The following is a 91,724-nucleotide window of genomic DNA, read 5'->3' as shown; positions in this document are numbered from 1 at the left end:
CACTCCTCATGGCCTTGATCGGCCTTCTCGTAAGTGTCCGTGAAAACGGGGGTGAACCCGGTACATCACGGTCGTCGAGGTACGTGTACATATCTCCCCGTCTCCGCAAAGACATTTCGGATAGGGGTCTCCACCTCCGACCCGGGGCGGCCAAGGAGACTGCACGCCATGCCTCAGCACGGTCCAGCTTTCACCGCCACTCGCCAGCTTCCAGTCCCTGTGGACGAATCTCGCAGGACCACAAGCGCTCACATGAGAGATGTCCTGCATCAGTGACAGGACTATCTCATTCCATTCAAATGACATTTTCGTCGCACTTAGATCCGTGTTTGGCTGCGGCATCTGATGCAACCCAAATGCGGCCAGGATCTCCGTTCCGATCCGCACCACCGCCTCCCACCACGACAAGGGAGCGGAGAGCGGACGGTGCATCTCCATGCCTTCGCCCGGGTCGTCCTCTCGCTGTGCCGGATTGACGCCTGCGAACCCGCCGAAGGGAGGGCTCGCACACAGCTTGGCGATCGGATGTCGTACATCATCATTCGTCACAACGCCCCGGTTGGCGTCCACGAAGTTGCGAATGGTCGCCGCATTCGGGTTGTTGTTTACCATCTGACACAGGGCGTTCACCCCTAGAGCGCGTGTCTCGTCATAGCAATCTGGGTCGGTGATGAAACGGAGGACCGTGCTGGCGGCGAGGTAGTAGATCCGTACCGGCTGGATATGGTGGTAGGTCCAATCTCCAAAACGCGGCGTGCTGGTGTTCATATCAGCCCGAGTCCGGATCCTGACATCGATGGTGACGTTCGAGCGCGCGTTTTTCTTCGCCATTGGATTGACGCTCCTTTGTTTTCGCAGATCTCGGCTGCTGTCCTCATGCGAGAAGACCGCAATGAGGATCAAATCGGCCTTGCCTTATTGCAACCTTCAACCGGTTTCAGTCGAAGCTGTACGTGAATCCGCCTTCGTCTACGCCGACCTGAACACCTCCAACCTGCGCCCCGCCCATCAGGCGAATCAAGAACTCCCGCGACACGTCCGGCAGCATCGTGTTGGTCAGAATCGCATCGATCATCCGCCCGCCCGATTCGCTCTCGGTGCAGCGGCTCACCACCAGCTGCACGACGGCGTCGTCGTAGTCGAAGGGAATCCTGTAGCGCTGCTCGACGCGCTGCTTGATGCGGTTCAACTGCAGGCGGACGATCTTGCCGAGCATGTCGTCGGACAGCGGGTAGTACGGGATCGTGACCAGCCGTCCGAGCAGGGCCGGCGGGAAGATCTTGAGCAGCGGCTCGCGCAGGGCCTTGGCCATGCCCTCGGGGTCCGGCATCAGCTCCGGGTCCTTGCACAGGCTGGCGATGAGATCGGTGCCGGCGTTGGTGGTGAGCAGGATGAGCGTGTTGCGGAAGTCGATGCTGCGGCCCTCCCCGTCCTCCATCACGCCCTTGTCGAACACCTGGAAGAACAGCTCGTGCACGTCGGGGTGGGCCTTCTCGACCTCATCGAGCAGCACCACCGAATACGGCTTGCGCCGCACGGCCTCGGTGAGCACGCCGCCCTCGCCGTAGCCGACGTAGCCCGGAGGCGCGCCCTTGAGCGAGGAGACGGTGTGGGCCTCCTGGTACTCGCTCATGTTGATGGTGATGAGGTTCTGCTCGCCGCCGTAGAGCGCCTCGGCCAGTGCCAGCGCGGTCTCGGTCTTGCCCACGCCCGAGGTGCCGGCAAGCATGAACACGCCGATCGGCTTGGACGGGTTGTCGATGCCGGCGCGGCTGGTCTGGATGCGCCTGGCGATCATCTCCATCGCGTGGTCCTGGCCGATCACGCGCTGCGCGAGCAGCTCGGGCAGGCGCAGCACGGTCTCGATCTCGTTGCGCGCCATGCGGCCGACCGGGATGCCGGTCCAGTCGCCGACCACCGCGGCCACCGCCTGGTAGTCGACGGTGGGCAGGATCAGCGGCGTCTCCCCCTGCAGCTCGGCCAGCTCCGCCTGCACCTTCTGCAGGCGCGCAAGGAGTTCGCCGCGGTCGGGCGCGTCGGCGTCGCTGGGCGTCTCGATCTGCCCGGCCTCCGCCTCGGCCTCGGCCTCCAGCGCGCTGCCGGTGCCCTCCACCGCCGAGGCACCCGCGCGCAGGGTCGCGCGCAGCGAGAGCAGTTCGTCCACCAGCCGCTTCTCGGCCTCCCAGCGCTGCTGGAGGTCCGCCAGGCGTGCACGCTCGGCATCGAGCGAGGCACGGCAGGCGATCTTGCGCTCGACCACGGGGATGCCGATGGCCTGCTCGCGCGCGATGATCGCCAGTTCGGTCTCCAGCGACTCGATGCGGCGCTGGCAGTCGTCGACCTCGGCCGGTACGGCGTGCAGGCTCACGGCGACGCGTGCGCAGGCGGTGTCGAGCAGGCTGACCGCCTTGTCGGGAAGCTGGCGCGCGGGGATGTAGCGGTGGCTCAGCTTGACCGCGGCCTCCAGCGCCTCGTCGAGGATCTGCACCTTGTGGTGCTTCTCCATGGTGCTGGCGACGCCGCGCATCATCAGCACGCCCTTGGCCTCGTCGGGCTCGTCCACCTGGATGGACTGGAAGCGCCGGGTCAGCGCCGGATCCTTCTCGATGTACTTCTTGTATTCGGCGAAGGTGGTCGCGCCGATGGTGCGCAGGGTGCCGCGGGCGAGCGCGGGCTTGAGCAGGTTGGCCGCGTCTCCCGTCCCCGCTGCGCCGCCCGCGCCGACCAGGGTGTGGGTCTCGTCGATGAACAGGATGATCGGCGTCGGGCTGGCCTGGACCTCGTCGATGACCGAGCGCAGGCGCTGCTCGAACTCGCCCTTCATGCTGGCGCCGGCCTGCAGCAGGCCGATGTCGAGCACGCGCAGTTCCACGTCCTTGAGCGCAGGCGGTACGTCGCCGCGCGCGATGCGCTGGGCGAAGCCCTCGACCACGGCCGTCTTGCCGACGCCGGCCTCGCCGACCAGGATCGGGTTGTTCTGGCGGCGACGCATGAGGATGTCCACGACCTGCCGGATCTCGTCGTCGCGGCCGATGATCGGGTCGAGCTTGCCGCTGCGCGCCTGCTCCGTCAGGTCGGTGGTGAACTTCTTCAGCGCTTCCTGCTTGCCCATGGCCGCCGGGGCGATGGCGTCGCTGGCCTCGCCGGGCGCCGCGCCGCCGAGGTGGAAGCCGTCGTTGGCGACCTGCCCGTCCTCCGGCGAACCGGCGACGATGGCGGCGAACTCGTCGCCCAGCGCCTCGGCCTTGAGCTTGCCGAACTCGGCCGAAATGGCGTTGAGCGCGTTGCGCAGGTGCGTGGTGCGGACGATGCCGAGCAGCAGGTAGCCGGTGCGCACCTGGGCCTCGCCGAACATCAGGGTGCCCACGACCCAGCCGCGCTCCACCGCCTCGTCCACCGTGCTGGAGAGATCGGAGATGGCGGTGGCGCCGCGCGGCAGTCGGTCGAGCGCGGCGGTGACGTCGCGCGCCAGCTTCGACGGATCGAGCGCGAAGCGCCTCACGATGCGGTGCAGGTCGGAGTCCTGCAGCTGCAGGATCTGGTGCAGCCAGTGCACCAGCTCCACGTAGGGATTGCCGCGCAGCTTGCAGAACACGGTGGCGCTCTCGATGGCGCGATAGGCCAGCGGGTTGAGCTTTCCGAACAGGGCGGTGCGGCTGATCTCGGCCATGGTGGCGTCCTCGGACTACTGGATCGGTTGTGCGGGCGTGGCGGCGCGACGACGCGCCGCGACGGAATCGGGGTGGACCAGGACATCGTCGGCGTCGTCCAGATCCCAGGCGCGGCGGCCCATCCAGGTGTCGAGGCCCATGCGCCCCGCCCTGCCGAGCCGGGTGGCGGGAACCTCGCCGGCGGCAAGCACCAGTTGCAGGTCCCAGGCCTTCTCGTCGCCGACGTAGCCGCGCACCAGGGCGGCGAGCTGGCGCAGGGTGTCGCCGCCCGGCAGGAAATCGCCGAAGGCCCGGCGGCGCACCGGTCCGATGCGCAGGCGGAAGCGCTGCTGGGTGCCGCGCACGCGGCGGCCCATCACCGTGGTGCGCCCGAGGCTCGCGACGTCGCGCCCGCCGCCCAGCCGGAGCAGGGCCTCGTCGGGCAGGCGCATCCATTCCGGGACGAACTCGATCACCTGCACCGGCACGCCGAAGGCGTGCTCGACGAGCCGCTGCAGCCCTTCCGCGCTGCGTGCCGCCGGCAGCAGGCGCCCCGCGTAGAAGCGCGCGCCGCCCTCGGCCACCGGCCCGGCCGCGCGTGGACGGGTCAGGCCGACGAGGGCGCCAAGGTAGAAGCGGAAACGGTCGTCCTCCGCGCGCTCGGCCTGCACGGTCGGCTGGGCGTCCGCCCAGGCGCGGTAGAACAGGCTCAGGATGCGGTGATGGAAGACGTCGGCGAAGGCGGCGAAGGTCGGGTCCTTCGCGTTGAGACGGCGGTCGATCGCGTACTCGGTCAGGTGCAGCGGCAGCGGTCCCTGCGGGCCGAACAGCCCGAGCACGAAGGTGTCGAGCCTGCCGGCCCCCTCGCCGCCCGGTTCGTAGCGGTCGATCTCGCGCGGGGCGAAGCCCAGGCTCGGGGTCTGGCGCAGGCGGACGGGATCGTCGGCGGGACGCGCCGAGCGCCCGAGCCGCGGGCGGTCCGGGTGCGCGCGTTCGAGCAGGCGCAGCGCCTCGAACAGGCCGAAGGCCTCGGGCTGCGCGCGCAGCGCCGCCTCGAGCGTCAGACGATCCGGCGGGTGCCGAGCCGGGCCGGCCATCGCGCCACCTCGTTGCGTTCCAGCGTGCGCAGCACGGTCTCGGTGAACGCATTGACCGAGACGCTGCGGGCGAAGACGTGCTGCATCACCGCGCCGAGCAGGTAGGCACCGGTGCCCTCGAAGGCGCTGTCGTCGCAGGTCAGCGCGATCTCCAGGCCGCGCCCGAAGGTGATCGGCCCCGGCACCGGCACGCGCCGCACGATGGGCCGGGAGGTCACCGCCTTGATGCCCTCGACCTGGCGCAGCGCGGCGGCGTCGTGGGGATCGCAGTAGAGCGTCAGCATCTCGCGCAGCGCCGCCGCGCCCTGCTGGTCGCCGTCCTCGAACAGGGAGAGGTAGTCGAGCTGCAGATGGCTGATGAGCCGCCAGGCGGTCTCGCCGCTCGCGGTGGCGGCGCGCGGGCGGGTCGGGCCCGCCACGCAGCGCACCCGTTCCACCGGCACGCCCGCATCCACGGTGAAGTCGGTGGCCGACTTGCCGACCGGCATGTGCAGCGGCAGGTCGCGGTTGGTGCACATGAGCTGCATGCCGAGCTGGCGCAGGCGGCTGGCGTGCGGGCGGTCGGCGGCGTCCACCAGGGAAATGAACAGCTCGCTGCCCACGTAGCTCGACCGCGCGCCCTCGCGGCGCTGCCGGCCCGACAGCAGCCGCGGCTCGCGCCGCAGCGTGTAGAAGGCCGCATGGCGGTCGTGCCAGGTGCGCGCGTCGCCGCCGTAGAAGGGCTGGAAGCGTTGCTCGGGTTCCTGGCGGTCGCCGAAGCCCTCGACCTCCGCGACCCCGTGCACCTCGAAGTCCATGGGCCGCGCGCGGTCGGCGAGCACGTGGTACTCGGCCTGGCCGCTGCGCAGGTGGATGCGGTCGGCGCGGCGCGGGAACAGGTTGATCGCGGGCGTGCAGAACAGCCGGAAGTTGTCGGTGCCGACCGTGCGCCCGAGCCCGGCGACGCTGCGACCGAGCAGCACCACGATCTCGAATGTCGTGCCCTGGGCGCGCCGCAGTCCTTCGCGCAGGCCGGCGAACTCGGCGAACAGGAAGCGCTCCGGGCAGGCGAAGTACTCCTGCAGCAGGCGGTAGCCGCTGAACGAGCGACCGTCGTAGGGCAGCAGCGCCTCGGCGTCGTCGAAGCCGCGCGGGCGGATCGACGCGGCGTCGCGGAACAGCGCCACGCCGGACGCGCGCAGCAGGAAGCCCTCGGCGTCGGCCAGGAGCTGCTCGTAGAGGCGCTTGGGCAGCTCGTCCACGCCGGCGACGAAGACCGGCAGCGCGTCCAGCGCGAGCATCGCCGCCTCCACGCCGCCGCGGGTCTCGAAGCGCAGACGCAGGCCAGCGCGCACGCTACGCCCGGCCGGCACCTCGACGCCCGCCGCGGCCAGCGCCGCCGGCGTCTCGAAGTAGGTCGCCTCGGCCAGCTCGATCGGCCACAGGGTCACCGCGTGCGCGGTGCGGTACTCGCAGGCGGTGCGCTCGCCCTGCCCGACCAGCCCGCGCAGCGCGGTCTGGCGCGGCACCGTCTGGCCGGCGGCAAGGCCGCTGTCCTTCAGGTCGGGCTGCAGCTGCACCACCGCCATCGACGGGACCGGCGCGAGGTAGTGCGGGTAGAGCATCTCCAGCAGGTGCTGGGTGAACACCGGGAACTGCGCGTCGAGCTTGAGCTGCACGCGCGCGGCAAGGAAGGCGAAGCCCTCCAGCAGGCGCTCGACGTAGGGGTCGGCGCACTCGAAGCCGTCGAGGCCGAGGCGGCCGGCGATCTTGGGGTACTCGCGCGCGAACTCCGCGCCCATCTCGCGGACGTACTGGAGCTCGCGGTTGTAGTACGGGATGAGGCGCGGGTCCATGGGATCAGCCCAGCGCCTCGGTGACCTGCAGCCGGCCGGTTTCCAGGTCCACCTCGGTCTTGAGGTAGAGGTTCAGCGGCAGCGGCTGCGCCCACATCTCGGATTCGATGTCGAACACCAGCGACTTGCGGTCCATGCGCTGGCGGTCGGTGCGCACGCGCACCCGCAGCGTCTCCGGCACCAGGCGCGGCTCGAAGGCGAGCACCGCCTCGCGGATCCGCCGCTCCATCGTGGCGGGGTCGATCCCGCCCAGCGAGATGCCGGCGAGGTCGGGAATGCCGTAGTTGAGGACGGAGGCCGCCACCTGCGGCGCGTCCTCGAAGCTGCGGTCGGCCTCGGCATGGGTGCAGTTGAGCAGCCACGACAGATCGCGGGTGACGCACTCGCGCAGCCGGCTGGCCGAGATGACGCGGCGCTCACGGCTCTCCTCGTCCCGCCCCGGCTCGTCGTCGGTGAGCCGGTCGAGCAGCGAGGGCTGGAGCCGTTCCTGGGAGGTCAGCTCGGCCACGGCCGGTCCTCAGCCGAGATCGAGATCGAAGACGATCCGGCGGACGTCGAGCAGCGGATGGTCGCCTGCGTCGGTGGCGAGCATGCGCTGCCCGAGCCCGGCCCAGGTGCCGGCGCCGAGTTCCGTCCAGTCGGTGCGACGGCCCAGGCGCAGAGCGTCCTCGTCGGCGTTCTCGCTGCCGGGATAGCGCGCCGGCACGAAGGCCGGCACCTGCCCGCCGTTGCGCCAGGTCACCCTGACCGGCGCCCACAGGGTGTCGCACAGCGCCTGCGGCGGATCGAAGTCCAGTGCCGCCACGTGCGCCAGCGGCGCCCAGCCGTAGCGGCCGTTGGCCACCATCTCCAGGCACGGCCCGAACCGCGGGTCCGCGTCCGCGAGCCACGCAAAGGGCGCATCGTCGATGCGCCCCGCCGTCGCCGGCGCCTGCTCGAAGGCCTGCGCCCGCAACTGCGCCGCCTGGTCGTGCAGGCCCTGCGCGTCCAGGCGCAGCGCCTGCAGCAGCAGGGCCATCCATGCCTCCGGCTCGCCGAGCAGGGTCGGCAGCTCGGCACCGGAGAACACCTTCTGTCGCGTCCGCTCCGCGTCCAGCAGCGGCCCGTAGACCGCCGCGAGCACCGCGTTCCCCGCGTCCAGCTCCCGCCCGGCCTCGAGCTGGGTCGCGGCGCGTTCCCACTGCCCGCTCGCGGCGAGCAGCTGGAACAGGAAAACCCGCGCCGCGGCGTCCGCGGGGTTCCCGCGGACCTGCGCGGTCAGCGCCTGCAGCGCCTCGCCGAGCTGCCCTGCCTTGAGCAGGGTCTCGGCGGGGGTCGCAGCGCGCCCGCCTTCGACGGAGACCTGGAGCGACATGGCGACGGCCTCAGGCGGCGGAGACGGCCTGGATGTCGTAGGTGAACTCCTTCACCGCGCCGTCCTTCGTCCCGTCGTCCTTCTGCGGCTGGAAGCCGTACTTGAACTTGCCGAAGTGCAGGGTGACGTTCTCGGTGAGACGGTCCTCGCCGCCCGAGCCGCCGGTGGACACCGAGGTCACCATCACGCCGTTGCTCAGGTGCAGGGTGAGGTAGTCGCTCTGCTCGCCGGTGGCGTTGGTGATGTAGATCCACGCCTCCTCGAGGCGCGCGCCGGTGGCCGCGGCCTGGAGCAGCGCGTGCGAGGCCGAGTCGACGTACTTGGTCAGCGAGATGTCCTGCACGTGCGCCTTGCCGCCGGCGGCGGTCTTGCTGTTGTGCAGGTCGGCCGAGTTGGACAGGCCCCACGACCACGCCAGGATCGGGATCTCGCCCTTGTGCTTGGCATGGGCGGACACGCCCTCGATCTTGACCTTGCCGCCGCCGAACTTGATGTGCATGTCGAACGCCATGGGATGACTCCTTGCTTCGATGTGTGGATGGGATGCTTCGACCGCACCGCCTCCGCGCTCGGGCGGATGCGGTGCAGCGGGGTTTCAGGGCTTCAGCCCTTGGCTTCGGACGGCAGCCGCGAGACCAGGCGCAGCGAGACGGTCAGGCCTTCGAGCTGGTAGTGCGGCTTGAGGTAGAACTTCGAGGTGTAGTAGCCCGGTGCGCCCTCGACCTCCTCGACCACCACTTCGGCCGCGGCGAGCGGCTTGCGCGCCTTGGTCTCCTCGCTGGAGTTGGTGGGGTCGCCGTCGACGTAGTTGAGGATCCAGTCGCCCAGCCAGCGCTGGACCTGGTCGCGGCTGCTGAACGAGCCGATCTTGTCGCGCACGATGCACTTCAGGTAATGGGCGAAGCGGCAGCAGGCGAACATGTACGGCAGGCGCGCGCCGAGGGCGGCGTTGGCGGTCGCGTCCGGGTCGTCGAACTCCTCCGGCTTGTGCAGCGACTGCGCGCTGATGAAGGCGGCCATGTCGGAGTTCTTGCGGTGGACCAGGGGCATCAGGCCCATGCGGTCCAGCTCCGCCGAGCGCCGGTCGGTGATGGCGACCTCGGTGGGGCACTTCATGTCCACGCCGCCGTCGTCGGTCGGGAAGGTGTGGGTGGGCAGGTTCTGCACCGCGCCGCCGGACTCCACGCCGCGGATGCGCGAGCACCAGCCGTACTCCTTGAAGGAGCGGTTGATGTTCACCGCCATCGCGTAGGCGGCGTTCTGCCAGGCGTACTTCGACGAGTCGGCGCCGGCGGTGTCCTCCTCGAAGTCGAATTCCTCGACCGGGTTGGTGCGCGCGCCGTAGGGCAGGCGTGCCAGGGTGCGCGGCATCGCCAGGCCGATGTACTTCGCGTCCTCGGACTCGCGCAGCGAGCGCCACGCGGCGTAGTCGGGCGTGGAGAAGATCTTGGCGAGGTCGCGCGGGTTGGCGAGCTCGTTCCAGCTCTCCATGCCGATCAGGCCCGGGCCCGCGGCGGAGATGAAGGGCGCGTGCGCCGCCGCCGACACCTGCGCGATGCCGCGCAGCAGCTCGACGTCCGGCGGGCTGTGGTCGAACTCGTAGTCGCCGACCAGGCAGCCGTAGGGCTCGCCGCCGAGCTGGCCGTACTCTTCCTCGTAGACCTTCTTGAAGATCGGGCTCTGGTCCCAGGCCGTGCCCTTGTAGCGCTTGAGGACCTTGCCGAGCTCCTTCTTCGAGATGTTGAACACCCGGATCTTGAGCTGGGTGTCGGTCTCGGTGTTGTTGACCAGGTAGTGCAGCCCGCGCCACGCGCCTTCCAGCTTCTGCATGTCGGCGTGGTGGAGGATGTGGTTGAGCTGCTCGGTGAGCTTGCGGTCGATCTCGGCGATGTAGGCCTTGATCGTCTGCGAGACGTCGTCGGACACCACGTCCGCGCGGTTGAGCACCTGCTCGGCGAGCGTGCGCACCGCGGATTCGACCTCCTCGCGGGCGCGGTCGCTCTTGGGCTTGAACTCCCTGTTCAGCAGCGAGGCGAAGTCGCCCGCCTCCAGGGTCTGCGCCTCGGCGACGGCGCCGTCGGCCAGCTTCTCGGTGACCATCTTCGATTACTCCTCGCTCGCGCCGTCCTGCGGCTTGGCCGCGGAGGTCAGGGCCTGCAGCAGGGCAGGATCTCGGATCGCCTGGGCGATCAGGTTCTCGGCACCGGCCTTGCCGTCCATGTAGGTGTCGAGATTGGCGAGCTGGGTGCGCGCCTCCAGCAGCCTGGCGAGCGGCTCGACCTTGCGCGCGATGGCCGCGGGCGAGAAGTCGTCCATGCTCTCGAAGGTGATGTCGACGTTGAGGTTGCCCTCGCCGGTGAGCGTGTTCGGCACCGCGAAGGCCGCACGCGGGCGCATGGCCTGCAGGCGGCTGTCGAAGTTGTCGACGTCGATCTCGAGCGCCTTGCGCTCCTCCACCGGCGGCAGCTCGCCGGCGTTGGCGCCGGAAAGATCCGACATCACGCCCATCACGAACGGGATCTGCACCTTCTTCTGCGCGCCGTAGACCTCGACGTCGTATTCGATCTGCACGCGGGGCGCCCGGTTGCGGGCGATGAACTTCTGACTGTTTGCCATGGGTGGCCTCCGATGGACCTGCGAGCCTGCGGACGGCCGCCACCGGACGTGGCGCGCTGGAAGGACGGCGGCGGGCACAGGCGCCTGCGGTCGCCTCCGCACGACGCAGACGCCGTCGGAGGAACACCACCGCACGCACAGGATTCCCCGCCGCTCCCGATCCCCGGTCTCTACCCCGGCGCCTCCGCCGGCCGGCGAGCCGGTCCGCGGAGGCGGGCGCTGTCCAGACACTCGACAGCCGATGCGCCGGGAGTCTAGGAGCGGCCCTCCTGCGAACCCGACATTTCGTCTCAGGTACGCGGCGGCACGGCCGGCCGCGAGGCGACGTGCAGGCAGCGTGATGGGTTCCGGCGCCTTTCCACGGTTTGGGTAGTCAGGGCCGAGGCAAGGGGCCGGCCCGCCACCAGGGGAGCAGACCATGGACCTCGCGACTTCGCATGCAGCACAGGCCGGTTCCGGCCCGCGGCAGTCTCCGGCCTGCGGCGCCGGCGCCACACCGCACCGGGACCCGCTGTTCGCCGCCATCCTGGCCTACATCGAGCGCCACCTCGACGACGAGGCGCTCGACGCGCGCACGCTGCAGCGCGTCTTCCGCGTCTCGCGGCCGACGCTGTACCGGATGTTCCGGCCCGCCGGCGGCATCGCGCGCTTCATCCGCGACCAGCGCCTGGCCGCCGCCCATCGCCACCTGCGCAGCAACCCGGACTGCAGCATCACCTGGCTGCTGTACGAGGTGGGCTTCGCGTCGGAGCGCCAGTTCCAGCGCGCCTTCCAGGCGCGGTACCGGCTGTCGCCCGCGCGCTGGCGCGAGCTGTGCCGGGCGGAGGCGCCGCCGGCGCGCCGCCGCCACAGCAACATGCTGGTGCGCGACGTGCTCCCGAGCTGAGCGGCGTTCACGCCCGGCAGCCGGGCACGAGGCACCCTTCCGCATCCGGCGCGGCGCGCGCCCATCCACGGAAGCACCATGCAGGACGACCTGCCACGATCCGGCGGCGGCCACGCGCATCCACCCGCGATCCTGGTAATGGGCGTCTCCGGCAGCGGCAAGACGACCATCGGCAGCGCGCTTGCCGCCCGCCTCGGCTACCGCTTCCAGGACGCCGACGACCTGCATCCGCCCGGCAACCGGGCGAAACTCGCCGCCGGCGTGCCGCTGACCGACGCGGACCGCGCGCCCTGGCTGGATGCCGTCGGCGCGTGGCTGGCGGCTGCGCGGGCCGGCGGCGACGGTGCGGTCGTGGCCTGCTCGGCGCTCAAGCGCCGCTACCGGGAGCGCCTGCAGGCCGCGGCGCCCGGCATGCGGATCGTGCACCTCGACCTGCCGCGCGATGTCCTGGCGCAACGCATGGCGCACCGCCGCGGACACTTCATGGCGCGTTCCCTGCTCGACGATCAGCTCGCGACGCTGGAACCCCCGGGCGAGGACGAAGGCGCCATCCGCGTCCGGCCTCTCGGCCCCGTGGCCGAGACCGTCGCGGGACTCGTCGCGGCACTCGCGACCGACGGCTCCGGCTGACGTGCAGCCTCCCCGCGTGCCGCGCCGGGCGCTGCAGGTAGCATGACGCCCCCTCCCGAAGCGGCGCCCGCGTGCCCCACACCCTCCCGCCCCTGCCCCGCCGCCTGCATCCGCGCCGCCTGTCCTGGTTCGGCGTATTCCTGCTGTGCGTGGGCTTCGTCGCGGTGGGCGCCTGGATGATCGGGAGCGGCGAGGCCACCGGCTGGCTGGTGGCCGTCGTGTTCGGCATCGGCGCGCTGGCGGCGCTGGTCGTGCTGCTGCCGAACGGCGCCTATCTCGAACTCGACGCCGACGGCTTCGTGCTGTGCTCGCTGTTCCGCCGCCGACGCGTGTACTGGGCCGAGGTCGAGGGCTTCGGCCTCGCGCGGATCCCGTTCGGGACGATGGTGGGATGGGACTACCGCCCGGGCTACGGGGCGGGTCGACGACGCCGCGCGGTCGCCTCCAGCCTCAGCGGCTTCCAGGCGGCGCTTCCCGACACCTACGGGCTTCCGGCGGAGGAGCTGGCCGCCCTCCTCGAACACCATCGCCTGCTCTCGTCGCAGGGCGCTCGACCCGGCGCGCGCCTGGGCCGTGCTATGTAGGTCGGGGTCGTTCCGGAGCCGCCGCGCCGCATGCGCAAGTGCATCAGAGTCATCGCGATCTGCATCGTCGTCTTCGGCCTCGCGTCGCTGCTGTCGCTCTACGCCTACGGACGCTTCGCCGAGCGCGCGCGCGGCGAGCCCGCCTACGCCCTTCCGGTGGAACCGGCCGCCACCCGGCTGGACCGCGCCATCGAGCCGCTGACCTCGGCCCACCCGCAGCAGACCGGGCTGACCCTCATCGGCGACAACGTGGATGCCTTCGCCATCCGCGCCGCCACCGCCCGCGGCGCCGGGCGCAGCCTGGACCTGCAGTACTACCTGTGGCACGACGACCTCTCCGGCCGCCTGCTGATGGGCGAAGTGCTGGCCGCGGCCGACCGCGGCGTGCGCGTGCGCCTGCTGCTGGACGACATCAACGCCCACGGCGCGGACGCCGCCACCAAGGCGCTGAGCGAGCACCCGAACATCGAGGTGCGCATGTTCAATCCGAGCTGGGCGCGACAGGGCTCGATCGGCCGCGCGTTCGAGCTGCTGACCCGCGGCTGGAGCCTCAACCGGCGCATGCACAACAAGGCGTGGATCGCCGACGGCCGCATCGCCATCGTCGGCGGCCGCAACGTCGGCGACGAGTACTTCGACGCGGCGATGCAGATGAACTTCCTCGATGCCGATCTCGCCGCGATCGGCCCGGCGGTGGCGCAGGCGGAGACCATCTTCGACGCGTTCTGGAACAGCGATGCGGCCCTGCCGATCGAGGCGCTCAGCACCCGCACCACCCTGCATCTGGAGATCCTGCGCGCGCGCCTGGAATCGGTGGCCCGCACCGGCACCGCGCAGCCCTACGTCGAGCACCTGCAGCGCACCCACGACGCACGCCTGCAGCTGTTCCGCACGCGCCCGCTGCACTGGAGCCGCGAGGCCGCCATCCATTCCGACCCGCCGGACAAGACCGGCGACCGCGGAACCGAACAATGGCTGGTCGATGCGCTGGCGCCGGCCCTGGGCGCGGCGCGGCGCGAGCTCAAGCTCATCTCGCCCTACTTCGTGCCGGGCGATGCCGGGATCGAGTGGCTCGCCGCCACCCGCGCGCGCGGCGTCGAGGTCGCCGTGCTCACCAATTCCCTCGCCGCCACCGACGTGTTCGCCGTCCACGGCGGCTACGCCCACGCCCGCAGGCCGCTGCTCGAGGCCGGCGTGGTCCTGTACGAGCTGATGCCCTTCGGCACCCCCGGCGGCAGCCTGTTCGGGTCCAGCGGCGCGAGCCTGCACACCAAGGCCTTCATGGTCGACGGCGAGACCGGTTTCGTCGGTTCGCTGAACTTCGACCCCCGCTCGATCAACCTCAACACCGAGATGGGCGTGCTGTTCCGCAGCCCCGCGCTCACCGCGGAACTGCTGCGCACCTTCGACGAGAAGGCCGCGGCCGGCAGCAGCTACCGGCTGTTCCTCGCGGACGGCAAGCTGCGCTGGGAGGACGGCCGCGAGGATCCGCCCACCATCCTCGACCGCGAGCCCGAGGCCGGCATCTGGCGCCGCATCGGCGCGCGCGCGGTCGGCTGGCTGCCGGTGGAGTCGCAGTTGTAGGCGCGGATTGGAGGAGTGAGTGGGTGGAGGAGTGAGGGTGGAGGAGTGCGTGGAGAGAAGTGAGAAACGAGAGGGAAGAGCGACTGCTCAGTTCTCGTTTCTCAGTTCTCATGTCTCGCTTCTCGCTGGAAAGCGCCCCCTCCCCAACCCTCCCCCGCTGTCCGCGGGGGAGGGAGCGGGATCGCGCTTCGGCGGGAAGATTCGAATGCGCCACTGGCGTGGAAACCTCCACGCCCACGCGACCGACTCCTTCCCCCGCCTGCGGGGGAAGGCTGGGATGGGGGTGAGCGCGCAGCGCGCTGCTTGAGGGTGAGTAGAGAGGGGCCCTCGGTACTCGTTTGTCGCTCCTCATGATCTCGCTCCTGCGGCAAAGCGCCCCTCCCCAACCCTCCCCCGCTGTCCGCGGGGGAGGGAGCGGGTGGGGCTTGAGGAGTGAGTGGGGGAGGAGTGAGGAACGAGGGCCAGTGCCTACGCCTCCTCTCGTTTCTCACTCCTCCCCACGCACTTCTCGCCGCAAAAGCTCCTTCCCCCGCCTGCGGGGGAAGGTCGGGATGGGGGTGACGCGCGAAGCGCTGCTTGAGGCATTTGTGGCGTGGAGGAACGCGCGTGGCCGCCCGCGTCTTCGCGTTGCCCGCGCCTCATCTCCCCTTCCCGCCGAAGAGCGCCCCCTCCCCAACCCTCCCCCGCTGTCCGCGGGGGAGGGGGCGGGTGGGCTTGAGGAGTGAGTGGGAGAGGAGTGAGGAACGAGGGCCAATGCTACGCCTCCTCTCGTTTCTCACTCCTCTCCACGCACTTCTCGCCGCAAAAGCTCCTTCCCCCGCCTGCGGGGAAGGCCGGGATGGGGGTGAGGCGCGAAGCGCTGCTTGAGGAGTGGGTACGGAGCAGTGAAGGGCGAGCATGTGCTGCCACCCCTTCTCACGCACCGGGCCGCTGCCAGCGGGCCCACCGGTACGTGGCCTCGTGCGCGAGACCCAGCAGGTCGAGGTCTTCCCGGGTGTCGCCGTAGGCGTAGACGCGGGCATAGGCGGACAAGTCGTATTCGGCCAGGACCCGCCGGACCTTCTCGCGCCGCACGCACTGCGCACCGCGGTAGCGGCCGGTGAGGCGGCCGTCCGCCTCCTCAAGCGAGGAACACAGCAGGGCGAGGCCGTGCGCGTCGCACCAGTGCTTCAGGTAGACGTCGAAGCCGCCGGACACCACGGCCACGGTGTCGCCGCGCGCCTTGTGCCAGGCGATGCGCGCCATGGCCTCGGGGCGCAGCAGGCCGGGCAGCACCCGCGCGGCGAAGTCCGCGCCATGGGCGGCCGTCGCCGCGGCCGGCACGCCGGCGAAGCCGACGCGCACCAGCACCGAACGCACCAGGGTGCCCGGGACCAGACCGATCCGGTAGCCGACAACCAGCGGCGCGAGCACGACCTTGCCGATCGCCAGCCGGCGCGGCGGCACGGCCAGCCGGAGGAAATCCGGCAGCGTCTCGCGCGTGGTGATCGTGCCGTCGAAATCGAACAGCGCGAGGTCGCCGCGCACCGCGGCGGCCGCTTCTTCCTGCACGGTGGCCTCCCTGCCCGGCGCGCGGGCTCAGCCCGCGCGCGCGCGCTCCACGATCTCGCGCGCGCGGCGCGCGGCAGCGGTCACGGCCTCGAAGTCGCCGGCGTCGATCCACGCCTGCTTCAGCATCCACGAGCCGCCGATGCAGCCGACGTTGGAAAGCGCGAGGTATTCCGCGGCATTGGCCTCGCCGATGCCGCCGGTCGGGCAGATGCGGATGCCGGGCAGCGGGCCCTGCAGGGACTTCAGCAGGCCCACGCCGCCGACCGAGGAGGCCGGGAACAGCTTGGCGACGCGGAAGCCTCGGTTGTAGAGCGCGATCAGTTCGGTCGGCGTGGCGGCGCCGGGAATCACCGGCACCGGCGCCTCCGCGAAGGCGTCGGCGACGTCGGCCGGCGTGCCCGGCGAGACGATGAAGCCGGCGCCGGCGTCCAGCGCCTGGCGCAGTTGGGCGGCATCGAGCACGGTGCCGGCACCGACCTCGGCCTCGGGCACGGCCTGGCGGATGGCGACGATGGCGTCCAGCGCCGCGGGCGAGCGCAGGGTCACCTCGATGGCCGGCAGGCCGCCGGCGAGCAGCGCGCGCGCAATGGCCACGCCCTGCTCCGCCGAGGCCACGGTGACCACCGGCAGCACGCCGGCGCGCTGCATCAGCGCGCGGGCTTCGGACTGGCGGGCGGCGAGCGTGGAGAGATCGGTCATGGTCTGCCCTGGTAGGGTGCCGCGGCCGGCATCGGCGGCGTCACTGGTCGCGGGTCTCGTGCGAGACGTTCTCGGCACCGGGGCCGAGGTCGTATTCGGATTCCGGCGGGGTGCGGTCGTCGAGCGGCGCGAGCACGCTGGCGTCCACGGTGATGGACAGCGCGCCCTCCTCGGCCGAGCCCGCCAGCCGGCGGTTGCCGCCGAACAGCACGCGGCCGATGTCGAGTGCCTGCGGCGCGGTGTTGGGCGCGATCTCGCGCTTCGCCCACTCCTCGGGATCGACCTGCACTTCGAGCACGCCGGTGTTGCCGTCCAGCAGGATCATGTCGCCGTTGCGCACCTTGGCGATGGGGCCGCCCACCGCCGCCTCCGGGGTGAGGTGGATGGCCGACTGCACCTTGCCGGACGCGCCGGACAGGCGGCCGTCGGTCACCAGAGCGACCTTGCGGCCCTGGTTCTGCAGCATGCCGAGCAGCGGGGTCAGCACGTGCATCTCCGGCATGCCGTTGGCGGTCGGGCCCTGGTAGCGCACCACCGCGACGAAGTCGTGCGGCAGGGCGCGCTGCTTGTGCAGCTCGCGCAGCTGCTGCGGGTCGTCGACCACCACCGCCGGCGCGTGGATGCGGCGGAACTCGGTCTTGACCGCGGAGATCTTGGCCAGACCCCGGCCCAGGTTGCCGCGGGTGACGCGCAGGCCGCCGTGGTGCTCGAACGGATCGGACGCCGGACGCACCACGGCGGGATCGGCCGACTGCGTCGGCCCGTCCACCCACTCGACCCTGCCGTCGCGCAGCCTGGGCTCGCGGGTGTAGGCGCGCAGGTCGCCGGCGATGGTCGGCACGTTGTGCAGCAGGCCGGCGTCGAGCAGTTCGCGGATGACGAACACGGTGCCGCCGGCGGCCTCGAAGTGGTTCACGTCCGCTTCGCCGTTCGGGTACACGCGCGCCAGCAGCGGCGTGATCGCGGCGAGGTCGTCGAAGTCGTCCCAGTCGATGCGGATGCCGGCCGCACGCGCGACCGCCACCCAGTGGATGGTGTGGTTGGTGGACCCGCCGGTCGCCAGCAGCGCGACCACGGCGTTGACGATGGACTCCACGTCGACGAGGTGGCCGATCGGGCGGTAGTCGTCGCCCAGCGCGGTGAGCGACAGCGCGGTGCGCACGCCCTCGGCGGTGAGCGCCTCGCGCAGCGGCGTGCCCGGGTTCACGAAGGAACTGCCCGGCAGCTGCAGGCCCATGGCCTCCAGCATCACCTGGTTGGAGTTGGCGGTGCCGTAGAAGGTGCAGGTGCCCGGCGAGTGGTAGGACTGCGCCTCCACCTCCAGCAGTTCCTCGCGCGTGGCCTCGCCCGCGGCGTAGCGCTCGCGCACCTCGGCCTTCTTCTTGTTGGCGATGCCCGACGGCATCGGCCCGCCGGGCAGGAACACCACCGGCAGCTGGCCGAACGCGAGGGCGCCGATCAGCAGGCCCGGCACGATCTTGTCGCAGATGCCCAGGCACACGGCGGCGTCGAACATGTCGTGGCTGAGCGCGATCGCCGTGGCCTGCGCGATCACGTCGCGCGAGAACAGCGACAGGTCCATGCCCGGGCGGCCCTGGGTCACCCCGTCGCACATCGCCGGCACGCCGCCGCCGACCTGGGCCGTCGCGCCCAGCTCGCGGGCGACCTTACGGATGAAGGCCGGGTAGCTCTCGTAGGGCTCGTGCGCGGAGAGCACGTCGTTGTAGGCGGTGACGATGCCGAGGTTGGGGGTGACGCCGCCGCGCAGCTTCTCCTTGTCCTGCGGGCCGCAGGCGGCGAAGCCGTGCGCGAGGTTGGCGCAGGACAGCCGCCCGCGCGCCGGCCCGCGCGCCCGCGCGGCCTCGATCATCGCGAGGTAGGCGCGGCGCGACTCGGCGCTGCGGCGGCGGATGCGGTCGGTGACCTCGACGAGCTTGGGGTGCAGAGCGGTCATGGCTGGGTCTGGCTGGAGGCTGGGCGGCGCGCGGGCGACCGTGGGGGACAGGATACCGGCGAAATGACACCGGGGGACAACGACGGCGCCGTCGCGTCCGGAATGCAGCGACGCGCGGGGCTCAGGGGCACCAGTACACCGTCAGCGGCGCCTGCCCCGCGAACAGGGCACGTACGGGAAGTGCGGCCACATCGCCGGACTCCAAGGCGCGGCCGAAGAGCGCGCGCTTGTGCTCGCCGCGCAGCAGCAGGACCCGTGCGGCCGCCGCGTCCCAGCCGGCCGGGGTCAGCGTGACCCGCCGCGGCCAGCCGCGCGCGCCGGGAATGGCGCTGGCGTCCACCGGGACGAAGGCCTCCGCGGCGTCCAGGACTTCCGGCAGCCGCGGGTCGCCCGGGAACAGCGACGCGGTGTGTCCGTCGTCGCCCATGCCGAACACGCACACCAGCGACAGCGCCCCGTGGCGCGCGTTCGCCGCGGCCACGAGCGCATCCGCCCCGCCCTCCGGCGCCGGCTCGCCGGGGACGGGATGCAGGGGCTCCAGCGTCGCCGCGGCGGCGTGGCCGGTCAGCAGCGTGTCGCGCAGCAGCAGGGCGTTGCTCGCGGCGGGATCGTCGCTCGCGCGCTCGTCCACCAGGCCGACGCGCACGCGCGCCCAGTCCAGCGGCAGGCGCGCCAGCGCACGGTAGACCGGCGCGGGCGTCCCGCCGCCGGAGAGCAGCAGGCGCACCTCGCCGCCGGCGGCGATGGCGCCGCGCAGGTGGGCGGCGATGTCGGCCGCGGCGGCATCGGCCCAGTCGGCCTCGCCGGCAAGCTCGATCCAGCGCAGGTCGGCGTCGGTGGGAGAAACGGCGAAGGGCATGCGGTGACCTCGTGCGGGGGGATCAGGCGGCGTCGGCGGCGATGGCGGCCAGGCCGAGCAGGCCCGGCTGCGGATGCAGGACGGCCACCGTCGGCGTGCGCTCCAGCACCTCGGCGAAGCGGCCCTTGGCGGCGAAACGCGCGCGGAAGCGGCCCTCGCGCAGCCACGGCAGCAGGTGCGGGACCAGCCCGCCCGGCAGGTAGACGCCGCCGAAGGCACCGAGCATCAGCGCCGCGTCGCCGGCCACGCTGCCGAAGATGCCGCAGAAGGTCTCGACCGTGCGCACCGCCGCGGCGTCGCCGCCCGCGGCGCGTGCGGTGACGTCGCGCGGTTCGAGGTCCTCGGCCGGCCGGCCCTCGATCTCGTCGAGCGCCCGGTGCAGGGCGACCAGGCCGCTGCCGCAGACGATGCGCTCGGTGGAGACGCGGCCGAAGCGCGCCATCAGGCGCCTCAGCACCTCGATCTCCAGCGCGTCCACCGGGGCGAAGCCGACGTGGCCGCCCTCGGTCTCCAGTGCGTGCGCGCGGCCGTGGCGGACCACCAGCCCGGCGACGCCGAGCCCGGTGCCCGGCCCCATCACCGCGCACATGCGGTCGGGCAGCGGGGCGGCGCCCCACTCGGGCGCGGGCGGCGCGCCGAGCACCTCGAGATCGCCCGCCCGCAGCAGCGGCACGCTGCGCGCCATGGCGTGGAAGTCGTTGACCGTGCGCAGCCGATCCAGCGCCAGCGCGCGCCGCGTGTCCGTCAGCGACATGACCCACGGGCAGTTCGTCATGCGGATGCGGTCGTCGATGACCGGCCCGGCGATGGCGAACACGGCGCGCGCGGGACGCACGCCCACCTCGTCGAGATAGTGGCGCGCGGCGTCCTCCAGGCTCGGGAAGTCGGCCGTGGCGAGCACGCGCGTGCTCTCCTCCAGGCGCGGCACGTCCACCGCGCCGCCGGCGAGGGCGAAGCGCGCATTGGTTCCGCCGATGTCGGCGACGAGCACCTCGCTCACGCGGGGCTCCGGGCGCCGTTGCGCGCCTCGCGGCGGGGATCGGTCAGCGGGTCGGGAAGGAAGTCGGCGGCCTCGGCCGGGCCCCACGAGCCCGCCGGATACGGCCGGACCGGCGAATCGCCCTGCTCCCACGCGGCGATGACGCTGTCGGCGAACACCCACGCGGCCTCGACCTCGTCGCTGCGCACGAACAGCGCCGGGTTGCCGATGAGCGCGTCGAGCAGCAGGCGCTCGTAGGCGATGCGGCGGGGCGTGTCGCGGTGCACGGTCAGGTCGAGCGGCAGCGCCTTGAGTTCCAGGCCGCCCCACTCGGGACCGGCCAGGCTGTTCATGATGCCGAGCTCCACGCTCTCCTCCGGCTGCAGGCGCAGCACCAGCCTGTTGGGCGTGGCGCGATCGCGGGTGGGATTCTCGAACAGCCAGTGCGAAACCGGCTTGAAGGTCACGACCACCTGGGTCATGCGCTGCGGCAGGCGCTTGCCGGTGACCAGCCGGAACGGCACGCCCGCCCAGCGCCAGTTGTCGATCCAGGCGCGCACGGCCACGAAGGTCTCGGGATCGGTCCCCTCAGGCGGGGTGTAGCCGGAGACGGCGCGCCCGTCGACCACGCCGTCGGTGTAGCGCCCGCGCACCACGTCGCAGGCGGCGTCGGCGGCGCGCATCGGGCGCAGGGCGCGCAGCACCTTGAGCTTCTCGTCGCGGACGGCGTCGGCGTCCAGCGAGTTCGGCGGGTCCATCGCGATCAGGCAGAGCAGCTGCAGGATGTGGTTCTGCACCATGTCGCGCAGCGCGCCGGACTTGGCGTAGTAGCCGTCGCGACCGTCCACGCCGGTGGTCTCGGCGATCAGGATGTCGACCGACTCGATCCAGCGCCGGCTCCACACCGCCTCGAACAGCGCATTGCCGAAACGCAGCGCCACGAGGTTCTGCACCGCGGCCTTGCCGAGGTAGTGGTCGATGCGGAAGACCTGTTCCTCGCTGGCGCAGGTGCGGATGGCGGCGTTGATCTCGCGCGCCGAGGCCAGGTCGCGCCCGAGCGGCTTCTCCAGCACCAAGCGTGACGGCGGGTCGAGCAGGCCGGCGGCCTTGAGCCCCTCGGTGATCGGCACGAACAGGGCCGGCGGCGTCGCCAGGTAGCTGACGCAGCGCTGCTCGCGCAGATGGCCGAGGGCGGCGGGGATCGAGGCCGGATCCGCGAGGTCGGCCGCGACGTACTCGATCCGCTCGAACAGCTCGCGCCACTCGCGGCTGGTCGGCACCTCCCCGCTCAGCGCCTGGACGCGCTCGCCCAGCCACTCGCGGAAGCTGTCGGCGTCGTGCGTCTGCCGCCCCACCGCGACCACGCGGAAACTTTCGGGCAGCAGACGGTCGCGGACCAGGTGGGCCAGCGACGGGAACAGCATGCGTGCGGCGAGGTCGCCGGTGGCACCGAACAGCAGCAGGGTGTCGTGCATCGTCAATCGGATCCGTCGGAAGAACGGCGTGATCTTGGCATGTGCAGCCTGCAGTGGGAGGAGCCGTGCGCTCGCGGATGCCTCCCGGCCCCGTCCGCTGCGGCCCGGTCCCGCTGCGGCGCCGCTTGCCCGCGCCGGCTGGAAACGTTTACATGCGAGCGTAGCGGAGCCCCGGCGGCCGTGCATCCTGCACGATCCGTCCGTCCCCGCGGGAGCGAGAACGAATGGCAACGGTCCGCCTCGACGGCGTCCGCAAGGTGTACGACAACGGCTTCGTCGCGGTGGACGACGCCAGCTTCGAGGTCGCCGACGGCGAGTTCCTCGTGCTGGTCGGCCCCTCCGGCTGCGGCAAGTCGACCCTGCTGCGGATGATCGCCGGGCTGGAGAGCATCAGCGCCGGCACGCTGTCGATCGGCGGGCGCGTGGTCAACGACGTCGCGCCGCGCGACCGCGACATCGCCATGGTGTTCCAGAGCTACGCGCTCTATCCGCACATGACGGTGGCGGAGAACCTCGCCTTCGGGCTGAAGCTGCGCGGCGCCGGCAGGGAGGAGATCGCCCGCCGCACCCGCGAGGCGGCGGACATGCTCGGCCTGGACGGGATGCTCGACCGCCGGCCCGGCCAGCTCTCGGGCGGGCAGCGGCAGCGCGTCGCCCTCGGCCGCGCGCTGGTGCGGGACCCGGCGGTGTTCCTGCTCGACGAGCCGCTGTCCAACCTGGACGCCAAGCTGCGCGCCTCGATGCGCGTGGAGATCTCGCGCCTGCACCGCAGGCTCGGCGCGACCATGATCTACGTCACCCACGACCAGATCGAGGCCATGACCCTCGGCCAGCGCATCGTGGTGCTGAAGGACGGCGCGATCCAGCAGATCGACACGCCCATGCGGCTCTACGACGCGCCGGCCAACCTGTTCGTCGCCGGCTTCCTCGGCAGCCCGGCCATGAACCTGTTCGACGTGCAGGCGACCGTGGACGGCAGCGCCGTCGTGCTCGGGACCGCCAGCCTCCCCGTGCCCGGCGGCGCGCTCGCCGGCCGCGGCGGCACGCGGGTGGTGGCCGGGCTGCGGCCGGAGCAGCTGCGGCCGGCCACCGATGCGGACGCGGCGGCGATCGAGGTCCGGGTGGACGTGGTCGAGCCGGTCGGCAACGAGGTGTTCCTGCACGCCGAACACGCCGGCCGCGAACTGGTCGCGCGGATGCCTCCCCACGGTGCGCTGCCGCAGCCCGGCGAGCGCCTGCGGCTCGGCTTCGATCCCGCCCGGCTGCACTTCTTCGATCCCGGTACCGGGCGCCGCATCGGCCCCTGAGCGCCCGGTCGCACGCGCGGCGCAGCAGCGGGTCCGGATCCTCCGTCGGGCCCGGTCGTGCAGGCACGCATCGCACGGCCGACCCTGCGCCATCGCTGCTTGCTATCCTCGGCGCCCCTCCCCTACGCCGCCGGATGGTCGCATGCGCCGCTCGGGTTCCCCGCTCGTCACGTTCCTGTTCCTGCTCGCGTCCGCCGCCCTGCTGAGCGGCTGCGGGAGCGGCGAGATCCGCCGCATCTTCCCGCCGCAGGCCAGCATCCAGCAGCTCGACGTGGAGTCCGACGGCAGTTGGACGCTGCAGGTCCGCATCCAGAACTTCAGCACGGTCGGCATGCGCTTCGACCGCGTCCAGGCGACGCTGCGCCTCGGCGACGTCGAGGCCGGGCGCATCGACATCGCCCCGGAGATGGGCATCGGCCGCTTCGCCGCCGACGTGGTGGAGGCGCGCCTGGTGCCGAGCCAGGCCGCCAGCGACAGGGTGGTGGCGGCGCTGACCAGCCGCGGCAGCGTGCGCTACCGGCTGGAGGGCCGCATCGCCACCGGCGAGCCCGACCGCCGCGACTTCCCGTTCGAGTTCGACAGCCTGCTCAACCCGGTGCCCGGGCTCGAAGGCACGCTGCGCTGATTCCCGCCGGCGCCCGACCGCGCCGCGCCTGCATTTCCCGCGTCACTCCGAGGATCGCCAATGACCCGTTACGCCGCCCCCGTCCGCGACATGCGCTTCGCGCTCTACGACGTGCTCGATCTCGACGCCCAGGTCGCCCGCCTGGGCATCGACGCCGGGCGCGACACGGTCGAGGCGGTCCTGGAGGAGGCGGCGCGCTTCGCCAACCAGGTGCTGGCGCCGCTCAACCAGGCGGGCGACGAACAGGGCTGCCGCTACGATCCCGCGACCGGCACGGTGACCGCGCCCGACGGTTTCAAGGCGGCCTACCAGCGCTTCGTCGAGGACGGCTGGAACCTGCTGACGGTGCCGACGGAACTCGGCGGACAGGGCCTGCCGCTGGCGGTGGACGCGCTGTTCAAGGAGATGCTCGACGCCGCCAACCTCGCCTGGAGCACCTACCCCCTGCTCTCGCACGGCGCCATCGAGGCGCTGCGCCACCAGGGCGAGGACTGGCAGAAGCAGGCCTTCCTCGCGCCCATCGTCGAGGGCCGCTGGACCGGCACGATGTGCCTGACCGAGCCGCACTGCGGCACCGACCTCGGCCTGCTCAAGACCCGCGCCGAGCCCCAGGCGGACGGCAGCTACGCGGTCACCGGCACCAAGATCTTCATCAGCGCCGGCGAGCACGACTTCACCGAGAACATCGTCCACCTGGTCCTGGCCCGCCTGCCGGACGCGCCGCCCGGCGTGAAGGGCATCTCGCTGTTCGTGGTGCCCAAGTTCAAGGTCGCCCGCGACGGCAGCATGGGCGAGCGCAACGGCGTCCGCTGCGGCGCCATCGAGCACAAGATGGGCCTCAAGGGCTCGGCGACCTGCGTGATGAACTTCGACGGCGCGCAGGGCTACCTCGTCGGGCAGCCGCACCGCGGCCTGCAGGGCATGTTCATCATGATGAACTCCGCGCGCCTGGGCGTCGGCGTCCAGGGTCTCGGACTGATGGAGCGCGCAACCCAGAATGCCCTCGCCTACGCCCGCGAGCGCCTGCAGATGCGCGCGCTCTCCGGCCCCAGGCTGCCCGAGAAGCCGGCCGACCCGATCATCGTCCATCCGGACGTGCGCCGCATGCTGCTCACCAACAAGGCGCTGGCCGAGGGCGGCCGCCTGCTCGCCGCCCACGCCTTCGCGCAGCTGGACGAACAGGAGCGTGGCGCCGACGAGGCCGCACGCGCCGACGGCGAGGCGCTGGTCGGCTTCCTCACGCCCATCGTCAAGGGCTGCCTGACCGAGTGGGCGGTGGAGTGCACCTACAACGCCGTCCAGATCTACGGCGGCCACGGCTACATCCGCGAGCACGGCATCGAGCAGCTGGCGCGCGACGCGCGCATCACCACGCTCTACGAGGGCACCACCCAGATCCAGGCCAACGACCTCGTGGGCCGCAAGCTGCTGCAGCTGCGCGGCGCCGGCCTGAAGCTGTTCCTGGGCGAGATCGAGCGCTTCTGCGCCGCGAATGCCGGCGACCCGGCGCTGGCGGAATTCGTCGCCCCGCTCGCGGAGAAGGCCGCCGAATGGGGCGCGCTGACCCAGGAGATCGCCGGCCGCGCGGCGACCGACCCCGAGGAGATCGGCGCGGCCGCCGTGGACTACCTGTTCTACTCCGGCTACGTCGCCCTGGCCTACTGGTGGGCACGCGCCGTCGCCGCCCTCGCCAAGGGCAGCCAGCCTCAGGCCTTCCGCGATGCCAAGCGCGAGACCGCCCGCTTCTACTTCGCCCGCATCCTCCCCCGCACCCTCACCCACGCCGCCGCCATCCGCAGCGGCGCCGCGACGCTGATGGCGCTGGAGGCGGAGGCGTTCGGGGAATAGCGAAAGGGCTGGGGCTTGGGGCTTGGGGCTTAGGGCTTAGGGCTTAGGGCTTAGGGCACAGGAGGGTGACGTGCCCCTGTGCCCTGTGCCCCGTGCCCTGTGCCCTGTGCCCTGTGCCCTGTGCCCCGTGCCCCGTGCCCCGTGCCCCGTGCCCCGTGCCCTGTGCCCTGTGCCCGCCTCCCGCCCGCAAAACCGTCACGCAATTGTTCTATCCTCCGGCGAATGCCGGGTCCGACGCTCCAGCCGACGGTCCATCGCGCGGCGTTCGCCGCGCACGGCAACGTGCGCCCGTTCCGCCCGTACCCGCGGGTGCTCTGCCTCGATGCGCACGGCCGCATCCTCGACTGGATGAGCTGGCAGGACGCGGTCTGTCTCTACGTCCGCGAGGCGGTGGTGTGGACCCTGGGCGATCCCTGCCTCACCGTGCGCGGCGGCCACAACCGCGCAGACGACCGCCAGAGCGTCATCGAGCTGCACCCCATCGTCGCCGCGCGCGGGCATGCGCGCGCCAAGGCGCTCAACCCGGCGCCGGCGCTGACCAACCCAGCCCTGTTCGCGCGCGACGGCCACCTGTGCATGTACTGCGGCAACGACTTCTCGCGCGGCCAGCTCACCCGCGACCACGTCAAGCCGATCTCCCAGGGCGGCCGCGACGTGTGGGAGAACGTCGTCAGCGCCTGCTTCGCCTGCAATTCGCGCAAGGGCGGACGCACGCCGCAGCAGGCGCACATGCCGCTGCTGGCCGTGCCCTACCGCCCGAGCTGGGTGGAGCACCTGATCCTCTCCAACCGCCACATCCTGGCCGACCAGATGGCCTTCCTGCGCAGCCACCTGCCGCGGCGCCGGCGCCTCCAGGCGTGACCGCGCGCACGCCACGCCCCCCTGCCATTTGACGCAGCCGTCCCGGTTGCCGAGACTCGCCGGCGCTCCAGGGGGAGCTGGGGGGAGTGGGACCGATGGGGACGATCTGTTTCTCCGGCATCGCGCATGCCGAACGGGAAACCATGGAGCGGGCGCTGGCGTCCGCGCAGGGCTGGGCGGTCGCGGCGGAAGCCGATGCCGACGTCGTGGTCATCGACCTCGACTCGATGGCCGGCCACATGACCTGGCTGCGCATGCGCAACGGACCGCAGGCACTGATCGGCATCTCCGATGCGCCGCGCGACGACGTGGGCATCAGCCTCGTGCGGCCGGTCAGCGGCCGGGCGCTGGCCGATGCGCTGGCCGGGCTGGGCCTGCCGCCGGCCCGCACCGCCGGCCCCGGCCCCCACGCCGCAGCGGTCGCGGTCGCGGCCGCAGCGCCCGAGGCGCTCAGCGCCGGCGCGTCCCGCAGCCTCTCCGACCTGCTCGCCACGGCCACCGGGCCGCTGCGCCTGAGCGTGCCGGACGCGCCGCCGCTCGTGATCGATCCCGCCGACGACAGCTGGATCGGCGACGGCGCGCTCAAGCCCTACCTGCCCTACGCGACGGCCGCCCTCGGCGCCGACGCCATCGTCCCCGCGACCGCGGCGGACCTGCAGGGCACGCGCCAGTCGCTGGCGCGCCTGCGCTGGCTGGCCGGGCTCGGCCAGGCGGACGAGGTGCGCGCCGAGGCGGAAGCCGCCCCGGTCCGCTGGCGCCTGCGGCACTGGCCGCAGACCGAGCGCGAGTTCCCGCGCCACCTGCGCATCGCCAGCGTGATGATGAAGGGCCCCGAGACGCTGCAGATGATCGCGGCCAAGGCCGGCGCCGGCGAGGAGGACGTGGCCGCCTTCATCGCGGCCGGCCTCGCCACCGGCACCGTCCTGCGCGAGGCCGCGGAGGACGGCGAGGCGCGCGGCGCCCTGCTGGGTCGCCTGCGCGCGCGCCGCTGACCGGCTGCCCGCCCAACGCATTGCACGGCGTTCCTTGCCGCAGGATGACGCGGGGGCGACAATTCGCGGCATGATCGACGCCCAGCGCTATCCGCGCCTTTCGCGCATCGACAGCCCGGCCGACCTGCGTACGTTCGACGAATCCGAACTGCCCGCCGTCGCCGACGAGCTGCGTGCCTATCTCATCGAGCAGGTCTCCCGCACCGGCGGCCACTTCGGCGCCGGCCTCGGCGTCATCGAGCTTACCGTCGCCCTGCACTGGCTCTACCGGACGCCCGAGGACCGCCTGGTCTGGGACGTCGGCCACCAGTGCTACCCGCACAAGATCCTCACCGGCCGCCGCGACCGCATCCACACGGTCAAGCAGAAGGACGGGCTCGCGCCCTTCCCCAAGCGCAAGGAGAGCGAGTACGACACGCTGGACGTCGGCCACTCCTCGACCTCGATCTCGGCCGCGCTGGGCATGGCGCTGGCCCTGGCCGCCAAGGACGACCCGCGCCAGGTCGTGGCGGTGATCGGCGACGGCGCCATGACCGCGGGCATGGCCTACGAGGCGCTCAACCACGCAGGCGGACTGGACCCCGAGCCCAACCTGCTGGTGATCCTCAACGACAACCAGATGTCCATCTCCGAGAACGTCGGCGGGCTCACCCGCATGCTCGGCCGGATGATGGGCAGCAAGACCCTCAACGCGGTGCGCGAGGGCGGCAAGAAGCTCCTCGGCGACAAGTCCAACCCCGCCGCGCGCTTCGTGCGCCGCTGGGAGGAGCACGCCAAGGGCATGTTCGTGCCCTCGACGCTGTTCGAGGAAATGGGCTTCCACTACACCGGTCCCATCGACGGCCACGACCTGCCGGCGCTGGTGTCGACCCTGCGCACCCTGCAGGGCCTCAAGGGCCCGCAGCTGCTCCACGTCGTCACCACCAAGGGCAAGGGCTACGGCCTGGCCGAGGGCGACCAGATCGAGTACCACGCGGTCTCGCCGTTCGACCCCGACGTCGGCGTGGTGAAGAAGGCCGGCCCCGGCAAGCCCACCTACACCCAGGTGTTCGGCGACTGGCTGTGCGACATGGCCCGCGTCGACCGCAGCCTGATGGGCATCACCCCCGCCATGCGCGAGGGTTCCGGCCTGGTCCGCTTCTCGCAGGAGTTCCCCGACCGCTACTTCGACGTCGCCATCGCCGAGCAGCACGCGGTGACGCTGGCGGCGGGCATGGCGCTGGAAGGCGCCAAGCCCGTGGTGGCGATCTACTCCACCTTCCTCCAGCGCGGCTACGACCAGCTCATCCACGACGTGGCCCTGCAGGACCTCGACGTGCTGTTCGCGATCGACCGCGCCGGCGTGGTGGGCCCCGACGGCGCGACCCACGCCGGCAGCTTCGACCTCTCCTTCCTGCGCTGCATCCCGAACATGGTGGTGATGGCGCCGGCCGACGAGAACGAGTGCCGGCAGATGCTGACGACCGGCTTCCGGCATCCCGGCCCCGCCGCGGTCCGCTACCCGCGCGGCACGGGTCCCGGTGTCGCGGTGGAGCCGGCCCTCGACGCCCTGCCCGTCGGCAGGGCGCAGGTACGTCGCCACGGCCACCGGCTCGCCCTGCTCGCCTTCGGCGCGCTGGTGCCGGTGGCCGAGGAGGTGGGCAGGGCGCTGGACCTCACCGTGGTCAACATGCGCTTCGTGCGTCCGCTCGACGAGGCGCTGCTGCGCGAGCTGGCCGCCACGCACGCCGGCTTCGTCACCCTCGAGGACAACACGGTCGTGGGCGGTGCCGGCAGCGCCGTGAGCGAATTCCTCGCCGCGGAGGGCCTCCTCCTGCCCGTGCAGCACCTCGGCCTGCCCGACCGCTATCTCGAACACGCCTCGCGCGAGCAGCTCCTGGCCGAGTGCGGCCTGGACGTCGCCGGCGTGCGCGCGGCGGTGGAGGCGCGCTGGGAGGCCGTGCTGCAGAGCGCGCTACCGCGCAGCGCCGCCGGCTGAAGCCGATCCGGAGGCGTGAGGGACCAGGAGTGAGAAACGGGAGGGAAGAACAACTGCTCGCCCTCGCCTCTCACTTCCCTCCACTCACTCCTGCTCTGCGCGCCGCCCGAGCGTGACCCGCTCGCGGTCCTCCAGGTCGCGCTCGGTCGTCACCGCCTCGAAGGCGGCGGCGGCGAACAGGTCGCGGACCGCCTGCCCCTGGGCGAACCCGTGCTCGACCAGCAGCCAGCCGCCGGGGCGCAGGTGGGCGGGCGCCTCGGCCACGATGCGGCGCAGCGCGTCGAGCCCGTCGGCACCGGACGCCAGGGCGCCGCGCGGCTCGTGCCGCAGGTCACCCTGTTCGAGGTGGGGATCGTCCTCGGCGATGTAGGGCGGATTGCTCGCGACCAGGTCGAACCGCCGCCCGGCCAATGGCGAGAACCAGTCGCCCTCGGCGAAGGCGACGTTGGCGATGCGGTTGGCCTCGGCGTTGCGCCGCGCGACGGCCAGCGCCTCGGCGCTCGCGTCCACGGCCAGGACACGCGCATGCGGACGCTCGCAGGCGATGGCCAGCGCGATCGCGCCGCTGCCGGTGCCGAGGTCGGCGACCTCGACCTCGCGGTCGGCCGGCAGCAGGTCGAGCGCCAGTTCGACCAGGCGCTCCGTCTCCGGGCGCGGGATCAGCACCGCGGGCTCGACAGCCAGCTCGAGGCTCCAGAAGCCGCGTGCGCCCAGCAGGTAGGCGACGGGTTCGCCTGCGATGCGCCGCGCCAGCAGCTGCCCGAACTGGGCGACCGCATCCGCGTCCGGGACGTCGTCGCGGTGCGCGACCAGCCAGGTCCGCGAGCGCCCCAGCGCATGGGCGAGCAGCAGTTCGGCGTCCAGCTGCGGGGAATCGCCGGCGCCCAGGCGCGAGGCGCCGTCGTCGATCAGGTCGCGGACCGTCCTCATGCGCCGCCCCCCGCCGGTGGCTGTGGCGGGCGGGACGGACGGGACGGCAACGGCAGTGGCATCGGCATGGAACTCGCGGTGCGGGAGGGGCAGAGCACCGCGTCCGACGACGCGGCGGCAGCGGCTACTGTAGCCCCGCCCCCGCATGCGGGTCCTGCCCGGCATCGACGCACTGTTCGAGGATCACCGCCACCGCATGCACCACCGCGGCGATGCGCACCGCACTCTGGATGCCCTCGATGGGCATGCCGTGCTCGCGCAGCCCGCGCTCGTGGGCGTCCACGCAGATGCCGCAGCCGTTGATGGCGGACACCGCCAGCGCGGCCAGCTCGAAGGAGACGCGGTCGATGCCCGGCGACTGCAGCACGCTGGTGCGCAGGCCGAAGCGCATCTCCGCGTACTCCCGGTTCGAGACCAGGTGCGTGAACCGGTAGTAGATGTTGGTCATGCCCATGGTGCCCGCCGCCGCGCGCACCCCGCAGCGCTCGCGCTCGTCGAGGACGTCCGCCGCGAAGGCGTCGAGCGCCCGGCTCAGCCCCGTGTACCGCGCCGCGATGCCCGACGCCAGCGCCACCGCGGCGATCTGTCGCCGGTCCAGCCCGGGCGAGCCGGCCTCCGCCAGGACCTGCTCGAAGTTGCGGCGCAGGTCCTGCGCGTAGTCGGGAAGCCGGGCGGCGATCTCGGATGGAGTCATTGCATGTGTCCTGCGTCAGTCCGGATTCCCCAACCGTGCCAGCGCCCGCCCCGGGCGTCGAGGGGCTCAGGGCTCAGGGCTCAGGGCTTGGGGCTTGGGGCTTGGGGCTTGGGGCTTGGGGCTTGGGGCTTGGGCTTGGGCTTGGGGCTCGGGGCTCAGGACTTAGGGCCCAGGCTTCGGGGCTCGGGGCTCGGGCCATTCCCCATTCCCCATTCCCCATTCCCCATTCCCCATGCCCGTGCCCCACGCCCCACGCCCCGTGCCCCGTGCCCCGTGCCCCGTGCCCGGGTGCCCGATGCCCCACGCCCCATGCCCCATGCCCCATGCCCGCCTCCCCTCCCGCACCGCACCAAATAGCCAAAACCTATCAATCACATTCCAACCATCTATTTGCCACATCGATAGATGCCGCCTACCATGCGCCGCGTTGCACCACTCCCACCAACGATCCACGAGGATTGCGAATGTCCCTGATCAACACCCAGGTCAAGCCCTTCACCGCCACCGCCTTCCAGAACGGCGAGTTCATCCAGGTCACGGATGCCGACCTGAAGGGCAAGTGGTCCGTCGTCGTGTTCTACCCGGCCGACTTCACCTTCGTCTGCCCGACCGAGCTCGAGGATCTGGCCGAGCGCTACGAGGAGTTCAAGAAGATCGGCGTGGAGATCTACTCGGTCTCGACCGACACCCACTTCTCGCACAAGGCGTGGCACGACACCTCGGCCGCCATCGGCAAGATCCAGTTCCCGATGATCGGCGACCCCACCCTGACCATCAGCCGCAACTTCGAGATCCTGCGCGAGAACCAGGGTCTGGCCGACCGCGGCACCTTCGTGATCGATCCCGAGGGCGTGATCCAGCTCGTCGAGATCACCTCCGAGGGCGTGGGCCGCGACGCCGGCGAGCTGCTGCGCAAGGTCAAGGCCGCCCAGTACGTCGCCGCGCACCCGGGCGAGGTCTGCCCGGCCAAGTGGAAGGAAGGCGAGAAGACCCTCGCGCCGTCGCTGGACCTCGTCGGCAAGATCTGATTCACCGCGTCGATCGCGTGGCGTGCCCGGACCGCTCCGGGCACGCCATCGCGGCACCGTGACGCGCGGACTACCTCTTCTGCGGAGCAGCAAAGCATGTTGGACGCCAACCTCAAGACCCAGCTCAAGGCCTACCTCGAGAAGCTCCAGCGGCCGATCGAACTGGTCGCCGCGGTGGACGACGGCGAGAAGTCGGCCGAGATGTCGGCGCTGCTGTCGGACATCGTCTCGCTCTCCGACAAGATCACCCTGGTCGAGCATCGCGGCAGCGATGTGCGGACGCCCTCGTTCGCCATCCGCGCCCCCGGCCAGGACATCGACCTCCGCTTCGCGGGACTGCCGATGGGCCACGAGTTCACCTCGCTGGTGCTGGCCCTGCTCCAGGTGGGCGGCCACCCGTCCAAGCTCGGCGTCGAGGTCATCGAACAGATCAAGGGGCTGGAAGGCCCGTACCGCTTCGAGACCTACTTCTCGCTGTCGTGCCAGAACTGCCCGGACGTGGTCCAGGCGCTGAACCTGATGGCGGTGCTCAACCCCAACATTTCCCATGTCGCCATCGACGGCGCGCTGTTCCAGGACGAAGTGGAACAGCGTCAGATCATGTCGGTGCCGACCATCTTCCTGAACGGCGAACACTTCGGCCAGGGCCGCATGGGCGTCGAGGAGATCGTGGCGCGCCTGGATACCGGCGCCGCCAAGCGCGAGGCCGCCAGGCTCTCGGCCAAGCCCGCCTTCGACGTGCTCGTGGTCGGCGGTGGCCCCGCGGGCGCCGCGGCCGCCATCTACGCGGCGCGCAAGGGCATCCGCACCGGCGTGGCCGCGGAGCGCTTCGGCGGCCAGGTGCTCGACACCATGGCGATCGAGAACTTCATCTCGGTGCCGGAGACCGAGGGCCCGAAGCTCGCCGCCGCGCTGGAGCAGCACGTGCGCGAGTACGAGGTCGACATCATGAACCTGCAGCGCGCCGAGGCGCTGGTCCCGGCCACCGCCGAGGGCGGGCTGCACGAGGTGCGCTTCGCCAGTGGCGCGACGCTGAAGGCGAAGACGGTGGTCGTCGCTACCGGCGCCCGCTGGCGGCAGATGAACGTGCCCGGCGAGGAGCAGTACCGCAACAAGGGCGTGGCCTACTGCCCGCACTGCGACGGCCCCCTGTTCAAGGGCAAGCGCGTGGCGGTGATCGGCGGCGGCAACTCCGGCGTCGAGGCGGCCATCGACCTGGCCGGCATCGTCAAGCACGTGACCCTGCTGGAGTTCGACAGCAAGCTCCGCGCCGACGAGGTGCTGCAGCGCAAGCTGCGCAGCCTGCCGAACGTGCGCGTGATCACCTCGGCGCAGACCACCGAGGTCACCGGCGACGGCAGCCGCGTCAACGGGCTCGTCTACACCGACCGCGTCGGCGGCGACAGCCACCGCATCGAATTGGAAGGCGTGTTCGTGCAGATCGGCCTGCTGCCCAACACCGAGTGGCTCAAGGGCGCCGTGGCGCTCTCCCCGCGTGGCGAGATCGAGGTCGACGCCCACGGCCGCACCTCGGTGCCGGGCGTGTTCGCGGCCGGCGACGCCACCACGGTGCCGTACAAGCAGATCGTGATCGCCATGGGCGAGGGCTCCAAGGCCGCGCTGGCCGCCTTCGACCACCTGATCCGCACCTCGGCGCCGGCCCAGGCCGAGGCGCAGGCGGCCTGATCCGGAGGACGAGCGGGGCCGGCGACGGAGGACCGCCCGGGATGCATGCGGGCGTCCTCCGCCGGCCTCCGCGCGACCGCGCGGCGCGGCCACCAACGGAGGGAGGCACATGAACTTCCGCGACCTCAAGTACCTCGTCGCGCTCGCCGAACACCGGCACTTCGGCCGCGCCGCCGAAGCCTGCTTCGTGAGCCAGCCGACGCTCTCCACGCAGATCCGCAAGCTCGAGGAGGAGCTCGGCGTCTCGCTGTTCGAGCGCGCGCCGCGGCGCGTCATGCTGACTCCCGTGGGCCAGCAGATCGCCGAGCGCGCGCGCAAGGTCATCGCCGACGTCCAGCAGATGGGCGAGATCGCGCGCCGCAGCCGCGACCCCGAGGCGGGAACGGTGCGCCTGGGCCTGTTCCCGACGCTCGGCCCCTACCTCCTTCCGCACGTCGTCCCCGCCATCCGCGCGCGCTTCCCGCGGCTGGAGCTCCTCCTCGTCGAGGAGAAGACCGACCAGATCCTCACCCGGCTGCGCGAGGGGCGCCTGGACGCGGCCGTGCTGGCACTGCCGGTCCACGACGAGCAACTGCACGTCGAACCGCTGTTCGAGGAGCCCTTCATCCTCGCGGTGCCGCAGCAGCACGCGCTGGCGGGCCGCGGCGCGCTGAGCATGTCCGACCTGGACCGCGAACACCTGCTCCTGCTCGAGGAGGGCCATTGCCTGCGCGACCAGGCGCTGGACGTGTGCCGCCTCTCGGGCGCCGACGAGCGCGACGGCTTCCGCGCCACCAGCCTGGAGACGCTGCGGCAGATGGTCGCGGCCGGCGTCGGCATCACCCTCCTGCCCATGCTGGCCGTGCAGCCGCCGGTCCCGAACTCCCCGGGCGTGGAGCTGGTGCGCTTCGCGGACGAGGCGCCGCATCGCCAGATCGGCATGGTCTGGCGTCGCAGCTCGGCGCTGGACGGCTTCCTCCGCACCCTCGCCGAGGAACTGCGGCGCATCCCGCCCCACCTGCTCCAGCCACCCGGCGCAGGCGCGCCGCGCGCCGCGGCCTAGGAGCGCGGGCTGTAGAGAGCGCCGAGGCGAAACGTCGATGGCCGAGGCCGGACGTTCGGCGTATCCGGCTGGAGCAGGCTACAGGCGCAGGTCGGCGGAGGACGGCCCGCTCGGACGACCTTGCAGCCCCGGATGCGTCCTTCCGCACACGCTTGGGACCGCTCCAGGTCAGCGCACCAGGGCGGCGTGGAGCGGCGCGTCCGACGCCCAGCGCGCACGACCGCCCAGCCCCTCCAGCTCCACCAGCACCGCCGCACCGGCGAGCGTGGCGCCCAGCCGCTCGACCAGACGCCGCGCCGCCGCCAGCGTGCCGCCGGTCGCGAGCACGTCGTCGACCAGCAGCACGCGCTGCCCCGGTCGCGCCGCGTCGGCATGCACTTCGAGACGGTCGCTCCCGTATTCCAGCGCATAGGTCTCGTGCAGTACCTCGGCAGGCAGCTTGCCGGGCTTGCGGACCGGGACGAAGCCGCAGCCGAGCAGCGTCGCCGCGGCGGCGCCGAGGATGAAGCCCCGCGACTCGATGCCCGCCACGAGGTCGGGCGGGGCCGGCCGCCACGGGGCCACCAGGCTCTCCACCGCCGCCCGCAGCCCCGCCGCGTCCGCGAGCAGCGGCGAGATGTCGCAGAAGCGGATGCCCGGCCGCGGGAAGTCGGGCACGTCGCGCAGGAGGTGGGCGAAGCGGTTGGTCGACATGCTCAAGGGACTGTCCCGGGGCGACGAGGCCGCCCAGCATAGCGACGCGATGTGTGAAAAACGCCGGTGCGCGACCCGGTCCGGGCACGCATCCACGGCCATCCGCAACGCCCTCCCCGGCACGCGGCGGCGCGATCGAACCGGACGGGCGCCCCCCCCTCTGTCCGCTTGCCGGTTCCGAGGCCGATTGGCTACTGTCCGCACAAAAGCAGGCGACGACGGGCGGCGCGGACCACGCGCCGCCCGTTTTGCTTGTCCGCTCCGGGGCCACCGCCCCGCCCATCCGTGCAGAGAGAGACATGAACGTTCCCGCCCACCCGCCCCCATCCATCTGCGTTTCCAGCATCGACTTCGAGCGCCTCGACGCCCTGCTCGAGAACGCGCCGCAGACGACGCCCGGCCTCGACGCCCTGCGCCGCGAGCTCGACCGCGCCGACGTGCTGGAGCCGGAGCAGATGCCCGGCGACGTCATCACCATGAACGCGACCGCCCGCTTCCGCGACGAAGCCAGCGGCGAGGAGCGCGAGCTTTCCCTGGTCTATCCGCACGAGGTCGACGGCTCGCCCGCGCGGGTGTCCATCCTCGCGCCGGTGGGCAGCGCCCTGCTCGGCCTGCGCGTCGGCCAGTCCATCGACTGGACCCTGCCCGGCGGCCGCATCGCGCGCCTGCGCGTGCTCGACGTGCGCAACCTGAGAAGTGAGTGAAAAGGAGCGGGAAGCGAGCGCGGCGACTGCGCTTTCTCCTTCGTCGCTCCTCCGCTCTCACTCCTCCTCTCGCGGCACGCCGATACCGACGGGGCAGCTCACCCCGGTGCCGCCGAGGCCGCAATAGCCGTTGGGATTCTTCGCCAGGTACTGCTGGTGAGCGGTCTCGGCGTGGAAGAACGGCACGCCACTGCGGATCTCGGTCGTGATCGCACCGTAGCCGGCCTCGCGCAGCCGCGCCTGGAACACCGCACGCGAGGCTTCGGCGACGGCGCGCTGGGCGTCGTCGTCGACGTAGATCGCCGAGCGGTACTGGGTGCCGACGTCGTTGCCCTGCCGCATGCCCTGGGTCGGGTCGTGGTTCTCCCAGAACACCTTGAGCAGGGCCTCCAGCGGCACCTGCGCCGGGTCGTACACGACCAGCACGGTCTCGGCATGCCCGGTCTGGCCGCTGCACACCTCCTCGTAGGTGGGATTCGGCGTGTAGCCGCCGGAATAGCCGGCAGCCGTCGCCACCACCCCGGGGATCGACCAGAACAGGCGCTCGGCGCCCCAGAAGCAGCCCATGCCGAACTGCACCCGTGCCATGCCGGGGAAGTCGCCGACGATGGGGCGCCCGGTGACGAAGTGGATGGGCTCGATCCGCAGCGGATCGGGCCGCCCGGGCAGGGCCTGCTCCGGCTGGACCATCCGCTGCTTGAATGCGCCGATGCCGAGTCGCTCGAACATGCAAGACCTCCGCCGTCGTCAGGATCCTCCGAGATGCGGTCCCGTCGCGCCGCTTCAAGGCGCGCGACCGGGCCTCACGCCTGGAGCATGCCGCCGTCGGGCCGCTCGTCCTCCGCATCGGCATCCGCCGCCCGCAGGGCAGCATCCACGTCCGCCACGATGGCGCTGGCACGGCCATAGGCGGATTCGGGCACGCACACCGCGACCATGCCCAGCACCGGCAGGTCGCCCATCGCGCCGGTGAGGTGCTCGCCGCGGACGAAGACCGGGATGCCGGCCTCCTCCAGCGCACCGCGCACCAGATAGGCGTCGATCAGATGGGCCGCCTCGTACACAACGCGCATGCTTCACCGCCGCGGGGGAACTGCGTGCAGCATAGGCAGAAGCCGGCGGGCGCGCGTGACGAGCGTCCGGCCGGCCGAGCACCGCCCGGCGCCGTCCGCCCTCGACGCGCGCCGGCGTGGGTGCGGGTTTCTCCGCGACCGCCTGGATGGGCATTGAACCTGTCCGCCGTCGCGACCGGGTCGGCCCCGCATCCGCACCGACGCCCCCGGGCCGCCCCACGCTCACCTCGGCGGCATGACGCTCTAAACTGTGCGATCCGCCCGCGCCCCGCGCTCCCGCCAGCAGAACCCACGCATGACCGACGCCACCCCGGACGCCCCGCGCCAGGACTTCATCCGCCAGATCGTCCGCAGCGACCTCGCGGAAGGGCGCCACGCCGCCATCCGCACCCGCTTCCCGCCCGAGCCCAACGGCTACCTGCACATCGGCCACGCCAAGGCGATCTGCCTGAGCTTCGGCATCGCGCGCGAGTTCGGCGGCCTGTGCAACCTGCGCCTCGACGACACCAACCCGGCCAAGGAACTGCCGGAGTACGTGCGCGCCATCCAGGAGGACGTGCGCTGGCTGGGCTTCGAGTGGGCGGAACTGCGCCATGCCTCGGACTACTTCGAGGTGTTCTACCTGGCGGCGGAGAAGCTCGTGCGCGCCGGCCACGCCTACGTGGACGACCTGTCGGCCGAGGAGGTGCGCGCCTACCGCGGCACGCTCACCGAGCCCGGCCGCAACTCGCCCTACCGCGACCGCAGTCCGGAGGAGAACCTCGACCTCCTGCGGCGCATGCGCGCCGGCGAGTTCGAGGACGGCTCGCGCACCCTGCGCGCGAAGATCGACATGGCCAGCGGCAACATCAACCTGCGCGACCCGGCGCTCTACCGCATCAAGAAGGTGCCGCACCAGAACACCGGCGACGCCTGGCCGATCTACCCGATGTACGACTACGCGCACGCGCTGTCGGACGCCATCGAGGGCATCACCCACTCGCTGTGCACCCTGGAGTTCGAGGACCACCGGCCGCTGTACGACTGGGTGGTGGAGCGCGTCGATCTCGCCAGCTCCCCCGAGCTGCTGGAGCCGCTGCGCGCCGCGGGGCTGCCGGTCCAGGCGGGCCGGCCGCGCCAGATCGAGTTCTCCCGCCTGGCGCTGAACTACAGCATCACCAGCAAGCGCAAGCTCATGGCCCTGGTGCAGGAAGGCCTCGTGGACGGCTGGGACGACCCCCGCATGCCGACCCTGCAGGGCCTGCGCCGCCGCGGTTTCCCGCCCGGCGCCATCCGCCTGTTCGCCGAGCGCGTGGGCATCAGCAAGCAGAACTCGGTCACCGACTTCTCGCTGCTGGAACAGGCCGCGCGCGAGGTGCTGGACGCCGAGGCGCCGCGCCGGCTGGCGGTGGTCGATCCGCTGAAGCTGGTCATCGCCAACCTTTCGGACGACCACGCGGAGATGCTGACCTTCGCCAACCACCCCAAGAACGAGGCCTTCGGCACCCGCGAGGTTCCGTTCTCGAACGCGCTGTGGATCGAGCGCGACGACTTCATGCGCGAGCCGGTGAAGGGCTTCCACCGCCTGGTCCCGGGTGGCGAGGTGCGCCTGCGCGGCGTGGGCATCGTGCGCTGCGAGGAGGTGGTGACCGACGGCGACGCGGTGGTCGAGCTGCGCTGCACGCTGGACGCCGACACGCGTCCGGGCATGCCCGGCGCCGACCGCAAGATCAAGGGCACCATCCACTGGGTCAGCGCGCGCCATGCGGTCGAGGCCGAGGTCCGCCTCTACGACCGCCTGTTCTCGGTGCCCGACCCGGATGCCGACGGCGACTACCACCAGCACCTCAACCCCGAGGCCAAGCGCGTGGTGCGCGGCTACGTGGAGCCCTCGGCCGCGGGCCTGGAGGCCGAGGCGCACGTGCAGTTCGAGCGGCTGGGCTTCTTCATCGCCGACCGCCGCGACCATTCGCCGCGGCGGCCGGTGTTCAACCGCATCGTGACGCTGCGCGACACCTGGGCGAAGAAGCAGTAGCGCGCCCCGCTCCCGCGGGCCAGCCCGCGATGCCGCCGCCGCGACCCGGCGGCGGGTACCCTTGCCCGCACGTCATGCTCCCGAGGACCGCCCGCATGCGCCTGTTCCTGCTTCTCATCGTCCTGCTCGCGGCGAGCGCCTGCTCCCGCCCGCTCAACGACGCCGGTGCCGCGCCGGCCGCGCCCGCGCCGGCCCCCACCGCGGCCGACGACGCCGGGCGCATGCTCGGCGGCATCGGCAAGACCGCGGCGCCCGGCGAGGTCGATACCCGCTGCGAGACCGATGCCGACTGCGCGGTCAAGAACGTCGGCAACTGCTGCGGCGAGTTCCCCGCCTGCGTCAACGCGGACAGCCCCACCTTCCCCGAGCAGGTGCAGGCCGCCTGCGCGGAGAGCGGCATGATGAGCGTGTGCGGCTTCCGCGACGTCGCGGGCTGCACCTGCGTGGACAACACCTGCACCGACGTCCATGCGGACGGCGGCGACACGCCGGTGGTGCGCTGATGCTGTACGCGCAGGTCCACCTCACGCTTCCCGCCTGGGTGCATGGGCAGGTCGACCTCGACCGCCGCTACCCCGACGACGAGAGCAAGGTCGCGCTGGCGATCGGGCTGTCGCGCATGAACGTCGAGCACGCCAGCGGCGGTCCGTTCGGCGCCGCCGTGTTCACCGGCGAAGGGCGGCTGGTGTCGGTCGGCGTCAACCGCGTGATGCCGCACACGACCTCCGCCGCGCATGCCGAGATGATGGCGTGGATGCTGGCGCAACAGCGCCTGCAGCGCCCGCGCCTCAACGACGACGGCAGCCGCTTCGTGCTCGCGACCTCCTCCCAGCCCTGCTGCATGTGCTACGGCGCCGCGGTCTGGGCCGGCATCGACGAGCTGCTGATCGGCGCGCGCGCCGAGGACGTGGAGTCGCTGACCGAGTTCGACGAGGGCCCGCTTCCCGCCGACTGGATCGGCGAACTGGAGCGGCGCGACATCGCGGTGCGCCGCGACATCCTGCGGGAGGAGGCGCGCGCCGTGCTGCGCGCCTATGGCGAGGGCGGCGGCGATCGCTACTGAGCGTTCCCTGCGGCGGGCCCCGGCATGAGCGCCGTCGACGGCCTGCTGGGCTACTGCCGCGCCGGCTTCGAGCCGGAGCTTGCGGCGGAATACACCGCGCGCGCCGCCGAGGCCGGGCTCGGCGCCTACGCCAAGACCGAGCGCAACAGCGGCGTCGTGCAACTCCTCGGCGCCGACGGCGCAGGCCTGGCCGCCGCCCTGCCCTGGCGCGACCTCGTCTTCGCGCGGCAGTCGCTGCGTCTCCTGGCGGAACTGCGCGGCCTGGACCCGCGCGACCGGCTCACCCCGCTGCTGGCGGCGCTGTCCGACCGCGGCCTGTGCTTCGGCGACGTCTGGGTGGAGCATCCCGACTCGGAGGCGGGGCGTCCGCTCTCCGGACTGGCCCGCGCCTTCGGCAACGCCCTGCGCCCGGCGCTGCGCAGGCACGGGCTGCTGGCGCCGGCCGAGGACGCGCGCCTGCCGCGGCTGCACGTCTGCCTGCTCGCGGGCGACCATGCGCTGCTGGCCGTCGCGGATCCGAAGACGACCTCGCCGTGGCCGCTGGGCATCCCGCGGCTGCGCATCCACGGCGACGCGCCCTCGCGCTCCGCGGCCAAGCTCGAGGAGGCGATCACCGTCCTCCTCGATCCCGACGAGCGCGCTCGGCGCCTGCAGGCGGGGATGTACGCCGCCGACCTGGGCGCAGCGCCGGGCGGCTGGAGCTGGATCCTGGCGCGCCGCTACCTGCGGGTCTGGGCCATCGACAACGGGCCGCTGGCGGAGAGCGCCCACGCCACCGGCCTGATCGAGCACGTGCGCGCCGACGGCTTCCGCTGGCAGCCGCCGCAGACGCTGGAGTGGATGGTCTGCGACATGGTCGAACAGCCGCGCCGCGTGGCCGACCGCATCGCGACCTGGCTGCGCGAGGGCTGGTGCCGGCAGACCATCTTCAACCTCAAGCTGCCGATGAAGAAGCGCTGGGACGAGACCGTGCTGTGCCTCGACCTGCTGCGCGAGCGCACCGGCATGCCGCTCGATATCCGGGCGCGGCAGCTGTACCACGACCGCGAGGAAATCACGGTCTATGCGCGGCGCTCGAGGAGCGAGTGAACAGGAGCGAGAGGTGGAGAGAGCATGTCCGCTCCGCTCGTTTCTCCCTCCTCTTCACTCACCTCGACCAGGGCACTCATCCTCGACCCGCGGCGTGGCGCGCGAGCGCGCCGGCCAGGCCGGGAACGCGCCCGGCGAGGCCGAGTGCCGGACCGCGCAGCAGCGTCGGCAGCAGGAGGTCGTTGGAGAAGCCGCGGTTGATGAGGTCGAAGCTCCAGGCGGCGAGCGTCGCGTCGCTGCGGCGCGCGCGCTGCCAGGCCGCGAGGCGGCGCGGCGTCCCCGGCGGGTTCCCCCGGGCGAGGCTCTCCGCGACGCTCGTGCGCAGGGCCGCCACGTCGCGCAGGCCGAGGTTGACCCCCTGCCCCGCCAGGGGGTGCACCACGTGCGCCGCGTCGCCGCAGAGCACGGTGCGCTCCACCACGTAGCGGGCCGCCAGCTGCCGCTGCAGCGGGAAGGCGGCGCGGGCCGACACCGGCACCACCGCGCCGAGGCAGGCGCCGAAGGCGCGGGTCACCGCGTCGCCGAAGGCCCCGTCGTCGAGCGCGACGATGCGGTCGGCCTCAGCGTCCGGCAGGGTCCAGACGATGGAGCAGACGTGTGGGTCGCCCGCCGCGTCCTGGAAAGGCAGGAAGGCGATAGGTCCGCTCGGCAGGAATCGCTGCCAGGCCGTCCGTGCGTGCGGCGCCTCGGTCCGCACGAAGCCGACCACGCCCTTCTGGCGGTAGTCGTGCCGCTCCACCGGCACCCCCAGCAGCCCGCGCAGGGTCGAGCCGGCACCGTCGGCCGCCACCACCAGGCGTGCGCGCAGGCGGGGCCCGCTTTCCAGTGCGAGGGTGGCGCCGTCCGCGTCCTGCGCGATGGCGGCGACGCGCTCGGGGCACAGGACGCGCACACCGGCCTGCTGCAGCCGCGCCCACAGGCGGTCCACCAGCAGGCCGTTCTCCACGATCCAGCCGAGCTCGCCGCGCCCCAGGGCCGCGGCATCGAAGCGCAGCGCGCCGCCGCCGGCGGCGTCCCAGACGCACATGTGCGCATAGGGCTGCACGCGGGCGCCGGCGACCGCGTCCCAGACGCCCAGGCGCGCGAGCAGGGCCGCGTTGTCGGGCGCGAAGGCGTACACGCGCAGGTCGGGCCGCTCGCGCGCCCACGGCTGCGGCGCCCGCGCCTCCACGAGCGCGACCCGCAGGCCCTCGTCGGCCAGTGCCAGCGCCGCGCTGGTACCGACGACGCCGGCACCGACGACGACGGCATCCAGAATCTCGCGCCCGTTCATCCCGGTTCTCCCGTGGGGCGGTAGCCCATGGCCCCGGCGACCAGCGGGTCGCGCAGCGGCGGCAGCAGGTCCACCGCCAGCATGCCGAGGCCACGGAGCAGACCGAGCAGGCGCGAAGGATTGCTGGTGATCCGCGCCAGACCGTCGCTGAAGGCCAGCGTGCGGCTCCGGTCACCGGCCCGCTCCGCGGCGTAGGTGGCCAGCAGCGCGGCATCGCCCGGGTCGCTGCCCCCGGCGAGGCGAGCGGCCAGGGCCACGGCATCGCGCAGGCCGAGGTTGAAGCCCTGGGCGCCGATCGGATGGATGGTCTGCGCGGCGTTGCCGACCAGAACCGCCCGCGGCGCGTGCAGCGCCTGCGCGACGCAGCGCTGCAACGGATAGCCGACGCGGCTGCCGACCGCGGTGAGGCGGCCGGCGCGCCAGCCCGCGCGCGACTGCAGGACATCGAGGTAGTCCGCGTCGTCCAGCGCCAGCATGCGCGCCGCCTCGTCCGCGGGGACGCCGCAGACTGCGCCATAGCGCCCGTCCGGCCGCGGCAGCAGCGCCGTCGGCCCCTGGGGCCCGAACCGCTCCCACGCGCGCCCGTCCGGCGCACGTTCGGCCGCGGCACTGCACACGATCAGGGTCTGCCGGTAGTCGTGGCGCTCGACGCCGATGCCCAGCGCCTCGCGCACGCCGCTGCGGGTGCCGTCCGCGCCGACGACGAGGCGGGTCGCGATCCGCCGCGGGCCCTCGGGGGTCTCGAGCTCCACCGTGCGGCATCCGTCGGCCGGCGCATGCACGGCCGTCACGCGTGCGGGGCGCAGGCGGACGACGTCGCGCAGCTGGCCGAGCCGGGTCTCGAGCGCGATGCCGAGGTCGTGCGCCACCACGACCCTGCCGAAGTCGGCGCGTCCGTAGGTCTCCGCATCGAGGCGCACGGCGCCGAAGTCGCCGGCCCGGCTGACGTGGATGTGGCGGATCGGCGCCCCGCCGCCACGGACGGCCGGCCACACCCCGAGGCGCTCCAGGATTTCCACCGAGGCCGCCGCCAGCGCGAGGTTGCGCTGGTCGAAGGTCGGCGGCGGCGCAGCGAGCGCCGCGGCGGGCTCCGCCTCCACCAGGCCGATCCGCAGGCCGCGCCCGTCGAGCGCGCAGGCCAGGCTGGCGCCCACCAGGCCGCCGCCGACGATCAGGACGTCGAACGCGACGTCAGCGAAGTCGTGGGTCATCCGCGGATGATACGCGCTGGACCGGGCGCGCCGCCCGAGCTGCGCTATCCTCGCTCCATCGCCGTTTCCGCTCTCAGCCCTCCATGCCCGCCGCGCTTTCCCGTCCCGCCGTCGCAGGTCCGCTGGTGCTCGTCGCGATGCTCGTCGCCGTCGCGCTGACCCGCCTGCTGCCGCACCCGCCGAACTTCACGCCGGTGGCGGCCCTGGCGCTGTTCGGCGCCGCGCACTTCGCCCATCGCGGCTGGGCGGTCGCGGTTCCGCTGCTGGCGCTGTTCCTGTCCGACATCGCCCTGGGCTTCGCGAGCGGCGCGCTCGGGCTCGGCTGGACCGCGGACACCGCGCTGTACGCCGAGTACATGCTCAGCCCGCTGGCGCTCGGCATCTACGCCAGCACCCTGCTCGCGGGCCTGCCCGGCTTCGCGCTGCGCGGCCGGGCGAGCGCACGGCGGGTGCTGGGGGCGGGCGTCGCGAGCGCGCTGGTGTTCTTCTTCGCGAGCAACGCGGTGGCCTGGCTCGGCGCGCGTCCCGGCGAGCCCTGCGTCGCCGGGATCGGCCCGTGCTACGTGGCGGCACTGCCGTTCCTGAAGTGGACGCTGGCCGGCACGCTGTTCTACAGCGCCCTGCTGTTCGGCGGCTTCGCGCTGCTGCGGCGCGCCCTGCCGCCGCTGCGCCCGCAGACGGCCTGAGGAGCCGGTCGCCGGTGGGCCACCGCCTCAGCCGCATCACGACCCGGACCGGCGACGACGGCACCACCGGGCTCGGCGACGGCACGCGGGTGCCCAAGGACAGCCGGCGGATCGAGGCCATCGGCGCGGTCGACGAGGCGAACTGCGCGCTCGGCGTGGTCCTCGCCCAGCCCGTTCCCGAGGAGGCGCGGGCCCTGCTCGTCGCCCTCCAGCACGCGCTGTTCGACCTCGGCGCCGAACTCGCCGTGCCCGGGCATGCCGCCCTCCAGGACGCCGACGCGGTCTGGCTGGAGCGCGAACTCGCGCGCATGAACGCCTCCCTGCCCCCGCTCCGCGAATTCGTGCTGCCCGGCGGCGGCGCGGCGGCCGCGTACTGCCATGTCGCCCGCGCCGCGGCCCGGCGCGCCGAGCGGGCGATGGTCGCGCTGGGACGGGGCCAGCCCCTGCGGCCGGAGGCGCTGCGCTTCGTCAACCGGCTGTCCGACCTGCTGTTCGTGCTGGCGCGCGTGCTGGCGCGCGGCGCCGGCGGCGAGGTGCTGTGGGATCCGGCACTCGGACAGGAGCGACGCCGGTGAGCCTCCCCGTCTACACCCATCCCGCCTGCCTCCAGCACAGCCCGGGGCGCGGCCACCCGGAATGCCCGGAGCGCCTCGGCGCGGTGATCGACAGCCTGCGCGGCGCCGTCCGCGACCTCGACTGGCGGGAGGCGCCGCAGGCGCTCCGGAGCCAGCTTGCGCGGGTGCACGCGCCCGAACTGATCGCCGAGATCCTCGACGTGCCGACGGTCGGCGCCCGCCGCCTGGACTCGGACACGGTCATGAACGCGCACTCCGCGGAGGCGGCCCTGCGCGCGGCGGGGGCCGGCGTTGCGGCGGTGGACGGCGCGCTCCGCGGCCGCGAGCCGCGCGCCTTCTGCGCGGTGCGGCCGCCCGGCCACCACGCCACCGCGGACATCGCCATGGGCTTCTGCCTGTTCAACTCGGTGGCGGTCGCCGCGGCCCACGCGGTCGAGGCCCACGGCCTGGAGCGGGTCGCCGTGGTCGACTTCGACGTGCACCACGGGAACGGCACCCAGGCCATTTTCGAGCGCGACCCGCGCGTCTTCTACCTCTCCAGCCATCAGGCGGCGCTGTACCCGGACACCGGCTTCCGCCACGAGCGCGGCGTCGGCAACCTCGTCAACGTGCCGCTCGCGGCGGGCACCGACGGGGCGGGATTCCGCAAGGCCTGGACCGAGATCCTGCTGCCCGCGCTGGACGATGCCCGCCCGCAGCTGATCCTGGTCTCCGCAGGCTTCGACGCACACCGCCTCGATCCGCTGGCCGACCTCGACATCGACGTCGAGGACTACCACTGGCTCACCCGCGAACTCGTGGCCCTGGCCGAGCGGCATGCGCAGGGCCGGATCGTCTCCAGCCTGGAAGGCGGCTACAGCCTGAGCGCGCTGCGCGCGTCCGCGGTCGCGCACGTCCGGGCGCTGATGGACGCCTGAGCCGACCGCGCCGGCGTCGTCACTCCGCCGGGCGGAAGTCCAGCGCGGCGGAGTTGATGCAGTAGCGCAGGCCCGTGGGCGGCGGCCCGTCCGGGAACACGTGGCCGAGGTGCGACGCGCAGCGGGCGCAGCGGACCTCGATGCGGCGCATGCCGTGGCTGGTGTCCTCGTGGCCCGAGACGGCCTCGGGCGAGACCGGCCGGGTGTAGCTGGGCCAGCCACTGCCCGAGTCGTACTTGTCCGCGGAGGCGAACAGCTCGGCGCCGCAGGCGGCGCACAGGTAGGTCCCCGGCGCCTTGTGGTTCCAGTACTTTCCCGTGAAGGCGCGCTCGGTCGCCGAGCATCGGCAGACCGCGTACTGCTCCGGGCTCAGCTCGGCCCGCCATTCCGCCTCGGTCTTCTCGATCTTCTCCACCGCAAGCTCCGCTCTCGCGCGGCCCGTCGCCGCCCCGCCTGCGATCTGCGGGCCGCGTTGCCGGGGTTCAAGCCTTGCGGCAAGCTAGCCCGGTTTTCCACCCGCCGGACCCGCCTTGCGCACGATCCCCCGCCTGAGCCTGCTGTCGGTGTGCATCGCCGCCGCGGCCGCCCACCCCGCAACCGCGCAGACCGGGCCGGCCACCCTGCCGCCCGAGGCCTCGGTGGGCGGGCTCTACGTGACGTCGCAGTCGCCGGACCCGTGGGTGTTCTGCCGGGGTCCGGACGCCATCGCGCCGTTCGCGCCGGTGCGTCCCGGCGCGGGCAGCCCGGAGACGTCCGAGACCATCATCGACTTCGACAACCTCCAGGCCGACGAGGAGAGCGGGCACAGCATCTTCGAGGGCGACGTCCAGCTCGAACGCGGCACCCAGTGGCTGGGAACCGACCGGCTCGTCTACGTGCACGAGGAGGAGGACTACCTCGCCGAGGGCAACGTCCGCTACCAGGACGCGAGCCTGCGCATGCTGGCGACGCGCGCCGAGGGCAATACCGGCCTCGAGGTGCACCACCTCGACCAGGTCCGCTACCAGCTGCTCTCGCAGCGCGGCAACGGCGGCGCCGATACCGTGGACGTGCGCGGCGTGCTCAGCACCCTGCACGGTGCCTCGTTCAGCACCTGCGACCCCGTCGACCGCAAGTGGGAACTGCGCGCGCGCCGCCTCGACCTCGACCAGGACGAAGGCGAGGGCGTCGCCCGCGGCGTGACGGTGCGGGTGGGCAACGTCCCCGTGCTCTACACACCCTGGCTCAGCTTCCCGCTCGACGACCGGCGCAAGACCGGCTTCCTGTACCCGACCGTGGGCTACGACAACGAGCTCGGGCTGGACCTGTTCCTGCCCTACTACCTCAACCTGGCGCCGAACTACGACCTGACCCTGACCCCGCGCATCATGAGCAGGCGCGGCGTGATGCTGGGCAGCGAATTCCGCTACCTGTTCGGCCCCCACAGCGGCACGGTCGAGGCCTGGTACCTCCCCAGCGACGACAAGGCGCGGGACCCTGCCCTGCGCGGCAGCGACCGCTACGAATACCGGATCGGGCACCGGACGGTCTTCAACCAGCAGTGGTACGGCCTTGCGAACGTGCACAGGGTCAGCGATCCCCGCTACTTCGAGGACTTCAGCGTCACCACCGCCGATCGCGAGCGCGCCTTCCTCGAAAGCAACGTCGGGCTGTACGGACGGGGCCGCTACTGGACGACCTCGATCGAGGCGCGCGACTGGCAGATCACCGATGCGCTGATCGCGGACAGCGCGGAGCCCTTCATGGAGCTGCCGCGGCTTCGCTTCAACTACGACAGGCCCCTGGGCGACTACCTCACGGTTGGCCTGCGCAGCGAGGCGGTCGGCTTCCGCCACGACATCCGCAGCGAGGGCTCGCGCCTCGACCTCAAGCCCTACCTGCGCGCGGACTTCGCAGGCTCCTGGTGGTTCCTCGCGCCGCAGGTCGCCTACCGCCACACGCAGTACGAGCTCGACGCCCCGGTGCGCCCGGGGGGCGACACCAGCCCCAGCCGGTCGGTGCCGATCTACAGCGTCGACGGCGGCCTGTTCTTCGACCGCGACGTCGAGTGGTTCGGCCGCTCGCTGATCAACACGCTGGAACCGCGCCTGTTCTACCTTCGGGTGCCCTATCGCGACCACAGCGACATCCCGATCTTCGACACCCGCGACCTGCTGTTCAGCTTCCCGCAGCTGTTCCGCGACAACCGCTTCTCGGGCGCCGACCGGCAGGCCGACGCGAACCAGCTGGCTGCCGCGGTGACCACCCGGCTGTTCGAGCCCGGCAGCGGACGCGAACTCGGCTCGCTGGCCGTGGGCCGGATCAACTACTTCGATCCGCCGCGCATCCCGCCGACGTCGCCCGCGACCGTGCTCAACGACAGCGGCTCGTTCTACGTGGTCGACGCCAACGTCGCCGTGAGCGACCGCTGGTCCTTCGGCAGTTCCTACCAGTGGGACCCGGCGAGCGAGCGCACCCAGCTGAACACCTACCGGATCCGGTACGACTTCGAGAACGGCGGCCTGGTCAACGCCGCCTACCGCTACCGCCGCGACCTCCTCGAGCAGACGGACATCTCGGCGGTCTACCCGCTCTCGCCGTCGTGGCGCCTGGTCGGGCGCTGGGCCTACTCCCTGCCGGACCAGTCGACCCTGGACGCGACCGCCGGCGTCGAATGGCAGAGCTGCTGCATGGCGGTGCGGGTGCTGGGACGCCACTACCTGCGCGGGCGCTACACCGGGAACCTCGACAACGCCGAGAAGGGCAACGCCATCTACTTCGAGCTGGAGCTCAAGGGGCTCGGTTCATTCGGGCGCAAGACTGACGATCTCCTGACGCGTAGTATTCTCGGTTACACCCGCTGACGGGCCGCGCCGCGCGCCGGCCGCGGCCCCGCACATTCCGGTCTTCGTTCATGACGCATTTCCACCGCCTGCTTCCCGCCCTCCTGGCCGTCGCCTTCGCCCTGCCCGTGCAGGCGCAGCAGCAGCCCATCGACGGCATCGTCGCCGTCGTCGACGAGGACGTCATCCTGCGGAGCGAGCTCGAGCGCGCGGTCGCCAACATCCGCGCGCAGTACGGCGACCAGCCGGGCGTCCTGCCGCCGGAGGACGTCCTCCGCCGCCAGGTCCTCGACCGCCTCGTCATGCTCAAGCTGCAGGTCGCGCGCGCGACCGATTCCGGCATCCGCGTCAGCGATGCCGAGCTGGAGCAGGCGACCATGGCGGTCATGCAGCAGAACCGCATGACGCCGGACGACTTCCGCAGCCGCCTGGCGGCCGAGGGGCTCTCCTACGAGGAGTTCCGCCGCAGCCTGCGCGACGAGCTGACGGTCCAGCGCCTGCAGCAGCAGCTGGCCCGCAGCCGCGTGCAGGTCAGCGACGCCGAGGTGAACAACGCCATCGAGAACGGCGCCGCCGCCAGCGGCGAGCAGGTGCGCATCGCCAACATCCTGGTGGCGATCCCGGACGGGGCGACGCCCGAGCAGGTCCAGACCGCCCAGACCAAGGCCGACGGCATCAAGCAGCTGCTCGACAGCGGCGAGATGGACTTCGCGGCCGCGGCCGCACGCTACTCCGATGGCCCGAACGCCCTCGAGGGCGGCGATCTCGGCTGGCGCAGCTACGACGAGGTGCCGCCGCTGTTCTCCAACCTGCTGCGGGAGATGCAGCCGGGCGACGTGAGCGAGCCGATCCGCGGCCCCAGTGGCCTCACCCTCCTGCACGTCGCCGAGCGGCGCCAGGCCGAGCGCCAGGTGGCCACGCAGTACAACGCCCGCGGCATCCTGATCCGCACCACCGAGGTGGTCTCGCCCGAGCAGGCGCTGCAGCGCATCCAGGCGGCGCGGGCACGCATCGAGGCGGGCGAGGACTTCGGCGCGGTCGCGCGCGAGGTCTCCGAGGATGCCTCCACCCGCGCCCAGGGCGGCGACATGGGCTGGTTCGAGGCCAATGCCTGGGGCGGCGCGGTCGCCGCGCAGCTGGGGACGCTGGCCGACAACGAGGTCTCGCAGCCGTTCCAGAGCGACGTCGGCTGGCACCTGATCCAGCGCCTGGGCAGCCGCGAGCAGGACGTCACCGACGAGCTGCGCCGCAACCAGGTCCGCGAGGCCATCGGCCGCCGCAAGGCCGAGGAGGAGTACGAGCGCTTCCTGCGCCAGCTCCGCGGCGAGGCCTACGTCGAGTCCCGCCTGCCGCGCCCGGGCGAGACGAACGGCACCGGCGACGCCTCCTGACCGAGGCGCCCGCATGACGCCGCGGCTCGCCCTCGTCCCCGGGGAGCCGGCCGGCGTCGGGCCGGAGCTCTGCGTGCGCCTCGTGCAGGCGCCGCGCGACCACGACCTGGTCGCCTACTGCGATCCCGACACCCTGCTCGCCGCGGCGGAGGCGCTCGGACTGCCCCTGCGCATCCGGGCGCCGGAAGCCGTCGCCCGTACCGCCGGCGAACTCGCGGTGCAGCCGGTTCCGCAGGCCGTGCCGGTCCGCTTCGGCGAGCCCGACCCGCGCAACGCCGGCGCCGTGGTCGGGGCGCTCGCCGCCGCGGCCGACGCCTGCCTGCACGGGCGCCTCGACGGCATGGTCACCGGGCCGACGCACAAGGCCGTCATCAACGCCGGCGGCATCGACTACGTGGGCACGACCGAGCTGCTGGCCGCGCACGCCGGCCGCGAGGTGGTGATGATGCTCGCGACCGTCGGCGCGCCCGAGCTGCGCGTCGCCCTCGCCACCACGCACCTGCCGTTGCGTGCGGTCGCCGACGCCATCGACGCGGGCCTGCTGACCCGCACGCTGCGCATCCTGCACGCGGCCCTGCGCGAACAGTTCGGCATCGCGGCGCCACGCATCGCGGTCCTGGGCCTGAACCCCCACGCGGGCGAGGACGGCCGCCTGGGACGCGAGGAGCTCGACGTCATCGCCCCGGCAATGGCGGCCCTGCGCGCGGAGGGCCTGCGGCTGGAGGGCCCGCTGCCGGCCGACACGGCCTTCCTGCCGCATCGCCTCGCGCACTGCGACGCCGTGCTGGCCATGTACCACGACCAGGGGCTGCCCGTGCTCAAGTTCTCCGGCTTCGAGCGCGCGGTGAACATCACACTCGGGCTGCCCTACCCGCGCGTCGCGGTCGATCACGGCACCGCCCTCGATCTCGCCGGCAGCGGCCGCGCCGATGTCTCCAGCCTGGAGGCGGCCGACCGCCTCTGCCTCCGCCTGGCAACCCGAGGAGCCCAGGAAAGGTAATGAGTGAAGAGGCGCGGGAAGCGAGTGCACGCTCCTCCTCCCCTCTCCTCATGTCTCTCTCCTCCGCCCGACACGCGCCGTTTCCCGACCTCCCCGCGTCCGCGCAGGCGCGCGCCCGTTCCGAGCGCCAGCGCCTCAATGCCCCGTGCCCCGTGCCCCATGCCCTGAGCCCCTTCCCTCGACCCACACGCCACGCACCTTTACTCTTGCCGGCCTCATGCGACCGCCGAGGCGGCGCGACAGGCTCCCCATGGCACTTTCCGACCACCGCACCAAGAAGGCCCTCGGCCAGCACTTCCTCCACGACCCCGGCATCGTCTCGAAGATCGTGCAGGCGGTCTCGCCGCAGCCGGGCGATCGCCTCGTCGAGATCGGCCCGGGCGCGGGCGCCATCACCTTCCCGCTGCTGGAGCGCCACGGCAGCCTGACCGCGATCGAGTTCGACCGCGACCTGATCGAGCCGCTGCGCGCCGCGGCGGCGGGCGTCGGCGAGCTGGAGGTCGTCCACGCGGACGTGCTCGACGTGGACCTGACCGCACTCGCGGGCGGCGGTCGCATCCGCCTGGTCGGGAACCTGCCCTACAACCTCTCCTCCCCCATCCTCTTCCACGTGCTCGCGCACCGCGCGGTCGTGCAGGACATGCACTTCATGCTGCAGAAGGAAGTGGTGGACCGGATGGGCGCCGCCCCCGGCTCCAAGGTCTACGGCCGCCTGAGCGTGATGCTCCAGGCGGTCTGCGCGGTCGCGCCGCTGATCCGCGTGCCGCCGGGCGCGTTCCGGCCACCGCCGAAGGTCGATTCTGCGGTGGTGCGCCTGGTTCCGCGCGCCGACGCGGAGATCGGCATCGAGGACGGGCGCCTGTTCGCCAACGTGGTGCGCGCCGCCTTCGGGCAGCGGCGGAAGACCCTGCGCAACGCGCTCATGCCGATCTGCGACGCGGACGCGATCGCCGCCGCCGGGATCGATCCGGGCGCGCGTGCCGAGACGGTGCCCGTCGGCGGCTTCGTCGCGCTCGCCAACCACCTCGCCGCATCGCGCTGACGCGACGGTCGCCTTGCGTACAATGCCCGCCATGAGTGATTCCGTACCCCCGATCGAGATCGCGGTGGCGACCCGTTTCCTCGACGACCAGTCGGCGCCCGAGGACGATCGCTACGTGTTCGCGTACACGATCACCATCCGCAACGCCGGGCCCCAGGCCGCGCAGCTCGTCGGCCGCCACTGGGTCATCACCGACGCCAACGGCAAGGTGCAGGAGGTGCGGGGCGAGGGCGTGGTCGGCGAGCAGCCGTGGCTGCGTCCCGGCGACGACTTCCAGTACACCTCCGGCGCGGTGCTGGAGACCGCGGTGGGCACCATGCGCGGCAGCTACGCCATGCGCGCGGACGACGGCACCGAGTTCCAGGCGCCGATCCCCGCGTTCACCCTCTCGGTCCCCAGAACTCTCCACTGATGGCGATCTGGGCGATCGGAGACCTCCAGGGCTGCTACGACCCGCTGCAGCGACTGCTCGAGAAGATCGCGTTCGATCCGGCGCGCGACCGCCTGTGGCTGTGCGGCGACCTGGTCAACCGCGGCCAGCAGTCGCTGGAGACGCTGCGCTTCGTCCACGGGATCCGCGACGCCTGCACCGTCGTGCTCGGCAACCACGACCTGTCGCTGCTGGCCATCGGCCAGCGCCGGCCGGAGGAGCAGCAGAAGGTCAACCCGGACCTGCGCCGCATCCTCTTCGCCGAGGACCGCGACGTCCTCCTCGACTGGCTGCGCCTGCAGCCGCTGATGCACGTCGATCGCGAGCTGGGCTTCGCGATGGTGCACGCCGGGATCCTGCCGCAGTGGACGATCGACGCGGCGCGCGGCTTCGCGGCCGAGGTCGAGGAGCGCCTGCGCCATCCGGCGTACGGCAAGCTGCTGCGCAACCTCTACGGCGACCGTCCGGCCTGGAACCCCCGGCTCGCGGGCGGCGACCGCTGGCGGGCGATCATCAACGTGTTCAGCCGCATGCGCTACTGCACGCCCGGCGGACGCATCGCCTTCGAGGCCAAGGGGCCGCCGGGCACCCAGCCCGCGGGCCTCTATCCCTGGTTCGAAGCGCCGGGCCGCGTCGAGCGCGACCTTCCCATCGTCTGCGGCCACTGGTCCGCACTCGGCCTGCAGATGGGCATGGGCGTCCATGCGCTCGACACCGGCTGCGTCTGGGGCGGCCCGCTGACCGCGCTGCGCCTGGACGGCGAGGAGCGCCGCGTCGTGCAGGTGCCGGGCCGGGATCCCCGGGGCGGCTGAGCCGCCGCATCGGCGCCCTCAGGGCCGCACGTAGTCCACGTACTCGAAGGGGAAGGCGTGCCGCGCGTCCGCCGGATGCGCCTCGCGCGCGACCACGCGCCACGCCGCGACGTCGAACGCGGGAAAGAAGGCGTCCGCCCCGTCCACCACGGTATCGACGTGCGTGAGATGCAGATGCGTCGCCTGCGGCAGGGTCTGCGCGAACACGTCGCCGCCGCCGATCACCATCAGCGTGCCGGAGCCCGCGGCCCGCAGCGCCGCGTCGACGGACGCGACCGCGCGCATGCCGTCGAACGGGACGCGGCCGCTCCGGGTCAGCACGAGGTTCTCCCGCCCGGGCAGCGCGCGGCCCAGGGACTCGGCGGTCTTCCGCCCCATCAGCACCGGGTGCCCGAGGGTCAGCGCCTTGAAGCGCCGCAGATCGTCCGGGAGCTGCCACGGCAGCGCGTTGCCGCGGCCGATGGCGCGCCGGCGGTCGAGTGCGGCGACCAGCGCCAGTCGCGCGCTCACACCGCCACCGGCGCCCGGATCGCGGGGTGCGGGTCGTAGCCGACGATCTCGATGTCGTCGAAGCCGAAGGCGAACAGGTCTCGCACGTCCGGATTCAGGCGCAGGGTCGGCAGCGGCCGCGGGCTGCGGGCGAGCTGCTCGCGCGCCTGCTCCAGGTGGTTGGAGTACAGGTGCGCGTCGCCGAGGGTGTGCACGAAGTCGCCGACCTCGAGATCGCAGGCCTGCGCGACCATGTGGGTCAGCAGCGCGTAACTGGCGATGTTGAACGGCACCCCGAGGAAGATGTCGCCGGAGCGCTGGTAGAGCTGGCAGGACAGCCGCCCCTCCGCGACGTAGAACTGGAACAGCGCGTGGCAGGGCATCAGCGCCATCTTCGGCAGGTCGGCCACGTTCCAGGCGGAGACGACCAGGCGCCGCGAGTCCGGATTGCGGCGGATCTCCTCGACCACCCAGCGCATCTGGTCGATGGTCCGGCCGTCGGCCCCGGTCCAGCTGCGCCACTGGTGGCCGTAGACCGGCCCCAGGTCGCCGTTGGCGTCCGCCCACTCGTCCCAGATCGTGACCTTGTTGTCGCGGAGGTAGGCGACGTTGGTGTCGCCCTTCAGGAACCACAGCAGTTCGTGGACGATCGAGCGCAGGTGCAGCTTCTTCGTCGTGACCAGCGGGAAACCCTCGCGCAGGTCGAAGCGCATCTGCCAGCCGAACACGGAACGGGTGCCGGTCCCGGTGCGGTCGCCCTTCTCCGTCCCGTGGTCGAGGACGTGGCGCAGGAGGTCCAGGTACTGCCGCATCAGCGCGCCTCCGTTGCCGCGGCCGCCGGCCGCGGTTCGAGCGTCGGCGCGCGCCGCGACAGCCACAGCAGCACCAGGCCGATGGCGACCAGCGGCAGGCTCAGCACCTGGCCCATGGTAAGCCAGCCCCACGCCAGGTAGCCGATGTGGGCATCGGGCTCGCGCACGAACTCCACCGCGAAACGGAACACGCCGTAGAGCAGCGCGAACAGCCCCGACACCGCGTAGCGCGGCCGCGGACGGCTGGAGAACCACCACAGGACGAGGAACATGGCCAGCCCCTCCAGCGCCGCCTGGTAGAGCTGCGAGGGGTGGCGCGCGAAGCTGTCCAGGGCGCCGCTGGCGTGCAGCGTGCGCAACTGCTCGGCCGCGTGCGCCGGCAGGTTGGGATCGTGTGGGAACACCACGCCCCAGCCGCCGCCGGTGTACTTGCCCCAGAGCTCGCCGCCGATGTAGTTGCCCAGGCGGCCGAAGCCCAGCCCCGCCGGCACCAGCGGCGCGACGAAGTCCATGGTGTCGAAGAAGTGCAGCCTCTGCCGGCGCGACCACCAGGCCGCCGCGATCAGCACGCCCAGCAGGCCGCCGTGGAAGCTCATGCCGCCCTGCCACACGCGCAGCAGCATCAGCGGATCGGCCAGGAAGGCGGCGAAGTCGTAGAACAGGACGTAGCCGATGCGCCCCCCGAGCACCACGCCCAGCATGCCCGCGAAGGCGAGGTCGCCGAGGCCGTCGCGCGTCACCCCCGGCAGCCGGCCGGCGTCGATGCGGCGGCGCCCGAGGAACCAGGCGGTCGCGAAGGCCGCCAGGTACATCAGGCCGTACCAGTGGATCGACAGCGGGCCGATGCTGGTGCCGAAAAGTTCGAACGGTCCCGCCGACACGGCGATGGGATCGATCTGGTGGAGATGGACCATGCGTCAGGTCAGCCGGCGGAAAGCGGGCATTCTGCCCGAGGCGGTCGCCCCCGGGCCACCGCGCGTCACCAGAGGTAGCGCGGGCCGAGCAGCAGCGCCCAGACCAGGGCGACGTTGAGCATCAGCACGAACACCGCGGCCGAGCCCATGTCCTTGGCGCGTCCCGCCAGCTCGTGGCGTTCGGCGCCGTAGCGCTCGATCAGCGCCTCGATGGAGGAGTTCAGCAGCTCGGCGGCCATCACCAGCAGCAGGGAACCCACCAGCAGCGCCCGCTCGACGCCGTCGGCCCCCAGCCACAGGCCCAGCGGCACGAGGACGGCCGAGACGTAGACCTCGAGCCGGAACGACGACTCGCAGCGCCATGCGGCGCCCAGGCCCTTCAGCGACCAGAGGAACGCCCGCCAGACGCCGCGCGGGCCGCGCGGCAGGTGGCTGACGCGGCCGTCGCCCATGGCATCAGCCCTGCTGCGGCCGGTAGGCGATGTCGAGGTCCTTCGCGGCCTTGACGTCGTCCAGGCGCCGCACCGGCGTGGTGTAGGGCGCGGACTTCATCCACTCGGGCTCGGTCCGGGCCTTCTCCAGCAGCTCGCCCATGACCTCGACGAAGCCGTCGAGCACTTCCTTGCTCTCGGTCTCCGTCGGCTCGATCAGCAGGCACTCGGGGACCAGCAGCGGGAAGTAGTTGGTCGGCGCGTGGATGCCGTAGTCCAGCAGCCCCTTGGAGAAGTCCAGGGCGGTGACGCCGTTGGCCTTCTTCTGCTTCTGCACGGTGACGATGAACTCGTGGCTCGCGCGGCGCTCGGGATAGGCGAGATCGAAGCCCTTCTCGGCCAGGCGCCTGGCGAGGTAGTTGGCGTTGAGCGTGGCGTACTCGGCGACGCGGCGCATGCCCTCGCGGCCGAGCATGCGCGCGTAGACGTAGGCGCGCAGCAGCACGCCGGCATTGCCGGCGAAGGTGGACAGTCGCCCGATGCTCGAGGGACGCTCCTTCCGGTCCACCAGACGGTAGCCCTCGCCCTCCTTCACGACCTGCGGTACCGGCAGGAACGCGCGCAGGCGCTCCGAGACCCCCACCGCGCCCGCGCCCGGACCGCCGCCGCCGTGCGGCGTCGAGAAGGTCTTGTGCAGGTTCATGTGGATGGCGTCGAAGCCCATGTCGCCCGGCCGCACCTTGCCGAGGATGGCGTTGAGGTTGGCGCCGTCGTAGTACAGCAGGCCGCCGGCGTCGTGCACGAGCCGGGCGATCTCGACGATGCGGCGCTCGAACACGCCGATGGTCGAGGGGTTGGTCAGCATGATGCCGGCCGTCTTCGGGCCCAGGACCTGCTTCAGCGCCTCGACGTCGATGTCGCCGTCGTCCTGGGTCGGGATCTCGCGCACGGTGCAGCCGCACATCACCGCCGTCGCCGGATTGGTGCCGTGCGCCGCATCGGGGACGATGATCTCGGTGCGCTCCAGATCGCCGCGCTGGCGGTGGTAGGCCATGATCATGGCGACGCCGGCGAACTCGCCCTGCGCGCCGGCCATCGGCGCCAGCGAGACCCCGCCCTTCATGCCGGTGACGTCCGCGAGGATCTCCTGCAGCTCGTACATGCAGGCCAGGAAGCCCTGCGACAGCGTGTCCGGCGCGTACGGGTGCCGGCCGAGGAAGCCGTCGAGCATCGCCAGCGAATGGCAGGCGCGCGGGTTGTACTTCATCGTGCACGAACCCAGCGGGTAGAAGTTCGTGTCGATGGAGAAGTTCTTGCGGCTGAGGTTGGTGAAGTGGCGCACCGCCTGCAGCTCCGAGACCTCGGGCAGGCCGATCGGCGAGGTCCGGCGGAAGCGCTCCGGGAGGTCGGCGACATCGGCGCCGGCGGGACGCTGGGCGGCGGCGCTGCGGCCGGGCTGGGACTGCTCGAAGATCAGCATGGGCGGTCGTTCTTTCGTGGCCCGCGGGCCGGGATGAACGCGGGATTTTGCCACAGGCGCGCCCGCCTCCGCGGATTACGAAAAGGAAACGCGGCTTCAGGCATGGTGCCGCCGCACCGCCAGCGGGCGGTGCGGGCACCGGCCCCCTGCCGGCCTTCCGGAGACCGCCCGTGTTCGATCCCCAGCGCCTTCTCGGCCAGATGTTCGGCGACGCCCTCGGCGGCGGCTACGGCCGCAAGCACGGCGGCAAGCACCGTCACGCCCCGCGCGGCGCGGGGGCGCTGGGCGGCCTGCTCGGCGGCGGCAAGGGCCTGAACAAGGCGGCGGTCGGCGTCGGTCTGCTCGGCGTGGCCTACGCGGCCTGGGAGCACTCCCGGCAGCAGCAGCCGGGAGCGACCCCGGCCGCGCCGGTGCCCGGGACCGTCCCGCCGCCGCCACCGGGCGCGGGCGCGACGCCGCCTCCGCCGCCACGCCCGACCGGCGCCGCGCCCACGCCCGCGCAGCAGGACGCACTGACGCTCGTGCGCGCGATGATCGCCGCCGCGCACGCGGACGGCCTGATCGACAGCGAGGAACGCGCGGCCATCCTCGGCCGCGCGCGCGACGCCGGCCTCGACACGGACACGCTCGCCGTGCTCGAACGCGAACTCGACCACCCGCTGCCCCTGGAGCGCCTGCTGGCCACCGCACGCGACGGCCTCGGTCCGGACCTGTACGCGGCGGCGCTCGTGGCGATCCGCGTGGACACCGCGGCGGAGCGCGCCTGGCTCGATCGGCTGGCGGAGGGCGTCGGCCTGGCGCCGGAGACCCGCGCGGCGATCCACGCCCAGCTCGACCTGCCGCCGCCGGCCTGACTTCCCGCACGCGCGCCGCGGCACGGCGCGCGCGCATCTGGACGCCGCTCCCCTTCCCGCAGGAACGATCCGCATGCACCAGTGGTACCTGAGCTACGACGGCCGCCAGGAGGGTCCGCTGGACCAGGCCGCGGCGGCCGCACGCGCCCGCGCCAACCCGGCCGGCCACTGCTGGCGGGCCGGCTTCGCCGAGTGGGTGCCGATCGCCGCCTGCGCCGAGCTGACCGGCGAAGCGCTTCCCGCGGCCACCGCGCCGCCGCCGCTGTCGGTCGTGCAGCGCAGCGACGTCGTCGAGTACACCGTCTACGGACAGGACATGCAGTTCGTCGAGATCGAGCTCGACCCGGGCGAGAGCGCGGTCGCCGAGGCCGGCGCGCTGATGTACAAGGACCCGCGATCGGCATGGAGACCATCTTCGGCGACGGCCGCGATGGCCGGGTCGGCTTCCTCGACAGGCTGGTGGGCGCCGGCAAGCGCGTGATCACCGGCGAAAGCCTGTTCACCACCGTGTTCACCCACGCGGGCCAGGGCAAGGCCCGGGTCGCCTTCGCCGCGCCCTACCCGGGCACCATCGTGCCGCTGACCCTCGCCAACTTCGGTGGACGCGTGATCTGCCAGAAGGACAGCTTCCTGTGCGCCGCCCGGGGCGTCTCCATCGGCGTGCACTTCCAGCGCAAGGTCCTCACCGCGCTGTTCGGCGGCGAGGGCTTCGTCATGCAGAAACTGGAAGGCGACGGCCTGGTGTTCGTGCACGCGGGCGGCACCGTGGTCGAGCGCGAGCTGCGCGCGGGGGAGCGACTCGACGTGGATACCGGCTGCGTGGTGGCCTACACCGACGGCGTCGACATGGACGTCCGCAGCGTCGGCGGCGTCAAGTCGATGCTGTTCGGGGGCGAGGGCATCTTCCTCGCGACGCTGACCGGCCCCGGCCGGGTCTGGCTGCAGTCGCTGCCGTTCTCGCGGCTGGCGGGCCGGATGTTCATGGCCGCGCCGCAGGGCGGAGGCCAGCGCCGCGGCGAGGGCTCGGTCCTGGGCGGACTCGGCGATATGCTCGGCGGCGACCGCGGCTTCTGACGCCCGTCACCCTGCACTAAGCACCGGCCTGCGATGGTGCCGCCGAGCCGCCCCCGGGAGCCGCCATGCCTCGCCCTGCCCTTCTTCGCCTGCTGACCGCACTCGTCCTAGGAACCGTCATGAACGTCACCTTCGCCCAGACCACCCCGCAACCGATCCGGCCCGGCGACGCCGAGTTCGACACCCTCGTCGGCATCGCCAAGGCGCCGGCGGAGCAGGACCTCGACCAAGTCATCCAGATCGAGGTCGAGACGCTCGACCGGCTGGGCCCGTGGGTGTTCCTGCTGGGCAAGATGCGCGGCATCGACGGCGGCCCGCTGACGCTCGAGAACACTCCGTACGCCGAGGCGGCCGCCGAGGGCGGCATCTCCGACGCCTACGTCGCCCTGCTGCGCAAGGACGCCGACACCTGGACCGTCGTCGACCACGCCGTCGGCCCCACCGACGTCATCTGGCTGGACTGGCCGCAGGAACATGCGGCGCCGCGCGCGCTGTTCGGCTTCTGAGAGCGCAGGCGCGACCGAAGAGGAGCGGGGGACGAGCACGGGCCTGGGCCTTCGCGCTTCCCTGCGTCCCCCACTCCTGATCCCTCGCTCCTCGCCCACGTCCGCTCAAGGAGCCTGCGGGCGCAGCCAACGCGCCACGCGCGCCGACGATGGCGTGCGCTTCCATCCGCATCGCACGGCCCCGGAGACGCAGGACCTCGCGCCGGCTCGTCGATCTGGCATGCGCGGGCATGCGGTGCCGGGGCAGGCGGGACGCGCGGCGCTCTGTCGCGCCTGCCGGTACGGCGACGCGGCCTATACCCGGCACGACGACGCAGCGCCACCCCGCGACCGGGATGGGCGCTGAAGCCGGGGTGGACGTTAGAAGTGGGGTGAGCGGGCAGAAGGAACGGGCATCGACGCCCCGTTCCTGCTCACTCCCCGAGACGCGCTCAGCGCGGCGGGGTCAGGATGCGGTAGTCGCCGGACGCGCCGCCCCAGCTGATGCGCTGGGAGCCGTCGGGGTTCACGTTGTTCGAGCCGATGAACTGCGGCTTGCCGTTGCCGTCGAAGCCCGCGAACAGCACCACGTGCGACTGGCGGCTGTTCTTCATGACCACCACGTCGCCGGGCTGCGCGTTCTGCAGCGAGACCTCGGTCCAGCCGGCGCCGCGCAGGTTGCTGTTGAGCTGGGCGACGGAGGCGCTGGCCTGGCTGGCGTCGATCATGCCGGCCTTCTGCAGCACCGCCGAGACGAAGTTGGCGCAGTTGACGTTGTTCGGCACCCAGCTCTGCATGGGCAGCTCGTCGCTGTGCTTGAGCTCGCCGGCGTTGCGCCCGATGAACTGCCGCGCGATGTCGGCGGCGTTGTTGCCGTTGGCGCCGCCGGTCGTGGAGACCGCGCCCGCGCCGGACACGCCGGCGCTGCCGCCGGTACCGCCGCCACCGCCACCGCCCGACGGGATGACCAGGGTGTCGCCGGCGTAGATCAGGTCGGGGTTCTTGATCTGCGGGTTGGCCGCCATCAGCGCCGCGACGGTCGTCCCGTTGTCGCGGGCGATCTGCGACAGGGTGTCGCCCCAGCTGATGTGGTGGGTGCGTCCGGCGTCCTGCGCGGGCGCGACGGTGGCGTTGGAAACGGACGAGATGGCGGTCACGGTGCTCTCCGCATGTGCGCGGAAACCGGTCCGCGCTTCATGTCCCGGGAAGGACGATGCGGGCAGTCTCGGCCGCCCTCCGGCGCAGCGAAACCCGGGGCGTACCCTAGGAGCGCAGGCGCAACGCGCCCGGGCCCCATGCCCCGGACGCGCCCGCCGGGCGGCGCCTACTCCTCCCGGAAGATCGCGGTGCCGCGGCTGCCGTCCGCGGCCACCCAGCCGCGGTACATGCCGCTGGTGTTGAACGGCAGGCCGACGCGCCCCTGCGCGTCCAGCGTGATCACGCCGCCGTCGCCGCCGAGCGCGGACACGCGGCGCATCACCACCTCGTCGGCGGCGTCGGCCACGCTCACGCCGAGGTACTCCGCGCGCGCGCAGATGTCGTGGGCCACGGCCAGGCGGATGAAGTACTCGCCCCAGCCGGTGGCCGAGACCGCGCAGTGCGCGTTGGCGTAGGTGCCGGCACCGATGACCGGCGCGTCGCCGACCCGGCCCCAGCGCTTGTTGGTCATGCCGCCGGTGGAGGTCGCCGCCGCCAGCCGGCCCTCGGCGTCCAGGGCCACCGCGCCGACCGTGCCGAAGTAGGCGCTGGCCGGCAGCGGCACGTGGGCCTGGGTGCGCGCCTTCTCCTGCGCCGCCTCGAGCTGGCGCCAGCGCTCCTCGGTGCGGAAGTAGGACGGATCCACGAAGGTCGTGCCGACGCTCTCGCCGAAGGCCTCGGCGCCCTCGCCGATCAGCATCACGTGCGGGGACTTCTCCATCACCGCGCGCGCCAGCGACAGCGGGTTCTTCACCCGCCGCAGTCCGGCGACCGCACCGGCGTCCAGGGTGGCGCCGTCCATGATCGAGGCGTCGAGCTCGTTGCGGCCGTCCGCGGTGAACACCGACCCGCGGCCGGCGTTGAAGTGCGGCGAGTCCTCGAGGATGGTGACCGCGGCTTCCACCGCGTCCAGGGCGCTGCCGCCGCGGGCGAGGACGGCGTGGCCGGCATCCAGCGCACGGTCGAGGTCGGCGCGGATCGCCGCTTCCGCCTCGGGCGTCAGCGCCTCGCGGGACATCGTTCCGGCGCCACCGTGGATGGCCAGCGCGACCGGGCGCTCGGCGGCGGCGACGGAGGCGGCCGCGAGCGCGGCGGCGAACAGGACGAGGAGTCGGGACATGGGCGGCTTCCAGCGGAACGGACCGCCGAGGATAACGGCCGCCCGACGGCTTCGCGTATGCTTGTGGGCATGCCCGCTTCCGATCCGGATCCGGCGCAAGCGGAACCTCCAGGTCCGCCGCGTCCCTCCGCCGCATCCGCGCCCCGCCGGCGCCCTCCCCTCCCCCTTTCCGCAGCCGCCCGCCGCGCGGCCGGCCGCTGCCGCCTCACGCGCGCGTGCCGGACGGCCGCGCATCCTCGCTGAGCCATGGACTGGATCGCAGATCCCACCGCCTGGATGGGCCTGGCCACGCTGATCGTGCTCGAGATCATCCTCGGCATCGACAACCTGGTCTTCATCGCCATCCTGGCCGACAAGCTGCCCCCGGAGCAGCGCGACCGCGCCCGCATCATCGGCCTGTCGCTGGCGCTGGCGATGCGCCTGGTCCTGCTGGCCTTCCTGTCCTGGATCATGCACCTGACCGACCCGCTGTTCGCGGTGTTCGACCACGCGTTCTCGGGCCGGGACCTCATCCTCATCATGGGCGGCGCCTTCCTGCTCGCCAAGGCGACCATGGAGCTGCATGCGCGTCTCGAAGGCGGCGACCACGGCCGCGCCAGCGCAGGCTTCGCGAGCTTCGGCGTGGTGGTGACGCAGATCGTGGTGCTGGACGCGGTGTTCTCGCTGGACTCGGTCATCACCGCGGTCGGCATGGTCGAGCACCTGTCGATCATGTACATCGCGGTGGTCGTGGCGATGACGGTGATGATCATCGCGAGCAAGCCGTTGACCCGCTTCGTCAACGCCCACCCGACGGTGGTGATGCTGTGCCTGGGCTTCCTGCTGATGATCGGCATGAGCCTGCTGGCGGAGGGCTTCGGCTTCCACCTGCCCAAGGGCTACCTGTACGCCGCGATCGGCTTCTCCGTCCTGATCGAGGCGTTCAACCAGCTGGCGCTGCGCAACCGCGAGAAGCGCGCGGCCGCGCGGCCCATGCGCGAGCGCACCGCCGAGGCGGTCCTCAAGCTGCTCGGCGGCGGTGGCGGCGGCGCCGTCGAGGCGACGGCGCCGGAGCGCGAGGCCGGCGGGACGCCCGCAGAGGCGGACCAGGCGCCCGCCTTCGAGGCGACCGAGCGCGCCATGGTCTACAACGTGCTCGGTTTCGCCGACAAGCCGGTGGAGTGGCTGATGACGCCGCGCCCGGACATCGTCTGGCTCGACCTCGACGACCCGCGCGAGGACCTCATCGCCGCACTGCGGGCCGCGCCGCACAGCCGCCTGCCGGTCGCGCACGGCGAACTCGACCGCTTCGAGGGCGTGGTCGAGGCGCGCACCCTGCTCCGCCAGCTCCTGGACGGCGGCGACCTCGACCTCGCGGGGGCGGTGGCCGCGCCGCTCGTGGTGCACGAGGGCGCGAGCGCGCTGCGCGTCCTGCAGGACCTCAAGCGGCACCCCATTCCCATGGCCCTGGTGCTCGACGAGTACGGCAGCGTCGAGGGCGTGGTCACAGCCAGCGACGTGCTCGCCGCGATCGTCGGCGACCTCGCCGACACCCGCGATCCCGACCGCATCGCCACGCGCGAGGAGGGCGGCGGCTGGCGCCTCGACGGCGGCATGCCCGCCTCCGCCGCGGCGCACCTGCTAGGCTTCGGGCTCGATGTCGATGCCGAGTACAACACGCTGGCGGGCCTGCTGATCTACCACCTCGACCGCGTGCCGGAGACGGGCGACGCCATCGAGCACGACGGCTGGCGCCTGGAGGTCACGCAGATGCAGGGGCCGCGCGTCGTCGAGGTGCGCGCCGCGCCCCTGCAGCCCGCGATGGGGAGGAGCTGACGGCATGGCATCGCACCCGCCCTCGCCCCTGCTTCGCCTGCTGCCGCTCGTCCTGTTCGTGGCGACCGCGGCCGCGGCGGGCTGGCTGCTGTGGGACCCCGAGGCCTTCGCCGCCTGGCGCGAGGACGCCGGCGTGGTCCCGTTCTTCCTCGCGATGGCGGTGCTGCCCGCGCTGGGCGTGCCGGTCACGCCGTTCTTCGTCATGGCCGGCGCCACCTTCGGCATCCGCATCGGCCTGCTGGGCTCCGCGGTCGCGCTGGCGCTCAACCTGATCCTCAGCTACTGGATCGCGCACGGCGGGCTGCGGCCCTGGCTGGAGAGCCTGCTCGCGCGCACCCGCTACTCGGTCCCCGACTTCGGCGGCGAGGGCGCCCTGCGCTTCACCATCCTGGTCAAGCTCGCGCCCGGCGTGCCGCTGTTCATCAAGCACTACCTGCTGGGCCTGGCGGGCGTGCCCTTCCCGATCTACTTCGGCGTCTCCGCGGCCATCACCGGGGTCTACGCCACCGCCTTCGTGGTCCTGGGCGAGTCGCTGCTGGAACGCGACGTCGGCGTCGGCGCCGGCGCCGTGGCGGTGCTGCTGTTCGTCAGCGCCGCGCTCTTCGTCTGGCGTCGCCGGCGCGGCCGTACCGGCGACTGAAGGGCGCCGCGCCCCTCCGGGACGGCGCGCCGGGATCGCTGGCGCGGCCGGCCGCGCTCACCCCTGGTGGCGCAGCGCCTCGATCGGGTCGAGCCGCGATGCCTTGCGCGCCGGATAGAACCCGAAGAACAGGCCCGTCGCCACCGAGAAGGCCGTCGCCATCAGCACGACCTGCAGGTTGAGCTGCACCGGCAGGGCGCCGAGCCGGCTGGCGCCGAGTGCGCCCGCCACGCCGATCACGATGCCGATCAGGCCGCCGCCCAGCGAGATCAGCATCGCCTCGGCCAGGAACTGCTGCTGGATCTCGCGCGGCCCCGCGCCCACCGCCATGCGCAGGCCGATCTCGCGGATCCGCTCGGTCACCGACACCAGCATGATGTTCATGATCCCGATGCCGCCGACGATCAGCGAGATCGTCGCGACGGCGCCGAGCAGCCACGACATCAGCCGCGTGGTCTGGGTGCGCGTGCTGACGATCTCGGCGAGGTTGCGCACGCTGAAGTCGTCCTCCTGGCCGATGCCGATGCGATGGCGCTGGCGCAGCAGTTCGGTGATCTCGGCCTCCGCGACCTGCAGGTCCTCGGCGCGCGCCACGCCGACCGAGATGGACTGCACCGTGTCCGGGACCGGCGGCCGCAGCGCGGGCGTCGCAGCCGCCGCGCCGCTGGCGCCGGTGGATGCCGCGGTGCCGGCGGCCGCGGCCGCGGACAGGCGCCTGCGGCCGGTCTCCAGCGGCACCAGGATCACGTCGTCGGCGTCGCCGCCGAAGCCGGTCTGCCCACGCGGGCGCAGCACGCCGACCACGCGCATCGGCACCCGGCCGACGCGTACCGTCTCGCCCACCGGATCCATGTCGCCGAACAGCTCGCGGCGGACCGTCTCGCCCAGGATCACCACCTGCCCGGCGACGGCGTAGTCGCGCTCGCCGAACTCCTCGCCCAGCACCACCGAGGCGTCGTTGACCGGGAAGTAGTCCGCATGGATGCCCTGCCACGACACCGACCAGTTGCGCTCGCCGTAGATGACCTGGCTGTTGCCGCGCAGGGTCGGCGAGACGTACTGCACCGAGGGAATCTCGTTGCGGATGGCCTCGACGTCGCGCACGGTCAGGGTCGACTGGCTGCCCGCGCCCATGCGGGCGCCGCCGCTGCGCCCGGCCGACGAGAAGATCTCCAGCCGGTTCGAACCCAGGCGCGAGATCATGTCGTCGAGCTGGGCCTGGGTGCCCTGCCCGACCGAGACCATCACGATCACCGCGGCGATGCCGATGATGACGCCCAGCGCGGTGAGCGCGCTGCGCATCCAGTTGCCGCGCAGCGAGCCGAGCGCCGTGCGCAGGATGTCCATGAAGCTCATGCGTGCACCTCTGCCGGCGCCGCCGGGTCCGGGGGCTGCCAGCCGTCGGGATGGAGTTCGCCGTCGTGCATGATCACCACGCGATCGGCGTGGTCGGCGACGTGGCGGTCGTGGGTGATCAGCACCACCGTATGGCCCTCCGCCTGGAGCCGCTTGAACAGCGCGAGGATCTCCTCGCCGGTGCGGGAGTCGAGCGCGCCCGTCGGCTCGTCGGCCAGCAGCAGGGGCGGCGTGTTGATCAGCGCACGCGCGATCGCCACGCGCTGCTGCTGTCCGCCGGACAGCTCGCTCGGCCGGTGGCCGGCGCGTTCGGCCAATCCCACCGCCGCCAGGGCCGCCCGCGCCCGCTCGGCGCGCTCGGCCACCGGCACGCCGGCGTACGACAGCGGCAGCAGCACGTTGTCGAGGGCGCTCAGCCGGGTCAGCAGGTGGAAGCCCTGGAACACGAAGCCGATCTTGGACAGCCGCAGCTTGGCGCGCCCGGTGGCGTCGAGGCTGGCCACGTCCACGCCGTCGCAGAGGTAGGTGCCGGACGAGGGCGTGTCCAGGCAGCCCAGCATGTTCATCAGGGTCGACTTGCCCGAACCCGACGGGCCCATGATGGCGAGGAACTCGCCCGGTTCCACGCGCAGGTCGACGCCGCGCAGCGCCACGACCTCGGCCGGCGAGCCCTCGGCGTAGACCTTGCGCAGGCCGCGGATGTCGATGACCGGCGTGGTCATGGCCCGCTGCGCTCGACGCCGGTGATGACCCGCGCGCCTTCCTCGACGCCCTCACCGGCGATCTCGGTGGCGGTGCCGTCGGTGGCGCCGATGCGCACGCTGCGCGCCGCCGGCCGGCCGTTCTCGAGCAGCCAGATGGTGCCGCTGCGGACGCTGGCGAGCTCGCGCAGCGCGGTGTCCCACTGCGCGCGCTGGGTCTCGTCGAGGCTGGCGCGGAAGTTGGGGAAGGCCTCGCCGATCCCGCCCGGACGGCGCTGGCCGCCCTGCCCGGGCTGACCGCCCGGCGGCGGACCCGGCGCACGGCTGGCGCCCGCCTCGCGCGCGGCGACCACCCGCTGCATGCGCTCGCGCAGCGCGCCCAGCTCGTTCTCGAACGCGGCGCGCTGCTCGGCGTCGAGTTCCATGGACTGCGCGATGCGCTCGACGCTGTCGGCCATGCCCATGCCGCCCGCACGCGCCGTCGGCGACGGGGCGGCGGGCGCGTCCGCGGGCCGGAAACGCAGCGCCGCGTTCGGCACGCGCAGCACGTCGTCGCGCCGCGCGGTCTCGATCTCGGCGTTCGCGGTCATGCCCGGCAGCAGGCTGAGGTCGGCGTTGTCCACCCGCACCACCACCGGATAGGTGATGACGCTCGAGGTCTCCACGGCCGCCAGGCGCACCTGATCGACGCTGCCGCGGAACTCGCGGTCGCGGAAGGCATCGACGGTGAACCGGACCGGCTGGCCCGGCCGGATCGCGCCGACGTCGGCCTCGTCCACGCTCAGCTCGATCTGCATCTGCGAGAGGTCCTCGGCGATCTGGAACAGCACCGGGGTCTGGAAACTGGCGGCCACGGTCTGGCCTGGCTCGACCGTCCGCGAGAGCACCACGCCGTCCACGGGCGAGCGGATCACCGCGTAGCCGAGATCGAGCTGGGCGCGCTCGACGGCGACCTGGGCCTGCTGCACCTGCGACTGCGCCGAGGCCACGCGCGCGCGCGCCTGGTCGCGTGCGGCCAGGGCGAGGTCGATCTCGCTGCGCGCCACGAGCTGGCGTTCTCCCAGCTCCTCCCTGCGCGCGTAGTCGCGTTCCGCGTTGGTCGCGGTCGCGCGGGCTTCGCCGAGCGAGGCGCGCGCGCTGGCGAGGTTGGCCTGCGCCTGCTGGAGCTGCAGTTGCAGGGGGCCAGGGTCGATGTGGGCGATGGCCTGCCCCGTCTCCACGCGGTCGTTGAAGTCGACCTCGACCGAGGTGATGAGGCCCGAGACCTGGGAGCCCACCTCCACCGTGGACAGCGCCCGCAGCGTGCCGGTCGCCGAGATGGAGACGCGGATGGCGCCGCGCTCCACGGTCGCGGTGCGGTACTGCTCCGTCCTGGGCGCAGGGCCGGCCAGCCACCAGGCGACGAGGCCGAGGACGGCGAGGACCGCGAGGGCGGGCAGGACGCGGCGAAGCAGGAAGGAGGGGCGGCTGGCTGGGCTCATCGGGCGATGGTCGGCTGGGCGGATGCGGTTGGAACGCGGCACCCGCGGATTTCCTTCGCGCCCCGCGAAGAAACGCTCAGCCCGCCGCCACGTCGGCCTCGGGCTCGATCACCTCGGCGTTGGGGAAGCGCACGCTCGCCACCGTCCCCTGCTCCGGCGTGCTCTCGAGGACGATCTGCCAGCCGAAGCGGTCGCCGAGGCGGCGCACGATGGACAGGCCGATGCCGTGGCCGCGGCGCCCGTCGCCGAGGCGGTAGAACGGCTCGAAGGCGCGCGCCAGCACGTCCGGGCTCATGCCGATGCCGCTGTCCTCGACCACCACCTCGCCGCGGCCGATGCGCACGTCGATGCGGCCGCTGTCGGTGAACACGCAGGCGTTGCGGATCAGGTTGCCCAGCAGCACCGAGACCACGCGCGCCGGTGCCTGCACGCTGAAGTCGCAGTCGGCCTGCACGTGCAGCTCGACCGGCTTGTTCCTCAGCAGCGGGCGGGCATCCTCGACCTGCTCGTACACCACCTGCGCAACCCGGGCCTCCTCGCCGCCGGTATCGAGGTCGGGGGCGCGCGCCAGCAGCAGGAAGGACTCGATGAGCGCCTCCATGTCGCGGCCGGAGTCCTGGATGCGCCGCAGCGCGCGCTGCGAGTACGGAGACTGGTCCGGGTCGGCGAGCAGCAGGTCCGTCGCCATGCGGATGACGGTGAGCGGCGTGCGCAGCTCGTGGCTGGCGTCGCGGGTGAAGCGGCGCTCGCGTTCGAGCACCGCCTCGACCTCCCGCGCCAGCTGGTGCAGCGACGAGGCCAGCACGCGCGTCTCCGCGTCCATGTCGGGCGGCAGCGACTCCGGCGCGAACCCGCCGTGGCCCGGGTCCCGCGGGTCGTAGCGCCGCACCTGCCCGGCCAGCCAGTGCAGGGGGCCCAGCGCGCGGACGTAGCCGCGATAGGACCACCAGGCCAGCGCCAGGGGCAGGCACAGGCCGAGGAGGAGCGCGAACGCGGCGGCCAGCGCCGCCCCGCCCCCAAGGTCGCCCGCGCGATGGGCGACGAACACCCACGCACCGACCGCCCCGAGCAGGGCGGCGGCGAGGATGGACAGGATCTGGCGCGCGAATCCGCGCCAGACCTTCTGCCGCAGGGCTGGACCTGCGTCCACGTCGACTGCGCGCCCGATGCCGGTGTCAGCCACTCGCGGCGGCAGCGACGGGCGGTGCGTCGAGATCGGCCACGCGGTAGCCCGCCGTCTGCACGGTGTGCAGCAGCTGTTTCTCGAACGGCCGGTCGATCGCCTTGCGCAGGTTGTAGAGATGGCTGCGCAGGGTGTCGGAGTCGGGCAGCGCGTCGCCCCAGATCTCGCGCTCGATGTCGCGGCGGCTGACCACGCGCGGCGATTCGCGCATGAGGATGGTCAGCAGGCGCAGGCCGATCGGCGAAAGCTGGATCTCGCGTCCCGCGCGGGTGACCCGCAGGCTCGCGGTGTCGAGCACGAGATCGTCCACCTTCAGCAGCTCCGCGCTGACCTGCCGGCGCTCGCGGCGGATCAGGGCGCGGATGCGGGCCTCCAGCTCGGGCACCGCGAAGGGTTTGACCAGGTAGTCGTCGGCACCGGCGTCCAGGCCGGCGACCTTGTCGTCCAGGGTGTCGCGTGCGGTCAGCATCAGCACCGGCGTCGACTTCTTGGCCTCCTGCCGCAGGCGGCGGCAGACGCCGATGCCGTCCAGGCGCGGCAGCATCAGGTCGAGCACGATGACGTCATAGCTGTTGTCGCAGGCCAGACGGAAGCCATCCAGGCCGTCCGAGGCGTAATCGACGCCGAATCCGCGGGATTCGAGGTACTCGCCGACCATTTCGGAGATGTTTCGGTTGTCCTCCACGACCAGCACGAGGCCGGCGGGCTCTTCACGGCTACGCATTTGCATCAACCTCTACAGGTGACTTCAGCTTTGTGAAAGTTGCCGCTGCCGCAGTGATCCCAATGTGAATCCGCGTGGAACGCGCCTCAGTCCTCCAGCAGCGGCCGGAGCACCGGCCAGACATTCTCCAGCAGGCGCGGCTGCGCGTCCGCCGTCGGATGGATGCCGTCGGACTGCATCAGCCCCGGCTCCAGCGCCACCCCCTCCAGGAAGAACGGCATCAGCGGCACGTCCAGCGCCTCGGCGAGGCCGGTATACACCCCCCGCACCCGCTCGCGGTAGGCGCCGCCGTAGTTCGGCGGGATGTCGATGCCCAGCAGCAGCACCCGCGCACCGGCCTCCCGGCTCAGCTCGACCATGCGCTCCAGGTTGCCGCGCAGCTGCGCCGGCGGCAGCCCGCGCAGGGCGTCGTTGCCGCCGAGCTCGATGATGACCACGCCCGGCGCATGCTCACGGAGCAGGCGCGGCAGGCGTGCCAGCCCGCCCGCGCTGGTCTCGCCGCTGATGCTGGCATTGATGACTTCCGGCGGTGTCTCCATCTCCGACTGCAGGCGATCTTCCAGCAGACTCACCCAGCCGGCCTCGACCGGGATGTTGTGGGCGGCGCTCAGGCTGTCCCCCACCACCAGCAGCGGAGGCGGCGCGGCCAGTGCGCCGGCCGCCATCAACAACGACGAAAGGACGACGATGCAGCGCGAGACGAAGCTCGAACGGGAAGCGGGAACGGCGGGACGGGAGGCGGTCATCGCGGTGCGTGGTCTCGGCAAGTCGGTACAGGGGCCCGAGGGCGAGCTGACGATACTGGCGGGGGTCGAACTCGAAGTGAATCCGGGCGAGAGCGTGGCCATCGTCGGCGCCTCCGGCTCGGGCAAGACCACCCTGCTCGGCCTGCTGGCCGGACTGGACGTGCCGACCCGCGGCGAGGTCGTGCTCGCCGGCGAGCACCTCGAACGCATGGACGAGGAGGCGCGCGCCGCGCTCCGCGCGCGGGAGGTCGGCTTCGTGTTCCAGAGCTTCCACCTGCTTCCGGCGCTGACCGCGGCGGAGAACGTGGCCCTGCCGCTCGAACTGGCCGGTCGCGAGGATCCCGCACGGGTCGACGCGGCGCTGGAGGCGGTGGGCCTGGGCGCGCGACGCCGCCACTATCCGCGGCAGATGTCCGGCGGCGAGCAGCAGCGCGTCGCCCTGGCGCGCGCCTTCGTGGCGCAGCCGCGCATCCTGTTCGCCGACGAGCCGACCGGCAACCTCGACCAGGCCACCGGCCGCCACATCGGCGACCTGCTGTTCGCCATGAACCGCGACGCCGGCACCACCCTGGTCCTGGTCACCCACGACCTCGGGCTCGCGCGGCGCTGCGGCCGCGTGTTCCTGCTCGACGGCGGCCGCCTGCGCGAAGACACGGGCGCCCGCGCATGAAGGTCGGGACCTATGCCTTCCGCTCGCTGCGGCGGGAGTTCGCGCACGGCGACCTGCTGACGGTGTTCGCCGCCCTGGTGCTCGGCGTGGCCGTGATGACCGCCGTGGGCACCCTCGTCAACCGGGTCGAGCTGGCGCTCACGCGCAGCGGCGCGGAGGTCATCGGCGGCGACTTCGGCGTCCGCGGCCGCCAGGCGCCGGACCCGGCCTGGGCCGAGGAGGCGCGGCGACGCGGGCTGGACACGGCCCGCATGGTCGAGTTCCCGAGCGTGGTGTTCGCCGGCGAGGCCAGCCAGCTCGCGGAGATCAAGGGTGTGGACGCGGGCTATCCGCTGCGCGGGACCCTGCTGGTCGCGACCGACCGCAGCGGACTGGACCCGCAGCCGGCGCGGGCGCCCGCGGTCGGCGAGGCCTATGCCGACGCGCGCCTGCTCGCCACGCTGGGCGTGGACGTGGGCGACACGCTGGAGTTCGGCGACGGCACGCTGCGCATTGCCGGTCTCCTGCACACCGAGCCCGATGCCGGCGGCGATTTCCTGCAGCTCGCCCCACGGCTCATGGTCGCCCTGGAGGACGTGCAGCGCTCCGAGCTGCTGGGCCCGGGCAGCCGCGCCAGCCAGCGCCTGATGGTGGCGGGCGAGCCGGCCGCGGTCGCGGACTTCCGTGCCTGGGTGCAGCCGCAGGCCCAGGGATTCCGCATGGTCAGCCTCGCCGACGCGCAGCGCCAGGTGAGCCTGGCCTTCGAGCGCGCCGGGCGCTTCCTGGCGCTCGCCGCCCTGCTCGCAGTCCTGCTGGCGGGCGTGGCCACGGCACTGGCGGCCAACCGCTTCGCCCTGCGCAGGACCGACACCGTGGCGGTGCTCCGCTGCCTCGGCGCGCGCCAGAACCAGATCCTCTCCGCGCTCGCGCTGCAACTGCTGATGCTGGCGGTGCCGGCCTGCCTGGTCGGCATCGGCCTCGGCCTGGCGGCGCAGGCCGGCCTGGTCGAGGCACTGGGCAGCCTGCTGCCGGCGCGCCTGCCGCTGCCGAACGCGGCGCCCGCGCTCGCCGGCGCGGCCATCGGCGTGGTGCTCCTGATCGGCTTCGCCCTGCCGCCGCTGGTGCGCCTGCGCGGCGTGCCGCCGATGCGCGTGCTGAACCGCAGCTACGCCGCGCTGCCGCCGACCTCGGCCCTGGTCTACCTGGCGGCGCTGGCCGCCAGCGCGGGCCTCGCGGTCTACGCGGTACGGGACGCCACCCTCGCCCTCTGGGTACTGCTCGGGCTCGCGGCGCTCGCCCTGGCCTCCGGCGCCGTCGGCGCGCTGCTGCTGTGGGCGCTGCGCCACCTGCAGGGCCGCCTGCGCGGCGCCGCGCGCCTCGGCCTCGCCTCGCTGCTGCGCCGGCGCGGGCTGGGCGTGCTGCAGCTGGTCGGGCTGTCGCTGTCGCTGTGCGCCCTGCTCCTGCTCGCCGGCATCGGCCCGGCACTGCTGAACCAGTGGCAGGCACGCCTGCCGGCCGACGCCCCGAACTACTTCCTGATGAACGTGCAGCCGGACCAGCGCGAGGCCGTGGTCGAGCGCCTGCAGGCCCTGGGCGTCTCGCAGGCCCAGGTCGAACCCTTCAGCACCGGGCGGCTGGCGACCATCAACGGCGAACCGCCGGTCCGGCGCGACGACGACGGCGCTCCGGATCCGGACCGCGGCGGCGACGGAGGCAGCGACCGCCCGCTCAACTTCAGCTGGCGGACCAGCTTTCCGCCGGCCAACACCCTGGTCGCCGGCGCCTTCTGGGACGCCGACAGCACCGCACCGGAGGCCTCGGTGGAGGCCGGCTTCGCGGAGCGCTACGGGCTCGGCCTGGGCGACCGCCTCGGCATCCGCGTGGGCGAGCGCACGCTGGAGTTCACCGTCACCAACATCCGCGAGGCGCAGTGGGACTCGTTCCAGGTGAACTTCTTCGTGGTGCTCAACGCCGGCGCCGTCGGCGAGGCCGCCTACAGCCTGATCTCGAGCTTCCACCTTCCGCCCGAGCGGAGCACGGAACTGGCCGCGCTCAGCCGCAGCTTCCCCAACATCACCCTGATCGACATCGACGCCATCCTGGCGCGCGTGCGCGACGTGATGGAGCGGGTGGGGCAGGCGGTGCAGCTCGTGCTGGGCTTCAGTCTCGCGGCCGGCCTCCTGGTGCTGATGGCCGCGCTGCAGTCCACCGCCGCCGAGCGGCGGTTCGAGAGCGCGGTCCTGCGCACCCTCGGCGCGCGGCGCCGGCAGCTCGCGGCGGCGGTCACCGTCGAGTTCGCCACACTCGGCGGGCTGGCGGCGCTGCTGGCCATCTTCGGCGCGGTCCTGACCGGCGAGATCCTCGCGCGCCGCGCCTTCGAGATGCCGCTTGCCATGCCCTGGCCGGTCCTGCTGACCACCGCGGCGGCCGGCCTGCTGCTCTCGGTGCTCGCCGGGCGCCTGGGCACCCGGCGCATCCTGCGCACGCCCCCGGCGCGGGCGCTGCGCGGCGAGACCTGAGCGGCGCGGGGGAGCGGCACCCCGCCGCTCCCCCGGCTCCGCTACGCTCCGCGCGTCCTCACCGCGCGCCGCCGCCATGTCCTCCAGCCTGATTCCCTACCTCGCCCCGGTCGCCCTGCTGCTGGCGTCCAACGTGTTCATGACCTTCGCCTGGTACGGGCACCTGAAGTTCGGCTCCACGCCGCTGTGGATCGTGGTGCTTGCAAGCTGGGGCATCGCCTTCTTCGAGTACTGGCTGGCGGTGCCCGCCAACCGGATCGGGCACGCGGTGTACTCGGCGGCCCAGCTCAAGACCATCCAGGAGGTGCTGACCCTGAGCGTCTTCGCAGTGTTCTCGGTGGCCTACCTGGGCGAGTCGCTGCGCTGGAACCACTTCGCGGGCTTCGCGCTCATCGTCGTGGCGAGCTGGCTGATCTTCCTCGAATAGAGCGCGGCCGCGCCGCCGAAGCTAGAAGCGGATGCGCCCGGTGAGGATGTCCTTGAACATCACCCAGTCGCCGGCGAACGAATAGAAGGGATGCCGAAAGGTCGCCGGGCGGTTCTTCTCGAAGAAGAAGTGGCCGACCCAGGCGAAGCCGTAGCCGCAGACCAGGGCGGCGGGCAGCCACCACGGGTTGCGGGTGAGCAGCGCGGCCACGACCAGGACGATCACGCCGCAGCTTCCGATGAAGTGCAGGCGGCGCGAGACCGGATTGCGGTGCTCGTCGAGGTAGAACGGATAGAACTCGCGGAAGCTGGCGAAGCGCGACATGGTCCTGCCTGGGAATCTCCGGGACCCGGGCATGGTGCGGAGCCCGGCCGGCGGGCGCACGCTGCGGCGCAGCGCGTCAGGCCGCGCGCTCCTCCGCCTTGGCGCGCGCCCAGAGCCGCTCCTGCGCGTCGAGGTCGAGCGCCGCGAAGGCCTGCCCCTCCGCCTCGGCCAGCGCCTCCATCCTGCGGAAACGGCGTTCGAACTTGGCGTTCGCCCGCCGCAGTGCCGCCCCCGGATCGACCCGGGCGTGGCGCGCGAGGTTGGCCGCGACGAACAGCAGGTCGCCCAGCTCGTCCTCCAGACGCGCCTGCGCCCGCGCGTCCGCCGGATCGGCGGCGCAGGCCTCGAATTCCGCGCGCACCTCCTCGATCTCCTCGTGCAGCTTGGCGATGACGGGTGCGTGGCCGGGCCAGTCGAAGCCCGTGCGCGCGGCGCGGGACTGCAGCTTGATGGCCCGCTGCCACTCCGGCAGCCCGCGCGCGATGCCGGCCAGCGCGGAGGCGTCGGTCTCCCCGCGATCGGCGCGTTCGGCGCGCTTGATCGCCTCCCAGTCGGCGGCGACGTCGCCGGCATCGGCCTCGCCGAAGACGTGCGGGTGGCGCCGCACCAGCTTGTCGCGGATGCCTTCGACCACCTCGGCGAAGCCGAAGGCGCCGGCCTCCTCGGCCATGCGCGCGTGGAAGACCACCTGCAGCAGCAGGTCGCCCAGCTCGTCGCGCAGGTCGGCCAGGTCGCCGCGCTCGATGGCGTCGGCGACCTCGTAGGCCTCCTCGATGGTGTAGGGCGCGATGCTCGCGAAGCTCTGCCGCAGGTCCCAGGGACAGCCGCGCTGCGGGTCGCGCAGGCGCGCCATCACCGCGAGCAGGCCGGCGACGTCGCCGGGCTCCGGCGCGTCAGCGGCCATCGAACCACTCCCGCCACGGCAGGCCCGGGTCCCCCACTGCGACGAAGTCCGGGTTCTTCAGCGACTCGCGGGTGTTGTAGCGCAGCGGGCTGCCGTCGAGGGCGTAGACGCCGCCCCCCGCCGCCTCGACGATGCACTGCCCGGCGGCGGTGTCCCATTCGCAGGTCGTGCCGAAGCGCGGATAGACGTCGATGCGGCCCTCCGCGATGCGGCAGAACTTGAGCGACGACCCCAGCCCGATGGTCTCGCGGTCGGGCATGCGCGCGAGCAGCGCGTCCACCCGCGGGTCGCGGTGCGAGCGGCTGGCGGCCACCCGCAGCGGCGGCCCCGGATCGCGCCGGGTCGCCAGCTCCACGTCGCCCTCGCCGTCGCGCAGGAAGGCGCCCTGCCCGCGCTCGGCGAACACGCATTCGCCGGTCACCGGCGCCAGGATCGTCCCGAGCACCGGCACCCCGTCCTCGATCAGCGCGATGTTCACGGTGAACTCGCCGTTGCGCTTGACGAACTCGCGGGTGCCGTCGAGCGGATCGACCAGCCAGTAGCGACGCCAGCCGCGGCGCTCCTCCCAGTCCGCCTTGGCGCCCTCCTCGGAGACCAGGGGCAGGGCGGGGTCGAGCGCGGCCAGGCCGTCGCGGATGATGCGGTGCGCGGCCAGGTCGGCCTCGGTCACCGGCGAGCGGTCGGCCTTGCTCATCACCTCGAAGTCCTCGCGATACACGGCGAGGATGGCGGCCGCGGCCTCGCGTGCGACGGCGACGACGGCCTCGCGCAGCGCGCTCATGTGGCGCTCCGGCGGCGGACGTACTCGCGCACCAGGAACAGGCCGGCGAGCGAGCGCCCTTCGGAGCAGTCCTCGCGCAGCATCAGTTCGTGCAGGGCGTCGAGCTTCCACGGGATGACCTCGAGCTCCTCGGGCTCGTCGCCGGGCAGTCGCTCCGGGTAGAGGTCCTCGGCCAGCACCAGCCAGGCCTGGTGGGTCATGTAGTTCGGCGAGAGGGTCAGGCTGCGCAGCACGGTGAGGCGCCGCGCGCCGAAGCCGGCCTCCTCCTTGAGCTCGCGCTCGGCCGCGTGCTCGATCGTCTCGTCGCCGTCGATGCGGCCCTTGGGCAGGCCGATCTCGTAGCGGTCGGTGCCGCAGGCGTACTCGCGCACCAGCAGTACCGTGTCGGGATCGGGCATGGCCGCGACGATGACCGCGCCGCGCCCGTGCGCGCGGACGCGCGTGTAGCGCCGGTGCTCGCCGTTGCTGAACTCCAGGTCCACGGTCTCGACGATGCGGTCGGCCTCCTCGCGCGCCGCCACGCCGTGCACCCGCGGCGGCACGGGAGCCCTGTTCAAGATGTCGCCGTTGCCCACGCACCCTCCATTCTCAGACGTCGCCGGCCGGGGCCGGCCGGCTCCCCGAACCACTGCAGTACACGCACGATCGCCGGCTCGCGGCTGGCCAGCAGCAGGTCCAGCCGCCAGCCGGCGGGACCGGTATCGAAGCCGCCGGAGATGTCGAGCGCACCGTCGCGCGCCTCCACTTCCCCGCGGACGCGGCCGTCGCCGGTATCGGCGAAGACGGCCCTGATCTCGCCGAGGCGCGCCGCCAGCGCCCCGCCGAGCGCGGCGCGGCGCCAGTCGGCGCGGCCGTCGATGGCGACGAGGCGGTCATCGCGCCAGTGCGCGTGCGCCAGCGACAGGGCGATCTCGCCCTGCGGGCGAAGCCCGGGGCCCAGTGCGCCGTCGAACAGGAGCGCCGGCGCGCGCGCATCCACGTCGCGCAGGCGCAGGTCGCGGAACGAACGGTACAGGTGGCCGCGCGCCTCCGCCGGCCCTTCGAGGACGAAGTCGGCGGCATAGGCGCCTTCCAGCAGGGCCGAGCGTCGCGCCACCCAGCGCAGCTCGCCCAGCTCCTGGCCCTGGTGCAGCACCCGGCCGACGCGGCCGTTCCAGATGGTGCCCTGCGGGTCCTCGAGGACGAGGTCGGGCAGCGGCGGCGCGAGCCAGCGCAGCGCCACCGCGGCGGGGAGGAAGGCGACCAGCGCCGCCGCGAACACGGCCAGCCCCGCCAGCGCGAGCAGGACCCTGCGCATCAGGGCGCGCCCTCGCGCAGCAGCAGGCGCGCGTCGACGCGGCCGGCGCCGCTGCGCTGCGCGCTCCATTCCTCGATGCGCGCGCCCTGGGCGACGGCGCCCTCCATCCAAGCCACCAGGGCATCGAAATCGGCATCGGCCAGGCGGACGCGGACGCTGCCGGCTCCCTGCGGTTCGACGGCCGCGAGCGCCGAGGCCAGCCCCGCCTCGCGCAGGCCGGCATCGACCCGCGCAAGCAGCGAACGGCCGTCCGCCGGCGCCGTCGCGGCGGGGCCCTGCGCGGCCAGCCGGCCCGCGAGCGGCCGCATCCACGCCAGGTCGCGCGCGTTCGCCGCGGCCTGCCCGCGCAGCGCCTCGCGCGAGGCCAGCAGCGGATCCAGCAGCCACGCCCAGCCCAGCACGAGGACGGCGACCGCCGCGCCCCAGGCGAGCACGCGGCGATCGCGGGCGGAGAGCGCATCGAGGCGGCTCATCGGGCACCTCCCAGGCGCAAGCGTCCCTCGACGCCGCGCGTCCCCAGGGTCGCCTGGGTCAGTTCGGCACGGGCGCCCGTCGCGGCGAGGCTGCCGCGCAGCCCGTCCAGCGCCGCAAGGTCGGGCGCCACCAGGGTCAGTTCGAGCGCTCCCGCGCGGTAATCGACGGCGTCGAGCGTGCAGCAGCCGTCCGCGGCGAGCACCGGTGCGGCCCGCGCGAGCAGCGCCAGCGCCGGATCGGCGGTCCGCTCCGCACCGTCCGCGGCGGCCCGGAGCTGCATGGCGGGGTCCACGACGCGCACGGCCTGCGGCACCGCGCGGCGGTACAGGGCCTCCATCTCCGCGCGCTGCTCGGCCACGCGCGCGGCGAGCATCTCCCGCTCCAGCGCGAGGCCGCCCACTCCGAGCAGGACCGCGGCCCCGGCGAGCGCGGCCGCCCACCGCCACGCCCCGGCGGCGGCGGCACGCCTGCGCGGCGGCGCGAACTCGCCCTGCAGCAGGTCCGGTACGGCGCCCGGCGGAGGGAGGTCGTCGCCCGGCGGACGGTGCTCCACGCGCTGCGGGTCCAGCCCGGCAGCGGCGACGAAGGCGGCGGACGCCGCCGCGTCGGCCGCGTCCGCCTCGACGACGACACGGTCGAGCCGCCGCGCACGAGGCGCCAGCACGGCGGCGACCTCGGACGGCGCGCCGGCGTAGGCCGAGGCGGGCCCGAGGCGCAGCAGCGCGCGGTCGCGGTCCAGGCGGACGTGGGCCGCACCTTCGGCAGGCCCGGGCAGCACGAGAACGTCCGGAAGCAGGCTGTCCGGCGCGAGTCCGGCGGCGGCCAGCGGCGCCAGCCAGGCGCGCAGCCTCGCGCGCTCCACCGCGGCGACATGGAGCCGCGCGGCGTCCAGCTCGCACCATGCGACGTGCATGTGCTCGACCGGCGCGGCGAGCTGTTCCTCGATCGCGAAGGGCACCGCCCGCGCACGCTGCCGGGCGGTGCCGCCGACGCGCGGCGTCGCCAGCAGCAGCACGTCCTCGGCAGGCACCAGGACCTGGAGCGTCCGCCTGGCGTCGCGCGCCGGCGGCGGCAGCCCTGGCCGGGCTTCGGCACGCCGCCCCGCCGGCCACCATTCCCATTCCGGCGCGGCGGAGCCGGCGGACGCGGGACGCAGTCGGACGACGAGGCGGGACATCGCGCGAGTGTAGCAGCGGGACCGGCGCGCCCCGGGCACGTTCACTGCAGGCCGCGCGCGCGGGCGAGCACGTGGACGCGGCCGTCGCGCAGCCGCAGCAGGCTGCTGTGGACGACGACGATGCCGTCGGCGTCGATCTCGGATTCGGCGAGGAAATACTCGCTGCGCAGCGCGATGCCGCCGAGGTCGGCACCCTCGATGCCCTCGCGTGCCAGCGCGGCGCGCAGCGCGTCCATGTCGCGATAGCCGCCCTCGCCCTCCACCGCCAGCCGTGCGGCCAGCGCCGGCTGCGCCAGCCGCGCGTCCAGCAGGGCCCACAGCTCCGGTGGGGCGCTGTTGAGATTGGTGCCCTGCCCGGCGGGCAACGCACAGACGAAGGGCGCGAGCCGCTGCCAGGCATCGCCGGCGAGGCCGCGGAGCGGACGCAGTTCGCTGGCGTGCGCGAGCGCCCGGCCCGGCGTGCGCAGCCCGACGTAGGCCGCATCCTCCCCGCCGCCGGCGCCATCGGCATCGATGAAGTCCGCGGCGTCCCCGGCGATCGCCGGATCCAGGCCCAGGCGCGCGAGCAGGCGCTCGAAGCGCGCCACCGCGGCGGCATCCGCCAGCCCGCCCGGCGCCAGGGTGTTGAGGTTGAAGCAGCCGGCCGCGTCGCGCAGCCGCCCCTGGATGCGCGCGCCGGGGACGTCGACCGGCGGCAGCGCCTGTGCGCTGCGCAGCAGGTCCGCGCGCACCGCCTGGCGCAGCGCCTCGCCTGCCCAGGCCTCCAGCCCCAGGTGCAACTGCCAGGCCTGCTCCGCGCGCAGGCGTTCGCGGGCGCGCGAGGACGAACGCTCGCTCTGATCCAGCAGGGCCGCCGCGAGCAGCGCCGCCAGCGCCACCGCGAGCACCGCGAGGAGGAGCGCGACCCCACGCTGCCGCCTCATGCGGCATCCTCGGGCGGCGCAGGCAGTTCGATCAGGCGACGGATGCTGCCCAGTCCCTCGACCTCGAACTCGATCTCGACCGCACGGGGCAGGGCGCCGGCGGCGCCACCGGCGGGCCAGCGCGACAGCGACCGGCCGTCGCCACCGAGGTAGCGGAACCGGCAGGAACGGGCGCCCGCCAGCATCGCCTCCTCCTCCGGCCGGGCACCGGCCGCGCGATCCGGCGCCGGCCAGCGCAGGCGCCGCAGGCCGTCCGCGTCGCAGCGCCAGCCCACCCGGCGCGTGGCGGCACGGCCGTCGTCCCAACCCGACACGGGCAGCAGCACGCTCAGCTCGAGCCCGGCAGGCTCGCCCACGAACGCCGGCAGGCTGCGCCCGGCGCCATCGCGCACCGGCCGCGGCAGCGCCTGGCGGAGATCGCGTTCGAGCCGCCCGACCGTCCGCTGCAGGGCGTCCAGACGCGCGGTCTCGGCATCCAGCGCGTGCCGGGTACGGGCGAGCACGTCGAGCCCGCCCCAGGCCAGGGCGGCGACCACGGCGAACACCGCCACCGCGACCAGCACTTCGAGCAGGCCGAACCCGCGGCTCATGGCGTCCCCGCGAAGCCGGTGAGCACCAGCACCGGCGCCGTGCCGTCGTCGGCGGTCACGGCCACGTCGAGGCGCCGCACGCCCGGCAGTGCGGTGTCGGCCACGGTCATGCGCCATCGCCAGTCGCGTCCGGCCATGCGCGCCTCGCCGCTGCGGATGCCGCGCGCCGGCAGGCCCGGCGCCAGGCGCACCTCGCTGATGGCATTCGAGGCCACCCACTGCGCGATCACCCGTTCGCGCCGGTCGGCGAGCTGCGCCGCCGCGCCGGCGGCCGTGCGCACCAGGGCCGCCATGGCCAGCGCCAGCACCAGCAGTGCGACCAGGACCTCCAGCAGCGAGAAGCCCCGCCGGCGCGGACTCATGGCGCCAGCGGCTCGCGCAGCACGCGCGCGCCCTCGCTGCGCAGCCGCCAGCCGGGCAACTCCGCACGCACGACGTCGAGTTCGAAGGGCGTCAGCTCCGCATCGGTGCTGCAGCCCAGCTGCGGGGTCGCGGGCGCCTCCGGCGGCAGCGGCATCTCGCGGCCGTCGATGCGCAGCCGCAGCCGCGCGACGTCGAGGCGGCGAGGGCGCAGCGCGTCCGCGGGATCGTCGCCGATGGGACGCCAGCGCCCGCCGTCCACCGGACCGAAGCGCAGCGCATCGGTGCCCAGCGCGATCGCGACGTCGCGCCCGCCGACCTCGGCGCGTTCGCAGGCCAGCTCGATCAGGGCGGCCACGCGCTCCGCGTCGGCTTCGACCCGCCGCTCCGCGCTGCGCGGGAAGGCGAGGGTCGCGGCCCCCGCGAGCACGCCGAGGACGACCAGCCCGACCAGCAGCTCGATCAGGCTGAAGCCGTGCGCGGGATCAGCCCGACCAGTTGCCGATGTCGGCATCCGCGCCCTCCCCGCCGGGCCGGCCGTCGGCGCCGTGGGTCCACACGTCGATCTCGCCGTGGCGACCCGGGCGCAGATAGAGATAGTCGCGGCCCCAGGGGTCCTGCGGCAGGCGGTCGAGATAGCCGCCCGCACGCCAGTTCGGCGCACCCGCCGGCTGGCTCACCAGTGCGTCCAGGCCCTCGTCGGTGGTCGGATAGGCGTGGTTGTCGAGCCGGTACATGTTGAGCGCGGTGACGATCGCCTGGATGTCCTGGCGTGCGCGCACGGCGCGGGCCTCGTCCGGGCGGTCCATCAGCCGCGGCACCACGACGGCCGCGAGGATGCCGAGGATCACCACCACGACGAGGATCTCGATCAGCGTGAAGCCGCGGCCGGAAGCCGGGCGGCGGTGCGGGCCATGTACCATTTCGCGGATGTCTTCGTCCCCGGAAAACGCCGCGATGCTAGCAGAGGCCCAGGCCTGGCGCGCCCGCGACCTCGCCGCCGTCTGGCACCCCTGCACGCAGATGCGCGAGCACCCCGACACCCTGCCGCTGGTGCCGATCGCCCGCGGCGAGGGCCCCTGGCTCGTCGGCATGGACGGCCGCCGCTATCTCGACGCGGTCAGCTCGTGGTGGACCAACCTGTTCGGCCATGCCGAGCCGCGCATCGCCGCGGCCATCGCGCGCCAGGCGACGACGCTGGAGCACGTCATCATGGCGGGCTTCGCGCACGCGCCGGCCGTCGAGCTGGCCGAGGGCCTGCTCGCGCGCGCGCCGCGCGAGGACGGCCGCGCGCCGCTGGCGCGCGTGTTCTACGCCGACAACGGCTCGGCCGCGGTCGAAGTGGCGCTCAAGATGAGCTTCCACGCCCACAGCAACCGCGGCGACGCGCGGCGCACGCGCTTCGTCGCGCTGGGCGGCGGCTACCACGGCGAGACCCTCGGTGCGCTCTCGGTGGGCGACCTGCCGCTGTACCGCCGCGTGTACGCGCCGCTGCTGATGGAACCGCTGTTCGCCCCCTCGCCCGACGCCGGCCTGGCCCTGCCGGGGGAATCCGCCGAGGCCTGCGCCCTGCGCGCGGCCGACGCACTGGCGGCGCTGCTGGCCGAGCACGGCGACAGCGTGAGCGCACTCATCCTCGAGCCGCTGGTGCAGTGCGCCGGCGGCATGCGCATGTACCACCCCACCTACCTCGCCCGGGCACGGGCACTGTGCGACGCGCACGGGGTGCACCTCATCGCCGACGAAATCGCCACCGGCTTCGGCCGCACGGGCACCTTCTTCGCCTGCGAGCAGGCCGGCATCCAGCCGGACTTCCTGTGCGTCTCCAAGGGCATCACCGGCGGCTTCCTGCCGCTGGCGGCGGTGCTCACCACCGCCCACGTCTACGAGGCCTTCCTCGACGACAGCCGCGAGCGCGCCTTCCTGCACTCGCACAGCTACACCGGCAACCCGCTGGCCTGCGCCGCGGCGCTGGCGACCCTGGGCATCTTCGCGGAGGACGACGTCGTCGCCCGCAACCGCGCCACCGCCGCGCGCATGGCGACGCTGGCCGCGGACCTCGCCGCGCATCCGCACGTCGCCGGCCTGCGGCAGACCGGCATGATCCTCGCATTCGATCTCGTGGCCGACGCCGCGGACGGCACGCCGTTCGACTCCGCCCGCCGCACCGGCCTGCGCGCCTACCGCGCGGCCATCGACCGCGGCGTGGTGCTGCGGCCGCTGGGCGACACCCTGTACTGGATGCCGCCCTACTGCATCGACGCCCCCACGCTGGACACGCTCGCGCAGGTCACGCACGAGGTCGTGGAGGTGGCGACGCGATGAGCCGGCGCTCCCTTCCCTGCACCGGGCGGCCCGCATGCGCCTGACCCGCAGCCACGTGGACGTCCCGCTCGCGGTGGGCGCGCAGGTCCGGCTGGACGCCGACACCAGCGCGCACCTGCTGCGCGTGCTCCGCCTGCAGCCCGGCCAGCCCTGCGTGCTGTTCAACGGCGACGGGCAGGACTACACCGCGCGGCTGGTGGACGCCGAGCGCCGCGGCGCGGGCGTCGAGGTGATCGCGGTCGCGCCGGCCGCGCCCGAGTCGCCCCTGCGCATCGTCCTCGCGCAGGCGCTGGCGCGCGGCGAGAAGATGGACCTGATCCTGCAGAAGGCGACCGAGCTCGGCGTGGCGGCGGTCGTGCCGGTCGTGAGCGAGCGCACCGAGGTGAAGCTCGGCGCCGAGCGCCTGGACAAGCGGATGGCGCACTGGCGCGGGGTGATCGCCTCGGCCTGCGAGCAGAGCGGGCGCGCCCGGCTTCCGCACCTGGCCGAGCCCCGGCCGCTGGCCGCCTTCGCCGCCGACGCGCCGGCGGGGCTGCGCCTGGCGCTGGACCCCGACGGCGCGACCTCGCTGGCTGCGCTGGATGCGACGCCGACCGACGTGGTGCTGGCCATCGGCCCCGAGGGGGGCTTCTCCGAACGCGATCTCGCGACCCTGGGCGCGGCCGGATTCGCCGGCCTGCGCATGGGGCCCCGCATCCTCCGCACGGAAACCGCCGGCCTGGCGGCCATCGCCGCGCTGCAGGCACTGCGCGGCGACCTCGGCTGACGGTCCGCGCCCGGCGGGCGTCGACGTTCCGCGGCAGGCACCGCGGCCGGCGCGCCGTCAGGCGGGGGCGCCGTGCCCGAGGGCCTCCTCGAGCAGGCGCTCGATGGCCTCGAGATCGGGGACCACCGCCGACTCCTCGTTGAGCAGCACGCGCGCGTGCTCGCCGCGCGCGGAACGCCCGGAATCCTCGTCGAGGGTGATGAGGGTGTGCGGCGACACCGTGACCAGGCGCGGGAAGCCCTGCGCCAGCACGGCGACGTAGGGCAGACGCGGACTGCCCCCGAGCAGCTTGAGGATGGCGACCTTGGTGCCGCCCTCGTCGTCGCGCATGTGCCAGCCGGCGAGGCGCGGGAACGACACCAGCGGCAGGCGCCAGCCGCGCCACGGCGTCCTCCCGAGCAGCCAGTCGGGCGCGCCCGGCACCGGCTCCGGCGCCGAATAGGTGATGACTTCGGCCACGGACGCGTTCGGCAGCAGCAGACGCCCGCCGTCGACCGCGATCAGCACGCCGCGGATGTCGCGCTGGGATGTGCTCATGCTCGGCTCCGGGAAGAAGGGACGTGGTGCGCGATCATGCACCGGCGCCGTGGAGGTGTGCGACGGCGCGGGCGGCAAGCTCCGCCGGGGCGCCGACCGTCGCACCGCCTGCCACCAGGGCCTCGGCCGCGCTCGCGTCGAAGCAGGTCGAGGGGTCCTGGGCCAGGGCGAGGCCGCCCCGGGCGGCGGCCGCGAGCGCCGGCGCCACCGCGGCGGGATCCGCGCCGGACAGCAGGACGCAGACGCTGCCCGGCAGCCCGGCGAGGGCACCGATGTCGGAGACGCCCGGGCGGAACACGACGCGGTCGCCATCGACGCCGACCGCGAGGCCGTCGCCGAGCACGCCCACCTGGCCCGCCAGCGCCGCCTGCCCCGGCTGCACCAGGTAGACCGGAAGCCGGCTGGCCTTCGCGAGCTGGGTGACCAGGCGGTCGTGCCGGCCCGCATCGAGATGCTGGGCCAGCAGCACCGGCACGGCGAGGCGCTCCGGCAGGGCCGCCAGGAACTGGCGCGCGGCGTCCGGCCCACCGAGACCCGCGACGAGGACGATGCAGCCTGCGCCATGCACCGCACCGTCGGCCGTCGCGGGCGCCACGACGGCGGTCTCCGCCGCGGCATCCGCCTCCGGCTCGTCGGTGGGGACGAGGCTCAGGTCGGACAGGATGTAGGTATCGAGGTCGCGCGGCGCGGCCTCCGCGCGCGGCTCGACCGGCGCGGCCTCCTCGTCCAGCGGCGCGAGTTCGAGCCGGCTGAAGTCGAAGCGGTCGTCGGCCGCGGCGCGGGCGGGCGCGGAGGGGACGGACTCGATCCCGTCCAGCATCGGCACCTCGCGCGCGGTCTCCGGCGCGGCGGACGCGAAGCCGGCGGTCCCGTGCTCGTCGGGGTCGGCGGCGATCACCACCTCGTCCTCGCCGAAGTCGGCCAGCATCAGGTCGATGCCCTCGCCCGTCCCGGCGGCGTCCAGGCGCGCCGGATCGTCCTCGAGATCGAGGCTGGTGAAGGCGTATTCGACGACACCGGCGTCGTCGCCGCCCGCATCGCCGCCGGCGGCCGCGGCGTCCATCTCCGCCAGGGCGGCGAGATCCGCCGGGTCGAGCCCGTCCAGGCTCAGCGCCTCGAGCCCGGCCCCTTCGTCCTCCAGCACCAGCCCCGCCGGGCCCGGCGCCTCCACGGCGGCCGCCGCGGGCGGCGGGATGGGCTGCGGAACGGCCTGCGGAGCGGGCGACGGTGCCGGACGCTGCGGCTCTGGTGCTGGTGCCGGCGCCGGTGCCGGTTCGGGCGCGGATGGCGCGGACGCATCGACGCCCAGTCCGGCGACCGGGATGCGCTCGGCGTAGGCGTCGAAGTTCGGGAGCGGTTCGGCGCCCTCGGGCGGCGGCGGCAGCACGTCGTCGTGTCCGCCGAGCTTGGCCAGCAGGTGCCTGACCCAGCGCGCGCGCTCCCAGCCGGACAGGCCGCCGGTGACCTCGACGTCGTCGAACACCACCTCGATGGCCGGGTCGTCCACGAGCGCCTCGAAGCGGTCCAGCGCGTCCTCGATCGCCGGCTCCAGGCCGATCAGCAGGACCTGCGGGCGCAGCGCGGCCACGCCTGCGGGATCGAGGTCGTTCGGGTCGCCCTCCGCCACCGGCTCGACGCCGTTCTCGACGAGGGCGAGGCGCAGCTGGTCGCGCGCCTGGCCCGGCCGTCCCAGCAGGACGACCCGCGGCAGCGCCTTATCCATGCGCGACCTCCAGGCTCAACAGCTCGTACACGTGATGCATGAGGTCCGCCTCCTGGTACGGCTTGCCGAGGTAGCGGTCCACGCCGATCTCGAAGGCGCGCTGGCGGTGCTTGTCGCCGGTGCGCGAGGTGATCATGACGATGGGGATCTCGCGCAGGCGCGGATCGTTCTTCATGTGGGTGGCGAGCTCGTAGCCGTCCATGCGCGGCATCTCGATGTCGAGCAGCATCAGGTCGGGCACGCGCTCGGCCAGCTTCTCGATCGCGTCCACGCCGTCCTTCGCGGTCAGCACCTCGAGGTTGTGGCGCTCCAGCACGCGGCCGGTGACCTTGCGCATGGTGATGGAGTCGTCGACCACCATCACCAGCGGCACGTGGCGCGGCTCGAAGGCCGGCAGCTGCGGCACCGCGCTCTGCGCGCCGCCGCTGCCCAGCTGGCGGCGCACCAGCGGCGCGACGTCCAGGATCACCACCACGCGGCCGTCGCCCATGATGGTCGCGCCGAAGATGCCCGGGATCGAGTTGACCTGCGGCCCGACGGGCTTCACCACGATCTCGCGGCTGCCCTGCACCTGGTCCACGCAGATCGCCGCGCGCATGTCGCCGGAGCGCAGCAGCAGGAGCGGCATCTGCAGGCTGTCCTGCGCGCGTGCCGCGGCCATGCCCAGGAGCTGGCCCAGGTCGTGGATGGCGTAGTCCTCGTCCGCGTAGCGGTACACCGGGCGTCCACCGGCGAGCTGGCTCTCCAGTTCCGCGCGCTCGATGCGGCCCACGCCGCGGACCGACGCGATCGGCACCGCGTAGCTGGTCTCGCCGATGCGCACGAACACCGCCTGCGTGACCGCAAGGGTGAACGGCAGGCGCACGCTGAACTCGGCGCCGCGTCCGGCCTGGGAGGCGATGCTGAGCGAGCCGCCCAGCTGGCGGATCTGGTTGTGGACCACGTCCATGCCCACGCCGCGGCCGGCCAGGCGACTGACCTCGCCCGCGGTCGAGAAGCCGGCCTCGAGCGTGAAGGCGTAGAGGTCCGCGTCGCTGACCTCGGCACCCTCCGCGAGCAGGCCGCGCTCGATGGCCTTGGTGCGGATGGCCTCGCGGTTCATGCCGCGGCCGTCGTCGGAGATCGTCAGCACGACTTCCGACCCTTCGCGGGCCACGGCCACGCGCACCGTGCCCTCCTCGGGCTTGCCCGCGGCGGCGCGCACGTCCGGCGTCTCGATGCCATGGGCGACGGCGTTGCGCAGCATGTGCTCGAGCGGCGCGGTCATGTGCTCGAGGACGTTGCGGTCCATCTCGCCCTGCGCGCCGTCGACGCGCAGCTGCACCTGCTTGCCGGTCTCCGCCGCCGCCTGCCGCAGCACGCGGCGCAGGCGCGGGACCAGCGACTCGAACGGCACCATGCGCGTGCGCATGAGGCCTTCCTGCAGGTCCGAGCTGACCCGGGACTGCTGCACCAGCAGGGTCTCGTACTGGCGGGTGTGCTCGTCGAGCACGCCCTGCAGGCTGACCAGGTCGGCCGCCGTCTCGGCGAGGCCGCGGGTCAGCTGCTGCTGGGTCGAGAAGCGGTCGAGCTCCAGCGGATCGAAGGCCGGGTCGCCGGTCTCCTGCTCGCGCTGGTAGCGCGAGGCGATCTGCGCCTCGGTCTCGATCTCCAGCCGGCGCAACTGCTCGCGCAGGCGGCCGATGGTCTGGTCGAGCTCGCCCAGGTTGCCGCGGAAGGCGCCGAGCTGCTGCTCGAGGCGGGCGCGGTAGATCGCCACTTCGCCGGCGTAGTTGACCAGGCGGTCGAGCAGGTCGGCACGGATGCGCACCTGCTCCTGCGGCGCGCGCGCGGTGCCGGCGTCGTCCTCGGGTTCGAGCTCCTCGATCGGGGGCGACAGCGGCGGCAGCTCGCCCGGCGCCAGACGGGTCGCGACGACCGCCGCCACTGGCGCCACGGGCTGCGCTTCCGGCGCATCGGCGGACGCGGACTCGGTCGCGTCGACCGGCTCCGCGGCCGTCGGCGCCGACGCCACCGGGACAGCGGGCGGCGGCACCGGCGCTTCGGCGGCCGGCTCGTCCGGGATGGACGCCAGGGACGGCACGGCAGCGGCGTCGACCATGTCCGGCGTCGGCGCCTGTGCGGGCGCTGCGGGAACCGGTGCGACCACCTGGCCGGTCGCGGCCGCCTCCAGCTCCGCGATGAGCTGCTGCGGGAAGGCCACGGCGCGGCGGGCGCCCGTGCGCTCCACCATCACCTGCAGGCGGTCGAAGGCGCGCTCCAGCAGGCCGACGCCCGCGCCGTCGAGGTCGAGCCGGTTCTCGGCGACGGCCTCGAGCAGGGTCTCCATGCTGTGGCCCAGCTCGCCGATGGCGTGCAGGCCGGCCATGCGCGCGCCGCCCTTGAGCGTGTGCAGGTCGCGCTGCAGGCCGATGACGGCCTCCCGCTCGGAGGGCGTCTCGCGCAGGGTGGCGAGCATGCCGTCGGAGTGGTCGAGCAGGTCGGCGGCCTCCTCGAGGAAGATGTCGAGCAGTTCGACGTCGACCCCGTCGAGATCCAGCGGTGCATCGGGATCGACGGGCGCCGCAGGAGCCGGCGCCTGCGCGGGCGCGCGCTCGCCCTGCGCTGCGACGGCGGTCGGCGTCCCGGTGGCGTGCGCGACGACGGGATCGACGCCCTCCGTCTCCCCGAAGGCAGGCCCGGCCTGGGCCAGGACCTCCGGCGCGGCAGCGTGCTCCGCCTGCGGCGCATCCGCATCCGCGTTCGCGTCGGCGGACGCCGGCGCTTCCGGCTGGATGGCCTCGACCGACGCAAGGGCGTCGGCATCGACGAACGCCGCGAAGTCCCAGGTGGGCTCCTCGGAGACGGGAGCCGTCTCCAGCGAACCCGCGTCGGCGAAGGCGCGCTCGGCCTCGGCAAGATCCTCCGGGCCGAAGGCCAGGGGCGCGTCGGCGTCCTGTCCCGTCGCGTCCTGCCCGTCGGCGCCGACCTGCCAGTCGGGCGCACCGGCGAAGGCGCTGTCGTCGTGATGGGCGGTACCGCCCGTGGGCGCCTCGTCGGCCGCGACCGGACTCGCGGGAGCGGCCTCCGCCTCGTCGGCTGGCGCCGGGTCCGCGGCGGCGATGCCGGCAGGCGCGGGCTCCTCCGATACGGGGGCTGCCGTCGCCGGCGTCCGGGTGTCCTCGGGCTCGACGTCGAACTCGCTGACGACGATCTCGCCGTCCCAGGCGACGTCGTCCCAGCCTTGGAGAAGCGCGTCGTCCGGCCGCACTGCGACCTCCACGGGCGCGGTGGCCTGGACGGCCTCCTCGCGCGGCGCGGGTGCCGTGTCGCCCGGCAGGTCGACCGCCACGGCCGGCGGCACCTCGGCGTGCGGCGCCTCATCCAGCGGTGCGTCGGAGACGGCGGCCGGAGCCTGCGGCTGCGCGTCGCGGGGCAGGCCGGACAGGTCGGGCACGTCCAGCTCGACGACGGAGGGAAGCGCTTCGTCGTCCAGTTCCTCGTCCAGAACGATCTGGATGGACGGCCCCGGCGGCACAGGCAGGCTGTCGCGCAGCGCAATGGCGCGGGCCGGCAGCTCGCCGACGCGCGGCACGTGCGGGCTCGCGCTGTCGAGGCCCGCGACCGTCGCGCGCACGGCGGCGACGCAGTCGCGGACCAGGGCCACGCCGGCGTCGTCCGCCGCCAGCCCGTTGCCGAGGAGGCGCTTGATGTAGCCCTCCAGCGGACCGAGCACCTCGGTGATGAGCGGGACCTCGGTCATCGCGAAGGCGCCGTTCATGGTGTGCACGGCGCGCAGCAGCGGATCGGTCGCCATGCCGGCACCGTCGTCCAGCCAGCGCTGGACGGTGACGAGGTGACCGGCGACCTCCGCCTTGAGGATCTCGAAGAGCACCGCGTCGACCGACGCCGGGACGCCCTCTCCGGCCGCGTCGGCGACCGAGGGCTCGCGCGGCGCCTGGACGCCGGTCTCCGGTGGCACCGGCGCGGACACCGGCGTCTCCACCGGCGCCACGGGAGCGGCCGCGGCCGGCACCGGCGCGACGGCCGCGGGCTGCGGTGCGCTGGCGGGGACGGCATCGCCGGCCGGCACGACCGGGGCGGCAGGCTGCGCGCTGGCCACGCGCGGCGCAGGCAGCTCGGCCTCCTCGCCGGCGGCGAGGCGGTCGGCGACGTCCTGCAGCTCGCCGAGCTGCGGCAGCTGGATCTGCTCGCCCCGGAGGGCGGCGAGCAGCTGCGGAAGCGTGTGGAAGGCGCGGTCGACCAGGGCGCGCACCGCCTCGCTCGGCGGGCGCGAGCCGTCGAGCACGCGGTTGAGCATGTTCTCGACCTTCCAGCTGAACTCGCCCAGGGCCTTGGCGCCGACCAGGCGACCGGAGCCCTTCAGGGTGTGGAAGACGCGGCGGATGGAGCGGAGCTGCTCCATGTTCTCGAGATTGCCGCGCCAGCCCGGCAGCAGCCGGTCGAGGTTCTCGATCTCCTCCTGGAACTCCTCGAGGAAGACCTCGCGGATCTCGTCGTCGATGTCGTCGTTGCCGCGCTCGAAGCCCAGCACGTCGTCGACGGCGACGGACGCGACGGGAGCGGGTGCGGGAACGGCCGGAGCCACGGGCGGCGCCACAGGCGCGGGCACGGGTGCCGGCGGAGGCGGAACCGAGGCCGGCGCTGCGACCGGTACGGACGCAGGTACGGGCGCGGGTGCAGACGGGGCGACGGGCGCCGCAGCCTGCGGCGCGGGCGCGGGCGCGGGCCCGGCGGTCTGTGCCGGCGGCGCCGGGACGTGCGCCGCGGGCACGGCCTCCGCCGCGGCCGCGGCCTCGCGGGCGAGCCAGGCGCCGATGTCGTCAGGCGCCAGCGGCGGCGCCGGGGCGCCGGCATCGCCCTGGGGCGGCTGCGGTGCGGCCGCCGCCGGCGCGGCGGCAGGCACG

At 73.1% G+C, this 91,724-nt stretch carries 86 protein-coding genes and 3 pseudogenes; 37 read left to right on the top strand and 52 right to left on the bottom strand.

The window, feature by feature from the left end; genetic code table 11:
- Positions 1-6: 6 nt before the first annotated feature.
- From ACFO3Q_RS16100 to tssB, 9 genes are all read right to left on the bottom strand, one after another.
- Positions 7-831 (bottom strand): hypothetical protein, encoded by an 825-nt coding sequence (locus ACFO3Q_RS16100; RefSeq protein ID WP_377005789.1) that lies wholly within the window; start codon positions 829-831, stop codon positions 7-9.
- 106 nt (positions 832-937) lie between these two features.
- Positions 938-3,670 (bottom strand): type VI secretion system ATPase TssH, encoded by a 2,733-nt coding sequence (gene tssH, locus ACFO3Q_RS16095; RefSeq protein ID WP_377005787.1) that lies wholly within the window; start codon positions 3,668-3,670, stop codon positions 938-940.
- Between the two features lie 15 nt (positions 3,671-3,685).
- Positions 3,686-4,747, bottom strand: a complete 1,062-nt coding sequence (tssG, locus tag ACFO3Q_RS16090; RefSeq protein ID WP_377005785.1) for a type VI secretion system baseplate subunit TssG — start codon at positions 4,745-4,747, stop codon at positions 3,686-3,688.
- On the bottom strand, positions 4,711-6,582 hold the full coding sequence (gene tssF / locus ACFO3Q_RS16085; protein ID WP_377005783.1) for a type VI secretion system baseplate subunit TssF: 1,872 nt from the start codon (positions 6,580-6,582) through the stop codon (positions 4,711-4,713). The genes tssG and tssF overlap by 37 nt, the downstream gene beginning before the upstream one ends.
- 4 nt (positions 6,583-6,586) lie before the next feature.
- The gene (gene tssE / locus ACFO3Q_RS16080) at positions 6,587-7,090 is read right to left on the bottom strand and encodes a type VI secretion system baseplate subunit TssE (protein WP_377005781.1); all 504 of its coding nucleotides are present in this window, start codon (positions 7,088-7,090) and stop codon (positions 6,587-6,589) included.
- Between the two features lie 9 nt (positions 7,091-7,099).
- A complete protein-coding gene (locus tag ACFO3Q_RS16075) occupies positions 7,100-7,936 on the bottom strand; it encodes a type VI secretion system accessory protein TagJ (RefSeq protein ID WP_377005779.1) in 837 nt (278 codons plus the stop codon).
- A 10-nt stretch (positions 7,937-7,946) separates the two neighbouring features.
- Positions 7,947-8,447 carry an Hcp family type VI secretion system effector gene (locus ACFO3Q_RS16070; RefSeq protein ID WP_377005778.1) on the bottom strand — a complete coding sequence of 167 codons (501 nt, stop codon included), beginning with the start codon at positions 8,445-8,447 and terminating at the stop codon, positions 7,947-7,949.
- 92 nt (positions 8,448-8,539) lie between these two features.
- Positions 8,540-10,036 carry a type VI secretion system contractile sheath large subunit gene (tssC, locus tag ACFO3Q_RS16065; RefSeq protein ID WP_377005776.1) on the bottom strand — a complete coding sequence of 499 codons (1,497 nt, stop codon included), beginning with the start codon at positions 10,034-10,036 and terminating at the stop codon, positions 8,540-8,542.
- A gap of 6 nt (positions 10,037-10,042) precedes the next feature.
- Positions 10,043-10,552 carry a type VI secretion system contractile sheath small subunit gene (gene tssB / locus ACFO3Q_RS16060; RefSeq protein WP_377005773.1) on the bottom strand — a complete coding sequence of 170 codons (510 nt, stop codon included), beginning with the start codon at positions 10,550-10,552 and terminating at the stop codon, positions 10,043-10,045.
- Between the two features lie 418 nt (positions 10,553-10,970).
- Here tssB and ACFO3Q_RS16055 point away from each other — a divergent pair, with 418 nt between their 5' ends.
- From ACFO3Q_RS16055 to ACFO3Q_RS16040, 4 genes are all read left to right on the top strand, one after another.
- Positions 10,971-11,438: a helix-turn-helix domain-containing protein gene (locus ACFO3Q_RS16055; protein ID WP_377005771.1), complete on the top strand. Its 468-nt coding sequence runs from the start codon at positions 10,971-10,973 to the stop codon at positions 11,436-11,438.
- A 78-nt stretch (positions 11,439-11,516) separates the two neighbouring features.
- Entirely contained in the window at positions 11,517-12,068 is a 552-nt protein-coding gene (locus ACFO3Q_RS16050) for a gluconokinase (protein ID WP_377005769.1), read from the top strand.
- 71 nt (positions 12,069-12,139) lie between these two features.
- On the top strand, positions 12,140-12,652 hold the full coding sequence (locus tag ACFO3Q_RS16045) for a hypothetical protein (protein ID WP_377005767.1): 513 nt from the start codon (positions 12,140-12,142) through the stop codon (positions 12,650-12,652).
- Positions 12,653-12,682: 30 nt separating this feature from the next.
- Positions 12,683-14,236 (top strand): phospholipase D family protein, encoded by a 1,554-nt coding sequence (locus ACFO3Q_RS16040; RefSeq protein WP_377005765.1) that lies wholly within the window; start codon positions 12,683-12,685, stop codon positions 14,234-14,236.
- A gap of 915 nt (positions 14,237-15,151) precedes the next feature.
- Here ACFO3Q_RS16040 and ACFO3Q_RS16035 read toward each other — a convergent pair.
- The 6 genes from ACFO3Q_RS16035 to zwf form a co-directional block, all read right to left on the bottom strand.
- Positions 15,152-15,787 carry an HAD family hydrolase gene (locus tag ACFO3Q_RS16035; RefSeq protein WP_377005763.1) on the bottom strand — a complete coding sequence of 212 codons (636 nt, stop codon included), beginning with the start codon at positions 15,785-15,787 and terminating at the stop codon, positions 15,152-15,154.
- Between the two features lie 27 nt (positions 15,788-15,814).
- Complete coding sequence (gene eda / locus ACFO3Q_RS16030; RefSeq protein ID WP_377005761.1) at positions 15,815-16,486, bottom strand: bifunctional 4-hydroxy-2-oxoglutarate aldolase/2-dehydro-3-deoxy-phosphogluconate aldolase; 672 nt, start codon at positions 16,484-16,486, stop codon at positions 15,815-15,817.
- 40 nt (positions 16,487-16,526) lie between these two features.
- Complete coding sequence (gene edd / locus ACFO3Q_RS16025; protein WP_377005759.1) at positions 16,527-18,440, bottom strand: phosphogluconate dehydratase; 1,914 nt, start codon at positions 18,438-18,440, stop codon at positions 16,527-16,529.
- Positions 18,441-18,561: 121 nt separating this feature from the next.
- Positions 18,562-19,299 (bottom strand): 6-phosphogluconolactonase, encoded by a 738-nt coding sequence (locus ACFO3Q_RS16020; protein ID WP_377005757.1) that lies wholly within the window; start codon positions 19,297-19,299, stop codon positions 18,562-18,564.
- Between the two features lie 22 nt (positions 19,300-19,321).
- The gene (gene glk, locus ACFO3Q_RS16015) at positions 19,322-20,299 is read right to left on the bottom strand and encodes a glucokinase (RefSeq protein ID WP_377005755.1); all 978 of its coding nucleotides are present in this window, start codon (positions 20,297-20,299) and stop codon (positions 19,322-19,324) included.
- Positions 20,296-21,753, bottom strand: a complete 1,458-nt coding sequence (zwf, locus tag ACFO3Q_RS16010; protein ID WP_377005753.1) for a glucose-6-phosphate dehydrogenase — start codon at positions 21,751-21,753, stop codon at positions 20,296-20,298. Before zwf ends, glk begins: the two co-directional genes overlap by 4 nt.
- Before the next feature lie 224 nt (positions 21,754-21,977).
- Between zwf and ACFO3Q_RS16005 the strand changes: the two genes are divergently transcribed.
- The 6 genes from ACFO3Q_RS16005 (at position 21,978) to dxs (ending at position 29,364) form a co-directional block, all read left to right on the top strand.
- Positions 21,978-23,060 carry an ABC transporter ATP-binding protein gene (locus ACFO3Q_RS16005; RefSeq protein ID WP_377005750.1) on the top strand — a complete coding sequence of 361 codons (1,083 nt, stop codon included), beginning with the start codon at positions 21,978-21,980 and terminating at the stop codon, positions 23,058-23,060.
- Positions 23,061-23,202: 142 nt separating this feature from the next.
- Positions 23,203-23,685 carry an LEA type 2 family protein gene (locus tag ACFO3Q_RS16000; RefSeq protein WP_377005748.1) on the top strand — a complete coding sequence of 161 codons (483 nt, stop codon included), beginning with the start codon at positions 23,203-23,205 and terminating at the stop codon, positions 23,683-23,685.
- A gap of 60 nt (positions 23,686-23,745) precedes the next feature.
- Positions 23,746-25,533, top strand: coding sequence for an acyl-CoA dehydrogenase C-terminal domain-containing protein (locus tag ACFO3Q_RS15995; protein ID WP_377005746.1), 1,788 nt, complete (start codon positions 23,746-23,748; stop codon positions 25,531-25,533).
- A gap of 222 nt (positions 25,534-25,755) precedes the next feature.
- The gene (locus ACFO3Q_RS15990; protein ID WP_377005744.1) at positions 25,756-26,394 is read left to right on the top strand and encodes an HNH endonuclease; all 639 of its coding nucleotides are present in this window, start codon (positions 25,756-25,758) and stop codon (positions 26,392-26,394) included.
- A 95-nt stretch (positions 26,395-26,489) separates the two neighbouring features.
- Complete coding sequence (locus ACFO3Q_RS15985) at positions 26,490-27,386, top strand: serine/threonine-protein kinase (RefSeq protein ID WP_377005742.1); 897 nt, start codon at positions 26,490-26,492, stop codon at positions 27,384-27,386.
- 70 nt (positions 27,387-27,456) lie between these two features.
- On the top strand, positions 27,457-29,364 hold the full coding sequence (dxs, locus tag ACFO3Q_RS15980) for a 1-deoxy-D-xylulose-5-phosphate synthase (RefSeq protein WP_377005740.1): 1,908 nt from the start codon (positions 27,457-27,459) through the stop codon (positions 29,362-29,364).
- An 84-nt stretch (positions 29,365-29,448) separates the two neighbouring features.
- On the opposite strand, the gene prmC is transcribed toward dxs, so the two are convergent.
- Complete coding sequence (prmC, locus tag ACFO3Q_RS15975; protein ID WP_377005738.1) at positions 29,449-30,294, bottom strand: peptide chain release factor N(5)-glutamine methyltransferase; 846 nt, start codon at positions 30,292-30,294, stop codon at positions 29,449-29,451.
- 124 nt (positions 30,295-30,418) lie between these two features.
- Positions 30,419-30,988, bottom strand: a complete 570-nt coding sequence (locus ACFO3Q_RS15970; RefSeq protein ID WP_377005737.1) for a carboxymuconolactone decarboxylase family protein — start codon at positions 30,986-30,988, stop codon at positions 30,419-30,421.
- 464 nt (positions 30,989-31,452) lie between these two features.
- On the opposite strand from ACFO3Q_RS15970, the gene ahpC reads away from it, so the two are divergent.
- The 3 genes from ahpC to oxyR all read left to right on the top strand — a co-directional run bounded on the left by ahpC (position 31,453) and on the right by oxyR (position 34,744).
- Complete coding sequence (ahpC, locus tag ACFO3Q_RS15965) at positions 31,453-32,016, top strand: alkyl hydroperoxide reductase subunit C (RefSeq protein ID WP_377005735.1); 564 nt, start codon at positions 31,453-31,455, stop codon at positions 32,014-32,016.
- A 96-nt stretch (positions 32,017-32,112) separates the two neighbouring features.
- On the top strand, positions 32,113-33,702 hold the full coding sequence (gene ahpF, locus ACFO3Q_RS15960; protein ID WP_377005733.1) for an alkyl hydroperoxide reductase subunit F: 1,590 nt from the start codon (positions 32,113-32,115) through the stop codon (positions 33,700-33,702).
- Positions 33,703-33,811: 109 nt separating this feature from the next.
- The gene (gene oxyR / locus ACFO3Q_RS15955) at positions 33,812-34,744 is read left to right on the top strand and encodes a DNA-binding transcriptional regulator OxyR (RefSeq protein ID WP_377005731.1); all 933 of its coding nucleotides are present in this window, start codon (positions 33,812-33,814) and stop codon (positions 34,742-34,744) included.
- A 168-nt stretch (positions 34,745-34,912) separates the two neighbouring features.
- Here the strand turns inward: oxyR and ACFO3Q_RS15950 are convergent, their stop codons facing one another.
- Complete coding sequence (locus ACFO3Q_RS15950; RefSeq protein WP_377005729.1) at positions 34,913-35,437, bottom strand: adenine phosphoribosyltransferase; 525 nt, start codon at positions 35,435-35,437, stop codon at positions 34,913-34,915.
- A 299-nt stretch (positions 35,438-35,736) separates the two neighbouring features.
- On the opposite strand from ACFO3Q_RS15950, the gene rnk reads away from it, so the two are divergent.
- Complete coding sequence (gene rnk, locus ACFO3Q_RS15945) at positions 35,737-36,141, top strand: nucleoside diphosphate kinase regulator (protein WP_377005727.1); 405 nt, start codon at positions 35,737-35,739, stop codon at positions 36,139-36,141.
- 57 nt (positions 36,142-36,198) lie between these two features.
- On the opposite strand, the gene msrA is transcribed toward rnk, so the two are convergent.
- Entirely contained in the window at positions 36,199-36,870 is a 672-nt protein-coding gene (gene msrA / locus ACFO3Q_RS15940) for a peptide-methionine (S)-S-oxide reductase MsrA (protein WP_377005725.1), read from the bottom strand.
- 74 nt (positions 36,871-36,944) lie between these two features.
- Positions 36,945-37,214, bottom strand: a complete 270-nt coding sequence (locus ACFO3Q_RS15935) for a putative signal transducing protein (RefSeq protein WP_377005723.1) — start codon at positions 37,212-37,214, stop codon at positions 36,945-36,947.
- Positions 37,215-37,509: 295 nt separating this feature from the next.
- On the opposite strand from ACFO3Q_RS15935, the gene ACFO3Q_RS15930 reads away from it, so the two are divergent.
- The 4 genes from ACFO3Q_RS15930 (at position 37,510) to rlmM (ending at position 41,380) form a co-directional block, all read left to right on the top strand.
- Positions 37,510-39,228: a glutamine--tRNA ligase/YqeY domain fusion protein gene (locus ACFO3Q_RS15930; RefSeq protein ID WP_377005721.1), complete on the top strand. Its 1,719-nt coding sequence runs from the start codon at positions 37,510-37,512 to the stop codon at positions 39,226-39,228.
- A 221-nt stretch (positions 39,229-39,449) separates the two neighbouring features.
- A complete protein-coding gene (locus ACFO3Q_RS15925; protein ID WP_377005796.1) occupies positions 39,450-39,731 on the top strand; it encodes a hypothetical protein in 282 nt (93 codons plus the stop codon).
- Positions 39,731-40,291: a nucleoside deaminase gene (locus ACFO3Q_RS15920; RefSeq protein ID WP_377005719.1), complete on the top strand. Its 561-nt coding sequence runs from the start codon at positions 39,731-39,733 to the stop codon at positions 40,289-40,291. Before ACFO3Q_RS15925 ends, ACFO3Q_RS15920 begins: the two co-directional genes overlap by 1 nt.
- A gap of 24 nt (positions 40,292-40,315) precedes the next feature.
- The gene (gene rlmM, locus ACFO3Q_RS15915) at positions 40,316-41,380 is read left to right on the top strand and encodes a 23S rRNA (cytidine(2498)-2'-O)-methyltransferase RlmM (protein WP_377005717.1); all 1,065 of its coding nucleotides are present in this window, start codon (positions 40,316-40,318) and stop codon (positions 41,378-41,380) included.
- A 76-nt stretch (positions 41,381-41,456) separates the two neighbouring features.
- On the opposite strand, the gene ACFO3Q_RS15910 is transcribed toward rlmM, so the two are convergent.
- Both ACFO3Q_RS15910 and ubiH read right to left on the bottom strand, forming a co-directional pair.
- Positions 41,457-42,653 carry an FAD-dependent oxidoreductase gene (locus ACFO3Q_RS15910; RefSeq protein WP_377005715.1) on the bottom strand — a complete coding sequence of 399 codons (1,197 nt, stop codon included), beginning with the start codon at positions 42,651-42,653 and terminating at the stop codon, positions 41,457-41,459.
- The gene (ubiH, locus tag ACFO3Q_RS15905; RefSeq protein WP_377005713.1) at positions 42,650-43,864 is read right to left on the bottom strand and encodes a 2-octaprenyl-6-methoxyphenyl hydroxylase; all 1,215 of its coding nucleotides are present in this window, start codon (positions 43,862-43,864) and stop codon (positions 42,650-42,652) included. Before ubiH ends, ACFO3Q_RS15910 begins: the two co-directional genes overlap by 4 nt.
- An 83-nt stretch (positions 43,865-43,947) precedes the next feature.
- Here ubiH and ACFO3Q_RS15900 point away from each other — a divergent pair, with 83 nt between their 5' ends.
- The 3 genes from ACFO3Q_RS15900 to ACFO3Q_RS15890 are packed head-to-tail and all read left to right on the top strand — an operon-like array spanning position 43,948 to position 46,042.
- Positions 43,948-44,550 carry a DUF6580 family putative transport protein gene (locus ACFO3Q_RS15900; protein WP_377005711.1) on the top strand — a complete coding sequence of 201 codons (603 nt, stop codon included), beginning with the start codon at positions 43,948-43,950 and terminating at the stop codon, positions 44,548-44,550.
- Positions 44,551-44,564: 14 nt separating this feature from the next.
- The gene (locus ACFO3Q_RS15895) at positions 44,565-45,125 is read left to right on the top strand and encodes a cob(I)yrinic acid a,c-diamide adenosyltransferase (protein ID WP_377005709.1); all 561 of its coding nucleotides are present in this window, start codon (positions 44,565-44,567) and stop codon (positions 45,123-45,125) included.
- Positions 45,122-46,042: a histone deacetylase family protein gene (locus tag ACFO3Q_RS15890; RefSeq protein WP_377005706.1), complete on the top strand. Its 921-nt coding sequence runs from the start codon at positions 45,122-45,124 to the stop codon at positions 46,040-46,042. Before ACFO3Q_RS15895 ends, ACFO3Q_RS15890 begins: the two co-directional genes overlap by 4 nt.
- A 19-nt stretch (positions 46,043-46,061) precedes the next feature.
- On the opposite strand, the gene msrB is transcribed toward ACFO3Q_RS15890, so the two are convergent.
- A complete protein-coding gene (msrB, locus tag ACFO3Q_RS15885) occupies positions 46,062-46,457 on the bottom strand; it encodes a peptide-methionine (R)-S-oxide reductase MsrB (protein ID WP_377005704.1) in 396 nt (131 codons plus the stop codon).
- Positions 46,458-46,572: 115 nt separating this feature from the next.
- Between msrB and lptD the strand changes: the two genes are divergently transcribed.
- The 6 genes and pseudogenes from lptD to ACFO3Q_RS15855 all read left to right on the top strand — a co-directional run.
- A complete protein-coding gene (gene lptD / locus ACFO3Q_RS15880; RefSeq protein ID WP_377005702.1) occupies positions 46,573-48,885 on the top strand; it encodes an LPS assembly protein LptD in 2,313 nt (770 codons plus the stop codon).
- Positions 48,886-48,935: 50 nt separating this feature from the next.
- Positions 48,936-50,255, top strand: coding sequence for a peptidylprolyl isomerase (locus tag ACFO3Q_RS15875; protein ID WP_377005700.1), 1,320 nt, complete (start codon positions 48,936-48,938; stop codon positions 50,253-50,255).
- A gap of 13 nt (positions 50,256-50,268) precedes the next feature.
- On the top strand, positions 50,269-51,255 hold the full coding sequence (gene pdxA, locus ACFO3Q_RS15870; protein ID WP_377005698.1) for a 4-hydroxythreonine-4-phosphate dehydrogenase PdxA: 987 nt from the start codon (positions 50,269-50,271) through the stop codon (positions 51,253-51,255).
- A gap of 250 nt (positions 51,256-51,505) precedes the next feature.
- A complete protein-coding gene (gene rsmA / locus ACFO3Q_RS15865) occupies positions 51,506-52,297 on the top strand; it encodes a 16S rRNA (adenine(1518)-N(6)/adenine(1519)-N(6))-dimethyltransferase RsmA (RefSeq protein WP_377005695.1) in 792 nt (263 codons plus the stop codon).
- Between the two features lie 31 nt (positions 52,298-52,328).
- The gene (gene apaG, locus ACFO3Q_RS15860) at positions 52,329-52,709 is read left to right on the top strand and encodes a Co2+/Mg2+ efflux protein ApaG (protein ID WP_377005693.1); all 381 of its coding nucleotides are present in this window, start codon (positions 52,329-52,331) and stop codon (positions 52,707-52,709) included.
- Positions 52,709-53,524 (top strand): annotated as a pseudogene (locus ACFO3Q_RS15855) (symmetrical bis(5'-nucleosyl)-tetraphosphatase); the annotation flags it as partial. The gene apaG and the pseudogene ACFO3Q_RS15855, both read left to right, overlap by 1 nt.
- A 33-nt stretch (positions 53,525-53,557) precedes the next feature.
- On the opposite strand, the gene ACFO3Q_RS15850 reads toward ACFO3Q_RS15855, so the two are convergent.
- From ACFO3Q_RS15850 to gcvPB, 5 genes are all read right to left on the bottom strand, one after another.
- Complete coding sequence (locus tag ACFO3Q_RS15850) at positions 53,558-54,037, bottom strand: dihydrofolate reductase (protein WP_377005793.1); 480 nt, start codon at positions 54,035-54,037, stop codon at positions 53,558-53,560.
- A gap of 8 nt (positions 54,038-54,045) precedes the next feature.
- Complete coding sequence (locus tag ACFO3Q_RS15845) at positions 54,046-54,840, bottom strand: thymidylate synthase (RefSeq protein ID WP_377005690.1); 795 nt, start codon at positions 54,838-54,840, stop codon at positions 54,046-54,048.
- The gene (gene lgt / locus ACFO3Q_RS15840; RefSeq protein WP_377005688.1) at positions 54,840-55,754 is read right to left on the bottom strand and encodes a prolipoprotein diacylglyceryl transferase; all 915 of its coding nucleotides are present in this window, start codon (positions 55,752-55,754) and stop codon (positions 54,840-54,842) included. The genes ACFO3Q_RS15845 and lgt overlap by 1 nt, the downstream gene beginning before the upstream one ends.
- A gap of 65 nt (positions 55,755-55,819) precedes the next feature.
- Entirely contained in the window at positions 55,820-56,206 is a 387-nt protein-coding gene (locus ACFO3Q_RS15835) for a diacylglycerol kinase (RefSeq protein ID WP_377005686.1), read from the bottom strand.
- Positions 56,207-56,210: 4 nt separating this feature from the next.
- The gene (gcvPB, locus tag ACFO3Q_RS15830; protein ID WP_377005684.1) at positions 56,211-57,665 is read right to left on the bottom strand and encodes an aminomethyl-transferring glycine dehydrogenase subunit GcvPB; all 1,455 of its coding nucleotides are present in this window, start codon (positions 57,663-57,665) and stop codon (positions 56,211-56,213) included.
- 170 nt (positions 57,666-57,835) lie between these two features.
- On the opposite strand from gcvPB, the gene ACFO3Q_RS15825 reads away from it, so the two are divergent.
- The 3 genes and pseudogenes from ACFO3Q_RS15825 (at position 57,836) to ACFO3Q_RS15815 (ending at position 60,099) form a co-directional block, all read left to right on the top strand.
- On the top strand, positions 57,836-58,519 hold the full coding sequence (locus tag ACFO3Q_RS15825) for a DUF533 domain-containing protein (protein WP_377005682.1): 684 nt from the start codon (positions 57,836-57,838) through the stop codon (positions 58,517-58,519).
- 73 nt (positions 58,520-58,592) lie between these two features.
- Positions 58,593-59,593: pseudogene (locus tag ACFO3Q_RS15820) on the top strand (TIGR00266 family protein).
- Between the two features lie 119 nt (positions 59,594-59,712).
- Entirely contained in the window at positions 59,713-60,099 is a 387-nt protein-coding gene (locus ACFO3Q_RS15815) for a hypothetical protein (RefSeq protein WP_377005680.1), read from the top strand.
- 431 nt (positions 60,100-60,530) lie between these two features.
- Here ACFO3Q_RS15815 and ACFO3Q_RS15810 read toward each other — a convergent pair whose 3' ends face one another.
- Positions 60,531-61,235 (bottom strand): LysM peptidoglycan-binding domain-containing protein, encoded by a 705-nt coding sequence (locus ACFO3Q_RS15810; protein WP_377005678.1) that lies wholly within the window; start codon positions 61,233-61,235, stop codon positions 60,531-60,533.
- Positions 61,236-61,402: 167 nt separating this feature from the next.
- A complete protein-coding gene (locus tag ACFO3Q_RS15805) occupies positions 61,403-62,395 on the bottom strand; it encodes an isoaspartyl peptidase/L-asparaginase family protein (RefSeq protein WP_377005675.1) in 993 nt (330 codons plus the stop codon).
- Between the two features lie 246 nt (positions 62,396-62,641).
- Between ACFO3Q_RS15805 and ACFO3Q_RS15800 the strand changes: the two genes are divergently transcribed.
- A complete protein-coding gene (locus ACFO3Q_RS15800) occupies positions 62,642-64,210 on the top strand; it encodes a TerC family protein (RefSeq protein ID WP_377005673.1) in 1,569 nt (522 codons plus the stop codon).
- A gap of 4 nt (positions 64,211-64,214) precedes the next feature.
- On the top strand, positions 64,215-64,850 hold the full coding sequence (locus ACFO3Q_RS15795) for a TVP38/TMEM64 family protein (protein ID WP_377005671.1): 636 nt from the start codon (positions 64,215-64,217) through the stop codon (positions 64,848-64,850).
- A 57-nt stretch (positions 64,851-64,907) separates the two neighbouring features.
- On the opposite strand, the gene ACFO3Q_RS15790 is transcribed toward ACFO3Q_RS15795, so the two are convergent.
- The 6 genes from ACFO3Q_RS15790 to ACFO3Q_RS15765 form a co-directional block, all read right to left on the bottom strand.
- On the bottom strand, positions 64,908-66,206 hold the full coding sequence (locus tag ACFO3Q_RS15790) for an ABC transporter permease (RefSeq protein WP_377005669.1): 1,299 nt from the start codon (positions 66,204-66,206) through the stop codon (positions 64,908-64,910).
- On the bottom strand, positions 66,203-66,928 hold the full coding sequence (locus ACFO3Q_RS15785; protein ID WP_377005667.1) for an ABC transporter ATP-binding protein: 726 nt from the start codon (positions 66,926-66,928) through the stop codon (positions 66,203-66,205). Before ACFO3Q_RS15785 ends, ACFO3Q_RS15790 begins: the two co-directional genes overlap by 4 nt.
- Positions 66,925-68,388 carry an efflux RND transporter periplasmic adaptor subunit gene (locus ACFO3Q_RS15780; protein WP_377005665.1) on the bottom strand — a complete coding sequence of 488 codons (1,464 nt, stop codon included), beginning with the start codon at positions 68,386-68,388 and terminating at the stop codon, positions 66,925-66,927. The genes ACFO3Q_RS15785 and ACFO3Q_RS15780 overlap by 4 nt, the downstream gene beginning before the upstream one ends.
- Positions 68,389-68,464: 76 nt before the next feature.
- Positions 68,465-69,538, bottom strand: a complete 1,074-nt coding sequence (locus tag ACFO3Q_RS15775) for a sensor histidine kinase (protein WP_377005663.1) — start codon at positions 69,536-69,538, stop codon at positions 68,465-68,467.
- Positions 69,539-69,563: 25 nt separating this feature from the next.
- A complete protein-coding gene (locus tag ACFO3Q_RS15770; RefSeq protein WP_377005661.1) occupies positions 69,564-70,295 on the bottom strand; it encodes a response regulator transcription factor in 732 nt (243 codons plus the stop codon).
- Positions 70,296-70,381: 86 nt separating this feature from the next.
- Positions 70,382-70,960 (bottom strand): arylesterase, encoded by a 579-nt coding sequence (locus ACFO3Q_RS15765; protein WP_377005659.1) that lies wholly within the window; start codon positions 70,958-70,960, stop codon positions 70,382-70,384.
- 22 nt (positions 70,961-70,982) lie between these two features.
- Between ACFO3Q_RS15765 and ACFO3Q_RS15760 the strand changes: the two genes are divergently transcribed.
- The 3 genes from ACFO3Q_RS15760 (at position 70,983) to ACFO3Q_RS15750 (ending at position 74,636) form a co-directional block, all read left to right on the top strand.
- Positions 70,983-71,711, top strand: coding sequence for an ABC transporter ATP-binding protein (locus tag ACFO3Q_RS15760; protein ID WP_377005657.1), 729 nt, complete (start codon positions 70,983-70,985; stop codon positions 71,709-71,711).
- On the top strand, positions 71,708-74,209 hold the full coding sequence (locus tag ACFO3Q_RS15755) for an ABC transporter permease (protein WP_377005655.1): 2,502 nt from the start codon (positions 71,708-71,710) through the stop codon (positions 74,207-74,209). The genes ACFO3Q_RS15760 and ACFO3Q_RS15755 overlap by 4 nt, the downstream gene beginning before the upstream one ends.
- 76 nt (positions 74,210-74,285) lie before the next feature.
- Positions 74,286-74,636 (top strand): DMT family protein, encoded by a 351-nt coding sequence (locus ACFO3Q_RS15750; protein WP_377005653.1) that lies wholly within the window; start codon positions 74,286-74,288, stop codon positions 74,634-74,636.
- Positions 74,637-74,657: 21 nt separating this feature from the next.
- Here ACFO3Q_RS15750 and ACFO3Q_RS15745 read toward each other — a convergent pair whose 3' ends face one another.
- From ACFO3Q_RS15745 to gspG, 12 genes are all read right to left on the bottom strand, one after another.
- The gene (locus ACFO3Q_RS15745; RefSeq protein ID WP_377005651.1) at positions 74,658-74,960 is read right to left on the bottom strand and encodes an Mpo1-like protein; all 303 of its coding nucleotides are present in this window, start codon (positions 74,958-74,960) and stop codon (positions 74,658-74,660) included.
- Positions 74,961-75,036: 76 nt separating this feature from the next.
- Positions 75,037-75,864 (bottom strand): nucleoside triphosphate pyrophosphohydrolase, encoded by an 828-nt coding sequence (mazG, locus tag ACFO3Q_RS15740; protein ID WP_377005649.1) that lies wholly within the window; start codon positions 75,862-75,864, stop codon positions 75,037-75,039.
- Positions 75,854-76,645, bottom strand: coding sequence for a 3'(2'),5'-bisphosphate nucleotidase CysQ (gene cysQ / locus ACFO3Q_RS15735; protein ID WP_377005648.1), 792 nt, complete (start codon positions 76,643-76,645; stop codon positions 75,854-75,856). Before cysQ ends, mazG begins: the two co-directional genes overlap by 11 nt.
- A complete protein-coding gene (gene nudE / locus ACFO3Q_RS15730; RefSeq protein WP_377005647.1) occupies positions 76,642-77,202 on the bottom strand; it encodes an ADP compounds hydrolase NudE in 561 nt (186 codons plus the stop codon). The genes cysQ and nudE overlap by 4 nt, the downstream gene beginning before the upstream one ends.
- Positions 77,199-77,942, bottom strand: a complete 744-nt coding sequence (gene gspN, locus ACFO3Q_RS15725) for a type II secretion system protein N (protein ID WP_377005645.1) — start codon at positions 77,940-77,942, stop codon at positions 77,199-77,201. The genes nudE and gspN overlap by 4 nt, the downstream gene beginning before the upstream one ends.
- A complete protein-coding gene (gene gspM, locus ACFO3Q_RS15720; RefSeq protein ID WP_377005644.1) occupies positions 77,942-78,415 on the bottom strand; it encodes a type II secretion system protein GspM in 474 nt (157 codons plus the stop codon). Before gspM ends, gspN begins: the two co-directional genes overlap by 1 nt.
- Positions 78,412-79,593 (bottom strand): type II secretion system protein GspL, encoded by a 1,182-nt coding sequence (gene gspL / locus ACFO3Q_RS15715; RefSeq protein ID WP_377005643.1) that lies wholly within the window; start codon positions 79,591-79,593, stop codon positions 78,412-78,414. The genes gspM and gspL overlap by 4 nt, the downstream gene beginning before the upstream one ends.
- 41 nt (positions 79,594-79,634) lie before the next feature.
- Entirely contained in the window at positions 79,635-80,516 is an 882-nt protein-coding gene (gene gspK, locus ACFO3Q_RS15710) for a type II secretion system minor pseudopilin GspK (protein WP_377005642.1), read from the bottom strand.
- Positions 80,513-81,106, bottom strand: coding sequence for a type II secretion system minor pseudopilin GspJ (gene gspJ, locus ACFO3Q_RS15705; RefSeq protein ID WP_377005640.1), 594 nt, complete (start codon positions 81,104-81,106; stop codon positions 80,513-80,515). The genes gspK and gspJ overlap by 4 nt, the downstream gene beginning before the upstream one ends.
- Positions 81,103-81,468, bottom strand: coding sequence for a type II secretion system minor pseudopilin GspI (gene gspI / locus ACFO3Q_RS15700; protein ID WP_377005638.1), 366 nt, complete (start codon positions 81,466-81,468; stop codon positions 81,103-81,105). The genes gspJ and gspI overlap by 4 nt, the downstream gene beginning before the upstream one ends.
- Positions 81,465-81,980, bottom strand: coding sequence for a prepilin-type N-terminal cleavage/methylation domain-containing protein (locus tag ACFO3Q_RS15695; RefSeq protein WP_377005637.1), 516 nt, complete (start codon positions 81,978-81,980; stop codon positions 81,465-81,467). Before ACFO3Q_RS15695 ends, gspI begins: the two co-directional genes overlap by 4 nt.
- Positions 81,952-82,389 (bottom strand): type II secretion system major pseudopilin GspG, encoded by a 438-nt coding sequence (gspG, locus tag ACFO3Q_RS15690; RefSeq protein WP_377005636.1) that lies wholly within the window; start codon positions 82,387-82,389, stop codon positions 81,952-81,954. The genes ACFO3Q_RS15695 and gspG overlap by 29 nt, the downstream gene beginning before the upstream one ends.
- 7 nt (positions 82,390-82,396) lie before the next feature.
- Between gspG and bioA the strand changes: the two genes are divergently transcribed.
- Positions 82,397-83,791, top strand: a complete 1,395-nt coding sequence (gene bioA, locus ACFO3Q_RS15685) for an adenosylmethionine--8-amino-7-oxononanoate transaminase (RefSeq protein WP_377005635.1) — start codon at positions 82,397-82,399, stop codon at positions 83,789-83,791.
- Positions 83,792-83,825: 34 nt separating this feature from the next.
- Entirely contained in the window at positions 83,826-84,557 is a 732-nt protein-coding gene (locus tag ACFO3Q_RS15680; protein ID WP_377005634.1) for a 16S rRNA (uracil(1498)-N(3))-methyltransferase, read from the top strand.
- A gap of 57 nt (positions 84,558-84,614) precedes the next feature.
- Here ACFO3Q_RS15680 and ACFO3Q_RS15675 read toward each other — a convergent pair whose 3' ends face one another.
- The 4 genes and pseudogenes from ACFO3Q_RS15675 to ACFO3Q_RS15660 all read right to left on the bottom strand — a co-directional run.
- The gene (locus ACFO3Q_RS15675; protein ID WP_377005633.1) at positions 84,615-85,094 is read right to left on the bottom strand and encodes a chemotaxis protein CheW; all 480 of its coding nucleotides are present in this window, start codon (positions 85,092-85,094) and stop codon (positions 84,615-84,617) included.
- Positions 85,095-85,128: 34 nt separating this feature from the next.
- Positions 85,129-86,817 carry a chemotaxis protein CheB gene (locus ACFO3Q_RS15670; protein WP_377005632.1) on the bottom strand — a complete coding sequence of 563 codons (1,689 nt, stop codon included), beginning with the start codon at positions 86,815-86,817 and terminating at the stop codon, positions 85,129-85,131.
- The gene (locus ACFO3Q_RS15665) at positions 86,810-90,067 is read right to left on the bottom strand and encodes a response regulator (protein WP_377005791.1); all 3,258 of its coding nucleotides are present in this window, start codon (positions 90,065-90,067) and stop codon (positions 86,810-86,812) included. The genes ACFO3Q_RS15670 and ACFO3Q_RS15665 overlap by 8 nt, the downstream gene beginning before the upstream one ends.
- Before the next feature lie 369 nt (positions 90,068-90,436).
- Positions 90,437-91,351: pseudogene (locus ACFO3Q_RS15660) on the bottom strand (Hpt domain-containing protein); the annotation flags it as partial.
- Positions 91,352-91,724: the final 373 nt, after the last annotated feature.

Origin of the sequence: Coralloluteibacterium thermophilum, assembly GCF_042654365.1 — a bacterium.
Lineage (GTDB): Bacteria > Pseudomonadota > Gammaproteobacteria > Xanthomonadales > Xanthomonadaceae > Coralloluteibacterium > Coralloluteibacterium thermophilum.
This window is presented reverse-complemented; position numbering and strand designations above follow the sequence as displayed.

Excerpts from the sequence above, each read along its gene's own strand:
- ahpF (WP_377005733.1), top strand. The coding sequence starts at position 32,113 with ATGTTGGACGCCAACCTCAAGACCCAGCTCAAGGCCTACCTCGAGAAG.
- gspJ (WP_377005640.1), bottom strand. The coding sequence starts at position 81,106 with ATGAGCCGCGGGTTCGGCCTGCTCGAAGTGCTGGTCGCGGTGGCGGTG.
- lgt (WP_377005688.1), bottom strand. The coding sequence starts at position 55,754 with ATGGTCCATCTCCACCAGATCGATCCCATCGCCGTGTCGGCGGGACCG.
- ACFO3Q_RS16040 (WP_377005765.1), top strand. The coding sequence starts at position 12,683 with ATGCGCAAGTGCATCAGAGTCATCGCGATCTGCATCGTCGTCTTCGGC.
- ACFO3Q_RS15770 (WP_377005661.1), bottom strand. The coding sequence starts at position 70,295 with ATGCGTAGCCGTGAAGAGCCCGCCGGCCTCGTGCTGGTCGTGGAGGAC.
- ACFO3Q_RS16000 (WP_377005748.1), top strand. The coding sequence starts at position 23,203 with ATGCGCCGCTCGGGTTCCCCGCTCGTCACGTTCCTGTTCCTGCTCGCG.
- ACFO3Q_RS15900 (WP_377005711.1), top strand. The coding sequence starts at position 43,948 with ATGCCCGCCGCGCTTTCCCGTCCCGCCGTCGCAGGTCCGCTGGTGCTC.
- gspK (WP_377005642.1), bottom strand. The coding sequence starts at position 80,516 with ATGAGGCGGCAGCGTGGGGTCGCGCTCCTCCTCGCGGTGCTCGCGGTG.
- eda (WP_377005761.1), bottom strand. The coding sequence starts at position 16,486 with ATGACCGATCTCTCCACGCTCGCCGCCCGCCAGTCCGAAGCCCGCGCG.
- ACFO3Q_RS16020 (WP_377005757.1), bottom strand. The coding sequence starts at position 19,299 with ATGCCCTTCGCCGTTTCTCCCACCGACGCCGACCTGCGCTGGATCGAG.
- gspN (WP_377005645.1), bottom strand. The coding sequence starts at position 77,942 with ATGCGCAGGGTCCTGCTCGCGCTGGCGGGGCTGGCCGTGTTCGCGGCG.
- msrA (WP_377005725.1), bottom strand. The coding sequence starts at position 36,870 with ATGTTCGAGCGACTCGGCATCGGCGCATTCAAGCAGCGGATGGTCCAG.
- tssC (WP_377005776.1), bottom strand. The coding sequence starts at position 10,036 with ATGGTCACCGAGAAGCTGGCCGACGGCGCCGTCGCCGAGGCGCAGACC.
- ACFO3Q_RS15970 (WP_377005737.1), bottom strand. The coding sequence starts at position 30,988 with ATGACTCCATCCGAGATCGCCGCCCGGCTTCCCGACTACGCGCAGGAC.
- cysQ (WP_377005648.1), bottom strand. The coding sequence starts at position 76,645 with ATGAGCGCGCTGCGCGAGGCCGTCGTCGCCGTCGCACGCGAGGCCGCG.
- ACFO3Q_RS16100 (WP_377005789.1), bottom strand. The coding sequence starts at position 831 with ATGGCGAAGAAAAACGCGCGCTCGAACGTCACCATCGATGTCAGGATC.
- ACFO3Q_RS15675 (WP_377005633.1), bottom strand. The coding sequence starts at position 85,094 with ATGAGCACATCCCAGCGCGACATCCGCGGCGTGCTGATCGCGGTCGAC.
- ACFO3Q_RS15990 (WP_377005744.1), top strand. The coding sequence starts at position 25,756 with ATGCCGGGTCCGACGCTCCAGCCGACGGTCCATCGCGCGGCGTTCGCC.
- ACFO3Q_RS15680 (WP_377005634.1), top strand. The coding sequence starts at position 83,826 with ATGCGCCTGACCCGCAGCCACGTGGACGTCCCGCTCGCGGTGGGCGCG.
- ACFO3Q_RS15910 (WP_377005715.1), bottom strand. The coding sequence starts at position 42,653 with ATGAACGGGCGCGAGATTCTGGATGCCGTCGTCGTCGGTGCCGGCGTC.
- ACFO3Q_RS15835 (WP_377005686.1), bottom strand. The coding sequence starts at position 56,206 with ATGGGCGACGGCCGCGTCAGCCACCTGCCGCGCGGCCCGCGCGGCGTC.
- ACFO3Q_RS15670 (WP_377005632.1), bottom strand. The coding sequence starts at position 86,817 with ATGGATAAGGCGCTGCCGCGGGTCGTCCTGCTGGGACGGCCGGGCCAG.
- ACFO3Q_RS15805 (WP_377005675.1), bottom strand. The coding sequence starts at position 62,395 with ATGTCCCGACTCCTCGTCCTGTTCGCCGCCGCGCTCGCGGCCGCCTCC.
- ACFO3Q_RS15795 (WP_377005671.1), top strand. The coding sequence starts at position 64,215 with ATGGCATCGCACCCGCCCTCGCCCCTGCTTCGCCTGCTGCCGCTCGTC.
- ACFO3Q_RS15765 (WP_377005659.1), bottom strand. The coding sequence starts at position 70,960 with ATGGCGGCCGGCGCACTGGCCGCGCCGCCTCCGCTGCTGGTGGTGGGG.
- ACFO3Q_RS15750 (WP_377005653.1), top strand. The coding sequence starts at position 74,286 with ATGTCCTCCAGCCTGATTCCCTACCTCGCCCCGGTCGCCCTGCTGCTG.
- gspI (WP_377005638.1), bottom strand. The coding sequence starts at position 81,468 with ATGAGTCCGCGCCGGCGGGGCTTCTCGCTGCTGGAGGTCCTGGTCGCA.
- ubiH (WP_377005713.1), bottom strand. The coding sequence starts at position 43,864 with ATGACCCACGACTTCGCTGACGTCGCGTTCGACGTCCTGATCGTCGGC.
- bioA (WP_377005635.1), top strand. The coding sequence starts at position 82,397 with ATGTCTTCGTCCCCGGAAAACGCCGCGATGCTAGCAGAGGCCCAGGCC.
- rlmM (WP_377005717.1), top strand. The coding sequence starts at position 40,316 with ATGAGCGCCGTCGACGGCCTGCTGGGCTACTGCCGCGCCGGCTTCGAG.
- gspL (WP_377005643.1), bottom strand. The coding sequence starts at position 79,593 with ATGTCCCGCCTCGTCGTCCGACTGCGTCCCGCGTCCGCCGGCTCCGCC.
- ACFO3Q_RS15950 (WP_377005729.1), bottom strand. The coding sequence starts at position 35,437 with ATGTCGACCAACCGCTTCGCCCACCTCCTGCGCGACGTGCCCGACTTC.
- ACFO3Q_RS15760 (WP_377005657.1), top strand. The coding sequence starts at position 70,983 with ATGCAGCGCGAGACGAAGCTCGAACGGGAAGCGGGAACGGCGGGACGG.
- ACFO3Q_RS15790 (WP_377005669.1), bottom strand. The coding sequence starts at position 66,206 with ATGAGCTTCATGGACATCCTGCGCACGGCGCTCGGCTCGCTGCGCGGC.
- ACFO3Q_RS15935 (WP_377005723.1), bottom strand. The coding sequence starts at position 37,214 with ATGCGCGTTGTGTACGAGGCGGCCCATCTGATCGACGCCTATCTGGTG.
- ACFO3Q_RS15925 (WP_377005796.1), top strand. The coding sequence starts at position 39,450 with ATGCTCGGCGGCATCGGCAAGACCGCGGCGCCCGGCGAGGTCGATACC.
- ACFO3Q_RS15845 (WP_377005690.1), bottom strand. The coding sequence starts at position 54,840 with ATGCGGCAGTACCTGGACCTCCTGCGCCACGTCCTCGACCACGGGACG.
- apaG (WP_377005693.1), top strand. The coding sequence starts at position 52,329 with ATGAGTGATTCCGTACCCCCGATCGAGATCGCGGTGGCGACCCGTTTC.
- rsmA (WP_377005695.1), top strand. The coding sequence starts at position 51,506 with ATGGCACTTTCCGACCACCGCACCAAGAAGGCCCTCGGCCAGCACTTC.
- edd (WP_377005759.1), bottom strand. The coding sequence starts at position 18,440 with ATGACCGCTCTGCACCCCAAGCTCGTCGAGGTCACCGACCGCATCCGC.
- ACFO3Q_RS15800 (WP_377005673.1), top strand. The coding sequence starts at position 62,642 with ATGGACTGGATCGCAGATCCCACCGCCTGGATGGGCCTGGCCACGCTG.
- ACFO3Q_RS15755 (WP_377005655.1), top strand. The coding sequence starts at position 71,708 with ATGAAGGTCGGGACCTATGCCTTCCGCTCGCTGCGGCGGGAGTTCGCG.
- prmC (WP_377005738.1), bottom strand. The coding sequence starts at position 30,294 with ATGAGGACGGTCCGCGACCTGATCGACGACGGCGCCTCGCGCCTGGGC.
- gspM (WP_377005644.1), bottom strand. The coding sequence starts at position 78,415 with ATGAGCCGCCTCGATGCGCTCTCCGCCCGCGATCGCCGCGTGCTCGCC.
- ACFO3Q_RS15815 (WP_377005680.1), top strand. The coding sequence starts at position 59,713 with ATGAACGTCACCTTCGCCCAGACCACCCCGCAACCGATCCGGCCCGGC.
- ACFO3Q_RS15985 (WP_377005742.1), top strand. The coding sequence starts at position 26,490 with ATGGGGACGATCTGTTTCTCCGGCATCGCGCATGCCGAACGGGAAACC.
- gcvPB (WP_377005684.1), bottom strand. The coding sequence starts at position 57,665 with ATGCTGATCTTCGAGCAGTCCCAGCCCGGCCGCAGCGCCGCCGCCCAG.
- tssG (WP_377005785.1), bottom strand. The coding sequence starts at position 4,747 with ATGGCCGGCCCGGCTCGGCACCCGCCGGATCGTCTGACGCTCGAGGCG.
- ahpC (WP_377005735.1), top strand. The coding sequence starts at position 31,453 with ATGTCCCTGATCAACACCCAGGTCAAGCCCTTCACCGCCACCGCCTTC.
- ACFO3Q_RS16055 (WP_377005771.1), top strand. The coding sequence starts at position 10,971 with ATGGACCTCGCGACTTCGCATGCAGCACAGGCCGGTTCCGGCCCGCGG.
- ACFO3Q_RS15780 (WP_377005665.1), bottom strand. The coding sequence starts at position 68,388 with ATGAGCCCAGCCAGCCGCCCCTCCTTCCTGCTTCGCCGCGTCCTGCCC.
- ACFO3Q_RS15785 (WP_377005667.1), bottom strand. The coding sequence starts at position 66,928 with ATGACCACGCCGGTCATCGACATCCGCGGCCTGCGCAAGGTCTACGCC.
- ACFO3Q_RS15930 (WP_377005721.1), top strand. The coding sequence starts at position 37,510 with ATGACCGACGCCACCCCGGACGCCCCGCGCCAGGACTTCATCCGCCAG.
- ACFO3Q_RS16075 (WP_377005779.1), bottom strand. The coding sequence starts at position 7,936 with ATGTCGCTCCAGGTCTCCGTCGAAGGCGGGCGCGCTGCGACCCCCGCC.
- ACFO3Q_RS16070 (WP_377005778.1), bottom strand. The coding sequence starts at position 8,447 with ATGGCGTTCGACATGCACATCAAGTTCGGCGGCGGCAAGGTCAAGATC.
- ACFO3Q_RS15745 (WP_377005651.1), bottom strand. The coding sequence starts at position 74,960 with ATGTCGCGCTTCGCCAGCTTCCGCGAGTTCTATCCGTTCTACCTCGAC.
- oxyR (WP_377005731.1), top strand. The coding sequence starts at position 33,812 with ATGAACTTCCGCGACCTCAAGTACCTCGTCGCGCTCGCCGAACACCGG.
- rnk (WP_377005727.1), top strand. The coding sequence starts at position 35,737 with ATGAACGTTCCCGCCCACCCGCCCCCATCCATCTGCGTTTCCAGCATC.
- ACFO3Q_RS15920 (WP_377005719.1), top strand. The coding sequence starts at position 39,731 with ATGCTGTACGCGCAGGTCCACCTCACGCTTCCCGCCTGGGTGCATGGG.
- ACFO3Q_RS15875 (WP_377005700.1), top strand. The coding sequence starts at position 48,936 with ATGACGCATTTCCACCGCCTGCTTCCCGCCCTCCTGGCCGTCGCCTTC.
- dxs (WP_377005740.1), top strand. The coding sequence starts at position 27,457 with ATGATCGACGCCCAGCGCTATCCGCGCCTTTCGCGCATCGACAGCCCG.
- mazG (WP_377005649.1), bottom strand. The coding sequence starts at position 75,864 with ATGGCCGCTGACGCGCCGGAGCCCGGCGACGTCGCCGGCCTGCTCGCG.
- tssB (WP_377005773.1), bottom strand. The coding sequence starts at position 10,552 with ATGGCAAACAGTCAGAAGTTCATCGCCCGCAACCGGGCGCCCCGCGTG.
- tssH (WP_377005787.1), bottom strand. The coding sequence starts at position 3,670 with ATGGCCGAGATCAGCCGCACCGCCCTGTTCGGAAAGCTCAACCCGCTG.
- gspG (WP_377005636.1), bottom strand. The coding sequence starts at position 82,389 with ATGGTACATGGCCCGCACCGCCGCCCGGCTTCCGGCCGCGGCTTCACG.
- ACFO3Q_RS15995 (WP_377005746.1), top strand. The coding sequence starts at position 23,746 with ATGACCCGTTACGCCGCCCCCGTCCGCGACATGCGCTTCGCGCTCTAC.
- zwf (WP_377005753.1), bottom strand. The coding sequence starts at position 21,753 with ATGCACGACACCCTGCTGCTGTTCGGTGCCACCGGCGACCTCGCCGCA.
- pdxA (WP_377005698.1), top strand. The coding sequence starts at position 50,269 with ATGACGCCGCGGCTCGCCCTCGTCCCCGGGGAGCCGGCCGGCGTCGGG.
- ACFO3Q_RS16005 (WP_377005750.1), top strand. The coding sequence starts at position 21,978 with ATGGCAACGGTCCGCCTCGACGGCGTCCGCAAGGTGTACGACAACGGC.
- ACFO3Q_RS15695 (WP_377005637.1), bottom strand. The coding sequence starts at position 81,980 with ATGCCGACATCGGCAACTGGTCGGGCTGATCCCGCGCACGGCTTCAGC.
- ACFO3Q_RS16050 (WP_377005769.1), top strand. The coding sequence starts at position 11,517 with ATGCAGGACGACCTGCCACGATCCGGCGGCGGCCACGCGCATCCACCC.
- tssF (WP_377005783.1), bottom strand. The coding sequence starts at position 6,582 with ATGGACCCGCGCCTCATCCCGTACTACAACCGCGAGCTCCAGTACGTC.